Below are 114,676 nucleotides of genomic sequence, written 5' to 3'. Positions count from 1 at the left end.
GTGGCCCTGCCGTATCCCATCCTGGCGCCGATCTTTGTCAGCGGTCCGGTGGACAGCTTCACCCATTTCGCCGGACTGGCCCCTGCGCTGCTGATGGGGCTCGCGCTCGCAGTCAATCCAGCCGGCATTCTGGTGGGGAGCCTGTTCGTCGGACCGATGTCTGACCGCTACGGGCGACGTCGGGTGCTCAGCATCACCCTGACCGCCACGCTCATCAGCTACGGCCTCAGCGCTCTCGCGCTGGCGGAACGCAACTACCCGCTGTTCGTGCTCTCGCGATTCGTCACCGGCCTGACCGAGGGCAATGTGGCGGTGGTGCGGGCGCTGCTGGCCGACTGGCATCCGCAACTGGACCGCACCCGCAGCTTCGCCTGGCTCAATGCCAGCTTGTACATCGGCTGGCTGGTGGGCCCGCTGCTGGGAGGACTGACGCTGCCGCTGGGCGAGTCGGTGCCGTTCATCGTGTCGGCCGGCATTCTGATACCTTGCCTCGTGCTGCTGCTGACGGGTCTGCCCGACGACCGCCCGCAGCGAGCTGCCGCCACCGCCGATCGCCTGCCGATGCTGGCCGCCATGCGGCAGCAGCAGTCGCTGGGATTGTTGTCAGACCCGGTACTGCGTCACCTTGCGGCCTTGCAGATGGCGTACACCTTGGGTGTGAATGCGCTGTACGAATTCGCGCCTTTGTGGATGGTGCAGCAGGCGGGACTGGACAGTCGCGGCATTGCGCTGGTGACGGCCATCCAGTGCGCGGCGATGACGGCGGCCAGCATGCTTGCGGCGCGCATCGGCTCCGGGCCGACGCCGCTGCGACGCGCCGCACGATTTGCGGTGGTGGCGGCCGTCGGACTGCTGGCGCTGAGTCTCGCACCGTCATGGATGGGTCTGGCCATCATCCCGCTGCTGGGGGTGCCGCTGTCGTTCTACAACGCGCTGATGCCCGCATGGATGTCCGAACGCTTTGCCTCGTATGGGCAGGGCCGCGTGATGGGGCTGCTGACGACGGTGTTCTGTTTGTCCAACACGATCATTGCGCTGATCGGCGGCGGACTGGGCATGTGGTCGGCGCGCTGGATCATGCTGCTGGGCGGATGCACCTGCCTGGGGGCGGCGATCGGGTTCATTCGATTCGCCCGTGTGCATTCCACGCCGCCCCCGAGCCACCATGGTCACTGACGCTCCCACCACCAATGATGACCGCCTGCTCTTCGAGTTGAAGAGCCGCGGTCCACAGGCGGCTGCCACACTGGCAGCCGCGCTGGCCATCACGCCGATGGGGGCGCACAAACTGCTGGCGAGATTGGAGGGCATGGGCCTCGTCACCACGCGGGAGGACACGCGGGAAGCCGGCGAGACCGCACGCGTGGGGCGACCGCGCAAGCTCTGGGCACTCACCGGCGCTGGCCACGCGCGCTTTCCGGACCGGCATGCCGACCTCACGCTGCAGCTGATCCAGAATGCCCGTCAGCTCTTTGGTGATGCGGGCCTGGACCAGCTGATCACCGCGCGCGAGCAGGACAGCGAGCGCCGGTACGCCGCGGCGCTCTCGCGGGCGCAAAGCCTGGCAGAGCGGGTGAGGGAACTGGCGCGACTCCGATCGGAAGAAGGCTACATGGCCCGCGCCGAACGGTCGGGCCGCGACTGGCTGCTGGTGGAGGATCATTGCCCCATCTGCGCAGCCGCGACGAGCTGTCAGGGCTTTTGCCGAGCGGAACTGGCGGTGTTCCGGCGCAGCCTCGGCCCGGGCGTGACGGTGGAGCGATCCGAGCATCTGCTGGCCGGCGCGCGGCGATGTGTCTATCGCATCGCGGCGGCCAAGGAGGCCGCGCGTGAGGAAACCGTGCCAGCTTCATCGACGACGCAAAAAGACGACCATCGCTGATGGCCATCCCGACGCGGCCGGGCCGCCGCCGCGGGGCCGGCCCGTGCAAGCATCCATGTCAGGACACGATGTACGCCGCCGCTCCCGTGGCCAGCAGGCGTCCCTCCGCATCCGTGAAGGCCATCCGGATGTTGGCCACCCGGCTTCCCAGCCGCAGGATTTCCGCTTCCGCGCGGAACAGCTCTCCGATGGCTGGCCGCAAATAGTCCACCCGCAAATCGATCGTGCCCAGCTTGCCGAAGCGCTCCAGACGCTTGTCGGGCGCTTCGTCCCGATGCCGCGCACAAATGGCGGCCATCGCGGCCAGCCCGCCCAGGGCATCCAGCGTGGCGCTGATGACGCCGCCATGCATGCGCTGATGCGCATAGTGGCCGATCAGCTCGGGCCGCATCCGCAAGTGGGCGTGGGCGGTGGCCTCGGTCAACGCGTCGACTTGCAGGCCAAGCACCTGATTGAAGGTGATGAACTGCTCGAAGATCTCACACAGTTTGTGCGTGAATTCCGGTTCAAAGGGACTGATGACTTCGCTCATGCAGGTCACGATACCGCAGGGGCGGGGCGCCTCGATCGAGGGAAGCCCTGAGCCGGTGACGCCTGCGTGACACCGGGGTGTCCCGCAGCGTTGGCCGCCACGACACGGCACAATGCCGCTCATGAATGCGCCGTCTCCTGCTGCTGTTGAACCCCGGTCAGAAGGCTTCGACCGGGTGCGTGCCGCCCTGCGCGGTCTGCACCATGCCCACGAGCCGCTCTGGCTGACCACCTCCGCGCGGAGCGCCCAGGAAGCTGCGGACGCGCTTGGTGTGTCCCTGGGCCAGATCGCCAAGAGCGTGGTGTTCCGTTCCAAGGCGGATGACTCGGCCGTGCTGGTCATCGCCGCGGGCGACCGCCGCGTGGATGAACGCAAACTCCAGGTGCACACCGGCCCGCTCGGTCGCGCCGATGCCGACTTTGTGAAGTCCCGTACCGGCTTCTCCATCGGTGGCGTGTCACCGCTGGGCTTCGCACCCGCCGACGGTGGCGCAGGTCCGCGCCTTTTCATCGACGACAGCCTGTTCCGCTTCGACCTCATCTGGGCTGCGGCCGGTCACCCCAATGGGGTGTTCCAGATGACGCCGCAGCAACTCGTGACCCTGACCGGCGCGCCGGTGATCGAGGTGATGCAGTCATGAGCATCGCGCCTGTGGACATCCCCCGCACGCCGGAGGGACGGGTCGCCTCGCCCTGCATCAACATCTGCCGCATGCATGAGGCCACCGGGCTGTGCGAGGGCTGCGCCCGCACGATCACCGAAATCGCCGGCTGGAGCCAGGCGGCCGATACCGAACGCATCCGCATCCTGACGCTGCTGCCGGAGCGCCGGACACTGCTTCAATCGCATGGAGTGCTGCCGTGACCTCGATCGACTTTTATTTTGACCCGATCTCCCCCTATGCGGCGCTGGCCTTCGAACGGCTGCCGCAGGTGCTGGTTGGGCGAAGCGTGGCGGTGCGCCATGTGCCGGTGTTTCTCGGGGGGCTGCTGAAGGCGCATGACAACAAGGGCCCGGCGGAGATCCTGCACAAGCGCGACTGGGTCTACCGGCAGGCGCTCTGGCTGGGCCATCACCTGAACATCCCGCTGACGGTGCCCAAGACGCATCCTTTCAATCCCTTGCCGCTGCTGCGACTCCTGTGGGCGTCCGCCGAGCCGGGGCAGACGCCGTCCCGCTACGCGGTGGAGACGGTGTTCCGCCATGTCTGGCAGGGCGGAGCGGAAGCCACCGACCCGGCCCGCCTGACGTCATTGACGCAAGCCTTGGCGCCATCGCAGGACCCGGCCGGTGAAGCGGTCAAGACAGCGCTGCGCGACGCCACCGATGCGGCCGTGGCGCGCGGTGTGTTCGGGGTGCCCACCTTCGGGGTGGGGGACCGCCTCTTCTGGGGCCTGGACAGCCTCGACATGCTGCTCGCTTGCCTGGATGGCGAGCCCTGGTTCCAAGGGCCGGACTGGGCCGACGCAGCGCAGGTGCGCTCCGGCCTGCAGCGCTGACAAGCCCAGGCTAGGACATACCCTCTGCTGCACTGCACAGGGCCGTCATATTCCGCATGAAGAAATGAGGGCTCAGGGTTGGCCCCGGTTTTGTCAGCCAGCGGAAAGCATCGCGTCAGACAGAGGTCAGAGGGGCGCCTGATAGTTGCTTCCCAAGAACTCCGGTCGGAGATTCTTGGTGACAACGAGGAGACAACCCCATGGCAACTGCAAGTGCAGTCAGCACCAGCGCGCCGATGACCGCGGAGGAGAAGAAAGTCATCTTCGCCTCGTCGCTGGGCACGGTATTCGAGTGGTACGACTTCTATCTCTACGGATCCCTGGCCGCCATCATCGGCAAGCAGTTCTTCACGGGGCTGGACCCCACGGCGCAGTTCATTGCGTCGCTGATGGCCTTTGCCGCCGGTTTCATCGTGCGTCCTTTCGGCGCGCTGGTGTTCGGCCGGCTCGGCGACATGATCGGCCGCAAGTACACCTTCCTGGTGACGATCCTGATCATGGGCCTGTCCACCTTCATCGTGGGCGTGCTGCCGACCTATGACACCATCGGCCCGGCCGCTGCGGTCATCCTGGTCGGCCTGCGCCTGCTGCAAGGCCTGGCACTGGGCGGCGAATACGGCGGTGCAGCCACCTATGTGGCGGAACATGCGCCGCACGGCAAGCGCGGGGCGTACACCTCCTGGATTCAGACCACGGCCACGCTGGGTCTGTTCCTGTCGCTGATCGTCATTCTGTCCACCCGCACGATCCTGGGCGAGGCGACGTTTGCCGCCTGGGGCTGGCGCGTGCCGTTCGTTGTGTCCATCCTGCTGCTGGGCATCAGCGTCTGGATCCGCCTGTCGATGAATGAATCGCCGGCCTTCCAGAAGATGAAGTCCGAGGGCAAGACGTCCAAGGCGCCGCTGTCCGAATCCTTCGGTCAGTGGAAGAACCTGAAGATCGTCCTGCTGGCCCTGTTCGGTCTGGTGGCCGGTCAGGGCGTGGTCTGGTACACGGGTCAGTTCTACGCGCTGTTCTTCATGACCAGCGTGCTGAAGGTGGATGCCGCGTCGGCCAACATCATGGTGGCGGTGGCGCTGCTGATCGGGACGCCCTTCTTCGTCATCTTCGGCACCCTGTCGGACAAGATCGGTCGCAAGCCCATCATCATGGCGGGCCTGCTGCTGGCCATCCTGACCTACTTCCCGCTGTTCAAGGCGCTGACCCACGCGGCCAACCCGGATCTGGCCCGTGCTCAGGCGACGGCTCAGATCACGCTGAGCACCGACCTGAACCAGTGCTCCTTCCAGGGCAGCCCGGTGGCGCGTGACGTGGACTTCACCACGCCCTGCGACATCGCCAAGCGTGCGCTGGCCCAGGCCGCGGCCAACTATGAGACCGTGTCCGGCGCGGCTGGTGCGGGTCAGGTGAAGGTGGGGGACCGCGTCATCGACGTGCCGACCGCCACGCTGACCGCGGGCGGCCACAAGTTCGACGAGGACAGCGCCAAGAAGATTGCCGCGTTCAAGAAGGACCTGGGCGATGCGATGAAGGCGGCGGGCTACCCGACCAAGGCCGACCCGGCCAAGGTCAACACCGCGCTGACGGTGGCCATCCTGACGCTGCTGGTGCTGTATGTGACGATGGTCTACGGACCGATCGCCGCGATGCTGGTGGAACTGTTCCCCACGCGCATCCGCTACACCTCGATGAGCCTGCCGTATCACATCGGCAATGGCTGGTTCGGTGGCCTGCTGCCGTCGATCAGCTTCGCGATGGTGGCGCAGAACGGCAACATCTATCACGGCCTCTGGTATCCGATCGGCATCGCCGCCGTCACCTTGGTGATCGGCCTGCTGTTTGTCCGTGAGACCAAGGACGTGGACATCTACGCCCGCGACTGAACGCACACCGTTCTTCGCTGATCGACACAACGGCCCTTCGGGGCCGTTTTTTTTGGAGTCGCCTTCAGTTCCGGATGGTTTTCAATCCGCGGCGGGGCCAGTGCCTGGCCGCAGCCCCTCAGCCTCGTGTCAGCCAAGCCCCCAAGAATGCACCCACACCCTCTATCCCCTTTAGGAGACTCAGACCCATGTGGAAACTCGTCCTTGGCTTCATCGTCTTTGCCGCTCTGGCCCTGTTCGTGTTGATGCGCAGTGGCGGCAACATCGACATGACGGGGGAGAAGCATGACGTCACCGGCGGCCATGCAGACAGTGCCGCCAGCGCCGCACCCTTGAGCACCTCCGCGTCCGAAGCCGCCACCGCCGCCATGAATGCGGCGTCAGCTGCGCTGCCGGCATCCTCGGGCGCCTCGCAATAAGCGCCGGCCTCCGGTTCACCAACAAAAATGGGGCCTCTGGCCCCATTGCGTCATTCATCCCCCTGCGCCCGCAGCGGCGCCTGCACCGGCAGCCGGATCATCATCCGCGTACCTTCCCCCGGCGTGCTCACCACCTCAATCTGCCCGCCCAGCACATTCGTCACGATGTTGTGCACGATGTGCATCCCCAGCCCCGATCCGCCCTTGCCCAGCTTCGTCGTGAAGAACGGGTCGAAGATCCGCCGCACCACCGAGGCATCCATGCCCCGTCCGTCGTCCTCCACCCGCAGCTCGACCTCCCGGTCATCGATCCGGCTGCATCGCACCAGGACCACCCCATGGTCCCGCCCCTCAAAGGCATGCACCAGCGTGTTCATCAGCAGGTTCGTCAGCACCTGTCCCAATGCGCCTGGGAAGCTGCTCATCTGCAACGCCGGCGCCAGCTCCGTTCTGATCCGGTAGGGGGTGTGCTTGAAGCTCGGCTCCACCATCACCAGCACGTCTTCCACCACCTGACCCAGTTCAAACTCCCGTCGCGTGTCGCTGGTCTGGTCAATCGCCACCTGTTTGAAGTCCCGCACCAGGTCCGCCGCCTTCTGCACATTGCGATGCAGGATGTCCTGACCCCGTCGTGTGTCCTTCACCAGCTCTTCCAGCTGGCTGCGCCGCATCGGTGTGTTGTCGGTCAACATCCGGTCCAGTTTGTGCCACCGGTCCTCCAGCGCAGACACCACCGTCAGCGCATTGCCCAGCGGCGTGTTCAGCTCATGCGCCACGCCCGCCACCAGCCGCCCCAGCGAGGCCAGCTTCTCCGACTCCACCAGCTCCCGCTGCGCCGTCTTCAGATTGGCCAGTGCCTGGGTCACCTCCGCGTTGGCTTCGGTCAGCTCATAGGTGCGCTGCGCCACCTGCTCCTCCAGCGTCGAGGCGTGTCCGCGCAGATCGTCGAAGGCCTTCAACAGCGCCAGGCGCATCCGCTCCATCGCCTTGCCCACCCGGGCGATCTCATCCTCGCCGCCCAGCTCCAGCGGCTTGTCCAGCTGCCCGGCCGCCAGCTCATCCGCCGCCTGGGACAACCGGGCCATCGGATGCAGCACCCGCCGCTGCAGCACCAGGGAAATGAGCGCCAAAGACAAGGTCAGCGTCAGCAGACTGCGCCACAGCATGTTCCACAGCTCCAGCCGCTTGCGGGCCAATAGCGGCTCGGCGCTCATCACCACCGTCAGCTTGGCGATCTCGCGACCGTCGCGCAGCACCGGTCGGGTCTCGCTGAGCGTCAGGTGCTGGTCCCCAGCTGCGCGGTGGAATTCGACAAAGGCCTGCTGCGCTGCAGTCTCGGTGACAGACACCGACACAAATCGCGGGTCATCGACCTGGGCCTTCACCATCGGCTCGGCCAGATCGGGCGACACCTGCCAGATCGGCTCCGCCAGCGAGAGCGCCAGCACCTCCGTCGCCCGGCTGAGGTCCCGGCGAAGGTCCTCCATCACCGTCTGTCGGCTGAGTTGCTGTTCATACAAAAGGACGGCCCCGGTGGGCAGCAGCAGCCCAACCAGCAGGGCCAGCATCACGGCATTGCGCAGCGAGCTTCGGAGCAGGGTCACGACAACCATCCTTCGCAGGAGGGGGGACACGCCCCATTATGACGAGGCACGGGCCGGGGGCTCATGCGGCGAAACGCGGATCCCAGGACAGCGCCGCGCGCCTGAGCGGTACTGAGCCGGTCTGGCGATGATCGACCCTTGTCACCCATCATCATGAGGTCCGTTCGCAGCGTCCACACCTGTGTTCGTCACCACTGTGGAGAATTCACGCGGCATGGGACAAGGCAGGGGACACCCCCCGGCCGGTGTTCGCGACCGACCGGCCTGCACGACCTGCGCCCAGATGCATCGCCATGGCCGCGCAATTTTTTTCCGGCTCATTGATACTGACACGGACATTTCCCTGCAAGGAGAACAAGATGGATCTGGGACTGACGGGCCGCTGGGCCCTGGTGTGTGCGGCGTCGAAGGGCCTGGGGGCCGGCTGCGCCCAGGCGCTGGTGGCCGAAGGCGTGAATGTGGTGATCACCGCGCGTGGCGAAGAGGCTCTGCAGGCGCAGGCGACCCGACTGCGCGGGATCAATCCGAAGGTGCAGGTGGTGGCCGTCGTGGGGGACATCACCACGGAAGTCGGTCGTGCCAGCGCGCTGCAGGCCTGCCCGCAGGTGGACATCCTGGTCAACAACGCCGGAGGACCGCCGCCGGGAGATTTCCGGCAGTGGGGCCGCGAGCAATGGCTCTCGGCGCTGGAGGCCAACATGCTGACGCCCATCGAGCTGATCAAGGCGACGGTCGACGGCATGGCCGACCGCGGCTTCGGCCGCATCGTCAACATCACTTCCGGTGCGGTGAAGGCACCGATCGATGTGCTGGGCCTGTCCAACGGCGCGCGCAGCGGGCTGACCGGATTTGTGGCGGGCCTGGCGCGGCAGCCGCAGCTGGCCAGCCGCAATGTGACGATCAACAACCTGCTGCCCGGTGCCTTCGACACCGAACGTCTGCAGAAGACCCTCGCCGCCGGCGCAGAGAAGTCCGGCCGTCCGCTGGCGCAGGTCCGCGACCAGCGCGCCGCCGGCATCCCGGCCCGACGCTTCGGCACCGCCGAGGAATTCGGCGCGCTCTGCGCCATGTTGTGCAGCGCGCACGCGGGATATCTGACCGGCCAGAACATCCTGCTGGATGGCGGCTCGTACCCCGGCACTTTCTGAGTTCCCTGCTGACTCCCTACCGAGTTCCGTTTGATTCCTGTTTGATTCCCGTTTGAGTTCTGACCCAAGAGGAGAGATTCATGAGCGAACGCGCAGTCCGTCTGACCCAGGCCGGTGGTCCCGATGTCATGCAGGTGCAGACGGTGGAGGTGGGCGACCCGGGGCCGGGGGAGATCCGCATCCGTCAGAAGGCGGCAGGACTGAACTTCATCGACATCTACCAGCGCAGCGGCGTCTACGACATTCCGATGCCCAGCGGCCTGGGGCTGGAAGGGGCGGGCGTGGTGGAAGCGGTGGGAGAGGGCGTGACCCATCTGCGGGTCGGGGACCGGGTGGCCTACGCCAGCCAGCCGATCGGTGCCTATGCGACGGCACGTGTGATGCCGGCGCGTTGTGTCGTGCGGCTGCCTGATGGGCTGAGCTTCGCTCAGGGCGCTGCGATGATGCTCAAGGGCCTGACGGTGCAGTACCTGCTGCGCAAGACCCTGCCGCCCGGCGGTCTGCAGGCGGGTGATGCGATCGTGTTCCATGCCGCCGCAGGGGGCGTCGGGCTGATCGCCTGCCAATGGGCCAAGGCACTCGGCCTGCGCCTGATCGCGACTGCGGGCAGTGATGCCAAGTGCGAACTGGCGTTGGCCCACGGTGCGGCCGTGGCCATCAACTACCAGCGCGAGAACTTCGCCGACCGGGTCAAGGAGATCACCGGCGGAGAGGGTGTCAAGGTCGTCTACGACTCGGTGGGGGCGAGCACCTTCGAAGGCTCACTCGCCTGCCTGCGTCCCTTCGGTCTGATGGTCAGCTTCGGCAACGCCTCGGGCAAGGTCCCTCCAGTGCCCATCACGGCGCTGGCGACCAAGGGGCTGTACCTGACCCGTCCGTCGATCTTCCACCACCTCAGCTCCCGCGAAGCCACCCAGGCGATGGCGGACGATCTGTTCCAGGTCGTCAGCAGCGGCCAGGTGAAGATCTCGGTGGAGCAGCGCTATGCGCTGGAGGATGTGCAGCGGGCGCATCGCGAGATGGAAAGCCGCAGCACCACGGGCGCCGGCGTCTTGATGCTGGACTGAACGGTGGCGGGCGATGCACTGATCCGCTGATCCGCTGATCCGCGAGGGGGCCACGGCGGCATCTCGCGATCAGACAAACCCCGGCGCCGTTTCACCATGCGGGTCTGGCCGCCGAGGCGGTCCCGGGCCCGCCTTGCCTCAGGCCGTGTGCTGGCGCCCGATCATCGGAGGCAGATCGTCAAAGTCCGCCGCCACCGTGTCCGCTGACAGCGGATCTTCCACTTCGGAGGGCGGTGTGCTGATCCGCGTGATACCTGCCGTGGACGGCAATTCATCCAATGCCGCCGGCACCGTGGGGGCCATGCCGTCGCTGTCGGCGTCATCCTCGGCGGCCTGCGCTTCCACCGGCACATCGACCGTCTCGGTGCGCAGCACCTGATCGAGCACGACGGGCTGCGCCAAGCGCAGCTCAAAGCTGAAGCAGGAGCCCGCACCGACGCGACTCTCCACCTTCACCTCGCCGCCCATCAGCTCCACCAGACGCTTGACGATGGTCAGGCCCAGCCCCGTGCCGCCGTAGCGCCGCGTGATGCTGCCGTCGGCCTGGGTGAACGGGCTGAAGATCTGCGCGATCTGCTCGGGCGTCATGCCGATGCCGGTGTCATGCACCGCGATGCGCAGGCGCAGCGGGCCGCCCACATTCTCTTCGGCCGCATCGGCGCGGCTGATCTCCACCCGCACTTCCCCCTTCTCGGTGAACTTCAGGGCATTGCCCACCAGGTTCACCAGGATCTGCCGCAGGCGAAGCGCATCGCCGAGCAGATGCTGCGGCACGCCCGGCTGGATGCGGGCATGCAGCTGCAGGCCCTTTTCATGCGCCTGCAGCAGCAGCGGATGCAGCGCCTCGCGCAGGCAGTCGTGCAGGCTGAAGGGGGCCTGGTCGATGATCACCCGGCCGGCTTCGATCTTGGCGATGTCCAGCAGGTCGTTGATGATGACCATCAGCCCCTTGGCCGAGCTGTGGGCCAGCTCGATGAACTTGCGCTGGCGCTCATTGAGCTCCGTCTGCAGCACCAGCTCGGTCAGGCCGAGCACGCCGTTCATCGGCGTGCGGATTTCATGGCTCATGTTGGCCAGGAAGGAACTCTTGGCCTGACTGGCCGCTTCCGCCGCTTCACGCGCTGCTTCGAGCTGGGCCTGGGTGGCCTTGAAGTCACCGATGTCGCGCGCATTGAGCTGCAGCACGACTTCACCGCTGACGGGGTCCCGCATCGGGCGCGCGTCCACGGCATGCCAGCGACGGCCATTGGCGGTGTGAAGCTCCAGCTCGGCGCCGAAGGTCTGCCCGCCGCGCACCTGCACCAGGATCCGTTTGGCCAGGTCGGCGTCCGGGAACATCGCGCTGAAGTCGGTCGCGCCGATGGTCTTGCGCAGGCCGTTGAAACACATGGCCGCGGCCGGGTTGCGCATCAGCACGCTGCCATCGCGCAGCGAAAACACGGCGATCCGCACAGAGGTGTGCTGCAGCGCTTCCACACCACGCAGCAGGCTCTTGTCCACGCCGCTCACCAGCGAGTCGGCCGCAAACAGCATCACCTGCCGTTTGTCAGGTGTGCGGATGCCACGGGAGACCAGCATCACGGTGGTGGGCTGGCCTTTGGGGTAGAGGGTCCACTGCTCCCGCACCACCTTGTTCTGCGCATGGTCGGCCGCATTGACGGCCAGGCGCTGAACCACGGCCGCGCTGGTGTCGGTCAGGTCGCGGGAGAGAAATTCTTCGGCGCTGTCGGCGCGCCAGAATTGCAGGGCGGCGGCATTGGCCCAAAGGTTGCGTTGCCGTTCCTGGTCATAGACCCACATTGGCACATCGAGCCAGTCGTAGTGGGTCAGACAGGAGAAGTCGAGCATGGGAGCGGTGGGGTCGTAGCCGCGTGGTTACATTCGGTCGCAGGCATTGTCGCCGCCCCGGCCCACCTGTCCATCCTGCGTGATGCCTATTCCGTCACGGCGCCGCTTGCGCAGTGGATGAGTGTGGCAAACAACGCGACGAGCGTCACGATGCAGCCTGTCGCCGTCGCCTCTCCCACCGGCGGCCATCGCCCGGAAGCCCGTAGTAATCGCCCTTGTCGGGCTTTCGGGTCGCGTCTGGTATCGATATGACAGACGCGTTTTTAGCTTCTTTGTCAGTTCTGTTTCACACGCCGCAGCTCGTCCCACACCAGCAGCACGGCGCCGACGGTGATCGCGCTGTCGGCGACATTGAACGATGGGTAGTACCACTGATTCCAGTGGAACTGCAGGAAGTCCACCACGTACCCGTGCAGCAGCCGGTCCACGACGTTGCCCACCGCCCCGCCCAGGATCAGGCTCAAGGCCGTGGCGAAGAGGGTCTGGTGACCGTGCCGGCGCAGCAGCCAGACGATGAAGACGGTGGCGGCCACACCCAGGCCGACAAAGAACCAGCGCTGCCAGCCCGAGGCGCCCGCCAGGAAGCTGAAGGCCGCCCCCGTGTTGTGGGCCCGCACCAGGTTGAAGAAGCTGGTGACGTAACGGCTGTCCCCGTACTGGAAGGTGTTGAGGATCAGCACCTTGGTGAACTGGTCCGCGATGATGATCAGCAGGGCCAGGCCCAGCCATTGGATCAACCGGGCGGAGGAGGGGGCAGCAGACGAGGACTTGGCCATGGGGGCAGACAGCGGATCAAACCCGCAACTGTACCGCCAGCCCGGCATCCGCCAGCCGCTACAGTGCGACTGCCATGAGACTCCGCCTGAAAATCCTGTTGCTGGCCATCCTGCCGCTGGTGGCCTCGCTGCTGCTGATCGCGGTGGCGGTGCGCCAGCAGGAGCGGCAGCTCCTTGCGCAGGAGCATGCCGCGATGGAGCGCACCTACATGGACGCCCGTCGCGACGAACTGCGCCATTACGTCGAGCTGGCCGTCAGCACGCTGCAGCCGTTGTATGCCCATGCCGGCAGTCCCGATCAGGTGGACGCCGACAAACGCGAGGCCCTGCGCCTGCTTTCCGCCCTCGACTATGGCGAGGACGGCTACTTCTTCGTCTATGACCTGCAGGGCCACGTGCTGATGCACTCGCGCCAGCCGGAGCTGATCGGCCGCAATCTGTGGGAGCTGCGGGACCCACTGGGCCGGCCGACCATCCAGCAGCTGATCGGACAGGCCCGGGCAGGCGGGGGCTATGTGGAATACCTGTGGCGCAAGCCGTCCTCGCGCGACATGGCGCCCAAGCTGGGCTACGTGGTGGCGATGGACCGCTGGAACTGGATGGTGGGCACGGGGCTCTATCTGGACGGCATGCGGGCCACGCTGCGCCAGCTGGACAAGGAGGCGCAGGCCAACATTGCCCAGACGATGTGGTGGATCGCCGCCATCGCCGTCTTTGGTGTGGCGCTGATCAGCGCCAGCGCGCTGGCCCTGAACCTCAGCGAGCACCGGCTGGCGGAAGCCAAGCTGCGGGCGCTGGCGCATCAGGTGGTGCGCTCGCAGGAAGACGAGCGGGCCCACCTGTCCCGGGAGCTGCATGACGGTGTGAGCCAGACGCTGGTCTCGACCAAGCTGCTGATCGAATCGGTGCAGCAAAGCGGCGACACGACGCTGCTGCCGCGCGCGCTCGAGCGGCTCAATCACAGCCTGGTGGAAGTGCGGCGGCTGTCGCATCACCTGCGGCCGGCGTTGCTGGACACACTGGGACTGGCCGCCGCCCTGGAGCATCTGGCCCGGGAGCTGGACGAAGCCGGCCCGCCGCAGGTGGACCTGCATGTGGTGGGGCCCGCGCGGGAGCTGCCGGAGCTGCTCAACACGGTGCTGTTCCGCGTGGCGCAGGAGGCACTGACCAACGTGGTCAAACATGCGTCTGCCCGCCGGGTGGAGATGACGCTGGACTTTGCCCCGGACGTCGAAGACCGGCCTGACCCCGGCGGTGTGCTGCTGCGCATCCAGGACGACGGCGCCGGATTCGACCCGGACGCAGCCGAGCGTGGCGATCCCGGCCAGGGCATCGGCCTGCGCAACATGCGGGAGCGGTTGGCGTCAGTGGGCGGCAGCCTGGAGCTTCAATCCAGCCCGGGCCACGGCACCCAGCTCGAAGCACTGGTGGGGTCAGCTGCGATCCGGCGTCTGCCGCGCGAGAATCCGGTTCCATGACTTCCCCGATCTCCGTTCCCGATCCGACGGCCGCCACCGGCCCGGTGCGCATCCTGCTGGTGGACGACCATCCGCTGGTGCGCGAAGGGGTGCGCTCGCGGCTGCAGGGCGAGGCACGGTATCTGGTGGTGGGGGAGGCCGGGTCGGCGGAGGAGGCCATGGTGATGCTGGTCTCCACCCAGCCGCAGGTGGTCCTGCTCGATGTGGGCCTGCGCGGCCAGAGCGGCATCCAGCTGGCGCAGACGATGCTCGAGCGGCGGGACGACCTGCGGGTGCTGATGTACAGCATGTACGACAACCCCGAATATGTGCAGCGGGCGCTGCAGGCCGGCGCGCGCGGGTATGTGCTGAAGGACGCGCCGGCGGGGGAGATCGTCGCGGCCATTGATGCGGTGGCTGCCGGCGGCACCTTCCTGAGCCCGGGTGTGTCCCGCCGGATGTTTCGCAACCAGCAGCCCAGGCCGCTGCTGTCCCCGCGCGAGAGCGAGATCCTCACCGCGCTGGGCCGTGGCGAATCCAGCAAGCAGATCGCCAAGGCCCTGGACCTGTCAGTGCGCACGGTGGAGACCCATCGCCAGAACATCAAGCGCAAGCTGGAGCTGGACGGGCAGGCGGATCTGATCCGCTATGCCGTTGAGCATGCGCGCGGGCTGCACCGCGACGACTGACCCCGACCGGATCGGCCCCCACGCATCTTCCCCCGGACGACTCGGGCCGACCGACTCACATTGAGTGGCCCGGGTTATTCCCTACGTGGTCCTACGTCGTTCCACTAGTCCAACAGACGGATGTTCCAAACCGGTCAGGCACCGAAACTGCCCGCCTGACATACAGCGTGCGCGCCGGTCCGGCCGCACCCAATAAGGAGACATCATGTCCAACTGGAGTCGCCACCTCGCCTGGGCGGGCGTGGCTGTTCTCGGGGCGGTGGCATTGGCCACCGTGGCGCTGGCGCGCGGCGAAGCCGTCAGTGCCCTCTGGGTCGTTGTGGCCGCCTTGTGCGTCTACCTCATCGGCTACCGCTACTACAGCCTGTTCCTGGCGACGAAGGTGATGGGCCTGGACCCCAACCGCCAGACCCCGGCCTGGAAATACAACGATGGCCTGGACTATGTGCCGACCCATCGTTACGTGCTGTACGGCCACCACTTCGCCGCCATCGCTGGCGCGGGTCCGCTGGTCGGTCCGGTGCTGGCCGCGCAGATGGGCTATTTGCCGGGGCTGCTGTGGATCCTGGCCGGCGTGATCTTCGCCGGTGCGGTGCAGGACTTCATCGTGCTGTTCATCTCCACCCGTCGCGACGGCCGCTCGCTGGGCGACCTGGTGAAGCAGGAGATGGGCACGGTGCCCGGCGTGATTGCACTGTTCGGCGCCTTCATGATCATGATCATCATCCTGGCGGTGCTGGCCTTGATCGTGGTGAAGGCCCTGGCCGATTCGCCCTGGGGCACCTTCACCGTGGCAGCAACGATTCCGGTGGCGCTGTTCATGGGCGTCTACCTGCGCTACATCCGCCCCGGCCGCATCGGGGAGGTCTCCATCATCGGCTTCGTGCTGCTGATGCTGGCCATCATGGGCGGCCAGTGGGTGCATGAGAGCCCCACCTGGGCACCGCTGTTCACCTACGACGGCAAGGCCCTGACCTGGATGCTGATCGGCTACGGCTTCGTGGCGGCCTCCATTCCGGTGTGGCTGCTGCTGGCCCCGCGTGACTACCTCTCCACCTTCCTGAAGATCGGCACGATCATCGCGCTGGCCATCGGCATCGTGGTTGTGGCGCCGCCGCTGCAGATGCCGGCGTTCACCAAGTTTGCGGCCGGCAATGGCCCGGTGTGGGCGGGCAATCTGTTCCCCTTCCTCTTCATCACCATCGCCTGCGGCGCGGTGTCCGGCTTCCATGCGCTGATCTCCTCGGGCACCACGCCCAAGATGCTGGACAACGAGGTCAACGCCCGCTTCATCGGTTACGGCGGCATGCTGGCCGAGTCGTTCGTGGCGGTCATGGCGCTGGTGGCGGCGTCCTGCATCGAGCCCGGCGTGTATTTCGCGATGAACAGCCCGGCAGCCCTGGTGGGCAAGACCCCGGATGCAGTGGCGGCGACGCTCTCCACCTGGGGCTTCGTGATCACGCCCGAGATGCTGGTGCAGACCGCCAAGGACGTGGGTGAGAACACCATTCTGGCCCGCGCCGGTGGCGCCCCGACCCTGGCTGTCGGCATGGCCCACATCCTGCATCAGGTGGTGGGCGGCAAGGCGATGATGGCCTTCTGGTATCACTTCGCCATCCTGTTCGAGGCGCTCTTCATCCTGACTGCCGTGGACGCCGGCACGCGTGCGGGCCGCTTCATGCTGCAGGACCTGCTGGGCACCTTTGTGCCGGCCCTCAAGCGCACCGACTCGCTGCCGGCCAACCTGATCGCCACCGGCCTGTGCGTGGCGGCCTGGGGCTACTTCCTCTATCAGGGGGTGGTGGACCCGCTGGGCGGCATTAACACGCTGTGGCCGCTGTTTGGCATTGCCAACCAGATGCTGGCGGCGGTGGCGCTGCTGCTGGGTACGGTGGTGCTCTACAAGATGAAGAAGGACCGTTACGCGTGGACGACGATCCTGCCGGCGGGCTGGCTGCTGATCTGCACGATGACGGCGGGCTGGCTGAAGATCTTCAGTGACGATCCGAAGGTCGGCTTCCTGGCCCATGCGCAGAAGTATGCGGACTCCCTGGCTGCGGGTCAGGTGCTGGCACCGGCCAAGAGCCTGGAGGCGATGGAGCGGGTGATCTTCAATGACCGGCTGGATGCCGCCCTGTGCGCCGTGTTCATGTTCGTGGTGGTCAGCGTGCTGGTCTACAGCGTGAAGGCCATCTTCAAGGCACGCGCCGAGCGTCGGCCGACGGTGCAGGAAACGCCGTTCGAGCCGCTGCCCGCGGGCGCCACGGCCACCGGCCACGCCTGATCATGCTTCGTCAGGCCGCTGCTCAATGGTTGCAAGCCGGGCGCTACATGGCGCGCGGTGTGCACCAGCAGATGGTGGGGGCCGACTACGGCGCCTACCTCGCGCACATGGCGCGCACCCATCCGGATCAGGCGCCCCTGAACTACGAGGAGTTCTTCCGACAGCGGCAGGAGGCGCGATTCAACAGCGGCACCGGGCGTTGCTGCTGACGTGACAACGGCGGGGTCTCCCCGCCGTTTTTATTGGAGACTTCTGACCGGTCTTTGACCGTCAAAGATCCTTGTCTCGCAATTCGGGAAAAGGCCCGAGGCTGCCGGTCACCGCCGCAAGCTCGGCAGGGGCTGGCGCAGCATTCCAGGGCGGTGCACTTTCCATGCGGAGCCTGTTGAAAACGATCTTCCCGGAGGGTCTCGAGGGAGCCGCTTCGCGCGCCTTGCGTATCTGCTTGAGCAGTGCCTCAATCGGTGTCTTGAACCTCAGCATGCTGATGCTTCCTTCATTTGCGTTTTTGCAAGCAGTGTCTGGACCGAAACGGTCTTGTCACTTGAGAGATCGAAGGTCATGAACCATCCGTCCCCCGCGAGACGCCAGAACAAGGCGCCGTCCGGCTTCGCAAGTACGTCGCGCACAGTGTAGCAACGGGTGAGGTCGGCAGGGTGGTGCGGGAATTGGTGAATGATGTCCAAGGTCTCGGCCAGAAGGGGCATGTTGAAACCGTAGGCCGGCCAAGCAGCGTAGCCCTTCCATCGTTCAGTGCCGTTCCAGTTCGGCCAGTTCCTCCCTCCCGCAGCGAGCAGCCTCAATTCTTGAACCCCGAGAGCGGCCCCTGCGCGGGCCATCCGGATCAGCATGCGACCCGCCGCGCCCGCCGGCATGGCTTCACTCAGCAGGATGTCCTTGAGATATAGACCGGCCGCGCCCTGGTGATCGCAGTACAAGCCGACGACATTGCTTCCATGAGGGACGAGGCAGGGCCCCCTGACGAAGAAGTAAAGGCCAGGCGGTGGCTGGTCAGTGCCCGTGTGATGTCGAGCCCAATCCGCAGCACCGCGATATTCGAGCGTCACAGTCGAACCGGACGGAGCACCGGAGAGCAGCTTGATCTGCTCGTCGTCCAGAGCAACGCCGAGAATGCTCTCTACGTCCACCCCCTGCCGATCCACCAGGATGGTGGTGCTGTTGAACCAGCGGTGCTCAAGACGGGAAGGTTGCCAAAGACGAGTGTCTTTGAACCCTGGTACGTGGGTTGCGCGGCTTCGCAGCGCCAGACGGTAGCCGACGCAGCCCGCAAGCGCCCCGACGGCCATGCACACTGTCAACGTCAGAATCCAAGTAATTGTTGTCAGTAGATCCAAGCTGCGCTCCTGAGTCTCCATCGGCTGTCACGGCCGGCACAGGCGTCAGTACATGCTTGGCACCATCAGGGGTACGGGTTCGACGACGATCTGCAGCTGCAAATCGAAGAATTGATCTTGTGCAAAGCCTGGATCGATCTCCCTCGAAAGGGCGCTTGATGCCACGCCGGGACGCGGTCTCACTCGCCGCGCTACGCGCGGCGCCCGAGATGTTGGAAACTGAAGTCTGCCCAGGCGCCACAGAGGGGCTCCTTCGCCTCCTGTTGACGTTCAACGGACTTCATTGCCATGCCTCAGTTCGCCGCCAACATCTCCTGGCTGTATCCCGATCTGCCGTTCCTGGATCGCATCGCCGCTGCCGCGCGGGATGGCTTCACGGCGGTCGAATGCACGTTCCCCTATGACCGGCCCCTGCGGGTGCTGCAGGACCGTCTCAATGAGGCCCTGATGCATCTGGTGCTTATGAACGCCCCCTCCGGCGACTGGGCCGCCGGCGAACGCGGCCTGGCCTCACTGCCGGAGCGCGAGGCGGACTTCCGCCTTTCCATACAGCTGGGCGCTGACTGGGCCCAGGCGCTGGCATGCCCGCGTCTGCACATCCTCGCCGGCTGCCCCGCGCCCGGTGCCCACCTGGCCACCGCCTGGGCCGTCTACGAAGAACGCCTGCGCTGGGCCCTGGAGGCCACGCAGGGCAGCGGTCTGACGCTGATGATCGAGCCCATCAATGCGCACGACATGCCCGGCTACCTGCTGACCGAACAGGCGCAGGCGCATGCAGTGGCAGCCCGCATCGGCTCGCCGCGCCTGAAGGTGCAGATGGACCTCTACCACTGCCAGCGCACCGAAGGCGACGTGCTGGCACAGATCCGGCACTGGCTGCCCACCGGTCAGGTGGGGCACTTCCAGATCGCCGGCGTCCCGAGCCGTTGCGAACCCGATCAGGGCGAGCTGCCCGCCGCCGCAGCCTTGGCGTTGATCGATGAACTCAGTGCCGACACCGGCTGGTCCGGCTGGGTCGGCTGTGAATACCGGCCCAGCCGGGACGCTGCTGCCGGTGGCACGTCTGCTGGGCTCGACTGGCTGCGGCCCTGGAGGCCGGAAGCAACAATGAACGCGCCATGAAAAAAGGGGCGTGCCCGGCACGCCCCTTTCACGTCGACTCAATCGGCCTCAGGCCACCCGACGCGTCTCCCCGTCACCATACAGGTTGCTCTCGCAACGCCCGCACAGCGTCGGATGCGCCGGGTTCACGCCCACATCCGCCCGGTAATGCCAGCAGCGCTCGCACTTCTGGTGGGTGGAAGGCGTCACCGTAACCGTCAGCGCCTCCGCCGGCACGACCGACGCCGCCGAGGTGATCAGCACGAACTTCAGATCGTCGCCCAGGCTCTGCAGCAGGGCCAGATCGTCAGGATTCGCACCCAGCGTCACTTCAGCCTGCAGCGAAGCGCCGATGGCGCCAGTGCTGCGCACGTCTTCGATGGCCTTGTTCACCGCATCCCGGATCTCATGGATGCGGTTCCACTTGGCGATCAGCTCGGTGGCCGGTGCGTCAAAGCGCCAGAAGGTTTCGGTGAAGAGGGTGTCGCCCGGCTGCTTGCCGGCAAACACCTTCCACGCCTCCTCCGCCGTGAAGCTGAGGAAGGGCGCCATCCAGCGAAGCATCGCATTCGTGATGTGCCACAGCGCGGTCTGCGCCGAGCGGCGCGCCAGGCTTCCCGGTGCGGTGGTGTAGAGGCGGTCCTTCAGCACGTCCAGATAGAACGCGCCCAGGTCTTCCGAGCAATACACCTGCAGCTTGGCCACCACCGGATGGAACTCGTAGCGCTGGTAGTGGGCCAGCAGGTCCTCCTGGAACTGCGCTGCCCGGGCCAGCGCGTACCGGTCGGCTTCCAGCAACTGGTCCAGCGGCACCGCATCGCGGCCAGCGTCGAAGTCCGACACGTTGGCCAGCAGGAAACGCAGCGTGTTGCGGATGCGGCGATAGCCGTCCACCACCCGGTCCAGAATCTTCTTGTCGCCGGCGATGTCCCCCGAATAATCGGAAGCCGCCACCCACAGACGGATGATCTCGGCGCCCAGCTGCTTGCTGGTCTCCTGCGGATCCACGCCATTGCCCAGCGACTTGCTCATCTTGCGACCCTTGCTGTCCACGGTGAAGCCGTGGGTCAGCAGGCCCTTGTAGGGCGCGCGGTCGTTCAGGGCGCAGCTGATCAGCAGCGACGAATGGAACCAGCCCCGATGCTGGTCATGGCCTTCCAGGTACAGGTCGGCTTCCGGACCGGTCTCATGCGCTGCACCGGCATGGCTGCCCTTGAGCACATGCTGGAAGGTGGAGCCGGAGTCGAACCACACGTCGAGGATGTCCTGCCCCTTGGAGTAGACCTCGGCTTCGGCACCCAGCCATTCAGCCGGATCCAGCTTCGACCAGGCCTCGATGCCGCCCGCTTCCACCAGCTGCGCGGCACGTTCGATGAACTCCAGCGTCTTCGGATGCGGCTGGCCGCTGTCCTTGTGCAGGAAGATCGGCAGCGGCACGCCCCAGCTGCGCTGACGCGAGATGCACCAGTCGGGCCGGCCGGCGATCATGTCGTGCAGGCGGGCGCGACCGTTTTCCGGATAGAAGCTGGTCACGTCGATCGCATCCAGCGCCAGTTGACGCAGCGTCTTGGGCGCCTTATCGACCGTGAACACGCCTTCGCCTTCATCCATGCGCACGAACCACTGGGCGGCCGCGCGGTAGATCACCGGCGACTTGTGGCGCCAGCAGTGCGGATAGCTGTGGGTGATCTTGCTGTGGGCCATCAGACGGCCGGCGTTCTGCAGCGCTTCGGCAATGACCGGATTGGCCTTCCAGATGTGCTGGCCCCCAAACAGCGGCAGCTCGGCTTCATAGACGCCGTTGCCCTGCACCGGATTCAGGATGTCCTTGAACGCCATGCCGTGGGCGATGCAGGAATTGAAGTCGTCCACCCCGTAGGCCGGCGCAGAGTGCACCACGCCGGTACCGTCGTCGGCGGTGGCGTAGTCGGCCAGATAGACCGGGCTTTCGCGGTCGAAGCCGGGATGCACATGGGACAGCGGATGCTTGAACTTCAGCATCTCCAGCGAACGGCCCGGGGTCACGGCCACCACCTGGCCCTCCATGCCCCAGCGTGCCAGGCACTTCTCGACCAGCGCTTCGGCCACCACAAAGTAACCCCGCTCGGTATTCACCAACGCGTAGGGCAGGTCAGGGTTGAGGTTCAACGCCTGGTTGGCCGGGATGGTCCAGGGGGTCGTCGTCCAGATGACGGTGAAGGCGTCCTTGTCCAGCGACGGCAGGCCGAAGGCGGCGGCCAGCTTCAGCGGCTCGGCGCTGAGGAAGGCCACATCCACGGCCGGCGACTGCTTGTCGGCATATTCGATCTCGAACTCGGCCAGCGACGAGCCGCAGTCAAAGCACCAGTACACCGGCTTCAGGCCGCGATAGACAAAACCGCGCTCGAACAGCCGCTTGAGCACGCGGATCTCGCCGGCTTCGTTCTTGAAATCCATCGTGCGGTAGGGATGGTCCCAGTCGCCCAGCACGCCCAGGCGCTTGAAGTCCACCCGCTGCTGGTCGATCTGCTCGGCGGCATAGGCGCGGCTCTTGGCCTGCACCTCGTCGCGCGGCAGGCCGCGGCCGTAGGTCTTCTCGATCTGGTTCTCGATCGGCAGGCCGTGGCAGTCCCAGCCGGGGATGTAGGCCGCGTCGAAGCCTTCCAGCTGACGCGCCTTGACGATCATGTCCTTCAGGATCTTGTTGACCGCATGACCCATGTGGATCTGGCCGTTGGCATACGGCGGGCCGTCATGCAAAACGAACTTGGGCTTGCCGCAGCGGGCGTCGCGCAGCTTCTTGTAGATGCCCTGGTCTTCCCATTCCTTCACCCAGCCCGGCTCACGCTTGGGCAGGTCCCCGCGCATGGGGAAGGTCGTGTCCGGCAGGTTCAGCGTGGCCCGATAGTCGGTGGGTGCAGCGGTGGGAGCGGCAGTCGGGGCAGCGGTGGAACCGTTGGAGGAGGCGTCGGCGGCGTCGGTCATAGAGGTGCGTGGCAATCAGGAGCGGCGCCCACGGGCGCCGGGAAGCGGGGAAGCGCGTCCGAGGGGCGGTCGGCGCGCGAGCAGGGGAGGAAGCCAGGGTCCGCGCGGTGCCGGGGGCACGGCGGACGCGGGCGATTCAAATTCGGTCGCGCGTGGTCTGGCGCCGCACCGCTGCATGGGTGCTGGCCTGATGGGCAAAGTACGCACGTGCCTGACGGACGTCCTCCCAGATCGCGGCGGTGAGGGCGTCCAGCCCGTCAAAACGGGCTTCGTCACGCAGTTTGTGCAGCAGTTCCACGCGGACGAGTTTACCGTAGGCCTCGGTCGGTCCCAGTCGGGCCGCCAGATCGGCCGGCCAGTCCAGCGCATGGACCTCCAGCAGCACCCGTCCGGCATCTTCCACCGTGGGGCGCACGCCCAGCGACGCCACGCCGTCCAGCGGTGCGTCGTCGGGGGCGGTCAGCCCGTGCACCCGCACTGCAAAGATGCCGTGTGCGGCCGGCTTGTCATGGCCAAAGCGCAGGTTCAGCGTCCGGAACCCGTCCTGGGCACCGGGCCGGGATTCGGCCAGCTGCCGGCCCAGCTTCTGCCCGTGGATGACGTGGCCGGAGATGGAATACGGCCGCCCCAGCAGGCGGGCGGCGCCTTCCAGGTCCCCCTGCTGCAGCGACTCGCGCACGGCCGAGCTGGACACCCGAAGTCCGTGCACCTCGTAGCTCATCATGCGGGCGACATCAAAGCCCAGGCGCTGGCCGGCGGCATCCAGCGTGGCGTAGTCGCCCTGGCGCTTGGCGCCGAAGCGGAAGTCGTCTCCCACCAGCACGTAGCGCGCGCCCAGACCGTTCACCAGCACCTGCTGGATGAACGCCTGGGCCGGCAGCCCGGCCAACGATTCGTCAAAGCGCAGCACCACCACCTGGTCCACGCCGCAGCGTTCCAGCTCCGAGAGTTTGTCGCGCAGCGTCGCAATCCGGGCCGGCGCCAGTTCGGGCCGGCCCATCTTGTGGGCGAAGAAGTCGCGCGGATGCGGCTCGAAGGTCAGCACGCAGGTGGGCAGACCGCGGTGACGGGCTTCCGATTGCAGCAGCGCCAGCATGGCCTGATGGCCGCGATGGACGCCGTCGAAGTTGCCGATGGTCAGGGCGCACTGTGGCGCGATGCCCGGATGATGAAAGCCGCGAAACACCTGCATGGGGCGTCATTATCTGCTGGCGGCGGGGCCCGCGCCGCCGCAGGGGCAAGACGGGGTCAGGAGGCGGCCGCAGCCGGCGCGTGGCTGGGCAGATGCCGCTCCACCAGGGACAGCAGGTCCACCATCTCGAAGGGCTTGAGCAGGAAGTCGTCCATGCCGGCGCGGGTGCAACGGTCCCGGTCGTCGTTGATGGCACTGGCGGTCAGCGCGACCACCGGCGTGCGCGGCAGGCGGCGCCGGGCCTCTTCCTCCCGCCAGGTGCGCGTGGCGAGGAAGCCGTCCATCTCCGGCATCTGGCAGTCCATGAGCACCAGATCAAAGCGCTGGCCGCGCAACTGGTCGAGCGCCTGGCGGCCGTCTTCGGCCGTGGTCACTTCCAGGCCGCATTGCTGCAGCATGGTGGAGGCGACCAGCAGGTTGACCATGCTGTCGTCCACCAGCAGCACCCGGCCGGCCAGTTGCGGCAGCGGCGCGGGCGCAGGCAGGCGACGCGCCGGCGCGGGCTCCGCGACCGTGTCGGCCGTGTCGGCGACCGACGGCTGCAGCGGCAGGCTGAATTCGAAGACCGAGCCTGCGCCCGGGGTCGAGGCACATCGCAGGTCACCGCCCATGGCCCGGGCCAGCTCGCGGGCGATGGTCAGCCCCAGTCCGGTCCCGTCGTGCCGACGCACCTTGCGAGCCACCACCTGCTCGAACGGTGCAAAGATGCGCTCGAGCTGGTCGGCGGCAATGCCTTCGCCGGTATCGCGCACCGCGCACCGCAGCAGCGTGCCGGCGCGCATGTCCAGCACGGTGGACACCTCCACGCTCACACCGCCCTGGTCGGTGAACTTGATGGCATTGCCCACCAGGTTGTGCAGGATCTGCTGGATGCGGGAGGCATCGCCCATCAGCCGCGGGGGCAGGCTGTCGCTCACCTGCCAGTCAAAGCGAAGGCCCTTGGCGCGAGCGGTCTCGCCCAGCAGCCGGCAGACATCCCCGACCACTTCGCGCATGTCTACCGGATGGGCGTCCACCACCAGCTTGCCGGATTCGATGCGGGCCAGGTCCAGGATGTCGTTGACCAGGCTCAGCAGATGGCGGCCCGAGCGGCGCACGATGTCCACCTGCTGACGCTGCTGGTCGGACAGGTCCCCGGTCTCCAGCAGCTGCGCCATGCCCAGGATGCCGTTGAGCGGCGTGCGGATCTCGTGGCTCATCATCGCCACGAAGCGGCTCTTGCTGCTGCTGGTCTCTTCCGCCGCATGCAGCGCCAGCTGGCTCTGCTCGGCCAGATGGGCCTGCTCGAAGCGCAGCCGCAGCAGCTCCAGCGTGCGGGCTTCCACGCGGCGCGATTCCAGCGTCATCAGCAGCCAGAAGGTCACCAGGGCACCGGCGCTGAGCCAGCCCACCGTGCCGCCCTGCAGCACCAGCCGCACGATCAGCGGCGCCAGCACCAGCGATGAAAACAGCGCCTGCGCCCGTGTCCACGAACTCAGCGTGACCTGGGTGAAGGCGGCCAGGCCCACCAGGATGGTCATGACGGCGCCGTCGATCTCCGGCAGGTTGGGGGTGGCGAACAGGGCGCCCACCATGCCCCAGGCCAGGCCGTCCAGCAGCAGCGCGGACAGATACCGGCGTTCCCAGCGCGGCAACTCCAGCAGCCGTACGGGCCCCTTCAAGTAACGACGCGCTTCCAGCCCCCGCCAGGCCGAAATCGCCCAGCGTGCGCTGAGCCAGCACAGCAGTTCGGCCGCATCCAGATGGCGCCACAGCAGCACCACCGGCAGGATGCTGAACAACGCCCCGACCGCCGCCGGCAGCCGCACCAGGGACTGCAGCGCGGACAAACGCTCCGCCCGGACCTCCAGGGCCACTGGCGTGTCGCCGTCCATCGGCCCTGCAACGTTCACGGGGGCTCCCAATCTTTTGTGGCGCAGGTTCTACCGAACTCCGATGGGGGCGGCAGTTGGGAACTTCCCTCGACCTGTCGATAGAGCGCACCGAATGCTGCTGCTTGTGCGATTGCCGCTCGTTTTCCACCGAAGTCGGGGGATGAGGAGGGCGCCTGGCAGTTCCCTGAAGCCTGCGGCACCCGCCGTGAGGCAGCGGGGGCGCAGCGGCGGAGCAGCGGTGGGGGGAGCGGTGGGCGAGCGGTGCGCCATCAGCGCGCGAGTGGCTCCGGGGTCGGTGATGCGAGCCGAGCTGTCGATTGCATCAAGTTTCCATCGACAGCCCCGTCGGGTTTGCAACTGAACACCCGTCCGTCCCGACTGAGCTTTCACCTCCCACCGTTGCCCCCGTGCGGTGTCGATGTCATCAACCAGGAGATCCTCATGGGACTGCTCAATCTCATTCTTTCGAGCCCACCCCGCGACGTGAACACGGTCACGCCGGCTCCGTCACAGCCCGAGGCTGCGGCCAACGCTCGCCTGCCGTCGGACACCCCCACGGGGGACCGGCATGCCTGGCAGCGCCAGCTGGACAATGCCCGGACCCTGTTGCGTGAACGGGTCGATCTCGAGCAGGGGCTGCCGGGGCGCGGCGTCGAAAAGCAGATCAGGCGGGGGCCGGCGCTGCCGGTCCAGCCGGACACCTTGCTGGAGCGTGCGCACGTCTCCGATGCCAAAACCCTGACCGAGCGGCTCCATGCCAACCGTCTTCCCAGTGGTGCTGTCGTCATGGCCACGCCGACGCAAGCGCAGCGCAAGCTGTGGCAGCAGAGCGCCCTGGAACACCGGGTGACGCATGTGGTCTGCGTGGGCACGGACCTGGAACAGACGACGATGGACCTCATGGCCCACGAGCCCGCGGTGAGGGCGCAGACGCTGCCAGGGGAGTTGCCCCAGGTGCTGTCACGTTACTGGCGCGTCTCTGCCAGGCCCGGCATGGCGATTCCGCCGGCCGTGCTGCGTGAAACCTTCGAAAGGCTGTCGGCCGCGCCGCCGGCCCCGGGCTGCCTGGTGGCCTTCCAGTCGCCGCACGGGGATGACCGGTCCGCCGTCTTTGGTGCAGGCTGGAAGGTCTTCAAGGATCTGCGGGCGCGGCAACAGGCTGATCTGCCGGTGGACGAGGACACCGTTCTCGATGTGGTGCAGGACGCAGTGATGCAGATCCACATGAACCGCAGCACGCAGGTGCTGCGGCAGCCCGAGCATCTGGCGAGCCTGCTGTCCATGGGCATGCAGCTGTGTGGATTGCCGAAGGCTCGTGCGGTGCGATTCGTTGATCGGCCGACGGTGGAGACCCTGGCGGCCCACAGCAAGGACACGCCGCCCGACGGCCCGGCGCTGAAAGAGGCGCGCAATCGGGCCGCCGCGCGCGCCCTCTGCAGCGGCATCCTGGAGATGAAGGAAGCGACCGACCGGCCGTATGCGCCGCTCAAGGGCAGCACCGCCAGGACGCGCCGCATCCACCCGGACGCCATGCTCGCGCCGGACACGCGCCTGAAGTCCTTGCCGGGCGCCCGCCTGCTGGGTGCCTGGGCAGCGCCCCGCACCCTGGTGCTGGAACGCCCGGGACCCGACAAGGCCCTGGCCTGGGCGACGGCCTGCCTGACCCACAACATTTCCGCCGTGGTGGACCTGAGCTGCCGCTCCGAGCAGAGCGAGCCGGATGCCATGGCGGATGGCCGCCAGGCGCTGGGCAGCGGCACCCACGTCCACTTCGAATGGGGCCGTACCGGACAGATCGAGCTGGACCACGTGCTGGCCGGTGCGAAGGCGACCGGGATGCAGATCTCCGCCACGATCGACGGCCAGCCGGTGACCCGCGATGTGAGCATCGACCCGCCCTACATGGACGAGAAACACCGCATTCCCACCGAGCGTTCGCTGGAGCGTCTGCAGATACCGCTGCTGCCGGGCAAGACCGTGCCGCCCAAAGATCTGCTGGAGATGGCCAAGCTGATGGAGAACTATCGGGCCGATGGTCCGGGTCATGCCATCGCGGTGCAATGCCCGAAGGGCGACGTGCGCGCCGCCGTGGTGGCCGCGGCGGACCAGCTGTATGGCCGCTTCCAGGAAAAGCGGCTGAACGCCGACAACCTGGACGAATCGATCAAGGACATCTGGACCCGTCTGTGTCTGGACTACAGCATCGATCTGGCGCATGAGCCGGACCAGCTGGCCAGCCTGATGGCCATGGGCGAGCTGCTGCTGGCCACCGGCAAGCACACACAGCGATGGCAGTGATGCATGGCCGCGGCGTCTGATGCCGCGGCGTTTGTCACGCCGTTCGCCGCGCACCTTCCGCGGCGATCCTGATTTCAACTTCTGGAGCGTCTCATGGGGCTGATCAGCCGTCTTTTTTCCAGGCATTCGTACGACCTGACGGCGTCAGCGTCGAGCCGTCCGTCGTTCTTCAAATCTTCGAAACCGCGCGAACTCGCGCTGCCACAGCGGGCCACCACCGCCGATGCCCATGCCTGGCAGGGCCAGATGGCCCATGCCCGGATGCTGGTGGGGGAGATCAACGACCTGCCAGAAATCCGGCACGCGCTGGACACGCAGAAGCGGCTGTCTCATGGCTCGTCGCTGCCGCTGCAGCCGGGCACGCTGCTGTCACCGGCGAGCAGCGCGGCCAAGCCCCGGGGTGAGCGCCTGAATGGCAACTGTCTGCCCAGCGGGGCGGTGGCGATGGCCACGCCGACCTTGTCCCAGCGCCGGCTGTGGCAGGACAGCGCCGACACGCACGACATCACCCATGTGGTGCGCCTGGGCACCCCCAAGGAAACCCAGCGTCTGCATCTGGACACCGGCGGATCGTCGCTGCCGCTGTTGAAGAGCACGCACGGCACGCTGCAGCCGTTGTCCCGCCATTGGGATGTGGAGATCGAGCCGGACACTGCCATTGCGCCAAGTGTGCTGCGCGAGACCTTTGACCGGATGTCGGCGCATCCGCTGGCTTCGGGCCGCCGCGTGGCTTTCCAGTCCCCGGGCGGGGACAACCGCTCAGCGGTCTTTGCCGCCGGCTGGCAGATCTATCGCGAGCTGACGGCGCAGCGCCAGGCGAATCGGGTGCTCAGCGAGCAGGACGTGATGGACATCGTGCACGATGCCGTGATGGAAACCCGCCTGCATCGCAGCACCCGGCTGCTGGATCAGCCGGAGCATCTGGCCTCGCTGCTGGCGATGGCCCAGCAGATGCGCACCAGCGCTACCGGCGCGCCCATGCCGTTCCGGGCCGTGCGCCAGGGGCCGGGATCGAACGCCTCGTCGCACGACGCGATGGCGCGTTCGCTCTGCCAGCAGATCCGCCAGCGACCGACGGTTGCCAGCGCGGCCTATTCCCCGCTGAAGGGAAGCAACGAGGCGTCGCTGCACGTCCGTCCGGAACGCATGCTGACTGCCGATCCGCGCTTGACGGCGATGCCGGGGGCGCGGCTGGCCGGCGCCTGGGTGGCGCCAAGGACGCTGGTGGTGGATCAGCCCGGCCAGGAGAAGTCTCTGGCCTGGGCCGTTGCCTGCCTCAGCCACAACATCGGTAGCGTCGTGGACCTGACCCCGTGGGAAGAACGGACCTTGCGACCGGCCATGCGCCCCGGCATCCGCCAGTTGGGCGATGGCACCGAAGCCACCTTCACCATGACGCAGGAACGCCCACTGTCGCTGGATGACCGCATTCCCGGCGCCACCGTCATGGGCCTGGCGGTCGCGGCGCAGATCGAAGGTCAACCGGTGACTCGCGATGTCAGCCAGGATCCGCCATCCCGCCACGACGCGCACCGGCGCTCGGTGATCCGGCCGCTGGAGTGGATCCAGGTGCCTTTGAAGCGCGGTGAACCGGTGCCGCCGAAGGTGCTCGTCGAGATTGCCCGTCTGATGCATCGGCACCGCACCCACGCGCCGGCCGATGTGGTGGCGGTGCAGAGCCCGGGCGGCGATGCACGGGCCGTGGTGGTGGCGGTGGCCGATCAGCTCTACAGCCGCTTCCAACAAGGCCGTCTCACCGTGGCGAACCGGACCCAGGTGGTGCGCGGCCTCTGGACCCGCGTCTGCACGGACTACAGCAGGGATCTCGCCAAGGAGCCGCAACAGCTCGCCAGCCTGCTGGCGATGGCGGATCTGCTGCTTACGGCTGGTCCGCAGCCGCAGCGCTGACGTCAGCGGCGGTCATCGCCCGCTGACGGCCGGCCTCATCCAGCCAGCACCAGCCGCCGCTGGGCAGGTCCGCCGGCAGGGTCAGCTGGCCGATGGCACGGCGGTGCAGTGCCAGCACCCGGTTGCCCACGGCGGCCACCATGCGCTTGGCCTGGTGATAGCGCCCTTCGGTCAGCGTCAGCTCCAGACGGCCGTCCGGCAGCCGGCGGGCGAGTGCAGCCTGGACCGGCTCCTCGGCCAGGCGCGGGTCGCGTTCTTCGAGCAGCACACCGGCCATCAGCCGCTGCAACTGCTCGTCATCCACCGGCGCCTTGCAGGTGGCTTCGTACACCTTGGGCACGTGGTACTTGGGGCTGGTGAGCTTGTGCTGCAGCGGGCCGTCGTCGGTCAGCAGCAGCAGGCCGGTGGTGTCTTCATCCAGGCGGCCGACCGGTTGCAGGTCGCGCTCACGGAACTGCGGCGGCAGCAGGCTCAGCACGCTGGGATGGTGGGTCGGCTTGCGGGAGCATTCGTAGCCAGCCGGCTTGTAGAGCAGGATCAGGGCCTTCTCGTGATACGGCCAGACCTTGCCTTCGACCTCGTAGGTCAGACCCTCAGTGAGGAAGGCTTCATCCGGATCCTCAATGACACGGCCTTCCACCGACACCAGTCCATGGCGGATCAGGGCGGCGCAATGACGGCGGGTACCAAAGCCCTGGGTGAACAGGATCTGGTCGATGGCAACGGGACGCGGGGCACGGGAAGACGCTTTCATGGGTGTGATTGTCGCTGGTCCGGGGCGGGAAGCCGGCGAGGGCCCGACGCTCGGGCAGGGGCTCGGGCTGCGGCTCAGGCTGCGCTCAGGCTGCGGCTCAGGCAGGTGCTCGGGCCGGCTGATCGAAGGCTGCCGGCACTTCGGCCAGCGACCGCGCCGACCGGATGGCATCCACGACCGCCCGGGCCACGACCTCCGCCGCCACCGCACCGAGCAGGGCCATGTCGCCGTCCTGGCCGGCTGCGCCCGTGGCCACCGCAAAAATCACATCCCCATCCATGACGGTGTGCACCGGCTGGATGCTGCGTGCAAAACCATCGTGCGCGATCTGCGCCAGCTTACTGGCCTGGGCCTTGGTGAGCCGCGCATCCGTGGCAATGACACCGAGCGTGGTGGCGGACCCGGCCAGTCCACCGCCGAGCGGCTCTCCGTCCAACAGGGCCTGGACGCTGGAGCGGGGCCGTCCATCCGGGCCCCGGCTGCCCGCGATGACCTCACCGCTGCGCGGGTCCACGACATCGCCGACGGCATTCACCGCCACCATCGCGGCCAGCGTCACACCGCCGATGCGCAGGGACGCCATGCCCAGACCGCCCTTCATTGAACGCGACACGCCGAGCAGCTTGCCCACAGTCGCGCCGGTGCCGGCGCCCACGTTGCCGCGGGCCTGCTGGTCGTTCGTGGCGGCGTCGCAGGCGGCTTGTCCCGCCGCTGCATTGGGCGCGGTGTCGGCTCCATGCAGCCACAGATCAAACAGTACCGCCGCCGGAACGATCGGCACCCGCGCCCGCCCGACCTGGAAGCCATGTCCACGCTCGGCCAGCCAGCGCATCACGCCGTCCGCGGCGGACAAGCCGAAGGCGCTGCCGCCGCTGAGCACGAGGCCGTGAATGCGGGGGACGGTGTTTTCCGGGCGCAGCAGGTCGGTCTCGCGCGTGCCCGGCGCTGCACCGCGCACATCCACGCCGGCCACCGCGCCCTGTTCACACAGGATGACGGTGCAGCCGGTCGGTGCTTGCGGATGCTGCCAGTGGCCGACCTTCAGGCCGGCGACGTCGCACAGGCTGCCAGAGGGGGCGGCAGGGGCGGCACGGGCGGCGCCAGGTGAACCGGCCGGGGCGGTTGGAGAGAAGGCAGCGGAGGCTGCGGGCGGGGCGGAGGCCATGGCCACTCCAGAACGAAAGCGTCGGAGTGGCGAGTGTAGACAGCTGCGCGGTCCGGTCGCCCTGCCCGTGGCTGCGATGCGGGCGACCGGTGCGACCGCAGCGTCAGGCGAACACGCCTGCGGTGTCCGTCATGCGGCGGCTCACTTCACCCAGGTGATGCATCGTGTCCCCGTACTGCATCTCCATCACCGTCAGCCGCTTGAAGTAGTGGCTGCCGACATATTCGTCGGTCACGCCGATGCCGCCATGCAACTGGGTGCACTGCTGCCCGACAAACCGCATGGACTGTCCGAGCTGCACCTTGGCCTGGGACAGCGCGCGGCGGCGTGCATCGGCCGGCTCATTCAGCTTCAGGGTGGCGAAGTAGCTCATCGACCGCGCCAGCTCCAGCTGCATCTTCACATCGGCGATGCGGTGGCGCAGCGCTTGGAAGCTGGCGATGGCGACGCCAAACTGCTTGCGGGTGTTCATGTACTCCACCGTCAGCGCCACATACCGGTCCATCACGCCGACTGCTTCGGCGGCCTGCGCGGCAATGGCGATGTCCACCGCCTGCTCCAGCACCGCCAGACCGTGGGCGGCGGGCACCAGCAGCGTGGCGGGGGTGGCCGCGAGATGCAGTTCCGCGGCAGCGGAGCCGTCATGCAGGCGGTAGTCGCGCAGGGTCACGCCGGCGGCGTCCCGGGTCACCAGATACAGCGCGATGCCGCCGTCCGCCTGCGCCGGCACGATGAACGCATCGGCATTCGAGCCGGCACTCACCACGCTCTTGTGACCGGTCAGACGGTGGTCGCTGCTCGCCTGGGTCTGGCAGACATCCAGCCGATAACGTGCAGCGCGCTCCTGATGCGCCAGCACCAGCAGCGCTTCCCCGGCTGCAATGCGGGGCAGCCATTCGGCCTGCACCTCGCCGGCGGCATGGGCCAGCACCGCCGGGGCCACCAGGGCCGCCTGGGCGTAGGGCTCCAGCACCAGGCCGCGGCCCAGTTCTTCCATCACCACCATGGCGTCCACCGGACCGAAGCCCAGGCCGCCGTGGACCTCCGGCACCGCCAGGGCGGTCAGCCCCAGGCCCACCAGACCGTCCCAGGCGGCCTTGGAGAAGCCGCCGGCCTTGAGAATCGCCCGGCGCTGGTCGTCGCCATAGTCCTTCTCCACAAAGCGGCGCACCGCATCCCGCAGCGATTCCTGATCTTCGGTGAAGTCAAAATCCATGAACTGTCTCCTTGCGGCGATGAACGCGCTCAGCCCAGCACGGTCTGCGCCACGATGTTGCGCTGGACTTCGTTGGAGCCGCCGTAGATGGTCGTCTTGCGATAGTTGAAGTAGTGGCTCGCCAGCGGTGCGCAATGGGCGGCGCCGACGTAGTCGCCCTGCCAGCCGGCCTCCATCGCTTCCTGGATGAAGGGGGTGGCGAAAGGCCCGGCGGCCAGCATCATCAGCTCGGTGTAGCGCTGCTGCATCTCGCTGCCGCGGATCTTCAGGAGGCCGGCCACATCGAGTGACTGCTTGCCGCTGCTCTCCGCCGACAGCACACGCAGCACCATCATTTCCAGCGCCACCACATCCACTTCCAGCAGGGCGATCTGGTCTCGGAAGCGGGCGTCGTCATAGACGCCTTCGGCCTTGGCAATGCGCTTGAGCCGCTCCAGTTCCCGCTTGGCGCGGTTCACATCGGCGATGTTGGTGCGCTCATGGGCGAGCAGGTATTTGGCGTAGGTCCAGCCCTTGTTCTCCTCGCCGACCAGGTTCTCGACGGGCACCTCGACGTTGTCGAAGAACACCTCGTTCACCTCGTGTTCGCCGTCCAGCATGATGATCGGCCGAACCGTCACGCCGGGCGACTTCATGTCGATCAGCAGGAAGGAAATGCCGGCCTGCGGCTTGACGGTGGGATCGGTGCGCACGAGGCAGAAGATCCAGTCGCCGTACTGGCCGAGCGTGGTCCACGTCTTCTGGCCATTGACCACATAAACGTTGCCCCGGCGCTCGGCGCGGGTCTTGACCGAGGCCAGGTCGGAACCGGCGCCCGGCTCGCTGTAGCCCTGGCTCCACCACACGTCGCCACTCATGATGCCGGGCAGGTGCCGCTCCTGCTGCTCCCGCGAACCAAAGGCCATGATGACCGGCGCCACCATCACCGGGCCGAAGGGCACCACCCGCGGGGCACCGGCCAGGGCGCATTCTTCTTCGAAGAGATGACGCTGCACGGCGTTCCAGCCGGGGCCGCCGAACTGCTTGGGCCAGGCCCAGCCGTGCCAGCCCTGGCGGCCCAGGATGCGGGCCCAGCGCTGCATGTCGTCCTTGGTGAGGCGCAGCGCGTTGTGCACCTTGTGGCTGATGTCCTTGGGCAGGTGGTCCGCCACCCAGTGACGGATCTCGGCGCGGAAGGCCTGTTCTTCCGGTGTGAACTGCAGGTCCATGGCTTGTCTCCTCTGAACTGCCGCAGTTTTTAGCACGAGCGTTCGTTTTCCCCCTGTCTCAAGGGGGACAAAGGGGATGGGGGCGGAGGGGCGGAGCGGGGACTGTGGAACGCGCCCGGCGCCGTCACAATGCAGGCAGAGCTTTGGAGACTCCCATGACGCTGCCTCAGTCCCTCGCCGCCGGAGACCGCCCGGACGCCGCTGCCCGCGCCGTACTCGCCATTCACGGCGGCGCCGGCACCTTGCGCCGCTCGGCAATGTCGCCGGAGGCCGAAGCGCGTTATCGCGAAGCGCTTCGGGTGATTCTGGAAGACGGCTCACGCCGGCTGGAGGCCGGGGAGAACGCGCTGGACGTGGTGGTCGAAGCGGTGCGCCAGTTGGAGGAGTGTGAGTTGTTCAACGCGGGCAAGGGCGCGGTGTACACCGCGGATGAGCGGCATGAACTGGACGCCAGTGTCATGGACGGACGTGATCGCCGTGCTGGTGCGGTCGCGGGTGTCACGCGCCTGCGCAATCCGGTGCTGGCGGCGCGGGAGGTGATGGCCCATAGCGGCCATGTGCTGATGATCGGCCGCGCGGCGGAGCACTTTGCGATCGGGCAGGGGGTGGAAATGGTGGCGCCGGAGTGGTTCGGCACGCCGCAGCGCCTGACGCAGCTGCGCCATGCTCAGGCGACGGCGTCCGGCCAGGTGCTCGACCACGACGGGCAGACGGCGGCCGCCACGGTCTCGGCCGCCGATTCGGGCACCAGTGCCGACGCAGGTGCTGGTGCTGGTGCCGATGCAAGTGCGGGTGCGGATGCGGATGCGGGTGCGGGTGCGGGTGCGGGTGCGGGTGCGGGTGGCCCGCTGGACGAGAAGACCAAGTTTGGCACCGTGGGCGCCGTGGCGCTGGATCTGCACGGCCACCTTGCAGCCGCCACCTCCACGGGCGGCATGACCAACAAGCGGCCCGGCCGCGTGGGGGATTCGCCCATCCCCGGCGCTGGCTGTTATGCAGACGACCGCTGCGTCGCGGTGTCCTGCACCGGAACAGGCGAGGCGTTCATCCGCGCGGTGGCAGCGCATGAAGTGGCTGCGCTGATGCGCATCGGCGGGCTGTCGCTGGACGAAGCCTGCCAGCGCGTCCTGTTCGAAGAACTGCCGCAGGTGGGCGGCGACGGCGGCCTGATTGCGGTGGACCGGCTGGGGGGCGTGCACCTCGGCTTCAACACCGAGGGCATGTACCGCGGATCGGTCCGGCCGGGACAGGCGCCGTTTGTTGGCATCTATGCAGGGGAAGACGACGTAGAAGCGGGCAGTCGAGGGGTTTGAAGCCCGGCCCGGCTGCGCCTCCCACGGGGCGAACAGCGCTCGTCGCGTCGGATCCCGCTCAATGCGGTTGACGCGCCCGACCGGGCGCCCACGCGCAGGGGCGCCCAAGCCGGGGGGACGCGGTCAGTCGTCCAGCAGCGACGCGTCGCGCACGGCGCCCTTGTCCGCCGACATCACGAACTTGGCGTAGGCCTTCAGCGCCGTCGACACCTTGCGAGGACGCGGCAGCACCGGCTTCCAGCCCTTGGCGTCCTGCTCCGCGCGGCGGCGGGCCAGCTCCTCATCGGAGACCAGCACGTTGATCGTCCGGTTCGGAATGTCGATGCGGATGCGGTCGCCGTTGCGCACCAGACCGATCGCGCCGCCTGCGGCCGCTTCCGGCGAGCAGTGCCCGATCGACAGGCCCGAGGTGCCGCCCGAGAAGCGACCGTCGGTCAACAGCGCGCAGGCCTTGCCCAGGCCTTTGGACTTGATATAGCTCGTGGGGTAGAGCATCTCCTGCATGCCCGGGCCGCCTTTGGGGCCCTCATACCGCACCACCACCACATCCCCAGCCTTGACCTTGTCCGCCAGGATGTTCTCCACCGCTTCGTCCTGCGATTCGGTCACATGGGCGGTGCCTTCGAACACGAGGATGCTGTCGTCCACCCCGGCGGTCTTGACTACGCAGCCGTCCAGCGCGATGTTGCCGGTCAGCACGGCCAGGCCGCCTTCCTGCGAGAACGCATGGTCGTTGGAGCGGATGCAGCCTTCGGCGCGGTCCAGGTCGAGGCTGGGCCAGCGTTCGCTCTGGCTGAAGGCCACCTGGGTGGGAATGCCGGCAGGGCCGGCGCGATAGAAGGTGCGCACGGCTTCGTCTTCGGTACGCACGATGTCCCAGGCGTCCAGCGCATGCTTGAGCGACGGCGCATGCACCGTCGGCACATCGGTGTGCAGCTTGCCGGCGCGGTCCAGCTCGCCCAGGATGGCCATGATGCCGCCGGCGCGGTGCACATCTTCGATGTGGTACTTGTTGGTGTTGGGTGCCACCTTGCACAGCTGCGGCACGATGCGGGAGAGCCGGTCGATGTCGGCCATGGTGAAGTCGATCTCGGCTTCACGGGCGATGGCCAGCAGGTGCAGGATGGTGTTGGTGGAGCCGCCCATGGCGATGTCCAGCGTCATCGCGTTCTCGAATGCCTTGAAGCCGACGGAGCGCGGCAGCACCCGCTCGTCATTGCCTTCGTAGTACTCGCGGGTCAGCGAGACGATGCGGCGGCCGGCGCGCCTGAACAGCTGTTCCCGGTCCGCATGGGTGGCCACCACGGTGCCGTTGCCAGGCAGGGACAAGCCCAGCGCCTCGGTCAGGCAGTTCATTGAATTGGCGGTGAACATGCCGGAGCACGAGCCGCAGGTCGGGCATGCGGAGCGTTCGACTTCGGCCACTTCGGCATCGCTGACCTTGCTGTCAGCGGCCATCACCATGGCGTCGATCAGGTCGAGCTTTTTGATCTGCACGGTGGCGGTGCCGGGCACGGCCAGCCGCACCTTGCCGGCTTCCATCGGGCCGCCGGAGACGAAGATGACGGGGATGTTGAGCCGCATGGCGGCCATCAGCATGCCCGGGGTGATCTTGTCGCAATTGGAGATGCAGACCATGGCGTCGGCGCAGTGCGCATTGACCATGTACTCCACCGAGTCCGCGATGATCTCGCGGCTGGGCAGGGAATAGAGCATGCCGTCGTGGCCCATGGCGATGCCGTCGTCCACCGCGATGGTGTTGAATTCCTTGGCGACGCCGCCAGCGGCTTCGATTTCACGGGCGACCAGCTGGCCGAGGTCCTTCAGATGGACGTGACCGGGCACGAACTGGGTGAAGGAATTCACCACGGCGATGATCGGCTTGGAGAAGTCTTCGTCCTTCATGCCGGTGGCGCGCCACAGGGAGCGGGCACCTGCCATGTTGCGGCCGGCGGTGGAGGTTTTGGAGCGGTATGCGGGCATGGGGTCGCTGAAATAAATATCGTCTGAAGAACCGTTGCACGGCGGGTTCACGGAACCCGTGGCCGAGCCGCCTGCATGACCGCCAGGGTAGGGCGGCTGCGGGGCCGGGCCGGCGGACGGCACCATCACGTATAGAAATCAGGGACGCAGGAGTGGGCGCCTCGTTTCCAACCGGCGCCCGGGGCGGGCCTTGTGGGCACGCGAGGGGGCGCATGCCGGCGATTATCTACCGGGACCCGGCGCGGGCCTTTGTCCCTGTGGCGGCTGCGGGTGATGGGCGCCCGCGCTGGCGACGGGCCGATGGCAGCCGATTCGTCCGCCGCCGACCCGCGCTGCGGACGGACAGGCGTGAAAAAGGCGCCTGATGAGGCGCCTGGTGTTCGGTGTCGGTCGTGCAGGGCGGGCCTTCGTTTGGCGGCAAGGTCTCCTTGCGCATCCAGCCCGCCCGCAGCCTCACCCGGCGGGTCAGTCCTGCGCGCGCTCGCCTTGCCGCTGACGGCGCTGACGACGCACCCCGGCCACGCCCAGCAGGGCCATGGCGGAGAGGGCGAGGGTGGCCGGTTCCGGCACGTTTTGGCGGGTGGTGGTGGCGGTGCCGCTGACCGAATACAGCTTCACGAAGTCATACCCCGCGTAGCTGGTGCCCAGGCCGCGGGTCAGGCCCGAGGTGGTGCCGTCCGCGCCCGTCGGCGCGCCCCCCAGCTGCGAGTTGTAGGCGGTGATGATCCACCAGCTGGAGCTCACGCCCTGGGAATTCACCGCCTTGTTGGTGCCTGTCACCAGGTCGGCATAGCTGCCCACCAGGGACCAGCCGCTGCCGGTCAGCGTGCTGGCCGTCTTGCCGGTGATGGTGCTGGCCACATTCACGCCGGAGGTATTGCCGGTGTAGGCCAGCACGGAGATGTCGCTGTCGTACTGGCTCCAGCCGATCTTCACCTGGGTCAGCTTCACCAGATCGTCGAACTTGAGCAGGATCAGATCCTGGTAGCCGTAGTTGTCCAGCGCATGGTTGGGGGACTGGGCGTCGCCCGACGGTGCGGTCACGCCGAAGCCGCCGCCGCTGTAGAACGCCAGCGTGCTCGCGGCGAAGGTACCGGTGCTCACATAGGCGCCATTCGTCGTGTTGATCGCCGCGGAATAGGCGCTGTAGCTGACGTTGGGCGCCGGGTCGCCGGACTCGGCGCAATTGCTGATGCAGGCGCTGGCCGTCCAGGTGGCGTCCGCCTGCGCCGCCATGGGCAGGGCCGTGGCCAGGGCGAACGCCGCGCACAGCATCAGTCGTTGAGTGGCAAACCGCATAAGAGTCCCCCGAAGGTCAGTCCGGCCTCTGGGCCGTTGGCGTTGAATGCCGTCTTCTATGCAAGCCCCGGGCCAGAAGGTCCGAAGCTCATGTGTGACAAGCACTTGGCGCCGTTTTTTTGTGCGGGTCAGGCCCGATGGGAGCGGAATGTAAATTTTCCTGACACTGTACGCAGCCCCTCACCTGAGGGTCTGGGAGAGCGCCTGCGCCTCCTTCACGCTGGTGAAGGACGGGCTCTTCAATGCCGCTGCCAGCTCCTCCCGGGCTTCCGACGTGCGGCCCGCCTTGGCCAGCGCCGCGGCCAGGTGGTAGCGGATGTCCGGATTGGCCGGATCGCGCAGCCGCGCGTCCCGCAGCAGTTGCAGGGCGCGGTCGGCCCGCCCGGCCAGATGATGGGCCCAGCCCGCGGTGTCGATGACCGACGCGTTGCGGGGGGCCAGGCTCACCGCCTGATCGGCCAGCGGGACCGCGGCGGCCACTTCGCCCAGGCGGATCAAGACATTGGCCTGGTTGTTCAGCGTCTCCACATCCGTCGGCCGCAACTTCAGCGCGCTGTCGTAGCTTTTGCGTGCCGCCGCAAAGTTGCCCGTCCGCGCCTGACTGTCCCCCAGCGCCTTCCACGCTGCCAGATCCGCCGGCCGGCTGCGGAGCCAGCGCTCGGCCAGCTCACCCGCCGCCTTGTTGCCCCCCTCCTGGCGGGACAGCGCCTGCATCAGTGCCAGCAAGGTGCCGCTGCTCGGTTGCACCTCATGCGCCTTGCGCAACGACTCCAGCGCCTGCGCCACTTGCTGCCGGGCCTGGAAGACGTCGGCCAGCAGCAGATGCCCAGTGGCCTGAGCCGGCTGCAGCGCGATGATCTGACGCGCCTGCTTCTCCGCCTGCGGCAGCTGTCCCTGAGCCAGCGCGACGGTGGCGGACAGCGCCAGCGCCGGGACATGCTGCGGCGCGGCGCCGAGCGCCTTGTCCAGCGTGTAGGCGGCGCCGGCCGGGTCCTTCGCGGCGAGCTGCAGCGCAGCAATGTCCACCAGCGGCTGCGGCTCGAAGCCGGCGCGCCGTGCGGCTGCACCCAGCGTGGCCTTGGCGCCGTTGACATCCCGGTTCGCCAGTTGCGCGCGGGCGTAGGTGATGTTGGCCTGGGTGTCTTCGGGCGCCTTGCCCAGCAGACGCTTGGCGGCCTCCAGCGCGGGCCCGGCCTGGTCCTGCTTCAGCAGCCAGGTCACCAGTGCCTGGTCGGCACGGGTCTGCCGAGGGCCACTGGCATCAGCGGCCTTGGCCAGCCAGCGCTCCACCTCGCCGGTCTGGCCACGCGCTTCGCTCAGCAGGGCGCGTTCAAACAGCGCGTCGGCATTGCGCTCGTCCGTGCGCAGCAGTCCGTCCAGGCGGGCCTGGGCCGCGTCGAAGTTGCGGCTGGTGGTGTCCAGCCGGGCCAGGGCCAGTTGCGGCTCCACCAGCGCCGCGTCGATCTGCAGCGCCTGCTGATAGGACGTGCGCGCGCCGGCCACGTCCCGGGCGGCCTGCCGCGCAGCGCCCTGCATCATCCAGACGCCCGGATTGCGCGGCTGCTGCTGCACCAGCCGGTCCGCCACTGCGAGCGCCTTCGCGGTCTGGCCGCTGCGCACATAGAGCGTCGCCAGCGAGAGGCCGGCATAGGTCTGGGTCGGATCCTTCCCGAAGGCCTTTTCCAGCTCCTGCGCGGCGCCGCCGAGCTGACCGCCGCGGATCAGCGACAAGCCCAGCGCCGTGCGAAATTCCGGCGCATCGCGGCCGCGCAGCGCTTCCTGCATCAGCGCGGTGGCACGGGCATGGCGGCCCTGCGCCATCTGCAGCGAAGCCATCATCACCAGCGCCTGGCTGTCACCGGGGAAAGCCTTGAGGTAGCCCTCCAGCACCTCCGAGGCGCGTTCGGGATTGGGTTCCGCGGCATAGACCTGAGCCAGCAGCTTGGACAGCGGACTGGCCGGTTGCTGACGCAGGGCGGATTCGAGATAGGGCTTGGCCTTCTGCAGCTCCCCCAGGCCGTAGTGCGCCAGGCCATTGAGCATCAGCGCCTGCGGCCGGTAGCGGATGTAGTCCATCGGCACCGGATCGAGCTGCGTGGTCACCGCCCGCAGGGCCTGGGACGCAGCAGCGCTGTCGCCCCGTCGCTCCGCCAGCACCGCATTCAGGTAGAGCGCACGCGGTTCATTCGGCGCCTGCTTCAGCAGCGCCTGCAGGGCGGCGGTGGCCGCGTCCTGCCGTCCCAGATCCACGAGGATGCCGGCCCGCGCCAACTGGGCTTCGAGGTGTCGCGCATCGACGGCCAACACCTGCTCATAACCGCGCAGCGCGTCGTCCAGCCGGCTTTGCACATGGGCGATGGTGGCCTTCTGGTAGAGCGCCTCGGGATCGCGCGGCGCCAGTTGCAAGGCGCGGTCTGCCGCGGCATCGGCCTTGTCGAACTGGCGGGCACGCACCCGCAGCGGCACTTCGGCGATCCAGGAGGCCGGCTGCTGGGGCGCCAGGGCCCGTGCTTCTTCCACCAGGGTCTGCGCCCGGGCGGCATCCCCCAGGTCGGAGGAGGCGCCGGCGCGCACCAGCAGCAGGGCCTGGCGGGTGGCATCCGGCAGCCCTTCCGGACTGAGCACCGCACGTTTGAAGACTTCCGCCTGCTTGCCCTGGGCCACCAGCGCCTGGGCCAGCGGCACCACGACCTCTGCCCGGCTGATGCCCAGCTGAAGGGCCTCGTTGAATTCCACTTCGGCGGCGGCCGCCTCGCTGCGCGACAGCAGTGCCTTGCCCAGCAGCACGTGCACCGACAGCAGCCGTGCATCCTGCTGCAAGGCGTTCTTGAGCTGCAGGATGGCGCCATCCACATCCTGGCGCTCGAAGCGCTTGAGCGCGTCCTCGTAGAACTGCGAGGCCTTGACGCTGTCGGCCCGGGCGGGGGCGGGCAGCGTGCCCAGTCCGGCCAGTGCCACTGCGATTGCGCCGGCGGCCAGCCGGAGCCCCGGCCGTGTGGGTGCTGCACTCATCCCGTCTCCTCCGCGGTGGCGCACCCGGTGGAGCCACCGGGGCCGCAGCGCCGCTTGATGCTGGACGCCGTCACCGCCGCCGGAGCGGCAGCGGCGCGGGTCTTATTTGCGGTAGTTGTCGAAGGTCAGCGGCAGGTCGGCCAGGTCCTTGCGCAGCACCGTCTGGGCGGCCTGCAGATCGTCCAGGCTCTTGCCGGTGATGCGCACCATGTCGCCCTCGATGGCCGCCTGCACCTTCAACTTGCTGTTCTTGATGGCGGCGACCACTTTCTTGGCCTCGGCGGACTCCAGGCCCGACTTGATCTTGTAGACCTGCTTCACCCGGTCGCCCCCGAGCTTCTCGATCTTGTCCTGCTTGTCGACGAAGCCCAGCACCACGCCCTGCTTGGCGAGCTTGCCGTAGAGCACTGCTTCGATCTGCTCCAGCTGGAACTCGGCGTCGCCGGTGGTGTGGATTTCCTTTTCCTTGTCCTTGAATTCGATGGAGGCGCTGGTGCCCTTGAAATCGAACCGGGTGGTGATTTCCTTGGCACTGGCGTCCACGCTGTTGCGGACCTTGACCATGTCGGGTTCGAGAACGGTGTCGAAGCTGGGCATAGGGATGTACTGCGAATGAGGTCTGTGAAGGATCGGCGAGAATTCTGCCATGCAGTCCGCCCCCACCACCCCCCCGACCGAGCGCCGAGAAGGCCTGCTCGTCGAGACCGACGTCAACCTGAAGCCCTACAACACGTTCGGTCTGCCCGCTGTGGCACGCCGTCTGGTGCGCATCCGCGAGGAGCTTGATGTCCGCCGGGTGGTGGACCATCCGGAACTGGGCCGCGCCAGCAAGTTCGTGCTGGGCGGCGGCTCGAACCTGGTGCTGACGCGGGATGTCGAGGCCGTGGTGCTGAAGATGGAGATTCAGGGCCTGAGCGTCGAGGAGCGGGAGGACGCCTGGATCATCGAGGCCGGGGCTGGTGTGTCCTGGCATGAGGCGGTGGCCTATTCGCTGGACCAGGGCGTGCCCGGTCTCGAGAATCTGGCGCTGATCCCCGGCACGGTCGGGGCCGCACCGGTGCAGAACATCGGCGCCTACGGCATCGAGGTGAAGGACCGCCTGGAGAACGTCGACGTGGTGGACCTGACCACCGGCCGCCGGGTGACCCTGCCAGCCTCGGTCTGCAACTTCGGCTACCGGGACAGCGTCTTCAAGCAGACCGGCTTTGGCGGTCTGGCCGGCAAGAGTGTCATCACCAAGGTGCGGCTGCGCTGCCCCAAGCCCTGGCAGCCCCAGCTCGGCTATCTCGACCTGGAGCGCAAGATGGCTGAGACCGGCATCGCCGCGCCCAGCGCCCGGCAGATCTTCGACTGGGTCTGCGAGATCCGCCGGGCCAAGCTGCCGGATCCAGCGCGCATCGGCAATGCCGGCAGCTTCTTCAAGAACCCGGTGGTCAGCGCCGAACAGTGCCGGGACATCATCGCGCGCGATCCGCACATCGTTCACTATCCGATGCCGGATGGCAGCTTCAAGCTGGCGGCGGGATGGCTGATCGACGCTTGCGGCTGGAAGGGCAAGAGCGTCGGTGGTGCCGCGGTCTATGACAGGCAGGCGCTGGTGCTCGTCAATCGCGGCGAGGCCCGCGGCGCGGAAGTGGTCACGCTGGCGCGGGCGATCCAGGAAAGCGTCTACGGACGATTCGGCATCCGCCTGGAGCCGGAACCGGTCGTCATCTGAGACCAACCGCAGGGCGCCGGTCGCGCCGGTCGTGCCGGTCGCGTTTGTCGGGGCTCACGCGGCTTCCGGCCGCGCCGGTCGCGCCGCCACCCGCTGCAGGCACGCATCCAGCGCGTCCAGCTCCACCGGCTTGGCGAGGAACAGGCTCACTCCGGCCTGTTCCGCCCGCTGGCGCGATTCCTCGAAGGCATCCGCGGAGAAGGCAATGATCGGCAGCTGGCCGCGTGGCGGTGGCAGTTCGCGAATGGCCCGGGTGGCTTCGAAGCCGTCCATCTGCGGCGTGTGCAAATCCATCAGCACCAGGTCAAATCGCTGTTGGCGCACCAGCTGCAGTGCCTGCAAGCCGTTCTCGCACATCGTGGGGTGGTGGCCCAGCTTCATCAGCATCGCTTCCACCACCAGACGGTTGGTCGGATGGTCTTCCGACACCAGCACCTGCAGACCGGTCACCGGAGCCTCCCGCCCGCTGAAGGTCTCCCGCGCCCCCGGGGCGTCCATCCGGTCGTGCAATTCGTGGGCACCGTTCAGCCCTTGGGACCCGCGCAGCCCGTGCGGTCCATGCAAGCCATGCAAGACGGCCGAGCCGACGTCCGGACGGTCCGGCGCTGCCGGGGGTGCCAGCCGCAAGGGCAGCGACAGGCTGAAATGACTGCCCTGGCCCGGCGCCGTCTGCACATGGATGTCGCCGCCCATCGCACGCGCCAGCCGCCGGGAAATCTCCAGCCCCAATCCCGCGCCGCCATGCCGCCGGGAGGTGCTGGCATCGCCCTGGCTGAAGCGCTGGAACAGCCGCGCGACGGTGGCCGCATCCATGCCGGGGCCGGTGTCGCTGACATCGAAGATCAGCAGGTCTTCGCCCAGCGGCCCCACGCCGCATCGCAGGCCGCAGGCCACCTGGCCACGGTCGCAAAACTTCAGTGCATTGCTCAGCAGGTTCAGCAGGATCTGCCGCAGCCGTGTCGGGTCGGCTTCCACCCAGCCGGGCACGTCGTCGGCGATGGTCATGTGCAGGGCCAGGCCCTTGGCGCCGGCCTGCGGACGGCTCAGCGCTTCCAGCTCCCGCATCAGCGCCACCAGCTGCAGCGGCTCGGGCGACAGCGCCAGCCCGCCGGCTTCCATCCGGGTCACGTCCAGGATGTCGGCCAGCACCGCCAGCAGGTGACGGGCGCAGTCATTGGCCGCCTGGAGGTGCTCCTGCTGCTGCGACGTCAGCGGCGCATCCTTCATCAGGCCCAGCATGCCGAGCAGTCCCTGCAGCGGCGTGCGCAGCTCATGGCTCATGTTGGCCAGGAACACCGTCTTGGCCCGGTTGGCCGCTTCGGCTTCACGCTGCGCCTCATGCAGCCGATCCGCCAGGTTGTGCTGCTTCACGCCATAGCGTTCCAGCCGGCGGAACTGCCGCACCGCCACCCAGGCGAAACATAGCGTCAGGGCGGTCAGCAGGGCGGTGAGTGCCAGACCGACCCGGCTCTGGCTGCGCACCACGGCGTCGCGCTCGGTGACGTCTTCGGCCACATGGTGGGTGGAGGTCAGCGACAACTCGCGGATCGCGTCAGCCAGCGGGTCCATCCGCTCAATGACGTCGCTCAATCGCCCGGGATGTTCCCGGATCAGCGCAGCATTCAGCGGCAGGGCATCGGCCCAGCGCACGAACTCCTGCGTGCGCGCCACCGTGCGCTGGTAGTCCGGATGGTGGGACAGCACCTGCGCCGCATGTTCGCTCTCCACCAGGCTGAGCCGGCTGACGAAGATCTCGTAGCGCTGGGCCACCTGGTCGGGGTCCACCGCCAGGCTGGGGCCGGCCGCCTGTTCCAGCGCCAGCCGCAGCTTCAGATATTCCGTCTCGAACTGGAACAGGCTCCAGACCAGGTAATCGTCCTGATAACGGCGGGTGCCGTTCAGCAGCTGGTATTGGCGCGCCTGAAGCCAGGCAGCGGACGCCAGGGCCATGACCAGTACGAGGCCGATGCCCGCCATGACGAGCCGCCAGCGGCGGCGCGCCGCCAGATGCTTGGGGCTGAGCGTCATCGCAGATCCAGACGCCGCAGTTGCCAGGCCGAGCGGCCGTAGTAGAGGCTGCTGCGCAGTTCGGAGTGGCGGTCGAAGGGATAGACGATGAACAGCGGACCCTTGTCCCGCAGCGGCATGGGCTTGTCGTCAATCAGGCGGGCGATGATGACGTCATACCGCTGGGTGTCCGCCACCGGGATCGTCACCCGGTAGTCGTTGAGCGCGCGCGCCTCGAGGGTCTGCCCATTGGCGCCGACCGCCGCCAGCACGTCGCGCAGCAACGGGCCGGTGAATTTGCGGGGCTGGCCGTACCAGGGGGTCTGGGTCTGGAAGCTGGTCTGCGGCAGGCGTTCCAGCATCGCCATGTCGAAGTGGGCCTGGCCGTCCTTGTTGGTCAGCCGCAGCGCGCCGCCAATGCTGAGGACCACCGGTCCGGTCGGCTCGGGGAGCAGGGCCTGGGCCGCCGTGTCCGCCGGCACGGCCAGCACGGTGGCGGGCGTGACCAGCGGGGCCAGCGCCAATGGCAGGAAAGCCCATGCCACGGCCCATGTCGGGCTTCCCCGACCTCTCCACATCCAGAGCGCTGAACGGCGCAACACACGCATGACCAGGCAGGCGGGACCACCGCCGTCGATGAAAGTGCGCATGCTAAACAACTGACCGGCCAAGGCCAGGGACGGGACCACCCGTTTGCAGGTCCAGTAGGATTTACGCCACAGTGCGGGGCAGCGCGGCACGTTTGAAGCGCGCGTCAAACGTATTCGGGCGCGCCGATCACGGCCCGAAAGGTGAACGGGCCGGGACGCCGTTGTCGCTGTCGGGACAAACATCCGGCGCCGCTGGCGGGAAGATGGCCCGAAGACAAAAAGGAGACAAGCACGATGACGCGTCTGGTCACCCCTCGTCCGGCGCAGGCCCAGGTGCAGTACAGCCACTGGCCGCGCCGTCTGCCGCGTGAGCTGGCGGTTCCGCGGACCTCGCTCTGGTTCAACCTGGCCGTGTCCGCGGCGCGTTATCCGGACAAGCCGGCCACCGTGTTCCTCGGTGCGACCCTCAGCTTCGACACCCTGCGCGCCCAGGCCGAGGCGCTGGCCGGCTGGCTGCAGGCGCAGGGCGTGGGCAAGGGGGACCGGGTGGTGCTGTTCATGCAGAACTGCCCGCAATACCTGGTGAGCTTTTATGCCGTCAACCGGGCGGATGCGGTGGTGGTGCCGGTCAACCCGATGAACCGGGAAGACGAATTCGGCCATTACCTCACCGACCCCCAGACCAAGGTGGTGATCTGCAGCGGCGAGCTGGCCGGCGTGGTGGCGGCCGCCTCGGCGCGGCTGGCACCGGCGCAGCGCCCGGCCGCGGTGCTGGTGACGCAATACTGGCAGACCCTGCCGCCGGACGGTCCGGCGGCCGACTGCCAGGTGCCCGAGCCGATGCGGGCCTGGCTGATGGCCCGGCACGAACTGCCGCCCGGCGCGACCGACTGGGCCGACGCGCTGGGGCAGGGCCTGGTGCCTGGCCCCCACACCGCCGGCCCGGACGATCTGGCGATGCTGCCCTACACCTCCGGCACGACCGGCCTGCCCAAGGGCTGCGTGCACACCCATGCCACGCTGATGTCCAACAGCTGCGGCGGCTGTCTGTGGGGCCATGCGAGCGCGGAATCGGTAGGGCTGGCGGTGGTGCCGATGTTCCACATCACCGGCACGCTCTACGGCGTGCTGGGGCCGGTGTTTGCGGGCATGACCCTGGTGATCATGCCGCGCTGGGATCGCGAGCTGTGTGGCAGCCTGATCTCCCGCTACCGGGTGACGCACTGGACCTGCATCCCCACGATGATCATCGACCTCTTCGCGAGCCCCAACTACCGCAGCTTCAACCTGACCAGCCTGCGCTACCTCAGCGGCGGCGGCGCGGCGATGCCCAAGGCGGTGGCCGAGCGGCTGCTGGAAGAGTTCGGTCTGACCTTCGCCGAAGGTTACGGCCTGACCGAGACCGCAGCCCCCACCCACGGCAATCCGCCGGAGCGGGCCAAGCTCCAATGCCTGGGCATTCCAATTTTCGGGGTCGATTCCCGGGTGATCGATCCGACCACGCTGGAAGAGCTGCCGGTGGGGGAGGTCGGAGAGATCATCAGCCATGGCCCGATGGTGTTCAAAGGCTACTGGCAGCAGCCGGAGGCGACGGACGCGGCCTTCGTGGAACTGGACGGCAAACGCTTCTTCCGCACCGGCGACCTGGGCCGCATGGATGAAGAAGGCTACTTCTTCATCACTGACCGTCTCAAGCGGATGATCAATGCCAGCGGCTACAAGGTCTGGCCGTCCGAAGTGGAGATGCTGCTGTACCGCCACCCCGCGGTGCAGGAAGCCTGCGTGATCTCCTCCAGGGACGCCTACCGCGGCGAGACGGTCAAGGCGGTGGTGGTGCTGCGGGCCGAGGCCAAGGGCAAGACCACCGAGCAGGACATCATCAGCTGGGCCCATGAGCACATGGCGCCCTACAAGGCGCCGCGGCTGGTCAGTTTTGTGGACGCGTTGCCGAAGTCAGGCTCCGGCAAGGTGATGTGGCGGACGCTGCAGGAGCAGGAGCAGCAGATTCAACAGCCGCAGGCGCGGTAGCCGCGGGATGGAACATCGGCACCGGCAGCGGTCCTCACCGCCGTTCCGGTGCCCCTGGCGCTCAGAACCTCGAGCCGGGCTGCTGGAGAAAGGCTTCTTCCTCCGGCGTGCTGACCCGGCCCAGCACCGCATTGCGATGCGGGAAACGCCCGAAGCGCTGGATCACATCCCGGTGCTTGCGCGCGTAGTCCAGCGCGGACACCAGCCGTTCGTCTTCCGCCGCCAGCGCCTCGAAGGCGGCGACGCAGCGCTCCTGCATCTCCAGCGATTCGGCATGCTCCAGCGGCATGAGGGCGAACCAGCGCTCCAGGGGGCTCATCACCGGCAGTTGCGGCAGCAGGGCCAGGGCCGCCTGCAAGGCGAGGTCGTCGCCGGCAAAGGACTGGGGCGTCTCCCGGTAGATGTTGCGGGTGAACTGATCCAGCAACAGGATGCGCGCCAGCGCGCCCCACGGGTTGCGGTCCCAGGCCTGATGCTCGCCCGCCAGGGCGGCGTCCACCATGGAGCCGAAGCGCTCGCGCAGGGCCGCATCAAAGGCCGGATCCTTCTTGAACCACTTCGTCTGCACCTGCCCGTCCTCGGCGCCACCGGGCAGTCCGAACCATTCGTTGAGCACCCGCTGCGCCGCCGCGGGTGCGGTCAGGCGCTGCCAGCGCGGCTGATGCGCCAGCCAGTGGCGGACATAGGTGCAGCCGGGCACCAGCTGCAGCGTCTGCGAGGCGAGCCAGCGGGCGGCCGTCTCCACCAGTTGCGCGGCCACGCCCTGGCCGCGCAACTGCGCCGGGACGCCGGTATGGGTGATGATCAGCTGCTCGCCGTGGCGCTCATAGTCCAGGCGGCATTGGACGCCGGGTTGGGGATGCGCCAGAAAGCATCGATGGTCCGGATGGTGCTGGATGACGACGTTCACAGGGTCTCTCCACGCCAGGGTTCACGCGCCCCCGAGCTGCTGCCACAGATAGGCAAACTCGAGGGCCTGCAGCTGCGCCCGCTGCTGGTTGTCCGCAGCGCCGCCGTGCCCGCCTTCGATGTTTTCGTAGTAGTAGCACGCCTGGCCCAGGGACAGCAGGCGAGCCGCCATTTTCCTCGCATGGCCGGGATGGACACGGTCATCACGCGTGGAGGTGGCGAAAAGCGCCCGCGGATAGCTCACCCCCGGCCGCAGGTTCTGGTAGGGGCTGTAGGCACTGAGGGCGGCCCAGTCCTGGGCGTCGTCCGGGTCGCCGTATTCCGCCATCCACGAGGCGCCTGCCAGCAGCAGGTGATAGCGGCGCATGTCCAGCAGCGGCACCTGGCACACCACGGCGCCGAAGAGTTCCGGCCGCTGCACCATGCAGGCGCCCACCAGCAGGCCGCCGTTGCTGCCGCCCATGATGCCCAGCCGTTCCGGCCGGGTCAGTCCGCGGCGGATCAGGTCTTCGGCGACGGCGATGAAGTCGTCGAAGCTGCGCTGTTTGTGCGCACCCGTTGCGGCCTGGTGCCACTGCGGTCCGTATTCACCCCCGCCGCGGATGTTGGCCACCACCAGGCGACCGCCACGGGTGAGCCAGGCGCGGCCGTTGGTGCCGGAATACCAGGGCTGCAGCGAAACCTCAAAACCGCCGTAGCCGTAGAGCAGGGTCGGTGTGTCCGCGCCCTGGCCCGGCCCGCCGATGACGAAGTAGGGCACGTTCTCCCCATCCGCGCTGCGGGCGAAGAACTGCTGCACCGTCATGCCCTGCGCATCGAACTGCGCGCCGCGCTGCTTGAGCGGTGTGCGGGCGTCGGACCCTGCGCGGGCGAGACTCACCGTGTCGGGGGTGAGGAAGTCGCAGTAGTGCAGCAGGTAGTCATCGCCGAAGCGGTCCTGTGGCAGTTCCGGGTCATGCAGCGTCTGCACGCTGAGGGTGCCAGGGAAGGGGGCCTGGACGGTGCGCAGCGCCGGCGGGCGGCTCGACAGGTCCCATTCCTCCAGCCGGCTGGCCACATGCTCGCTGATGGTCAGCAGCACATGGTGGTGGGTGAGGGAGTAGTCGTCCAGCGAGCGGCCCGGTGTGGGCGTGAACAGGATGCGCGGCTGGCGCTCGCCGCGCCAGAAGGCCTCGTCCTCCAGCAGCAGCAGCGAGCCGGCGGGATGGGTGTGGCCCGCCACTGTCCAATCGCTGCGCGGGCGCAGCAGCCACCACGGGCCGTGCGCATGCACGCTCATGTCGCTGGGCAGGTCGATCGGCAGCATCTGGCCGTCGCGCCACAGGAAGCGGGCTTCGTTGTAGAAATCCAGGGAGCGGCTGAAGAACACCCGCTCATAGCCGGGCGTGCGATCCACGCTGGCGCCGACCGACACGTCAGACGCCTCGCCTTCGAAGAGCACGGGGGCCTGGTCCAGCGGCGTGCCACGCGCCCAGCGGCGCACCTGGCGCGGATAGCCGGAGTCGGTGAGGGAGCCGGGGCCGAAGTCGCTGCCGACCAGCAGCGTGTCGGCGTCCAGCCATTCGACGTCGCTCTTGGCCTCGGGCACGAAGAAGCCGCCGTCCTCCGCCGGAATGAAGCGCAGCGTCTCCAGGTCGAATTCACGCATCTCGGCCGCGTCGGCGCCGCCGTCGGAGAGGGAGACCAGGCAGCGACGGTAGTCCGGCGTCAGCGCATTCGCGCCGTGGAAGACCCAGCTGCGCTGCTCGGCCTGGCCGAGGGCGTCCAGGTCGAGCACCGTCGTCCAGGGCGGATCGGGCTGCGCGTACTCTTCGATGCGGCAACGGCGCCACAGGCCGCGGGGATGGGCCTCGTCCTGCCAGAGGTTGTAGAACCAGTCGCCGCGGCGGGCGACGTGCGGAATGCGGTCCTGCGCATTGAGCAGTTGCAGCAATTCCTGACGGATCGGCTCGAAATCCGGACGGGCCTGCAGCACCGCCTGGGACTCGGCATTGCGCGCCTTCACCCAGTCCAGCGCGCGTTCGCCTTCTTCGCCTTCCAGCGCTTCCAGCCACAGGAATTCATCGGTCGTCGCACTTCGGGGATCGGTCACGGGAGTCTCCGTCAATGAATGGGGGGGAAGAATGCGGGAGGGCGCCGGCGGGAAGGATGCCGGCTGGGATGCAAGCTGCGCTCCCGGCGACCGGACACGCGATGTCCCCGGTTTAGTGCTCGCGATCCTTCAACAGTTGCGGCGTGATTTCCACGGCGCCCTTGTCGGTGGTGACGTAAGCGGTGCCGTCCTGGATGCTCACCTGCCACTGCATGCTGCGCTCGGCCAGCGCCGCCAGCGCCTGCGACTGGTCTGCCGGAATCTGCCAGACGACCAGCTTGGGCGCCCGCTGCAGCTTGTTCTGAATGCCGGCCCACCAGACGGGGGTACTGGAAGCGTAGCTGATCACCGTCACCAGCTCCGAGCGGCCCTGGATCTGCCGCAGCCGGCGCTCATCGGGCTGGCCGAGTTCCACCCAGTGCACCACCTCGCCGGTCAGGTCGATCTGCCACAGGTCGGCATCGTCCGCCTCGGACAGGCCCTTGGTGAATTCGAGCTTGCCGCGCAGGTCGTTCTCCGGCTGGTACAGCGCGTAGGCGAGGATGCGCAGCATCATCCGCTCGTCTGTCTCCGACGGGTGGCGGGCGACGGTCAGGTTGTGGTCGCCGTAGACATGGCGGTCCATGTCCGAGATCTGAAGCTGGGCTTTGTGGATGGTGGCCTTGAGCGCCATGGGGGGCCTTGAAACAGGGAAACTGAAGCGGCGCATTATCATTCCTGCCTCACCGACGAGACATCCCGGACCGGGACCGAAAGAAATCTTCATGAAGCACACCCTGCGTACAACCGCTGCCGTGGCCACTCTCCTGGCTTGCGGCCTGGCTTTCGCCCAGACCACGACGCCCGCACCGAAGGCGGATGCCAAGAACGCCAAGACGGCCAAGGTCACCAACCCGGTGGTTGAGAAGCCGAAGCAAAAGCTGATGACACGCGACGAGCTGCGCAGCTGCATGGTCGAGGACAAGGCGCTGATCGACGAGAACACCGGCCTCAAGAACCGCGAAAAGGAAGTTCTGGCCCAGCGTGACGAGCTCAAGGCCCAGAAGGCCGAGCAGGACAAGGGCGAGCAGGAAATGCAGGCCCGCAGCAAGGACCTGAAGACCGAAATCGAGTCCCTGAACGCCTTTGCCGCCGACATCCAGGCCAACGCCTCGAAGATGGAGAAGGACCAGCTCAAGGCCAAGCAGGAGGAATACCAGAACCGCGCCAACGCCCTGCAGCCGAAGATCGACGCCTTCAACAAGGAGCGCAACGAGCGGGTGGAGAAGTACAAGGGCTTCAACGACCGCGTGGATGCCCACACCAAGTCCCAGGACGACTTCAACGAAGCCGTGGAAAACCTGCAGGACAAGCGTGACGCCTGGAAGAAGCGCTGCGCCAACCGTCCTTACGATGAAGCCGACGAACTGGCCATCAAGAAGGAACTCGGCCTGAAGAAGTAAGCGGCAGCGCGGGAAGGATCCGTCCCTCCCGTCCGCCCGCCGCTGGCGATCAAGTCGCTGGCGGTCATGAATGCCCCGCAATCGCGCCGGTTTGGCGCGGTTGCCCCCGGCCTGATCCAGCGCCCGCTGGAGCCCCCCCGCTGAGCGCCGCGTCCCGGCTGCTCAGCGCGCCGTGAGTCCTGACGTGTCCTCTTCCCCCAGCCCGTCCAGTTCCCCCCGCCCGTCCAGCCCGGCCGCCACCACGCCGCCGGCGAGTGCCCAGGACGCCCCCGGCGGCGGCAATCAGCTGCTGTGGGGGCTGGCCGTCGCCGCGATCGGCTTTGCCCTGTGGCGGCCGGTATCACCCCGCGAGTGGCTGGGCATGGTCGACTGGCAGACCATGGGCGCACTGACCGGGCTACTCATCATCACGCAGGGCGTGGAGCGCAGCGGCGTGCTGCAGGGGACTGCCCGTGCGCTGCTGGCCCGCACCGGTACGGCGCGCCAGCTGGCCCTGGTGCTCTGCGCGGTGGCCGCGGTGCTGGCCGCGCTTGTCACCAACGATGTGAGCCTGTTCCTGCTGGTGCCGCTGACGCGGGAACTCGCCGCCCAGGCGCGACTGCCGCTGGCACGGCTGGTGGCGCTGGAAGCGCTCGCGGTGAACGCCGGTTCCTCCCTCACGCCGATTGGCAATCCGCAGAACCTGTATCTCTGGCACAAAACCGGTGCCTCGTTTGGTGGCTTCATGGGCATGATGGCGCCCGCGGTCGGCGTGATGCTGCTGCTGCTGTTCGTCACCATCCTGATCACCATGCCGGCCTCCCGCATCCAGGTGAGCCCGCCTACGGCGCAGGCGCCCACCCAGCCGCGGCTGCTGCTGCTCTCCGCCGTGTTGTTTGTCGGTTTTGTCGCTTCGCTGGAGCTGAAGGTGTGGGTGCCGGCGCTGGCCGTTGTGGTGGTCGCCTTTGCACTGTTCCAGCGACAGGTCCTGATGAAACTGGACTGGGCCCTGCTCGCCACCTTCGTGCTGATGTTCGTGGTGGTGCATCAACTGGTGGCCTTGCCCTGGATGGCCCACTGGATGGCGCAACTGCCCAAGGACGTGGCCTGGCCCACTTATGTCGTGGCGATCCTGACCTCGCAGGTCATCAGCAATGTGCCCGCCACGCTGCTGCTGGCCGATGGCACACGACAACTGTCTGCGCTGGCAGTGGGCGTGAATGTGGGCGGCTATGGATTCGTGCTGGGATCGATGGCCAACCTGATCGCCCTGCGGCTGGCCCGCGAACCGCACGGACTGCGGGAATTCCATCGCATCAGCCTGCCTTTCCTGGTGGTATGCGCGGTGCTGGTGGCGCTGCTGGTCGTTTGACGCAGCGGAGCGGTTGCCGCTCCCAGACCCTTCTCCTCGCACAACTTCCTCTTTGGCGAGTGGCAAGCCGGACGGCCGTTCCTACAATGGTCCGCAGCCGGGCTGTGCGCGATCCGCTCGCCCACGCCTTCTTGATTGAGGAATGCCAATGACCGCTCCCCGCGCTTCGTCGCCGTCCGCCCTGTCCACAGACAGCAACCCGCTGCTGAACGCCTGGGCCGGTCCTTACGGTCTCCCGCCGTTTGCCGACATCCGGGTGGAGCACTTCGAACCGGCGTTTGATCAGGCTCTGGCGGAACACCGCGCCGAACTGGCGCTGATGGCGTCCCAGAATGAAGCGCCGAGCTTTGACAACACCGTGGCGGCGTTTGACCGCAGCGGGCGTCGCCTGGTGGCCCTGGAGCATCTGTTCTCCACATTGAGCGCCTCCGCCACCTCGCCCGAACTGCAGGCGGCGCAGCGTCGACTCGCCGCACCGCTGGCGGCGCACAGCAATGCGGTGTACATGAATGCGGCGCTGTTTGCCCGCATGGAAGTGCTCTTCGAACAGCGCGACACCCTGGGCCTGGATCCGCAGCAGCGCCGACTGCTGGAGCGCATCCATCTGGACTTTGTCCGCGCCGGTGCACGGATGCAGGGCGAAGCCCGCCGCCGGTATGCCAGCCTCATGGAACGGCTGGCTGAGCTGCACACCCGTTTCGCGCAGAACGTGTTGGCGGATGAAGGCGGCTATCAGCTCGTGCTGCGCACCGACGACGAACTGGCCGGCCTGCCGGACTTCGTCCGCGCTGCGGCACGGCAGGCGGCACTGGACCGTGCAGTGAGCGATCCGCAGGCACATGTGATCACGCTGTCCCGCTCGCTGATCGTGCCCTTCCTGACCTTCAGCGAACGCCGCGACCTGCGCGAGCAGGCCTGGCGCGCCTGGGTCAGTCGGGGCGAGCATTCGGGCGACAGCGACAACCGCGAAATCATCCGCGAGATCCTTCGGCTGCGTCAGGACCAGGCCCGGTTGCACGGCTACGCGACCTATGCCGATTACGCGCTGGCCGACACCATGGCCGGCAGGCCGTCGGCGGTGCAGGGGCTGCTCGACCAGGTGTGGGAACCCGCCAAGGCCGCCGTGGAGCGCGAGCGCGCGATGCTGGACGCCGAGCGCCGGCGTCTGGGGCATGCGGAGACGATCGAGGACTGGGATTGGCGTTATTACGCCGAGAAGGTGCGTCAGCAGCGCTACCAGCTCGATGAGTCCGAGGTGAAGCCCTACTTCCCGCTGGAGGCGATGGTGCAGGCGATGTTCGACTGCGCGCAGCGTCTTTACGGTCTGCACTTTGTGCCGCAGCCACACGTGGCGGGCTATCACCCCGATGTGAAGGTGTACGAAGTCCGTCAGGCCGATGGTCATCTGCGCGGCCTGTTCGTGCAGGACAACTTCGCCCGCCCGACCAAACGCAGCGGCGCGTGGATGAACGCCCTGCGCTGGCAGGCCCGCAACGGCATCGAAGCGCTGCCCATCATCCTGAACAACAACAACTTCGCCAAGGGCGCGCCGGGTGAGCCCACGCTGCTGTCGTTCGACGATACCCGCACGCTGTTCCATGAATTCGGCCATGGGCTGCACGGTCTGCTCTCGCAGGTGGAATTCGAGCGCCTGTCCGGCACCCAGGTGCTGCGGGACTTTGTTGAGCTGCCCTCGCAACTGATGGAGCACTGGATGGCCGAGCCGGCGGTGCTCAAGCGCCATGCGCGCCATTACCGCACCGGCGAACCCATCCCCGATGCGCTGCTGGACAAGATCAAGGCCGCCGCCACCTTCAATCAAGGTTATGAGACCGTGCGCTACTGTGCCTCGGCCCTGGTCGACCAGGCAGTGCATGCCTTGCCCGCCGGGGAGGTGCCGGACCTTGTGGCCTTCGAGCGCGACACGCTGCAGCGCCTCGGCGCCCCCGCCGCAGTGGGCATGAACCACCGGTTGACCCACTTCCAGCATCTGTTCTCGGGCAGCTTTTATGCGGCGCAGTACTACGTCTACCTGTGGGCGGAAGTGCTGGACTGTGATGCCTACGAGGCGTTCGTCGAAGCGGGCGATCCGTTCGACGCGGCCACGGCCAAGTCCCTGCTGGACAACGTCCTGGCGGTGGGCAACAGCCGCGAGCCCGGTGCGACCTACCGCGCCTTCCGCGGCCGTGATGCCGAGGTGGGGCCGATGCTCAAAGGCCGCGGCCTGCTGCCGGCCTGAGAAAACCCCGCGCCGGGACGGTCGGGCGAGCGGGCCTATCATCGGTTCATGACCGATCCTGATCGTCCGATTTCAAAACGTGCGCCGTTGGGCGCCGAGACGCCCGGCGAAGGGCCGCGTGATGCGGCCAGCGCGGCATCGCGCTCCCGTGTCGCCGTGGTGACCGGCGCCGGATCCGGCATTGGCCGCGCCGCTGCGGTGAAGCTGATGCATGCAGGCTGGCAGGTGGCCTTGCTGGGCCGTCGTGAGGACGCGCTGGCCGAGACCGCCGCTGCGGCCCCCGCGCAGGCCCTGGTGCTGCCCACCGATGTCAGCGATGAACATCAGGTGGCCGCCGCCTTCCGCGCGGTGAAGGAGCGGTATGGCCGGCTCGATCTGCTGTTCAACAATGCCGGCATGAGCGCGCGCGGCATGGAGATCGACCAGCTCAGCGTGGCCCAGTGGCGCCAGGTGGTCGATGTGAACCTGACCGGTAGCTTCCTCTGCGCCCGCGAGGCCTTCGCCATGATGAAGGCGCAGTCGCCGCAGGGCGGGCGCATCATCAACAACGGCTCGATCTCCGCGCATGCGCCGCGGCCGGGCTCGGTCGCCTACACCAGCACCAAGCATGCGATCACCGGACTGACGAAGACGCTGGCGCTCGATGGCCGTCCCTACGACATCGCCGCCGGCCAGCTCGACATCGGCAATGCCCAGACGGACCTCACCGCCAGTTTCTCGCAGGGGCTGAAGCAGGCCCATGGGGCCGTGGTGCCCGAGCCGGTGATGGATGTGGACCATGCAGCGAGCGCGCTGCTGTACATGGCGGAATTACCGCTGTCGGCCAACGTGCCTTTCCTGACGGTCATGGCCACCAAGATGCCCTATATTGGACGCGGTTGACCCTCTGAACTGATGAACACGATCTCTGAATTGCTGACGCTGGTGGCCCGCATCCTGCGAGGCGCCCTGTTCCTGGTGCTGTTCCTCGCCTTGCTGATGGTGGGACTGTGCGTGTTTGGCGTGCTGCTGGTGTGGAGCCTCATCCGCGGTCGGCGCCTGCAGCGGCCCACCGTGGGGGTGTTCCGCACGGCGCAGGATTTCCGCGCGCAGGCCTTCCGGCGCTCGGCGGGATCCATGGGCGGGATGCCTGGCAGCGCGAGGGGCTTCGGCGCCCCTGAGGGCGATGTGGTGGACGTGGAAGTCCGCGAGGTGGTCCGAGACGGGGGCCGCAAAGACGTCCACGAAGACATCCGTGAACGGTCGCATCCCCAGCCGCGGCTGGAGCGTTGAAGGCTCAATAGCGCGGCGGGCTGCTCAGCTCCTGCCAGAGCTCGTCGTAGATGCGATAACGCGACGGGCTGATCTTGCCCGCTTCCACCGCCACCAGCACCGCGCAGCCGGGCTCATGCCGGTGGCTGCAGTTGTGGAAGCGGCAGTCGCCCAGATACGGCTTGAAGTCCGCCATGTGGCTGGCCAGCTCCGGCGCCGGAATCTGGCGCAGACCAAATTCCTGAAAGCCCGGGGAATCCAGCAGCGCCGTCTCCCGGCGATCATCCAGCCAGTACCACTGCGTCGTGGTGGTGGTGTGTCGGCCGGAATTAAGCGCTTGTGAAATCTCACCCACCTGCGCGCCAGCATTGGGCACCAGCAGATTGATCAGCGTGCTCTTGCCGGTGCCACTAGGCCCCAGCACCAGCGTGGCCTGGTTCTCCAGCAGCGGCATCAGGGTGTCCCGCGCTTCGTCCGGCCGGCCCTTGAGGCTCAGCTCCAGCACCCGCTGACCCATCGCCTTGTACGGCGCCAGTCGCTGACGGGCTGCTTCGGCCTGCGGCAGGTCGGTCTTGTTGAGCAGGATGTCGGTGGTGATGCCGGCGGTGTCCGCCGCGATCAGCGCACGGGTGAGCTGCGACTCGGAAAACTGCGGCTCCGCAGCGACCAGCACCAGCAGCCGGTCCAGGTTGGCGGCAAAGCTCTTGGTCTTCCACTCGTCCTGGCGGAACAGCAGGTTGCGGCGCGGCTCGAGCTTGTCGATGACGCCTTCATGGTCGCTGGTGCGCTGCCAGCGCACACGGTCGCCCACCACGCAGTCGCTCTTCTTGCCGCGGGTCAGGCAGTGCACCCGCTCGCCGTTGTCGTCTTCCACCACATAGTGCCGGCCGTGACCGCGCACCACCAGACCGATCTGACCCGGCTTCATGCGGCACCGCCGTCGAGACGGCCCACGGCCGCGGCGGTGGGCAGACCACTGAGCATTGCAATCGCGGCCAGGCGTTCGCTGGCGGGGGGGTGGGAATAGTAGAAGCGGGCAAAGAACGGGTCAGGCGTCAGCGTGCCGGCGTTGTCCTCATGGAGCTTCAGCAGCGCCGCACTGAGGTCGCGGCCACTGGACTGCTCGCAGGCATAGGCGTCCGCTTCGAACTCATGCTTGCGGGACCAGAACGCCATCAGCGGCGTCAGGAAGAAGGTGAAGGGCGGCAGCACCAGCATGAACAGCAGCAGCGCCAGGGCATCGTTGGGCACCGTCATGCTGGGGCGCACGCCGAGGCCCAGGAAGAACTGGGGCAGGGTGCTCAAAAAACCCAGCAGTGCGAAACCGGCCAGGCTCAGTGCGAACATCATGACCATCCGCTTGAGCACATGGCGGCGCTTGAAATGCCCCAGCTCATGCGCCAGCACCGCTTCCACCTCGGGCGGATTCAGGCGAGAGAGCAGGGTGTCAAAAAACACCACCCGCTTGGAGGCGCCCAGGCCGGTGAAGTAGGCATTGCCGTGGGCGGAGCGGCGGCTGCCGTCCATCACGAACAGGCCTTTGGCCGCAAAGCCGCAGCGGGCCATCAGGCCTTCCACCCGCTCGCGCAGCGTGGCGTCGGCCAGCGGCTCGAACTTGTTGAACAGCGGGGCGATCAGCGTCGGGTAGAGCACCAGCATCAGCAGGTTGAAGCCCATCCAGACGGCCCAGGCCCACAGCCACCAGGTCTGGCCGGCAGCGCCCATCAGCCAGAGGATCAGCGCCGCGATCGGCAGACCGACGATGGCGCCCACCAGCAGGCCCTTGAGGCCGTCCAGCACAAAGAGCTTGAGGGTGGTGCGGTTGAAGCCGAAGCGCTGCTCCAGCCGGAAGGTGTTGTACAGCTCCCAGGGCAGATCCAGCAGGCCGGAGAGCAGGGCGAAGCCGACAAACAGGCCCAACTGATATCCCATCGGGCCGATCACCGGGTCCCAGGACAGCATCCACTGGTTCAGCAGGTCGATGCCGCCCAGCAGCGTCCAGCCGACCAGCAGGGCGGTGTCCCAGGCCAGGTGCAGGGTACCCACGCGGCTGCGGGCCATGGTGTAGTCCGCCGCCTTCTGGTGGGCGGGCAGCGGCACGGTTGCGGCGAAGGCGGGCGGGACGGCGTCCCGGTGGCGGGCCACATGGCGCACCTGACGGGCGGACAGCCAGAGCTTGGCCAGGAAGGACAGGACCATGGCCGCCACGAAGGCCAGGCTCACAGTCAACGGGGACACGGCAGGCACCGCACCGAAATCGGAACTAAGCATGTCCCGGAGTGTAGGGGGTGGGGGTGGGGCCTGCAGGCATGGGGAACCTCCCGGACGTGAGGACTTCGTTCCCAAGGCCCTGCGGGGCTGCGACAATCGCCGCCGACTGCACCGAATGGCCGCGCCGGCCGGTGCCCCACAAGGATTCACATGAGCATCGACGCCACCGCAGCACCCACCCTGACCCCGAGCGACCAGAACCTGATCTGGATCGACCTGGAAATGACCGGTCTCTTCCCGAACACCGACCGCATCATCGAGATCGCGGTGGTGGTGACCGATCCGTCGCTGGCGATTCGCGTGGAAGGTCCGGTCTTCGCCATCCATCAGAGCGATGAAACGCTGGACAAGATGGACGCCTGGAACAAGGGCACCCACGGCAAGAGCGGCCTGATCGACCGGGTCAAGGCGTCGACGGTGAGCGAAGAAGAAGCGCAAACGCGGGTCATCGAGTTCCTGAAGGCCTATGTGCCGGCGAACAAGTCGCCGATGTGCGGCAACTCCATCTGCCAGGACCGCCGCTTCCTGGCCAACTACATGCCCCAGCTGGAAGACTTCTTCCACTACCGCAATCTGGACGTCTCCACGCTGAAGGAACTGGCCCGCCGCTGGAAGCCGGCCGCGCTGGAAGGCTTCAAGAAGGCCCAGAAGCACACCGCGCTGGCGGACATCCATGAATCCATCGACGAACTGATCCACTATCGCGAACAGTTCCTCAAGCTCGACTGAGTCCGGCCACCATGGACGACCCGCGCCGCCCGGCAGTGCTGTGGGCGGCTTTTGACTTTCCGCGCCATCCGCTGGCGCGCGAGGACGGCGAACGGGTGCGGGGCTGCTTTGTGCAGCCACCGGCCCGTCGCCTGATCGCGCGCGACCCGGTGTCGCTGCGGACAGTGCTGCGCGAGGCCCATGCGGCCTCGCGGGCCGGGTCGTGGGTGCTGGGTGGCGTGCGATATGAAGCGGCAGGGGCGCTGGATGAAGCGCTCGGGCCGGGGGGCTCTGGTGCCATCGGCGACCTGGCCGAATTCGCGATCTGGGACGAAGCACCACAGCCCTGGCCGGACGTGACCGAGCTCTCTGCGCACGACCTGTCACCGTTTGCGGACGTGCAGACAGACGCGGCTGAAGCCGACCAGATTGAGCGGGTGCGGGAATACATCCGGGCCGGCGACTGTTATCAGGTCAACCTCTGCACCCGTGTGCAGGCGCAGCCCGGACCGGGCTTCGATCCCTCCGCCTACTTCTTCTCCCTGCTGGCCGCCCAGCCAGGCGGCTTTGCGCTGCTGCTGCGTCTGGAGAACGGCGACACCGTCGCAAGCGTCTCGCCGGAGCTCTTCTTCGACTGGCGGCCGCTGCCCGAGACGCCGTCAGCGACGCATACGTGGCTGGTCTCCACCCAGCCGATGAAGGGCACGGCTCCGCGGGGACGCGATCGTGCCGCCGACGAAGCGGCCCAGGCCTACCTGCGCACCAGCGACAAGGAACGCGCCGAGAATCTGATGATCGTGGACCTGCTGCGCAACGATCTGTCGCGCGTGGCCGTGACCGGGTCGGTGCGCGTGCCCCGGCTGTTCGAGTTGCATGCGCTGCCGACGGTCTGGCAGATGACGTCCACCGTGAGCGCCGTCAGCCGTGCGGGCCTGGAGCTGGATGACCTGTTCACCGCGCTATTCCCCTGCGGCTCGGTGACGGGCGCACCCAAACGCCGGGCGATGCAGATCATCCGCGAGCTCGAACCCGGCCCCCGCGGCTGGTACACCGGCGCGCTGGGATTGCTGCAGCCGGGCGGCGTGACCACCTTCAACGTGCCCATCCGGACGGTGACCCTGCCTGCGCAGGGGACGGCTGAATGTGGCGTCGGCAGTGCCATCACGCTGGATTCATCGGCCGCGGCCGAGATCGACGAATGGCGCGCCAAGCTACGCTTCCTGTCGCGGGCCCAGGCGCCGATCGAGGCTCTGGAAACGCTGCGCCTGGAGAACGGCGTGTTCGTGAGGGAAGCGCGGCATCTGCAGCGGCTGCATCGCACGTTGCGGCATTTCAATCTGCAGGCGTCGCTGGACCCGGTGCGAGAGCGGCTGGCGGCCATCGCGGCGTTGCATCCCACGGGCCTGTGGCGGGTGCGGATCACCGTCGGCCGGCAGGGCGAATGGACCCAGCAGATCCAGCCGCTGATGGAGGAGGCCTCCCCGGTGAGGGTGGCCCTGGCGCGCACGCCGGTGGACACTCGCGGGCCGGAAGCGGAATTCCTGCAACACAAGACCACGCGCCGGGCGATCTACCAGGCGCATCTGCAGCACAAACCGGCCGAGTGCTTCGATGTGCTGCTGTTCAACCGTGACGGCGAGCTCACCGAGGGCTGCCTGACCAATCTGGCGGTGCAGCTGGAGGGCCCGAACGGCCCCTGGCTCACCCCGCCGCTGGACGCCGGCCTGCTGCCGGGCGTCCTGCGGGAAGAACTGCTGGAGCAGGGCCGCATCCGCGAAGCCCGGCTCCGGCTCCATGACTTGCGGCAAGCCCATGCGCTGGCCGTCTTCAACAGTGTGCGCGGCTGGCGGAACGCCCAGCTCGCGCCTCAGGATCTTTCATGACCACCACTCCTCCCAAGCGCCGGGCTCCGGCGCGCAAACCGCGCACGGCGATGGCCCCGGCGGAAGCCATTGCCGACATCGTGGGCGATGTCTCGCTGGACCTGTTCCCGATTGCGCCTGCGGCGTCACCGGACCTGTCGGCTGCTGAGCCTGTGGCGGTGGCCGCCACGGAAGCGGCCGCCAAGGCGCCTGCCGCTGCGCGGGCCACGGCGCCTGCGAAGCGGCGGACGAAGGCTTCGGTTGCTGCTGCTGAGCGTGCTGGTGATGCGGATGCCGATACCGCTTCTGCCAATGAAGCATCCGCTGCGTCCGCTGCTTCCGCTGTTGCCGCCGCCGAGGCCATGCCGAACGCAGGGGTGACCGGCTCAACGACGAAGGGAACAACGACGGTCGCCGAAGCGGTTGAGACCAAGCGTTCCACTGCCGCGAGGCCGGCAAAGGTTGCTGCGTCGTCACCGAAGCGCTCCACCAAGCGATCCACAAAGCCACAGGTGGTTGAGCTTGACGCCTCCATCGACGCGGCCGTTGACGCTGACATCGACGTTGGCGCAGCTGCAGCCGCTGATCCTGCTGCCGACGCTCACGCCAACGTTCATCGCAACGATGACGCCCACGCTCACGCCGGCGCTCATCTGCCAGTCTCCCTGATGCCTGCCTCCATTGACGATGCGGTGGAAGACATCTTCCAGGCGCTGATGTCGGATGAGGACGACCAAGGCGTGGCGGATGCGGCGCTCAACGTGGCCGTCGAGGCGCCCAAGCCGGCGCGCAAGCGCGGCAAGGATGCAGGCGCCCGGACGAAGGACGTCCCCGCCAGTGATGCTGAAGTCGCTTCGGACACGGAAGGCACGGCCGGGAAGTCGACGCGCCGCCGCGGCGCCAGGCCACCCGTCGGGGTCGATCGGGCATCGGACGATGGTGCCGCTTCCGCCGGCATCATCGACGATGACGCCGCGCGGCGCCCGGACACCCTGGCGCCAGGCGACGGCGACCGGGGCAGCGCCGGCGATGGCGCCGGCGACGGCGATCGCGCAGCCAGCCGCCGACGTCCGCCCGCTCGCAAGCGAGGCAGCGCGGCTCAGGACCTGTTTGATGCGCAGGGCCCGAGCGCCGACATCGAAACCGCTCGGGCGTCATACGGTTCGGAGGGCTCCCCGTACGCTGCGGATCTGGACGATGCCGATGCGGCGAGTGCCGATGGGTCCGATGACGGCTTCGAAAGCGACCGTGCCACTCCGTTCGACGAATCCTCGGCACCCGAGGAGATCGAGGACACCCGTCCGTCCCGCCATCGCCGCAAGCCCTATCGCGCACCGGACGAATCGACCAGCGCGGATGGCGGCGAGCCTCAGCAGCCGCCGCGTTTCACCCTCGGCTCGCGCGAAGATGAAGCCGTCTTCGGCGACTACGAGCTGCGCGACGCCGACACCGCGGGCACCTTCCGCCTGCGCCTGCTGGGCCGCGGCCTGTGGCGCTGCGACTGCGCGGGCTATCTGGCCCAGGGCGACTGCGACCACGGCGAGCACCTGATGGACCTGCTCACCGACGATCAATACGACGCCGTGTACGCCGGCTGGTCCGCGCGTGAAGCCGAAGTCTGGCTGGTGCCGGGCGCCGAACGTCGCCTGCAGTGGATTGCCGGCCGCGACGTGCCCGCTGCGTTGCGCGATCAGCCCGGTCTGGACGAGCGCCAGCGCCGCGACGCCGAGCTGTCGCAGGCGTGGCTGCAATCGGTCGTCGCTCAGGCCCGCGCGGCGGGGGTGCCGCTGCGCGTCGATGCGCCGGTGTGGCCGCAACTCGCCTGGGGCCGCGATGCGCAGGCCCGGGTCGACCGCCTGGAGAAGGTGCTTGCCGATGGCGCCGCCATGGAGGCCCTGCTGTCCGACACCCTCGCCCCGCATCAATGGGAAGCCGCCCTCTTTGCCGTCTGCGCCGGTCGCGCGCTGGTGGCTGACGATCTGGGCCTGGGGCAACGCGGCGCTGCCATCGCCGCGATCCGTCTGTGGGAGCACCTGTTCGGTGCCACGCCGGCGCTCGTGATCGCGCCCGTCGCGGTGCATGCCGCCTGGCAACGGGACCTGTCCCGCTGGCTGGGGCAGGGCGCCTCGTCGGTGACCGTGGCGGAATCGCCCACCGCGAGGCAGGCACCGGCCTTCCTGATCGTCGATGGCATCGAGACGCTGGACGAGGCCGCGCTGGACGCCCTGCGCGCGCTGGACACCCGTTGCGGCGCCCACCTGCTGCTGATTGCGCATCAGGAGCCGCTGGCCCAGCCCGCGCTGGCCCGTTGGGTGGACTGGCTGGATAGCGCCCGCCGCGGCCCCTACGCCCGCCTGACGACCCTGCCACCGGATGCTGGCAAGAAAGCGATCCGGGAGGCGCTGGAGTCGGTGGTGCTGTCCCGCCGCAAACGGGAACTGATCGAGCGTCTGCCGGCCTGCCTGCAGACGCCAATGTGGCTGGAAGCGGCCGGCAGCAGCCTGCCGCAGGGCCCGCTCAAGCAACTGCGCCAGTCGGTGGAGCGCTGGACGGCGCGTCCGTTCCTCAGCAGCGCCGAGCAGCAGCAGTTGATGGAAGCCCTGGCCTTGTTGCCGCCGTCGTCCCGTCAGGCGCTGGCGGCCAAGGCCGAAGCGGTGCTGGCGGTGCGACGCGACTGGGTGGAGTCGCCGACCCCGGCGGCCAGCCGCCTGCTGGTCTGCAGCCGTTCCGAGACGCTGCTGGACAGCCTGGCCCAATCGCCACAGCTGCGCCGTCTGCCGCCGCATCGCCTGCGGGCCGGCGACAGCGCGGAGGTGAGAGCGGCCACGCTGCAAGCGTGGCGCGAGGCGCCGGCCGGTGTGCTGCTGGCCAGCGATGATGCGCTGGCCGCTGTCCCGCACGGGCTGCTGGCGCAGGATCGTGTCGCGGTCATCCACGCCGACCTGCCCTGGCAGGCCAGCACCCTGGAGGACCGGGTGATGCAGGCCTGCGGCGACGACTGCTGCGGCATTCCCGCCGCGCTGCTGCTGATCAGTGGCTCGCTGGATGCCGGCCTGCGGCAGGCGCATGCCAAGGGCCTGAGCTTCCCGCACTGGCTGGACGCGCCGCCGGCCTGGCTGGAGGCGTCGGACATCGAAGCGCTGATGGCCGTTCTGCCCACATTGCTCGAAGGCATTTGAGGCGCATGCCGGGCGCACGAGAGGCGCCAGACCGTGCAGAAAGCCACTGTCCAAGCCCCGATCCCCGCACACGGGGGAGGGGCTAGGGGAAACCCCGAAATGTGGTTATACTCATGGTCTTCGTCGGCCGGGCTGCGCCTTGTGATGGCAGCCGCCCGATGAATCGTTCGTCTCCTCTGACCACTTTGCAGTCCGCATCGAGTCGGCAGCGTCGAAGCCTTTAACAGGCCCTCACGCTCCCGCGCGCACTACAAGCCCTCGGGTTCGGTCGGCGGCGATGCCGTCGCTATGACTGTTCCCCGGCGCCTCACCGGCTCCTTGCGCATTTCCATGCCAAGCCCAGGTGATCGACGCGAGCTTTCTCCCAGCGACATTACCCTCCGCCGCGGCCACTGAGTTCCGCGGGCGGACAGCGACCGGGCCATCCGTGGGCATTGCTTTGCCGCACCGACAGCCGGGCGCTCCTTTGGACTTGAGATGACTGTGAATCACGAACTGAACGCCCAACACAACGCCGACCTGGCCGACAACCAGATCGATGCCGACATCGCCACGCTGGACAGCGAGGACGACGTCGAGACCGTTGAGGCGTCTGTCGCCGCCACCCCCTCGGGCGTGGCCTTCGCCACCCTGGGTCTGCACGAAGCGCTGCAACGCGCCGTGAAGGACTCCGGCTATGAAAACGCCACCGATGTGCAGGCGCAAGCCATCCCGCCGGCGCTCAACGGCGCCGACCTGATGGTGTCCTCGCGCACCGGCTCCGGCAAGACCGCTTCGTTCATCCTGCCCGCGCTGCAGCAGGTGCTGGAAGCCCGCGCTGCCCGTGCTTCGGGCCCCAAGGTGAAGGTGCAGGGCCCGCGCGTGCTGGTGCTGGCACCCACCCGTGAACTGGCCATGCAGGTCTCCAAGTCGGCCATGACCTATGGCCGTCACATCCAGGGCCTGCGTGTGGCCACGGTGCTGGGCGGCATGCCCTACGCCCTGCAGCTGCGCATGCTGAGCGGCCCGCTGGACATCCTGATCGCCACCCCCGGCCGTCTGCTCGACCACATCAACAGCGGTCGCTGCAAGCTGGACAACGTCACCATGTTCGTCCTGGACGAAGCCGACCGCATGCTGGACATGGGCTTCATCGAAGACATCGAATTCGTGGCGCAGCAACTGCCGAAGGAACGTCAGACCCTGATGTATTCGGCCACCTTCGCCGGCCACACCGGCCGCCTGGCCGAGGCCCTGATGAAGGACCCGCAACGTATCGACGTCAGCGGCCATACCGATACCCACGAGAACATCGAGCAGCGTCTGCATTGGGCCGACAACGGCCAGCACAAGCGCAAGCTGCTGGAGCACATCCTGGCTGAGCGCAATGTCGACCAGGCCGTGGTGTTCACCAGCACCCAGCAGGACACCGAATGGCTGGCGGAACAGCTGGCCGAGATCGGTCACCGCGTCGCCGCCCTGCACGGTGGCATGCCGCAAGGCAAGCGCAACCGCACGCTGATGATGCTGCGCCGTCGTGACCTGCGCGTGCTGGTCGCCACCGACGTGGCCGCCCGTGGCATCGATGTGCCCACCATCTCCCACGTGATCAACTTCGGTCTGCCGATGAAGGCCGAGGACTACGTGCACCGTATCGGCCGTACCGGCCGCGCCGGTCGCTCGGGCATCGCCGTGACGCTGGCCGAGCGCCAGGACGTGTCGATGATCAAGCGCATCCAGCAGTTCACCACCCAGCAGATCCCGGTCTCCCGCATTGAAGGCCTGGAGCCGCGCAACGAAGAGCCGCGCATCTTCGCTTCCCGTGGCGGTGATTTCCGCGGTGGCAACCGTGGCGGCAACCGTGGCGGCTTTGGCGGCCAGGGTCGTGGTTTCGGCCATGGCGGCGGCGCGCGTTTTGACAACCGCGGTGAAGGCCGTCCGGAAGGCCGCGGCGGTGACCCGCGCTTCGACAACCGCGGCCCGCGTGTCGAGCCGCGCGGTGGCGACACGGGTGCCCGTTTCGAGAACCGTCCCCCGCGTTTCGAAGGTCGTCCGGACGCCCGTCCGGAAGGCCGTTTCGAGCCGCGTGGCGACCGTCGTCCGGACGCACCCCGTTTTGGTGACCAGCGTCCTCCGTTCCAGCGTGACGGCCAGGGCCCGGCCCGTGGCGGTGATCGCCGTGATGGCGCCGGCTTCCAGGGCCGTCCCGCCCGCGGTGGCGAATCGCGTGGTTTCGAGCCGCGTGGTGACCGTCAGGAGCGTCCGGCCTTCCGTGGCGGCGACAACCGCTTCGACGACCGCGCCCGCTTTGAAGGTCGTCCGGAAGGCCGTCCCGAAGGCGCACCGCGTTTCGGCGCCAAGCCGGGCGCCCCGCGCGGCCGTGCCGGTGACGACCGTCAGGACCGCGGTGGCTTCCAGGGCCGTCGCACCGGTCCGCGCAAGGGCTTCTGATCCTTCGCTGAAGGACTGAAGGAGACGGACGGCGCGGAGCGGACGCATGCGGGTGGAAGGCAAGGTCATCCAGTGGGATGACGCCAAGGGCTACGGCTTCATTGCGCCTTCGGCCGGTGGGTCGAAGATCTTTGTCCATGCCCGCGCGTTTGGTCTGCGCCCCCGTCGCCCCTTTGTAGGGGAACGGGTCAGCTATGAAGTCGGGCTGGACGGGCAAGGGAAATCGCGCGCCATCGAGGTGCGCAGTCTCGAGCCCCGACCCGCGCCCGCCGGACCTGCGCCTGCGACTGCAGGTCGGCGCCCCGCGGGCGGTTCTGCCGGACGCCCGACAGCTGCACGAACAGCTGCACAGGCCGGCTCCCGTGGGGGTGCTGGCACCGGCCGCGCTTCAGGGACGTCCTCGGCGTCCCGGGCGGGTGCTGGGACGGGCACGGCCAGCAATGCCGAGCTCTGGCTCATTCCTCTCTTTGCCAGTCTGGTGCTGCTGACGCACCTGGCCTGGCCACTGCCCCATGCCCTGTGGGGCGGCTACATGGCCATGAGTCTGGCCACCTTCATCGTGTATGCCCTGGACAAGCGAGCCGCCCGGCTCGGTCAATGGCGGGTGAAGGAGAGCACTTTGCACGGATTGGCCGTGCTGTGCGGTTGGCCCGGCGCCCTGTTGGCGCAACACTTGCTCAGACACAAAAGCGCCAAGCCCAGCTTCCGGCGCCTCTTCTGGTTGAGCACTGCGCTCAACATCCTTTTGTTCGTTCTTGTTTTTACGCCGCTGCTGACGTCCTTGCTGAAGTCGTCCGGAGTGGCCGTTGTCTGAGCCATGTTGCAGTTGAAAGTGATCGATACGGCGGATGTGCCGGCCGTGCTGGCCTTGCAGGCCCAGTGCTATGCGCCGCAGTTCCATGAAAGTGCCGATGCCTTCGAGGCCAAGCTGCGCGCAACGCGCGGCCTGCACTGCTCGTTCCTGGCCATGATGGGCGAACAGCCGGTCGGCTACATCGTCAGCCTGCCAGTGGATGACGACCAACTGCCCACCCTCGATGCACCGGAATGGACCCCGGCCCGTGCACCGCGCACCTTGTACCTGCATGATCTGGCGGTGTCGCCGCTAGGCCGTGAGCAGCGGCTGGGGCACAAGCTGGTGGAGCAGGTGCTGCGCCGCGCCCGAGACATGGGCCTGCAGGCGGTGGCCCTGGTGGCAGTGCAGGAGTCCGGCGCCTACTGGGAGCGTCTGGGCTTCACCGAGGCGGCTGCGCCGCTGGCGGAAGGGCTGTGCGAGAAGCTGAAGAGTTTCGGCCCGGACGCGCGCCTGATGCGCCGCCCGTTGGTGGCCGCCTGAATCCGGGTTCACCCCCATCGGGTTGGTCCAGGCAGGCCACCGAGGCTGGGATAATCACCGGATGACTGCGATCCCGGGAAGCGTGGCGGACGATCCGCTGCGCGACGATTTCCCCGAACCTTCCTTCGAAGACTATTTCCGCGAGGGGCAACTGCCGCAGGAATCCCTCCTGTGGTGGCAGCTGGAGCGAAACGAGGCCTTGCTGGCGGCGCACCGCGCGCTGTTCCACGGCCCGTCCACGCTGGTGCGCCTGCGGGTGTGGGTGTTCATCGAGCTGATGACCCTGCCGCATTCGCGCCTGACCCGCGACGACCTCAACCGGCATTTCCACGTCCTGCGCGACGAGGCGCTGGACCTCGTCCTCAAACGCCTGCGTGACGCGCACCTGCTGGCCTGGGACGGCTCCAACCAGCAATACGGCGTGACGCCACTGGCCCAGCAGCTGATGGCGCTGGTGTCCCCGCTGACGCAGGCGCAGAACGCTGACGGCGACCTCGTCGGCTTGCTGGCCAATGTGGCCGGTGCGCAGCAACTGGGCACGCTGGAGCCGGCGCAGCTGCAGCATCTGCTGGCGCAGCTCTCGCGGCTGTACAACGAGTTTGCCGACGCCATCGCCTCTGGCTCCGAATTCCACCTGCGCCGTGCGCGGATGCGCTTCGAGCGGGCGCTGACGCTGGTGGAGAAGGCCAGCGAGGCGCTGTCCGCCATCATTTCGCAGGCACAGACCGAAGGCAATGCCCGGCTGGAACGGCTCGCGCGGGAACTGGGTCTGGCCCAGGCGCGCCTGCTGGCGATGGCCAGCCAGTTCAATCGCGCCCTGCAGCAGGCCGACCGTCAGCGGGTGACGCTGGGGTCGACCGGCATCACCACGACCGATGTGCGTCGCTGGCTGCAGGACGTGCCGTTCCTGGAAAACCTCGCACTGGGCGCTTTGTCGCGGCCGGTGCATCCGGTCTTTGTGGCCCAGCACGAATTGCTGGACACCTGCGAAGCGGAATTCGAGCGTGACCGTCCCAAACCACCGGCGGCGGAGCCGCTGCCGGATGTGATGCAGGCGCCGGAAGGCAAGCTGGCCGTGATGAGCCTGCCACCTGACATGGGCGAGTTGCAAACGCTGCTGGGCACCTGGCAACAGGCCGGCGTCGAGATGAACGACCTGCGGCCGGCCATCCTCGGCGGCAGTTACGCCCGTGCGGCCTATCGCGCGCAGTTGCTGCCGCTGCTGGGCGACCCGCAGGCGCAGCATCTGGCCGGCGCGACCGGTGACATGGCTCGCCAGCCGTGGCGCGTGCGCTGGTCGGCCCAGCAGGGACCGGTCGAAGACGAATTCGTCCGCTGGATGAGCGAAGGCGTGCTGCATGGCGCAGAGGTCGAACCGCCGCGGGAGCCTGAGGGCTCGCCCTTGGCACCGCCGCCTGCCCCCGCGGAGCCGGTGAAGCGAGGTCGTCGCAAGAAGGCGGCTGAGCCAGCGGCCAATGCAACTGCCGTCGATGCAACGCCGTCGGTGGACGCCGCCCCCGACCTCCCTGTGGACGTCCCCACCGGCACCCCGCCATTGCCGTCCGAGGCTGACACACGCGAAGTCGTCAGCGCCACAGGCCCCGCCGACCGCCCCGATTCCGCGGTCCCTGAACCTTCTTCTCCGCCTTCCCGGTCCTCCCAGCCATGAGCTCATCCCTCGACGACGCCGCCCAACTGGCGGCCCAACTGCTGGCCCGACGCTGGCTGCCCCGCAATCAGCCTCTGGTGCGCCGGGCGCTGATTGACCAGGAACTCTGGCGTGCCGTCAATGAGCGTCTGGCTGCAGTTGGCATGCGCATCGTAGACAACGTCTACGCGGACCACATCAGCGTCGCCATGCTGCGTCCCGCCGAAGTGGCGGTGTTCGGCGAAACCGGCCTGGCCTCCAACAACAACCTCGACCTGCCGCGGGACGGCGTGGCCTTGCTGGTGGTGCTGTGGGCGCTGATCGTGCTGCCCAAGCGCCAGCGCCAGCTGGCGCGTGCCGAAGAGGCCGCTGAAGGGCAGGGCGAGATGTTCGCCACGGACAAGCCGGTGCCCAGCGCCGCCAGCAGCGCACCGACCCTGTCCTACCGCAGCCTGTTGGCCGACTTCGGCAACCAGCTCGGCAAGAAGATGCGGCTGGACGCCAACCTCAAGCTGCTGGAGCGGCAGGGCTTCATCACCCGCAAGTCGGAAGACATCGCGGAAGGCCCGCTGCTGGATCTGCTGCTGGACTACGACACCCTCGCGCCCCGCATCCTCGACGGCGCGCTGGCCGATGTCCTGGCCCGCTCCACCGACGGCGATGCCGGCCCGATGCTCAATGCCATCCTGGCCGCCCGCCACAACGAAGAATCTGACCTGAGCGATTCCTGATGTTTCATCTCCAATCCCTGGAACTGCTGCACTGGGACTACTGCCGCCGCGTCTCGATGCCGCTGGACGGCAACATCATCACCATTGCCGGACCGAACGGCTCGGGCAAGACCACCCTGCTGGATGCGATGCGCACCCTGCTGGGCCTGGAATGCTCCGGCGGCCGCACTTACAAGACCTATGCGCGCCATGCCAATGCGGAAACCGCCTGGTTGCGCGCGCTGGTGGACAACCGCCCGCGCGGGCGCCAGAACAGCAGCCGGCCCTTCGCCAGCTCGCTGCTGTATGCCGACCAGGTGACGCTGGCCTGCCGCATCTCCCGCCAGGGCGGCGACTGGGTGCGGCGCTACATCGTCGCCGATGGCGTCAATGAAATCGAGGCCCTGGACCAGAAGCCGGACAAGGACTGGCTGGGCATCGAAGCCTGGAAAAAGCGCCTGGAGGCGGCCGGCCTGACGCGGGCCATCGGCCGTGTGCTGGCGCTGGAGCAGGGCCAGACCGACCGTCTGTGCGAGCTGTCTCCGAAGGAGCTGCTGCGTCTGGTGTTTGAAGTGTTTGGCGACCAGGAAGTGCTGGACCGGTATGAGCTGGCGCGCAATCACCAGCAGCAGCTGCTCAAGGAAGTGGAGCAGGCCGCGCATGAACTCTCGCATGCGCAGGCGCAGCTCTCGGACCTGTCCAACCGCGTCAACAGCTATCAGCAGTACCAGCTGCGGCTGAAGGAGCGGGAGCGTCTGGCCACCGAGGTGGTGCCGGTGCTGCAATGGAGCGAACAGCGCCAGCGCACCGCGCAGCAGCTGCGCGAACTGCATCGCCAGCGTCTCTTCGCCCGGTCCGACGCCCGCGGCATGAGTGAAAAACGCGCCCATCTGATGTCGCTGTTCCAGGCGCAGGAGGCTGCACGGAACCGACTGAGCGAGCTGGAAACGCAGCGCAAGGAAGCCCGCCAGGCCTTCGAAGCGGCGCGGGACGGCGAGCGGCCGATGGAGCAACTCGTCAAGCGCGAGGAAGACCTGAAGGCGCTGGCGGCGGTCGAAACCGACGGCGCCGCGCTGACCACCCGTCTGGAGGAACTGGGCACCCGCCAGCATCAGCTGCGCGAGAGCTTCACCCGTCACAACGACCAGCTGCGCAAGGCGCAGGCGGCGATGGACGAACTCACCGGCCAGCGCCTGCCGCCGCCACCGCAGGAAGTCACGCGCTTTCGCAAGGCGCTGGACGAGGCCGGCATTGCCCACCATGTGCTGGCCGATTGCATCGACATCTCGGACGATCAGTGGCGCGCCGCTGCCGAAGGTTTCCTGCGGCCGTCGCGCTGGGTGGTGGTGCTGGCCCACAGCAGCGATGAATCCCAGGCCTACCGCCTCGCCTCGCGTGAGCGCTACCGGCACTATGTGGTGGCCGATGGTGAACAGGCGCCGGCCATCAGTCCGAAGGACAGCCTGCTGTCGGTGCTGAAGTTCAATGCCAAGGCGCCGGGCTGGCTGCTGCGTCAATTGGCCTCCATCCGCTGCGTGGCGGACACCGACCAGGGCGCGCGCGCTGGCGGCGAATGGATCACGCCCGATGCCTACTATCGCGACGGCCGAGGTGGCCGCAGCCTGTGGGTGGAGCCGCGCGAATTTCAGTTTGGCGTCTCCGCCCTCGATGCCCGCCGCGCTTCGCTAGAAAAGGAACTGGCCCGCTACGACCTGGAGCTGTCGCGCATCGCCAAGGAGCAGGTCGACATCGAACGCCAGCTCAAGGACGCGCAACGCGCGGCGCAGGGCCACAAGGCCGCGCTGGAGCTGGTGGAGCGGTCGGAGGAGTTTGCCCAGGCGCGGGCCCGTCTGCCGGGCCTGCGACAGTCGCGCATCGAGGCCTCGACCCGCATGGCGTCGCTGGACCAGGAGCATGACCGCGTGGTTGCCCAGGGCACCCGCAGCGAGCGGGACTACGAAGCGGCCCAGGCCTCGTTGAAGGCCAGCGAGGACAACGTCTCTCGCGCGGAACGCGACTGGGGTTCCCGCCGCGACGACCTGATGGCGCAAGCCCGTTTGTCCCGAGAAGCCCGGGCCCGTTTCCCCTCCGGCTGGACCCATCCGGCCCGTCTGGCGGCGCTGCGCGATGAATTCGAGAATGCCAAGCAGGCCGAAATCGCGGCCCGTCACGTGCAGCAGGAACTGGACACCGGTGTGTGGGAAACCGACCCGCAGGTGCAGGACCGTCATGCCCGCATGCATGTGGCGGTGCTGGAGCAGACCACGCAGCTGGATGACAGGCGCGCCAGCAACGAAATGGCGCGCATTGCCGCCTTCAACGCCCGCGAGCGCTACATCGACGTGCTGCGCGCCACGGTGCGCCGCTACAAGAAGAATGTGCAGGAGTTGGGCGAGCTCGCCGGGGTGCATGCCCAGGCGGAACTGCCGCATCTGGACAACGACGACACGGTGCTCGCCCAGGCCGGCCTGCATGTGAAGTTCAACTTCGACGGCAAGGGCGAAGTGGGGCTGAACGACGGCGAAGCGTCGGGCGGCCAGCAGGTGCTCAAGAGCCTGATCCTGCTGGTGGGGCTGATGAAGGATGACGACTCGCCGGGCGGCTTCGTGTTCATCGACGAGCCATTCGCCCACCTGGACGTGCGCAACATCCAGCTGGTCGGCCACTTCCTGAAGAGCACCCGGGCGCAGTACCTGCTGACGACGCCGATCACCCACAACGTGGAAGTGTTCGAGCCGTCCGAAATCACGCTGGTGACCAGCAAGAAGCCACGCGGCGAGCGCTGGGCGCCGCCGATTGCGGTGCTGGCGCGGCGACCGGAAGTCTCGGTCTACGGTTGATGCAACAAGGGCGCCTCATCGGCGCCCTTTTTTCATTCGTGGCCGCAGGCAAGACGGCTTTCAGGGCCGGGGCGGCGTCCGCGGGGGAATCCAGAGGCCCAGCAGCAGCGCGGCGAGCAGCGCCAGCAGGCCGGTGACCGCAATGCCGCCGGAGAGCGAGACGGTGGCGATCAGGGCCGAGAGCAGCGCCGGACCGCTGGTGCCCCCCACGTCCGACAGGAACCGCCACACTCCCAGGAAATAGGCGCGGCCGAAACGCGGAGCATGGTCCGCCCCCAGCGTCATGATCAGGCCGGATCCGATGCCATTGCCGATGCCCACCGCCATCGCGGCGATCAGCAGCGAGGTCATCCCGGTGGTCAAGGGCATCAGCAGCATCGCCACGCCGATGGTGACCATCGACGGCACGGCGACCCAGCGGCGGCCCTTCAGGTCCATCACCCGGCCCGCGGGATAGAACAGCAGCATCTCCACGCCGCCGGACAGCCCGTAAATGAGCGAGGCGGCGGCCGGTGCCAGCGCCAGATGATCGGCCCACAGCGGAATCACCGCCTGACGGGACGAGCGCACCGCGCTGACCAGCAGGATGCCCAGCCCGAGGGTGAGGAACACGACGCGATGATCACGCAGGATGCTGCCGAAGCTGACCGGTCCTGGCGCGGTCTGGCCTGGGGGCAGGGTGGGCGTTGCCAGGTCCGGCAGCCGCGCGCCGATGGCCGCTGCGCCCAGCACACCCGCAATGCCCACGGCAAACGCGGCGGACACGCCAAACAGATGGATCGCCCCCGCTGCCAGGAAGGGGCCAATGAACATGCCGATGCGCATCACGCCGCCGAGCGTCGACAGCGCGCGCGCCCGGTAGAGCGGCGGCACCGCCTCGGTGAGGTAGCTCTGCCGTGCGAGGTTGTAGACCGCCTGTGACATGCCCACCATGAAGCAGCCGGCCGCAAAGAACACCAGTTGGTGGGTGAAGACCGACAGGCACATGCCCAGCGCACTCCACAGGCCGGCTGCAATGATGGCGCCGCGCTCGCCCCACCGCATGGTGATGAGGGAGGCCGGCACGTTGTTGAGCAGCGAGCCCAGGCTGATGAGTGTCACGATGAACGCAGCCATCGACACCGACGCCCCCAGGTCGCGCGCCATCAGCGGCACGATCGGCAGGATGGCGCCTTCGCCCAGGCCAAACAGCAACGAGGGACCGAAGGCCGGGATCGCGATCTTGCGGAGCGAGAACTCGGGTTCCACCGCAGTGGGCGGGGCGTCCGTCGGCGCGGTTGGTGGGGACGAGGGCAGGGAAGACATCAGTGGGTCACCTGGAGCAGTGGCGAGCGGGCCACTGGGAAATTCTGCGTCGGCTGCATTGCTGAACGTGTGCGCGGGGTATCGCCAGTGCGATGTGCGGGCTTGGGTCCCCGATGAGCCCCAATGAGCCCTCGATGGGCCTGGTGGTCCCGCCGTGAACCCCGAATATGGCCGTGTCCCCGAAATCATGCGGCGGTAACAGCGTACGACCGGAGCAAGGGGGCTGAGCATTCATGAATGGATTATGCGCAGCGGCATTCCATGGCACTGCCTGCCAATGGACAACCCTGACTTCACCGAATGCTTCATTGCGGGAAGTTGCGAACTGTTGCGGGTTTATCGACCCCCATTAACAGTGCTCGATGGAACACTGGTCCGGCGTTGCGAAGCCCTGGGAGGGGCCATCGTCCGCTTCCAACCCTCTGGTCAAGAAAGGCCTCTCATGAAGCTGAAGTCTCTTTGCACGGCGCGTCATGCGCTGCTGGCCGCATTGCTGATCGGCCATTCCGCGGTCGCACTGGCCGACGTGGCGCCGCTGTCCGTCAGCGGCAACAGGATTCTGGCGGGCGGTCAGCCGGCCAGTTTTGCCGGCAACAGCCTGTTCTGGAGCAACACCGGCTGGGGTGGCGAGAAGTACTACAACGGCAATGTGGTGAGCTGGCTGAAGAATGACTGGAAGTCGCGCGTCATTCGAGTGGCCATGGGCGTGGATGAAGGCGGCGGTTATCTGCAGGATCCTGCGGGCAACAAGGCGCGCGTCAAGGCGGTGGTCGATGCGGCGATTGCCAACGACATGTACGTCATCATCGACTGGCACAGCCATCATGCCGAGGACTATCGCTCGCAGGCCGTGGCCTTTTTTGAAGAGATGGCCCGCACCTACGGCAAGAACAATCACGTCATCTATGAGGTCTACAACGAGCCCCTGAACATCTCCTGGAGCGGCACCATCAAGCCGTATGCCCAGGCCGTGATCGGCGCCATCCGCGCCATTGATCCGGACAACCTGATCATTGTGGGCACGCCCAATTGGTCGCAGGATGTGGATGCCGCCTCGCGTGACCCGATCAGCGGCGCCAACATCGCCTACACGCTGCACTTCTATGCGGGCAGTCACGGCCAGTGGCTGCGTGACAAGGCGCAGACCGCGCTGAACAATGGCATTGCACTGTTCGTGACCGAATGGGGCTCAGTCGGCGCCAGTGGCGACGGCGGTGTGGCCACCAGCGAAACCTGGGCCTGGGTGGACTTCATGAAGGCCAAGGGCATCAGCAATGCCAACTGGGCGCTGAATGACAAGTCCGAAGGGGCGTCGGCGCTCGTGCCGGGCGCCAGCAGCCAGGGTGGCTGGTCTGCCGGGCAATTGACCGCATCGGGCGCGCTGACCAAGCAGATCATCGGTGGCTGGCCGGGTGGCCCGGCTCCGACGCCCGGTTGCACCCGCGTGTCCCTTCCGGCGCAGATCCAGGCAGAGGCGTTCTGCCAGATGTCCGGCGTGCAGGTGGAAGCCACGTCGGATGCCAACGGCGGCAGCAATGTTGGCTACATCGACAGCGGCGACTGGATGACCTATGACGTCAATGTGCCGGCCGCTGGCAATTACGTGGTCAAGTACCGGGTGGCCAGCGCATCCGGAGGGGGTGTGATCCAGATGGAGAAGGGCGGCGGCGGCGCGGTGTATGGCACCGTCAATGTGCCGTCCACCGGTGGCTGGCAGAGCTGGACGACGGTCTCGCAGACGGTGTCGCTGCCGGCTGGGCAGCAGATGCTGGGGCTGGTGGCCAAGAGCGGTGGTTTCAACCTGAACTGGGTGGACATCAGCCGTGTGGGTGATCCGGTGGACAGCGGCATCACCATTCAGGCGGAGAACTTCGACGCGATGAACGGCGTGCAGACGGAGGCGACCACCGATTCTGGCGGCGGGCTGAATGTCGGCTATCTGGATGCGGGCGACTGGCTGTCGTACCCCACGGTCAACATTGCCTCGGCGGGCACCTACACGATTGAATATCGCGTGGCCAGCCTGAATGGCGGTGGCAATCTGCAATTGGAGGAAGCCGGTGGCAGCGTGGTGTATGGCTCGGTCAACATTCCCGCCACTGGTGGCTGGCAGAACTGGGTGACGGTGAAGCACACGGTGCAGTTGCCGGCGGGTCAGCGCAAGTTTGGCATTGCAGTGCGCAATGGCGGGTACAACTTGAATTGGTTCCGAATCACGAAGTCCTGATGCCTCCGCAATGAGGCCCACCGGGCGGTCGGCTGTGATCCTTCACGGTCGTCCGCCCGGTTGTCGTCGACGGACTGATTACTTGTCCGTCTTCAGGATGGTGCCCACGCTCAGCGTCTTCACGTGGTACTTGCCCGGCAGCTCGTCGATCCGTGCAATGCTGTTGCGCGCCATGATCACGCCCATGGCAGGTTCCTGCTGGATGAAAACGATGTCGCCAGCCTTGACGGAGATCTGCGCTTCCGCCCAGTTTTCGGCTTTGGAGTAGATCTTGTGGTCGCCCGGGGCGACGTGGAAGTACACGTACTGGCTGCCGCGGGTGTAGCCCATTTCGGAGGGGGCTTCCTGGTCGTCCACAAAGACGTTGAAGCGGATCAGTGCGCCCATGCTCGAGGGACGCACCACATACACCAGCGCCTTGCCGTCATCGGGCTTCTTCGGCAGTTGGAAAGTGGCCGTTTCTTCCTTCATCTTTTCAGGTGAGGGCAGGGATGCGCAACCGGTCAAAGCGACCACGGCCGCACAGGCCAACAGGCTAAGGATCTTCTTGATTTGCATGACACGCCTCCCGCGTGGTGGGTTGAAAAAGCGGGGCGGAGCATATATGAAGTTTTGTTTCCGTTCGGTGAGCGGAAGGGGAAAAGCGACGTATTGAGGTGATGCCTCTAGCGGATCGGGTGACCAAGCTGTAGACCGCTGGCTCTGCCGAGTGGGGGCGTCAGTTCGTCCGTCTGCAGCAGGCGATCGTGTCGCTAGCGGGGGAGATGATCCTGGTGTGGCACGAACGCAGCCATGGCCATGTAGCGCAGCGGCGGCTGCGGGAGGAGGTTCTGGCGGTGGTGGGGTGAAGGCGCTCCCCCAAGCCCTCCACCTCACGTCGTTTCGTTGTAGGCCTTCGCCATGGCTTCAGCGTATTCCGCGGAGCTGCTGAACTTCGCCAGCCCGCACAGTGCCCTGACATAACCCACCTGCCACTGGGAGTAGCCCCGTTGGCGCCGCACAGCACCGTCGGAGGTATTCAAATGTTGGGCTTTCTTCGCATCGGTGTCGTGAGCCTTCAGCCTTCCATGGGCCTCAAGGGCTGTGAGTGGAGGGTCGGTGCCCAACGCAACTTCCCCTGCCTCGTATCCTTCCATCATGATCTTCGCGCTGCTTTGCCCCTTTTTGGCGACCGGATCGTCCTCCACGGGGTCGTGCTTCAATTCGGCGTCGAATGCCGCCCAGTACTTCGAATAGGTGGCGCCAAGGTCTTGGAAGTCCTTGAGGCTTTGGATCGGCTGAGGCGCCACCACCGCCGAGCCGTAACCACCGCCCGGGTGATGCTCGATGGCGACCACCCATTCGGGACGCAGACGCTCCAGAAACAGCTCGCGATTCTTGGTGACACTGGCGCCGTATGGATAGGCCCTGTTTTTGGCTTTCGCACCTGTGCTATTGCTGGTCCCGGCGCGGCGCGTCGTGGTGTTCTTGATCTTGCGACGATCGATGCCGACGGCGTCCAGGTTGACGCCCAGCATGCCTTCATTGCTGTAGTGATTGATCAACAGAATCTCGGGAGGCACCAATGCAAGATCCACTTTCAGCCGGAATCCGTCACCCTCTCGAAAGTTCTTGCCCTCATTGCCGACGGTCGCACCCGGTTTTGCGGTGGACGTGAGACTGACGCCTCGTTGCTCTGAACTGCTCCCCATGTATTGGTGCGCCACTGCAATCTGATATCGACTGAGTGTGGCTGGCTTCACTTTAGGAAGAATTTTGTCGGCCTTCGGTGAGCGCGTGGACGCCTCGGGCTTTCCTCCGCCAGCCGCCAATGCCTGCTGGAACCTGCCGGTCATCAGCTCGGTCTTGAAGAAATCCATCATCTGGAAGAAGTTCTTTTCGACGTAGGCATACCGCCGCGTGTAGGCGCCCAACTGGTCCTTGATGTATTCCTTGGCTTCATTCTCGGACCTCTGATCCTCGCGGCCCACTTTCTTGTGGATCTCTCTCAGCGGCTTCCGAACGGGAGGTTCCGCATCGGCTTCAGCTTCATCTTCGACCTTCGACTCGGCTTCCGACTCTTTGTCCTCGACCGCATCGGCTTGATCCGCCTCGTCCACCTTCGAAAATGCTTCCGCTCCGACCAGCAGGGTGGCGATCCAGAGCGGCTCCTCGGGCGGCTCACGCTTGTAACTGATCTTTTTTGAATCCTTGTCGTAGATCAGCGGCGCTTGAAGGTTTTTCTCGAACAGCTCCGCCTCCTCTTCCATCTGTTCCAGGTGTTCGGCGTAGTCCGGGACCTTCTGAGAGTCCATGCCCGATAGGGACGTCATGTTTTTGGACAACCAGTCGGTCTTGCGCGTGTGGCGGTCGTTGCGGGCTGCCGCCCAGCATTTCAGGATCAACGCCTTGCCTTCCTCAAACAGTTCATCGTCGCCTGTTTCGAACTGAAAGCCGATCTTCACACCCCCCGCTCCCCGCGCCTGCACGACGCCAAAGGCAGCCTGGATGGCCCGTCGCTGGCTCAGCATGCGGGGCGATTGGTCGATGGCCCATTGCAGGCCCGCGACGTGCAATTGGGAGACCGGTGGCGCCGACGTGACGCCACCAGTGGTGGACGACTCGGCGGAGGGTCGTCCCTGCAAGGGTGTCGATGGGAACGCGAGGGGCTTGGAACGCAGCATCATGTGCAGGCCCGTGACGGCCGCGAAGCGGTATGAGCCCACACGATAAAAACGCTCTGGCGGCCATGCCATCCGCTGAACGCTGAGATTGCAGCTCCAAAACGCTGAGCTCGGCTGGTGAACGTTGGCGAACAGCGGCCCGCATGGCGTCATTGGCCGATATCGCCCGCTTCATGGGATGGAGGCGCTCGGTGGCGTGGTTGGCAAGGCGATTCCCACGCAGCGTTCCCGGCCTGCACTTTGCGTCCGCGACCTGAGAACGGGGAGCTCACGATTTCACCCTCCCCGGCGTATCGGCCCCTCCCAACGCGCTAGCATCCCCCCAACAGCAGGTTTCCCTGAGGGATCGATGAAACGACAGTTCGGACTCACCATGGTGTCGGTGGCGCTGCTGAGCGCCTGTGCCAGCACCGGCCCCGGCGGCCCCAAAGGCGCCGGCAGCCCCTCGGCCGCAGCGTCGGCCGCCAGCGCGGCCTCGGCCGCTTCAGCCCCCCGCGGCGTGGTCCCGCTGTCCCGGGTGCCGCTGGTCACCACGCCAGGTGCGCCCGGTGCCGCCGCCAGCGGCCCCACCATGCCGGACCCGTCCGAACCCAAGCCCTATGACAAGGTCATCACCGGCGACGCCAAGACGCAGGAGGGCCTGTTCAAGGTCCACAGCGTCAAGACCCGGCTGTATTTCGAGATCCCCAAGGCGCTGCTCGACCAGCCGCTCCTGATGGTCGCCAATGCCACCCAGGTGCCCGCCGGCGTGGAACACGTCGGCCGCGCCCTGAACGAGGATGTGATCCGCTTCGTCCTGAAGAACAACCGCATCTACCTGCAGCAGATCTCCCAGGCCTACATCACCGACCCCTCCAAGCCCAATGCCGACGCGGTGCAGCGCTCCCAGCGCGATCCCATCCTCGCCAGCTTCCCGGTGGAAGCGCTCGGCAAGGACGGCGCCCCGGTCATCGAGGTCAGCCGCCTGTTCCTGAGCGAGGTCGGCGACTTCAGCGCCCGCACCATGCTGCGCGGCAGCGGCCCCGACCCCAGCCGCAGCTACATCGATCAGACCAAGGCCTTCCCGGGCAGCGTGCGCGTCGATGCAGTGCAGACCTATCAGATCGGCGCCATGCCGGTCATCATTCCCGGCATGCCGGTGATGCCGCCCGCTTCGCCCTCGCGCGCGGGCAGCGTGAACATCGCCTACAACATCGTGAAGTTGCCGGAAAAGCCGATGCAACCGCGCTTCATGGATGACCGGGTGGGCTTCTTCAGCGTCTCCCGCGTCGACTTCGGCGCCAGTGGCCAGGACCTCAAGCGGGACCGCATGATCACCCGTTGGCGCCTGGAAAAGAAGGACCCCGACGCACCTCTGAGCGAGCCGGTCAAGCCCATCGTCTGGTACATCGACAGCGCCACGCCGGAAGCGCTGGTGCCCTATGTGAAGAAGGGCGTGGAAGCCTGGAACAAGGCGTTTGAAGCCGCCGGATTCAAGAATGCCGTCCAGGCGCGCAGCTTCCCCACCAAGGAAGAAGATCCGGAGTTCGACGCCGAAGACGTGCGCTACAGCATCATCCGCTGGGTGCCGTCCCCCGTGCCGAACGCCTACGGCCCGCATCTGAGCGACCCGCGCAGTGGTGAGATCCTCAATGCCAATGTCGTGATGTTCCACAACATCCTGCAACTGCAGCGGGACTGGTACGTCACCCAGGCCGGCGCTGCCGACCCGCGCGCCCGTCAGCTGCCGCTGCCCGACGACCTGATGGGCGAGCTGGTGACCTTTGTCGTGAGCCACGAGGTGGGCCATGCATTGGGCTTCCCGCACAACATGAAGTCGAGCTCCCTCTACGCGGTGGAAAAGCTGCGGGATCCGCAGTGGCTGCGCACCATGGGCCATGTGCCCTCGCTGATGGACTATGCGCGCTTCAACTACCTGGTGCAGCCGGAGGACAAGGTCGATCCCGCGCTGCTGATCCCGGGTATCGGCCCCTATGACGTCTTCGCCACCCGCTGGGGCTACACGCCGATTCCTTCGGCCAAGACGCCGGACGAGGAAGTCCCGACGCTGAACGCCTGGGCGCGTGAGCAGGACAGCAAACCCTGGCTGCGCTTCTCGGCGCCCAAGGCCGACGGCGGTGATGCGGGCGAGAACGTCGAAGCCATCGGGGATGCGGACCCGATCACCGCCACCACCTGGGGCATCCAGAACCTCAAGCGCATCGTGCGTCAGCTGCCGGCGATGACTGGCCGCGACGGCCAGGAAGACCGCACGCTGGAGCAGCTCTACCGGACGCTCGCCGGCCAGTGGGGCCGCGAGATCAGCCATGTGATCGGCCTGGTGGGCGGCTACCGCTTGCAGAACAAGCACAACGACCAGCCGGGCGCAGTGGCGGAAGCCGTGCCGCGCGCGCAGCAGTCCCGGGCGGTGAAGCTGCTCAACGAGCAATTGCTGGCGACCCCGCAATGGTTGCTCGAGCCGACGGTGACCGAGCGTCTGCGCACCTGGGAGCCCAACATGATGCTGCAGGTCTACCAGCGCTCGCTGCTGCGCTACCTGCTCGATCCGAGCCGCACGCGCCGGATGCAGGATCAGACGGCCCTGCTGGGCGACAAGGCCTACGGCGTAGACACGATGCTGCACGACCTGCGGCAGGGCATCTTCACCGAGCTGGCCAGCAACGCCCGGGTGACACCCATCCGCCGCAATCTGCAACGCGGTTACCTGGAACTGTTGGCGGAGCGGGTCAATGCGCCGGGCGCGGCCGTGGACGACAGCAAGCTGTTGATGCGGGACGAGATGAAGGTGCTGCGCCAGCAGATGCAGGCCGCAGCCGCCAAGGCGCCGGATGCGGTGCAGCGCGCCCACTGGGCCGGTCTGGCCGATTACGCCGTCCGGGTGCTGGATCCGCGCACGGCGGGTGGCGGCATGATGCTCTTCGGCGGGTTCTCATGGAACGGCGCGCAAGGGCAGGATCTGTGCTGGGGCGATGAACACTCGATGTTCGATCAGCTCGTGGCGCAGGAGTTCGATCGCGCGCAGGCGCAGGGCGACCGAGCCCAGGGGCTGGGGGACCCCGCGCGGATACCCGGGCTGAAGAGCGAGGCCACCAGCGGCGTGCGCCCGTGACCGGATGCCGATGATTGGGGGCTTTGACACGGAGCACCCGTGATCGAGCCTCCAGGGTCGAACATCTGTCCTGATGCTTCGGTGGTGCGGCCCAGGCTCAACCCAGCGTGCCCACCACCGCAATCTCTTTCTGGTCCGGCACCTCGTTGTAGGAGAGCACGGCCAGCCCCGGCGCAAACAGCCGCGCATACCGCGCCAGCAGCGGCCGCACCTGCGGCATTACCAGCAGCGCGGGCGCATTGCCCTGGGCCTTCATCTGGTCGCGTGCGCCCGGCATGTGCTGCTGCAACTGCGACAGCAACTGCGGATCCACCGGGAAGCTGTCCAGCTGCACCTTCGCGCCACCGGCCCGCGCCTGGTTGAGCGCATTCAGCAGATGGTTCTCCAGTTCGCTGCCCAGGTTGAACACCTTCAGCGCAGACAACGCCTGCTGTGGCCCCTGCAACTGCGACACGATCTGCCGCTTGAGGGCACAGCGCACCTCGGCCGCCAGCAGGATCGGATCCTTGGTCGCCTCGGCGTTCTCCACCAGCGTGGACGCAATCGTCTGGATGTCCTTCACGGACACGCCTTCGGTCAGCAGCAGCCGCATCACCTTCAGCAGCTGCGCGTGGGTGTAGGCCTTGTCCAGCGCCGCACCGAGCTTGGGCGCAATGGCATTGAGCCGTTCCATCAGCGCCGCCATGTCGTCAAAGCGAAGCAGCTCGGGCAGCTGCTCGCGAATCACCTTCGAGACGTGGGTGGCCACCACGCTGGGCACATCCACCACCTGATAGCCCAGGCCCAGCGCATGGGCCTTGTCGTCCGGCGTGATCCAGGTGACCGGCATGCCATAGGCCGGATCGAAGCCGGGGATGCCGTCCACATCGCCGTAGATCTGGCCGGAGGCAATCGCCATCAACCGGTCCGCATACAGCTCCGCCTGCGCCACCACGGCGCCGCTGAGCGAGATGGCATATTGGCTCGGTTTGAGGGAAAGGTCGTCGCGCACCTGCAGCGTCGGCAGCAACACGCCGAGCGTCTCGCTCAGCGACTGGCGCATGCCGCGCACCCGGGTCTGCAGCGGGGCGCCCTGCGCCGGATCGATCAGACCCACCAGCTTGTAGCCCAGGCTCACCGACACGGCTTCCACCACCGGCAGCGCCTGCCAGTCGATCTCCGGCGGCGCCCCCGCGACCAGCGAGGCGGCCACCGGCGTCGGGGGCTGCACCTTCTCCCGCGGCGCGCGGGACATTCGCCAGGCGGCATAGCCCAGCGCCACTGCGAAGGCGCTGAAGGCCATCCAGGGCATGCCCGGGATCAGCGCCAGCACCATCATCACGCCGGCGGCGCTGTAGAGCACCTGCGGCGAGGCCAGCATCTGTTCGCTGACCTGCGTCTCCAACTGGCCCGAATCGCTGACCCGGGTGACGATGATGGCCGCTGCCGCCGACAGCAGCAGCGCCGGGATCTGCGCCACCAGACCGTCGCCGATGGTCAGGAGGCCGTACTGGCGAACGGCTTCGCTCAGGCTCAGGCCATGCATGAAGGCGCCGATGGCCACCCCGCCCACCATGTTGATCAGCAGGATGAGGATGGAGGCAATCGCATCGCCCCGCACGAACTTGCTGGCGCCGTCCATGGCGCCGTAGAAGTCCGCTTCGGTGCCCACCTCCTTGCGCCGCTTCTGCGCCTGCTCCTGGTTGATCAGACCGGCATTCAGGTCCGCGTCGATCGCCATCTGCTTGCCGGGCAGGGCGTCCAGGGTGAAGCGGGCGGAGACCTCGGAGATGCGCTCTGCCCCCTTGGTCACCACGATGAAGTTCACCACCATCAGGATGACGAACACCACCAGACCGACAATGAAGTTCCCGCCGATCACCACATTGCCGAAGGACTCGATCACCTTGCCGGCGGCGTGGGTGCCTTCATGGCCGTGCAGCAGCACCACCCGGGTGGACGCCACGTTCAGCGACAGCCGCATCAGCGTGGTGGCCAGGATCACGCTGGGGAAGATGGAGAAGTCCAGCGGCCGCTTGCTGTTGACGCTGACCAGGATCACCACCAGCGCCAGCACGATGTTGAAGGTGAACAGGACGTCCAGCAGCACCGGCGGCAGCGGCAGCATGACCATCGCCAGGATGGCCAGCAGGAACAGCGGCGCGGCGACCCGGAGGTCGCGCAGGCGTTGGCTGAAGGTGGGGGAGGGGGTCATCGGCGGTCCTCGTATGGGCGCGGATCAGGATCGGTGTGCGGCGCCGAGGCGGGCGCCGGCTCTGGCGGGTCGGACAGGTGGGTGGGCACCGGCAGGTCGGGGGCCAGCCGGGGTTCGGTCTTGCGCTGGCCAGCGCGAAAAGCCTTGAGCTGCATCACATAGCTCAGCACCTGGGCCACGGCCTGGTAAAGCGCTGCCGGAATCTGCTGCTGCACCTGCGAGGTGTTGTAGAGCGCCCGGGCCAGCGGCGGCAGCTCCAGCTGCTGCACCTGGAAGTCCCGCGCGAGCTGACGGATGTAGAGCGCCATCTCGTCCACGCCCTTGGCCACCACATAGGGCGCTTCGGCCCGGCTGCTGTCGTAGCGCAGGGCCACGGCATAGTGCTGCGGGTTGATGATCACCACATCCGCCTCCGGCACGGCCTTGCGGATGCTGCGCCGGGCCAGTTGCTGCTGCAGCTGCCGGATGCGTTGGCGCACCTCGGGCCGGCCTTCGTTCTGCTTGTATTCGTCCTTCACTTCCTGCTTGGTCATGCGCTGCCCGCGCAGGAAGAAGAAGCGCTGCAAGGGCACATCCACCAGCGCGTACAAACCCAGCACCACCGCCAGCGTGAGCAGCGCGTCCATGGTGAGGTTCGCGGCTTGCAGCAGCGCCTGTGGGAGGGGCAGGGCCTGCAGGCGCACATAGTCCGGGGCCATGCGGGTGACCATCCAGATCAGCACACCCAGCACCCCCGCCGTCTTCAGCAGGGTGGCGCCCAGGTCGCTGTAGTGCTTGGTGCTGAACAGCCGGCCGATGTTGGACATCGGATTCATCCGTGACCACTGCGGCGCCCACAGCTGCGTCGCGAACGAAAGCCCCCCGCCGAGCTGCGTCGCGACGATGATGGCGACGGGCAGCGCCAGCAGGGGCAGCACCATCGAGCCCATCAGCCAGAGCGCTTCATGGGCGGTGTCGCCCCAGCGGGTGTCCAGCGCAGCCAGACCCGATTCGCTGTCCAGCGGGGCCAGCGTCAGCCGGAACAGCCGGCCGAAGTTCTCCAGATAGGTCGGTGCCAGCCACACCAGCAGCTTGAGCCCCAGGAGCAGGCCGACTGCCGCGCCCAGGTCCTTGCTGCGGGCCACCTGGCCCTGCTCACGCGCCTTGCGGAGCTTCTGCTCCGAAGGCTTTTCGGTCTTGTCACCGCTGCCGTGGTCAGCCATGGGCGACTCCGGGCGCGCGCATGCCCTGCTCGATCAATTGCAGCAGGTGCTGCGTCATGCGCAGATAGTGGGCCGGTACCGAGGCCAGCATCTGGGTCAGCATGAACAGTCCGAACAGCGTGACCAGCGAATAGCCCAGCGAGAAGAGGTTGAGCGCCGGGGCCACCCGGTTGAGGAAACCCATGCCAATCTGCACCACCAGCGTCGCCGCCACCACCGGCAGCGCCAGCAGCAGCGCGGCGGAAAACACCCAGGCCAGGTTGTAGACGAGGTTCTGCAGCGTCAGCATCGACAGCCCCGCGCCCACCGGCCAGGCGCTGAAGCTGGCGCCCAGTACGCCTGTGAACAGCAGATGGCCGTCCATGGCGAAGAAGGCCAGCACGCACAGCACGTTGAGCAGGGCGCCCACCACGTCCGACGAGCTGCCGTTGATCGGGTCATTCAGCACCGCCATCGCCAGGCCGAGCTGCGACGACAGCAAAAAGCCCAGCACCCCGATGACCGCCATGGCCAGATGGAAGGTGAACCCTAGCGCCAGGCCGAGCAGGGCCTGTTCGGCCGCCACCACGATGCCCTGCAGCGAAAAGGCCGACACCGCCACGGCCGTGGCTTGGGAGACCGGCAGCAGCACGACCGCCAGCACCAGCGACAGCAGCGCCCGCACCGACACCGGAATGCCCGCATCCCCGAGCGTGGGCACGGCGCTCAGCAGCGCCATCGTGCGGCAGAACGGCCACCACACGGCAGAAAGCCAGGCGATGAGGTGTCCGAAGTCGATCTCCACGGCGATGTGCTCCGGCAGGCGTCAGGCCACCCACTGGGCGGCCCGCTCGAACACCGACACGCAGAAGTCCATCAGCAGGCCCACCATCCAGCGGCCGGTCACGCCCACCACCAGCAGCGTCACCAGCAGGCGCGGGAGGAAGGCCAGGGTCTGTTCGTTGATCTGGGTGGCCGCCTGGAACAGCGCCACCACCAGGCCCGTCAGCAGGCCCGGCACGATGAGCACCAGCGTCAGCACCAGCGTGAGGTTGAGGCTTTCACCGATCAGGTCGATGGCCATGTCAGGCGTCATCATCCACTCCTTGGGGCCTCAGCCGCCCACGCCCCGCACGCTGGTCACCAGCGTGTTGACCGTCAGGGTCCAGCCATCCACCAGCACGAACAGCAGCAGCTTCAGCGGCAGCGAAATCACCAGCGGCGACAGCATCATCATGCCCATCGCCATCAACACCGACGAGACCACGAGGTCGATGACCAGGAAGGGAATGAACAGCATGCAGCCGATCTGGAACGCGGTCTTCAGCTCGGAGAGGGTGAAGGCAGCGAGCTTGACCGGAAAGCTGTGGTCTTCCGGGCGGGTCACGGCGCTTTCGCCGGAGAGCTGCGCAATCTGCGCCAGCGCGCTCTTGCTGGTCTGGGCCAGCATGAAGCGGGAGATCGGCGCCTCGGCCACCCGCAGGGCCTGACTCAGGGTGATCTTTTCGTCGTCGTAGGGCTTGAGGGCCTCGTCGTAGACCTGCACGCCAATCGGCCGCATCACCAGGATGGTGAGGATCAGCGCCACGCCGGTCACCAGCCGGTTGGGAAGGCCCTGCTGCAGACCCAGCGCCTGACGCAGCAGCGACAACACGATGACGAAGCGGGTGAAGCAGGTCATCATCAGCACCAGCACGGGCAGCAGCCCGAGCAGGGTCATGATGACCAGGACCTGCGTCTTCAGCGTGAATTCACCGCCACCTCCCGCAGCGTTGCCGCCGGCGATCTTGATCGTGGCGGCGCTGGCGGGATGGCAGGCGAGCCAGAGCACGAGGCTCAGCCCCGCACCGGCGACGGCCCGGACCTGACGGGCGGCGGCTGCGCGCATGTCAGCCCAGCGAGGACAGGTCCAGCCCGTCGATGTCCAGCACCCGCAGCGCATGGCTGTCGCCACTCACCACGACTTCAGCATGGCCAATGGCCGTCCCGTTGACCTTGATGATCAGCGGGGCGCCGGCCAGGGTGTCCAGCTCCACCACGCTGTCGCTGCGCAGTTGGGCCAGGTCATGCAGCGACAGGCGCGCCTCGCCGACTTCCAGCGTCAGCGTGACGGGGATCTTGCGCATCAGGGCCGGCAGATCCCGCGAGGGCGCACGCGCCTCCAGCACGGGGGCGTCTTCCACGGGCGGCTCATTCAGCAGACCGGCGATCAGGTCGGTATCACTCATCATCAATCACTCCAGGTCTTCAAAAGAGGTCAGGCACAACTTGCCGTGGTGCTCGGCAACGGCGGCACGCATCAGCGGCGAGCCTTCCACCAGCACGGTGGCATCTGCCAGATGGATGGGGATCAGCGCGCCCGGTGTCAGGTCCAGCAGGGCGCCCAGGGCCATCTCCTGCTCCAGCAGACGGGCCTGCAGCTTGAGCGTGAGGCGCCGGGACAGCGGCTGAACGGCCACTGCGGAGCGGGCGGGGCCCCGGTGCTGGGCCGCCAGGCGGCGCAGCAGCGGTGTGAGATAGGCGCCGTCCAGCACGACGCGCAGGGACATGTCCCGCTCCGGACGGGCATCGGCATCGCGCAGCAGCAGGGTGACTTCCCACGCATCGGTGCTGTTGGTGGGCAAGCCGCCGATCTGCAGCGGTGGCAGTTCAGCGGCAGGAGCCTCGTCGAGGTCCGCGCCACTGGATGCCGCGCTGGCCAGTTCCTGCAGCGTCAGCTGGCAGCCCTGACGGGCCAGGGCCTGCAGCAGACGCTCCTCGGTGGCCGTCATCGGCAAGGTGCTCAACTCTGCAGACGGCTGCTCCGGCTGGCCGCCGGCCAAGCCCAGCCGACGGGCCATCAATCCGTTGACCAGGGCCCGGTCGATGCGGCAGGCCACCAAGCCGCTCGGGCCCATGGCGTGCAGCCAGCGGCCGGCGTCCGGATCCATCAGCGCCTCGGCTTCGCGAGCGGCGCGGTCCAGCGGTTGCAGGCTGACTTCACGCAGGTCGTAATGGGCGTGATAGCGCCGGTTCCAGGGGAGGCACAGCTGACGGTGCAGCGTTTCGCGGAGGCGGACGGCCACGCGCGGCAGCAGATGCACCGGACGGCCAAGGCTGCGCGTATCAAGCGCGGCTGGCCGGGGAGAAAGGGCAGGGCTGGTCATGGGCGATCCGAGGTGAATCAATAAAGGCTTGAAGCCATAACCTCTTCATTCTAGGAATCGAGGTCGGGTTTTGCAGGCGCCAAGGATATTCGCAAATCCAGGGGCCGTTAAAAATTCATCATCCTTCTGCAAACACCTGATGTTCTTCCGCCTGATGGGAGGTATTCCAAATTTAAGTCAGCCTATTCCACGGTCGCCTACCCACGGCAACGGCAGGGTGTTAGCGTTTTCATATTTATCAATCCCGCCGCCGATTTGGGCGATTCGACTGAATATCGTGTCGCTGCGTGGTTGCCACATGTGAACTTCTTCACGTTCGCAAATACTGCTTTGCGGCGCCGCACAAGAAGTCCTTGTTGCGTACGGATGCAGCCACTACAGTCCGTCACATCAGGGCACACCCGAGCGAAAGCCGGGGTCGCAAAGCCTCCGGTCTACCGCCGGTCATCCCAGCAGGGGTGGCAGGTCACGATAGCGGGGTTGCCAGACCTGAGTCTGCGAGGCACGTGACGCGTGCTTCCAAGGCACATGCCTGCCAGGCCTCCACCCGAGGCCTGTTGTGACCTGCTTTTGGCGTTCGCCACGGTGAGCCCGTCTTGACACTTGATGTGACACAGGATGGTCAAGCCATGCAGCAGACAAGTACTTCCCTGTCTTTTTCAACGTCTCCCCCGACGAGGCGGATGCACATGCGTGCCGCTCGGCGCCATGCGCCGACCGCAAGCGTTCGCCGCGGTGAGGGGTGGTTGATGGTTCGAGTGCCGGCGTCCGGCCTCGGCTGCCGCATGGCCAGACCGCTGAGAATCATCGGCGCCACATTCTTCGACAGCTCTGTTTCAAATATGTCCAGAGTCATTGAATAGACATATTTGATCCCTGCGGGCCGGGTGAGGCGGCCTGCATCCAGACGATATCCCCTTCAGTTCGAAAATCATCCGGATATTCCGGAGGGTCGAACTCAGCCAAAAATCTGCGGTTCCTTGAATATGGAAACTGCCTGCATACATCCGGGAGCTTGATATGTCCGTGTCGGCGATTCAGTCATCTCTGGCCCAGACGGCCATGGATTCATTATTGAACCAGGACGCCGTACGCCTCCAAAATGATGCGCAGGCGCTCCTTGGTGGTGCGTCCCATAACCAAAACGGGATGGGCTTTGAGCAGTTGCTCCGCCGGGTGGACGACAAGGACCAGGCCGCCAGCGAGCGGATGGAAGCCGTCGAGCGCGGGGAGAGTGACGACCTGGTCGGCGCCATGCTGGCCAGCCAGGAGGCGAGCCTGTCCTTCTCGATGCTCATGCAGGTGCGCAACAAGGTGGTGGGCGCCGTGGACGAGCTGATCAAGCTGCAGCTCTGAACGCAGGACCGCCGCCATGAACGAACTGCAAACCGTGCCCTCCACCGCCGCGCCAGGCTGGCGCCAGCGGTTGGACGGCCTGATGAGTGGCCTGGGCAAGGCCGCTCCTGCCGCCGCCGCGGGGGCTGGTGCCGGCCTGCGTGGCGCGCTGCCGCTGCTGGCCCTGGCCGCCGTCGTCACCGCTCTGGTGCTGATGCTGCTGTGGCGTGACCAGGCCGGCTACAAGCCCGTCTTCGGTCATCAGGAGCGGGTACCGACCGCCGACGTGCTGGCGGTGCTGGATGCCGAGCACATTCCATATCGCCTGCATCCCGAGAGCGGGCAGGTGCTGGTGGCCGATTCGCAGCTCGGCAAGGCTCGCATGCTGCTGGCCGCCAAAGGGGTGGTCGCCAAGCTGCCGGCCGGTCTGGAACTGATGGACCGCAATGATCCGCTGGGCGTGAGCCAGTTCGTGCAGGACATCCGTTTCCGCCGCGGGCTCGAAGGCGAGCTGGCGCAAAGCATGATGGCGCTGGATGCGGTCGAAAGCGCCCGCGTGCACCTCTCCATCGCCCGCAGCAGTTCCTTCGTTCTCAACGACGGCCAGAAGAGTTCCGCCTCGGTGGTGGTGACCCTCAAGCCGGGCCGCACCCTCAGCCATGAGCAGATCGCCGCGGCCATCAACCTGGTGGCGGGCTCGGTGGCCAACCTCGAACCGTCGCGCGTCAGCCTGGTCGACCAGCAAGGCAGCCTGCTGTCGTCGCGGGTGGATCTGAGCGAAGGCTTTGACGGCACCGCGCAGGGCAATGAAGCGCAGAAGCGGGTGCAGGACGAGGTCCGCCGCAATGTGCATGAACTGCTGGCGCCGGTGCTGGGCGAGCAGAACTATCGGCTGAGCGTCACGGCCGAGGTCAACAACGACCGTGTCCAGGAAACGCGCGAGCAGTACGGGGACGCCCCAAAGGTGACCAACGAGGCCACCCGCGAAGAGCAGGACCGTGAGCGCATCGCCCTGGGCATCCCCGGCTCGCTGAGCAATCGTCCCGCTGCCGCGCTGGCCGCTGCCGCCGCATCGGCTTCGCAGGTCGGCCCGGACGACACCGCCGGCAATGGCAACAGCAACGTCGCCCGCAAGAACGCATCCACCCGCCAGTTCGCCTACGACCGCAGCATCACCCAGGTGCGAAAGAGCCGGGGGCGTCTGGAACGGCTGAGCGTGGCGGTGCTGCTCAACACGGCGGCGGCGCCGGGCGGTGCCAAGACCTGGTCGGCGGAAGACGTGGCCAAGGTCGAGCGTCTGCTGAACGACGGCCTGGGCATGGACAAGACCCGTGGCGACAAGCTGACCGTCTCGTCGCTCGCCTTCCCCGGCGCGCCGGTGGTGGAACCCTGGTACCAGCAGCGCGACACGCTGGTGGATGTCGGCGGCTGGGCGGCCTATGCGGTGGCCGCACTGCTGGGCTACCTGCTGATCGCCCGCCCGCTGCTGCGCATGGGCCAGCATGCGCTGGGCATGAGCCCGGCCAAGGCCCGCGCCGACCGCCGCAAGGCCGGCGCCGACGATCGCCGTGCCGAGCCCGGCCAGGGCCCGGACATCACGCCGCTGGAGCCGCTGGGCAGCAGCGCGCCCACGGCCGTGGCCGGTCTTGCTGGCGCTGCCGGCACCGACGCCCCGGCGCTGGGCCATACGCCGACCGCAGGCCGCAGCTCGCCGGTGATGCCGCTGCTGGAGAACTTTGAATTGCCGCCGCCGGGCTCTCCGGTGGATGTGCTGGTGGACCACCTGAAGGTGCTCTCGGCCAAGGAGCCGGAGCGGGTGGCGGAAGTCGTCAAGCAATGGGTGCAGAAGAAAAATGGCCGAAGCGAGTGATTTCATTCCGCCGGGCAGCGCTGCGTCGCTGAGCCCCGTCGAACGCGCCGCCATCGTGCTGCTGAGCATGGGCGAAGAGCCGGCGGCGGCCGTGCTGCGCTGCCTGTCGCGCGAGGAGCTGCTGGACGTGACCCAGGTCATGTCGCGCCTCTCCGGCATCAAGGTCGACTGGGTGAAGACCTCCTTGCAGGAGTTCTTCGACGACTACCGTGAGCAAAGCGGCGTGCATGGCGCCTCGCGCAGCTACCTCAAGCGCTCGCTGGACCTGGCGCTGGGCCAGCAGATTGCTTCCAGCGTGCTCAACAGCATCTACGGTGACGCCATCCGTCCCAAGATGCAGCGCCTGCAATGGGCCTCGCCGAAATGGCTGGCCGAGCAGATCAGCCAGGAGCATCAGCGCATGCAGGCGGTGTTCCTCGCCTTCCTGCCCAGCAGCCTGGCCAGTGAAGTCGTCGCGGCCCTGCCGGAGGGCACCAGCGCCAGCCGCGACCGGGTGCTGCTGCAGATGGCCCGCCTGTCGGAAGTGGATGCCGACCTGCTGGCCGAACTGGAAGAGCTGGTGGAGCGTTGCCTCGCCGGCCTGGGCCAGCAGGGCGCCACCGTCGAAGGCGTGAAGCAGGTCGCCGAAATCCTGAACCGCATGCCCGAGCAGCGCCAGCAGATGGTCGAGCTGCTGCGGGCGCATGACCCGGTCGTGGTCAGCGAAATCGAGACCAGCATGTACGAATTCTTCATGCTGTCCCGCCAGAGCGAGGCCACGCTCACCCGCCTCATCGAGGAAGTGCCGCTGGAGCTGTGGGCCGTGGCCCTCAAGGGCGCCGAGCCGGCGGTGCGCGATGCCATCCTGGCCGCCATGCCGCGCCGTCAGGCCCAGAGTTTCGAGGACCTGATGCGCCGCGGCGGCCCGATGCCGATGAGCCGTGTCGAGCAGGCCCGCAACGAGATCATGGCGCAGGTCAAGGCGCTGGTGGATGCCGGCGAGATCCAGGTGCAGCTGTTCGCGGAGGCGGTCGTCGAATGAAGACGCTGCGCCCGCACCGCTTTCCGCCGCTGGCCCAGATCGGCTCGCGGGGCTCGGACGCGCAGTCCGGCCTCAGCGGTGCCGAACTGCAGGCCAGCTTGGCCCAGGGCTTCCAGGAAGGACTGGCCCGCGGCTATGAAGAAGGGTATGCCAGCGGGTTGCAGAGCGGGCAGGAGCAGGCACGGTCCAGCGCCGAGATGGCGGGTCATGCCAAGGGACTGGCCGACGGCCGTGAAGATGCCAAGGCGCTGCTGGCCAGCCCCTTGGCAGCGGTCGACACGCTGCTGACGCATCTGTGCCAGCTGCAGAAGGACTATCAATCGGCGGTGCGCCGGGAGGTCGTCGAACTGGTGGAGCGCGTGTCTCGGCAGGTGATCCGCGCCGAGCTGACGCTGCGCCCGGCCCAGTTGCTGGCTTTGGTGGATGAGACCCTCTCGGCCATGTCGCCCACCCGTGAAGGTGTGGTGGTGTTCCTCAATCCGGAAGACCGCGATCGCTTGCTGGAGCTGGCACCGGAGCGTCTGCAGGGATGGACCCTGCATGCCGACGTCGCGCTGGAACCGGGCGAGTGCCGGGTGGTGGCCGGGGGCCGTGAAGCCGATGCCGGTTGCCGCCAGCGGCTTACCGCCGTGATGACGCAGGTGCGCGGCCAGTTGATGCCTGAAGGGGTGGAGGCGGGCGACGACGCTTCCGACACGCTGGACGCTGGCGACGCCGATCGGTCCTCGCTGCCGCTGGGGGACCGGTCATGATCAGCCATGCCCTGCGCCGCGTCGAACTCGGGGATGTGCCGGTGGCCACGCCGACCGGGCGCCTGATCGGCGCGTCCGGCCTGCTGCTGGAAGCCACGGGCTGCACCCTTCGCACCGGCCAGCGCTGCCTGATCGAGACCGCAGGCGATGCCCGCGCCGATGGCGCCGAGACGCCGCTGCGCGACTGGCTGGCCGCCCAGGTGGTTGGCTTCCGCGACCAGACTGCGTATCTCATGCCGTTCAAGAAGCCGGACGGCCTGGCCGCCGGCGCCCGTGTGCTGCCGGTGACCGAGCGCACGAATCTGATGATCGGCCCGCAGTGGCTGGGGCGCATCGTCAATGGGCTGGGCGAGCCAATCGATGGCCTGGGCCGTCTGGGAGGCGATCTGCCGCTCAACACCACACCGCCCAAGGTCAACCCGCTGCGCAAGCGCCCGGTGGACGAGCCGCTGGACGTGGGCGTGCGCGCCATCAACGGTCTGCTCACCTTGGGCCGGGGCCAACGGGTGGGGCTGATGGCCGGCTCCGGCGTCGGCAAGAGCGTCCTGCTGGGCCTGATCACCCGCAACACCGTCGCCGATGTGGTGGTGGTGGGGCTGATCGGTGAACGTGGGCGGGAAGTGCGCGAATTCATCGAGCTGTCGCTGGGCGAGGCTGGCCTGGCCCGTGCGGTGGTCGTTGTGGCGCCCGCGGATGAATCTCCGCTGATGCGCCTGCGGGCCACCGAGCTGTGCCACAGCATCGCCGCCCACTATCGCGATCAGGGCCAGCATGTGCTGCTGCTGATCGACTCGCTGACCCGCTATGCCATGGCCCGCCGGGAAGTGGCGCTGGCGCTGGGCGAGCCGCCGGCCACACGCGGCTATCCGCCATCCGTCTTCAGCCTGCTGCCGGAACTGGTGGAGAGTGCTGGCAATGGCGAAGGCAGCGGCAGCATGAGCGCCATCTACACCGTCCTCGCCGAAGGCGATGACCAGCAGGATCCGGTGGTGGACACCGCCCGCGCCATTCTGGACGGGCACATCGTGCTGTCCCGCGCACTGGCCGAGCGCGGCCATTACCCCGCCATCGATGTGGCGCAGTCGATCAGCCGCTGCATGTCGCTGGTGGCGGGCCGTCCGCAGCAGGAAGCCGCCCGACTCGTCAAGCAGCTGATGGCGCGTTTTGAGCAGGTGCGCGAGCTGATGCCGTTGGGCGCTTATGTGCCAGGCGCCGACCCCGGCACCGACCGGGCGGTCACCCTGTGGCCGCGCATTGAAGCCTTCCTGCACCAAGGCACGCATGAAGGCGCGCCGCTGGAGCAGACCGTCGCCCGTCTTCAGGAGTTGCTGGCATGAGCGGCACGCCCACCACCACCCAGCGCCAGTTGGGCCGACTGCTGGAGCTGCAGCAGCTTCAGCTGGACCGCCAGCAGGCGCAGCTCGTAGCGCAGCAGCAGCTGTGCCAGCGGGTGCAGGGCACCGTCCAGCGGCTCGAATCGCTCGGGGCCCATGCCAGTCTGGCGGGCAGCCAGTTGCCAGGGCTCGCCCAGAACAGCGCCGTCTACAAGCAGGCGATGCTGGCCTGGGCGGATCAGCAGCGCCAGGAACTGGTGCGCCGGCAGGCCGAGCTGGCCCAGGCCCAGGCGCAGGCGATGGAATCGGCCCGCCGTCAGGCTTCCCTGAAGCAGTTGCTGAGTCTGGCGGACGCCCGTGCGCAGGTGGATGCCCAGCGCCGGGAGCAGAAACGCGACGACGAGGTGGCCAGCCAGGCCGCTCAGGCCGGCGCCAGCACCAGCTTCGGCGGCCTCAGCGCGTTCGGTCCCACCGGCTTCGGCCCCACCCCCTGGGGGTCGAATGTTTAAGAGTTTGCCCCCGCCGGTCGCCTTGCACCAGGGAAGTCCCATCGACCCCCTTGGAGGTGCCTGACATGACGACCAGCTTCGACCCCACCACCATGGCCACCAACCTGGCCACCGCTTACACCCAGTCGGCCCAGAGCCTGATCACCGCGCAGTCCAAGGCGGCGCAGGCGACGACTACCGGCCTGACCAAACTGCAGAGCGCGCTGACGGCGTTCAACACGGCGCTGTCCGGCCTGTCGTCCAGCACCGGCAAGACGCTGACGCAATACAGCGCCACTGCGAGTGACGCCTCGGTGCTCAGCGCCACCGCCACCGGCAAGGCGCAGGCGACCAGCACGCCGCTGTTCGTCGAGCAGCTGGCCACCACCCATCAGGTCGCCTTCCAGGACCTGCCGGCCGTGCCTGCCGGACCGGGCAGCATGTCGGTGCAACTGGCCAATGGCAGCGGCTTCAATGTGGATCTGGCCAGCGCCGATTCCGATGGGGACGGCACGCTGTCGCAATCCGAGATCGCCCGCGCCATCAACACCGCCGCCAACGGCCAGGCCACCGCGATGGTGGTGACCGTCGGCGGCGCGACGCAGTTGCTGCTGACCTCCGGCGTCAGCGGTGCCGGCGGCAAGATCACGCTGGACACGACCGGCCTGAGCGGTCCGCTCAAGACCGCCCTGGACGACACCACCAAGCGGAAGGATCTGGTCGGCGCTCAGGATGCGGTGGTCTGGCTGGGGGCGCAGGGCAGTGGCGTGCGGCTGCAGCAGTCCACCAACACGCTGACCGCGATCGAAGGTGTCACCGTGACGCTCAAGAAGGCGCAGGCCAGCGGCGATGCGCCGACCACGCTCACCGTGTCGCGCGATGACAGCGCCACCGCGGGCAAGCTGCAGACGTTTGTCGATGCGTACAACACCCTGACCAAAACCCTGGGTGACCTGACCGCGGTGGGCAGCGGCACCACCACCACCGGGGCGTTCGCTTCCGACGCCGGTGTGCGCGCCCTGCGGGATCGCCTCTCCGGGCTGCTGCGCGCCGATTACGGCGGCTCCAACCTGCGCACCCTCGGCGTCAACATCGACCGTTACGGCCAGCTGAGCCTGGACAGCGCCAAGCTGACCAAGGCCCTGAGCGCCAAACCCACCGCCCTGGACGACGTGCTGGGCTCGGCGGCGCTCTCTGCGCCTTCCGGCCTGCTCGGTGCCTTCGACAAGGCGGTGGATGTGTGGACCGACAGCGGCACCGGCCAGATCAAGTCCCGCCAGGCCACCGTCACCGCCCAGCAAAAGAGCCTGACCGACCGCCAGACGCGGCTCGACAGCCAATACACCCAGGCCTACAACCGGTACCTCCAGCAGTTCACGGCATTGCAGAACCTGCAGTCGCAACTCTCGGGCACCGGCAGCCTGTTCGATTCCATCAGCGCTTCCGCCTCATGAGCTACGACGCCTACCAAAGCTATCAGGCTGTTCACCTGCATGCTCAAACTGCCCAAGCCTCCCCGCTCCAGCTGGTGCTGGTGCTGATGGACGGCCTGCTGGATGAACTCGCCCGCGCCCGCGCCCACATCGAAGCCCGGCGCTTTGAGCTGAAGGCCGCCAGCCTGGACAAGTGCGTCAGCATCATCAACGGCCTGTCCAGTGCGCTGGACCTGGAAGCCGGTGGTGAGGTGGTGCACAACCTGGCGCGCCTCTACGACTACTGCGCCGACCGCCTCTACCGGGCGGGCGTGGAGATGAATCCGGCGGTAGTGGATGAAGTCCAGCGGCTGCTGGGCCAGATCCGTGGCGGGTGGCAGGGCGTGATGGCCCGCCACGCATGAGGACACCGGCGATGCCCATCCCCATTCCCGTCCCCACCACACAGGCCGTGCCGGTGACCGGCCGCCTGGTGTCCCTGGCCGAACGCCTGCGGGAAGCCGCGGCTGCTGGCCACTGGGCGGCATTGGCCAGCATCGATGCGGAGCTGGCGCAGTTCCTGGGACGGCTGGACGGGCAGCGGCTGGACCTGACCGAGCGTCGGGCCCTGAAGCACCTGCAGGCGGTGCACCAGCAAGTGCGCAGCGACTGCGCCCATGAACTTGAGCATGTGCGCCAGACGCTGGCGCAGATGCAGCAACAGCGGGGCGGCTGGTCCGCCTATGCGGAAAGCCAGGACTGGGGCATGGAGACCAAGGCATGAGCACGATGACCCCTTTCATCAGCGCTGATCTGGCGCGCGGCACGTCGGCCCGCGACGGCCGTGTGGCCCGCGCCGCGCAGGCCAGCGACCGGGATCAGGCGTCCGATGCGACGAAGCCCGCGGACCGGACCGCCGACCCACGCCGCGGTTTCTCGGATGCGATGGCCGCCCAGCGCCGATCATCAACGAACGAGCGTGACAGCCAGGCGGTGAAGTCAGCCGATCACCTGCGGGACAGTCCGGCGAGCGAGCACGATGCGGACGCGGGCAACACCGAGCAGGCCGCTTCGGCTGGCACTGGGTTCGCGCGCGGGCAGGCTTCCAAAGCCGCCGCCGTCGCTGCCCCCCGCCCATCGCAAGGCGCGATGAATTCGGAGATGAGCGCGGGCGTCCATGCACAGATGGCGGCGCTGGCGGATCTCGCCGAGCTGGCTGCTCAGGCAGGCCTCGCCTCGCAAGACCCGGCGTCCGCCGCCTTGATGGCAGACAGCGCGCCGCTGACCCACGCTGATCAGCAGGGTGACGCTGCGGACGGCGCGTCGGACGGTGGCCTCGTCGCCCCCTGGCTGCTGCCGACCGTGCTGCCCACGGTCATGCCGCCCGTTCCCGCGCTGATGGCCGCCACGGCGCAGCTGCCGGGCGGCGACGTATCGGCGCCCGGAGCCGATGCCAATGCGACGCCTGCTGCCCAGGCCTCCATGGCCCCGGCGCTATCCGGCGCCGTGGCGGCCGATGCCGCGCAACTGATGAGCCTCAAGGCGCAATCCGCCAAGGACCTCAGCGCCGATGCCGCGCCTTCGGCGAGCGTTACTGCGACGGCCGATGCCTCGGCCTGGGCCGGCCTGCAACGCTGGACCGCCGCGCTGATCGACGCCTCCGGCACCGCGCTGTCCCCCGCCACGGCAAGGCCGGTCACCGACCACCTGCTGGCGATGCCCGATCAGCGCCAGGACTGGCCAAACAGCCTGATGCAGGCGCTGGGCGACCGGCTGCAGCTGCAGGCGGTGCAACGCAGCGAGCAGGCACGCCTGCACCTGATGCCGCCGCAACTCGGCCGCATCGAGATCGACATTCGCCAGCAGGGCGGTGCCCTGCAGGTGCAACTGAGCGCCACCCATGACGAGGTGCGTCAGCAGCTGCGCCAGATGGCCGAGCCGCTGCGCCACGACCTGGTGCAGCGCCACACCGGCGACGTCTCGGTGCAGGTGACCAGCGGCGCCCAGGCGTCGGCCGACGGCCGCGGCCGTGACGGCGCCGCCGGTGGTCAGGCCCAGGGGCAGGGCGGCCAGGCCGGACAGCGCGATGCGCAGCGTCAGCCCGGTCGCGCCCTGACCGAAGACGCACTCGCCCCTGGCGGGACGTTCGCCAGCTTGGCAGGCTTGGGTGAAGCGATGGGGAGCACCACGGAATGAAGACTAAAGCCAAGCTCATTGCGGTGATCGCTGGCGTGGCCCTGCTGGCCGCGAGCGGTGCCGGCGCGGCTGTGTGGTGGATGCAATCGCATCGCGCCGCTCCCGCTGGCGACGCCAAGGCCGAAGCGCCCAAGGAAGAGGTCAAGCCCGCGCCGGACTACAAGTACGTGACGCTGGACAAGGTGCTGGTGATGCTGCGCGGGCCCAACGGCTCGGCGGTGTCGCACTACATGGCGGTGGACATCGTCTTCAAGACGCTGCCCGAGCACGAGAAGCGCACCAAGGAACACCTGCCGCTGCTGCGCACCGTGACGGTGAAAGCCCTGTCGGTGCACACGGTGGAAAGCGCCACCGCGATGAGCGTCGAGGACTTCGCGCTGCTCCTGAACAAGGCCTACCAGGCCAACTACGCTGCCGAGCATCGCGAACCGCCGTTCGCGGAAGCGCTGATCGGCAAGCTGATCATCGAATAAGGCGGCACCCCCCATGCAACACGCCTACGCCGAATGGGGAGCCGTCGCTCACGCGGGCCTCAGCGCCGACCTCGAGCAGCGCGCGCTGCGCGAGTATGCGCCGCTGGTCAAGCGCGTGGTGCGGCAGCTCTCGGCGCAGGCCAGCGCGGTGATGGACCGCGAGGACATGGAGCAGATCGGCCTGATGGGCCTGCTGGAGGCGCTGCGCCGCTATGGCACGCCCGATGCAGGCTTTGGCAGCTTTGCGGCGCTGCGGGTGCGCGGCGCCATCCTGGATGAGCTGCGCCGTCAGGACTGGCGTCCCCGCACCGTCCGGCAGGACAGCCACAAACAGCGCGATGCGCTGCGGGCGCTCACCCGGGCGCTGGGCCGTGAGCCGACCGAGGCGGAGATCCTGCAGCACCTCAAGCTCAGCCCGCAGGCCTACCAGGACTTCCTGCAGGCGGAGGTGGCCGAAGAACTCGCCAGCTTCGACGAGCTGGTGGAAGACCTGGCTCAGCTGCCCAGCGAGCAGCGCAGCCCCGAGGCGCAGCTGATGGTGACGCGCTCCATCGCCCAGGCGCTGTCCGCGCTGAATGAGCGGGAGCAGAAGGTCATCCAGCTCTATTACGAATTCGATGCCAGTCTCAAGGAGATCGCCGCCGTGCTGGATCTCACCGAGGCCCGTGTGTCCCAGATCAACAAGGGTGCGCTCGCCAAGATGCGCGCCCATCTCCAGCGAGGCTGATCGTGCAACCCTTTGTCGGAATCCTCATTGTTCTGGGCTGCGTCTTCGGCGGCTTCATGCTGCATGGCGGCAGCTTCAGGGTCATCTGGCAGCCGGTGGAGCTGCTGATCATCGTGGGCGCCGCCGTCGGCGCCATCGTGCTGGGCAATCCGCGCCATGTGCTGTCGGAGATGCTGTTGCAGCTCAAGAAGCTGGTCAAGCGCGACCACCATGGCCAGGAGTTCCAGCGCCAGTTGCTGCTGCTGATGTATGAGCTGCTGCAGGCGGCGTCTGGCGGCCTCAAGGCGCTGGATGCCCATGTGGAAGCCCCGCATGAAAGCGCGCTGTTCCAGCGCTACCCGCTGATCCTGAATGAGCCCAAGCTGCTGCACTTCATCGTGGACAATTTCCGCCTGATGGCGATGGGCAAGATCAGCGCCCATGAGCTGGAAGGCGTGCTGGAGCAGGAACTGGATGCCATCCAGGAAGAGCTGACCCAGCCGTCGCGCTCGCTGCACAAGATCGCGGAGGCCATGCCGGGCTTCGGCATCCTGGCCGCCGTGCTGGGCATCGTGATGGCGATGAACAACGTGGCCGAGGGCGCCAGCACCGGCGAGATCGCGGTGATGGTGGCGGCGGCGATGGTCGGCACCTTCATCGGCATCTTCTTCTGCTATGGGGTGCTGGATCCGATCTCCAACATGATGAAGCAGCTGGTGCATGAAGAGCTGGCTTCGCTGGAATCGGTCAAGGTGGTGCTGGTCACCCATGTGGCAGGCAAGCCGCCGCTGCTGGCGATCGATGCGGGCCGCCGTCTGGTGCAGCTCAACATCAAGCCGACCTTTGCGCAACTGGAAGGCTGGATCGACGCGCTGAGCGGCAAGGCGGAAGACGGCGCACCGCGCCGCCGCGCCAGCGACCGTGCGGAAGGGGAGCGCCGTGCAGCCTGAAGTCGTCAGCCTCAAGCCCGGCCGGGGCGACCATCAGACGGTCGTCAAGCGGGTCTCGCGCAAGCACGAGGACGAAGGTCACGGTGGCGCCTGGAAGGTCGCTTTTGCCGACTTCTGCCTGGCCCTGCTGTGCCTGTTCCTGGTGCTGTGGCTGCTGGCTTCGCGCAATTCGGAGCGGATGCAGGTGGTGCTGCAGAACGCCGGCGCCAACCTGATCGAAGACGGACAGGGGCTGACCAATTCCCTGGCCGCGGGTTCGCGCGGCAGCATGATCGAACGCAATCCGGTGCCGTCGCGCAGCGAAGACCCCAACCCGGGCGATCCGACCCGCGGGCCGGCCGATCCGCGCGCGGGCAAACCCAGCCTGGAATCGCCGGAGCAACTGCAGGCGCTGGCGCGGCGCATTGCCGGTCTGGCGGCGGAAGAAGGGCTGGAAGGCCATCTGCGCACCGCCGTGACGGCGCAGGGGCTGCGTCTGCAATTGCATGACACCGAATCAAGCGGCATGTTCGAACGCGGCAGTGCGCTGCCGGCGCAACCCTTGCGAGCGCTGCTGCGCAAGCTGGGCCCACTGCTGGCGGAAGTGCGCAACCAGGTGCTGATCGTCGGGCATACCGACGCGACGGCCTATCAGGACAAGGCCCCCGGCGCCTTCACCAACTGGGCGCTATCCAGCCACCGCGCCATGGCGGCCCGTCATGAGCTGCTGGTGGGCGGCATGCCCGAGACCTCGGTGCTGCAGGTCAGCGGCATGGCCGATGCGGCGCCGCTGGACCCGGCCCAACCGAAGGCGGCGGTGAACCGCCGCATCGAACTGATGCTGCTGACCAGCGCCCAGTCGCGTGCCATCGCCGGCATGTACGGCCCGGCGGATTGGGGCCGCACGGCTGCCGATCCGTCCGAACAGGTGCGCGGTTTCTCTCACCCCCCCGGGGTGCGGTGAGGCGCAGCCATGAAAACCAAATCCAAAGGTGATCGCATGAGAGTCACAAGCAATGGCCCCTTGAATCCGGTGACTGGCGCCGGCGGCGTGGCGGCGGAGACGCCCGTGCCGGCCGCATCGGCCTCGAGCCCGGCCTTGCAGGCCGCAGCGCTGGAATCCGACGCACTCAAGCCCGCTCAGGCGGACCTGGCCGCCATGCCGGACGTGGACGAGGTCAAGGTGGCGGCGCTGCGCAATGCCCTGGCCAATGGCGAGATCAAGTTCGACGCCAACCGTCTGGCCCAGTTGATCCAGCGATTCCATGGAGGCCGGGCATGAGCGCGGTGATGGCCTCGCCGGTGCGCCCCGGCCCCGACAGCCCGGCCGCCACGATGCTGCGCCAGCTGACCGATGGGCTGCGCCTGGATCTGGCCGCCTATGACGGCCTGCGCGGCCTGCTCGACCAGCAGTTCAATGCCGCACTCAAGCATGACGCGGACCGCATGAGCGAGCTCTCGGCGCAGATCCTGGCCCAGGTGGCGGCGCTGGATGTGCAGCGCGCCCGTCGTCGTGAGCTGCTGGTGGCCCTGCTCGGCAGTGCAGTGGAGCCTTCGGTGCGACATCTGCTGCAGCGCCTGCCTGCCAGCACCGCCCAGCCGATCGCCGTGCAATGGCGCGCGCTGGAGCAGGCCTTGACCACCTGCAAGACGCTGAACCTGCGCAATTGCCAGTTGATCAGCGAACAGCAGGCCCTGATGCAGCAGCTGATGGGGCGCGAGGAGCATGTCTATGCGCAGCGCTGACCGGTCGTTCGGTGAATTCCCGTCGCTGCCGACGTCCTCGGCGCAGGTCTCCGCACACGGGGGCATCGCGTCCGCTGGAGCGGTGGGCCTTGCCGGCGGTATCCGATCCGCCGCGGGCGTGGGTGCCGACACGCCGAAGTTCGGCGCGCTCTATCAGCAGCTTCAGCGCGAAGTGACCCGCTACATCGAGCAGGGCAGTGACAGCCAAGGCAGCCTGTCGCCGGAAGGCGCCTGGCGTCGTCAGCAGATGGCGGCCGACCTGCCTGCAGGGACCGCCTCAGCCTGGGGCGCCGGCTCCGCGCTGCTGGAAGACACGGTGGCGTCCTCAGCCCTGCGCGCCACCCATGCCGGCGCGGTGCCCGCCGCCAGCGCGGCGCAGCAGCAGGCGTTTGTCGATGACGTGCTGCCACTGGCCCGTCAGGCCGCCAGCCGCCTGGGCGTCGCCCCGGAAGTGCTGACGGCCCAGGCCGCGCTGGAAACCGGCTGGGGCCGCGCGCCGATCCGCCGCGCCGACGGCAGCAGCAGCCACAACTTCTTCGGTATCAAGGCCGGTGGCGCCTGGTCCGGCGAGGTGACCGTGGCGGCCACCACCGAGGTCGAAAACGGTCAGGCGGTCGCCCGTGACGCCAGCTTCCGGGCTTACGCCTCGCCGGCCCAGTCGTTTGAGGATCTGGCCAGCCTGCTGCAGGGCAGCACGCGGTATCAGGCGGCCCTGGGGACCGGCGCGGATGCGCGCGCCTATGGGCAGGCCCTGCAACGCGGCGGCTACGCCACCGATCCGGCCTATGCGGACAAGCTGGCGCGCGTGGCCGCTCGCATCCAGGGGAGCACGCCATGAGCGTCCACGCTGCAGCCTCAGCGCAGTTCGGCGGGCTCGACCAGTCCAGCCTCCAGCACCCGTGCCTGGATGATGCGACCGCTGTTGAGATTGCGCACCCGGATCACGCCTTGACGGGCGCCGCTGTCCAGCGCTTCGCCCTGGGCTTCCACCCGCACGCCATCCCGGTTGGCGAGGATGCGGACTGCATCGCCCCGTCGCACCAGCACGGCCGCGACCAGCAGGCGCTTTTGCAGCACCTGGCCGGGACGCAGGCTGGTGCGGGCCGCCAGGCCCGTGTCCAGCGTCGAGATTGCATCCAGCGTCTGGCTGATGTCCCGGCGCTGCAACTGCACCGCGTCCTCACTCACGGCCTGGCCAGCGCTCACCGCCTGGACCACCACGAGGACCTCGGCGCTGAGGGTGGCGCGCAGCAGGAAGTCCTGCGGCGGCACGCGGGCGCTGTCATCCACGCAGCGGGCCACCAGGCGGATGCGGCTGAGGCTGCGGCTGTCCTGCACCGCGATGTCCCAGCCCGCCGGGCAGGCCGGACGGGCGCGCGGCGAGGGCTGGGTCAGCTGCACGTCCGCCGCCAGCAGGCCGGCCTGATCGGCCTGGTCCAGCAAGGCGCGGCGGGCGGTCTCCATCACCTGGGTGTCCAGGTCGGCGGTTGCCGCCGGCAGGGCCGCCAGGGCGGTGGTCATTGAGGCCAGCAGGCCAACGAAAAGAAGGGGAACTCGCATGAGCATCGATTTCAGCAAGGCGGCCGGTGTGCACGACGACGCACTGCGCCTGCGCGCGGAGCGGACCAAGGTGCTGGCCTCCAATATCGCCAACGTCAGCACGCCAGGGTATCAGGCGCGGGACATGGATTTTGCCGCGTCGCTGACCTCCGCCCTGGGCGCCGGTGACGGATTCGCCCAGGAACTGCCGCTGGACACCAGCGGGCAGGACCTGCTGTACCGCGTCCCCTACCACCCCTCGCAGGACGGCAACACCGTCGAGCTCGGTGTGGAGCAGGCGTCTTTCGCGCAGAACGCCCTGGATTTCCAGACCAGCCTGACCTTCGTGAACATGAAGCTCAAGGGTCTGGCCAAGGCCATTGACGGTCAATAAGGGAGCCCGCCATGTCATTCAAGCAGATCAGCCAGATCGCCGGGTCGGCAATGTCCGCCCAGACGGTGCGGCTCAACACCATTGCCAGCAACCTGGCCAATGCCCAGTCCGCCGCCGGCAGCGAGACCAGCACCTATCACGCCCGCAAGCCGGTGTTTGCGGCGCTCGCCGCCCGCGAGGGCCTGGGTGAGCAGCAACTGGCCGGCGCACGGGTGCAGGTGCTGGATGTGGTGGAAAGCCAGGAGCCGCTGCGCAAGGCCTATGAACCGGAGAACCCGCTGGCCAATGAAAACGGCGAGGTCTTCTATCCGAATGTGAATCCGGTGGCGGAGATGACCGACATGTTGTCCGCCTCCCGCGCCTTCGAGACCAATGTCGAAGTGCTGTCCCGGGTGAAGTCCATGCAGCAGTCCCTGCTGCGCCTGGGCGAAAGCTGAAATCCCTCTTTGTCACGGAGCCCCCCATGAGCACCGCCGTCACCAACACCTCTTCCAGCAGCAACACCGCCAGCGGCGCCAGCATCGCCGGCAATGGCGAGCTGAGCACGCTGTTCACCACGCTGCTGGTGGCCCAGATCAAGAACCAGGACCCGCTGGCCCCGCAGGATCCGTCGCAGTTCGTCAGCCAGTTGACGCAGTTGAGCCAGGTCGAGTCGATGCAGCAACTGACCTCGCAAGGCCAGACCAACACCAGCATGCTGGCCAGCCTGCAGCTGATGACGCTCGGCGCGCAGGTCGGCTCGACGCTGCAGGCGGCGGTGTCGTCGGTGTCGCTGTCGGGCCAGCCGGTGGACTTGCGCTTCACCCTCGATTCGTCCAGTCCCGCCAACACGCTGGTGATCACCGGCAGCGACGGCCGGGCGCAGCGGGTGGAGCTGGGGTCGATGAGCCGTGGTGAGCAGGCCTACACCCTGGATCCCGCCAAGCTCGGCCTGGGCAACGGCACCTACACCGTCAGCGTGGAAACCCAGAACAGGCAGAGCGTGACGATGGAGACGCTGGCCCGCCTGGACGGCGTGCGGCTGTCCGCCGACGGCAACGTCATGCTGCAACTGGCCGGGGTGGGAGAAGTCACCAGCCAGGCCATCACCCAGTTCAAGGGCCGCTCGGGCAACTGAGCCGGGTCCGGCCGTTTCCCCTCCCAGCAGTCCGCTGAATCGTCCGTCCAAACGTCCACTCAAACGTCCACTCAAACGTCCACCCAATCGTCCGCTCAACCGTCCCACGGAGGCCCTCATGAGTTTCGAAATCGCACGCTCCGGCATCAACGCCGTCAACGCCAGCCTGGAGACCATCAGCAACAACATCGCCAACTCCGGCACCTACGGCTTCAAGTCGAGCCGCACCAACTTCTCGGCGATGTATGCCGACAGCCATGCCAACGGCGTGGAAGCCAGCTCGCAGTCGCAGAGCATCGACATCGGCGGCGGCCTGTTCAACACCGGTCGTGGCATGGACGCCATGATCCAGGGCCGCGGCTTCTTCCCGGTGAAGGACGATGCCGGCCAGACGGTGTTCACCCGCGTGGGCATCTTCAGTGTGGACAAGAACGGCTTCGTCATCGACAGCATGGGCCGCAAGGCGCAGGGCTACGCCGCGGTGCTGGACGCCAATGGCAAGCCGGTGGAGGGCGCTGGCCTCGGCGCCTTTGGGGATTTGAAGGTGGCCACCGGCCAGATCCCCGCGCAGGCCAGCCAGAAGCTCAACTTCAACGGCAACCTGAGCGCCGACTGGACGGTGCCCACCGCCGCGCCTTTCAACAAGGATGATCCGCTCACCTACAACAGCTCGGTGACCTCGGTGGTGTATGACTCGCTGGGCACCAAGCACAGCGTGACGCAGTACTTTGTGAAGACCGGCACCGGCACGGCGGATGCCTACTTCAGCTTCGACGGCGCCGCCCCGGCGGGCGTCGGCGCCACCCTCAGCTTCAATGCGCAAGGTCAGCTGACGGCTGTGCCGGCCGTGACGCTCAATGCCACGCCCACCAACGGTGCCGCCGCGATGGCCCTGGCCATCGACTACACCGGCACCACGCAATTCGCTGGCGACACCACGACGCTGACCAACGCCACCGACGGCTACGCCGCCGGCACGCTCACCGGCACCAGCATCAGCGAAGACGGCTCGCTGGTGGCCACCTACAGCAATGGCGAGAAGCAGACGGTGGGCACGTTGGCGGTGGCGACCTTCGCCAACGAAAGCGGCCTCACGCCGCTGAGCGAGACCAGCTGGTCGTCCAGTCAGGCCAGCGGTGTGGCGCTGTATTCGCGTCCGGGCGCAGGCACGGCCGGCAAGCTGGCCGCCGGTTCGCTGGAGCAGTCGAATGTGGACATCACCGGGGAACTGGTCAACCTGATGAGCGCGCAGCGCAACTATCAGGCCAACACCAAGGTGATCTCCACCGAGAACGATGTGATGCAGGCCCTGATGCAGGCCGTCTAAGGACCCGCCATGGACGCCCTGATCTACACGGTGATGAGCGGCGCGGAGCGCATCCAGCGCGCGCAGTCGGTGCATGCCAACAATCTGGCCAACCTGGAGACGGCCGGCTTCCGGGCCAACCTGGAACAGGCCAGCGCGGCGCAGGTGAAAGGCTACGGCTACGACGCCCGCCATCTGGCCCAGGAGCGCTCGGACGTGATCAGCGCCCGGGCCGGCAGCCAGCGGGAAACCGGCCGCGAGCTGGATCTGGCGCTGCAGGGCGACGGTCTGTTTGCAGTGGCGCAGGACGGGCCGGACGGCCGCGAGGCCTACACCCGCGCCGGCACCTTCACGCTGGATGCCGAGGGCCGGCTGATGCTGGGCCGGCATGCGGTGTTGGGGGAGGGCGGCCCGATCGTGCTGCCGCCCCATGACCGGCTGGAAGTGTTGGCGGACGGCACGATCTCCATCCTGAGCGGCGGTGCGACCGAGATGCAGCCGGTGGACAAGCTCAAGCTGGTCAAGCCGGACTTTGCAACGCTGACCAAGAACGAGGCCGGTCTGCTGGTGACACGCAATGGCGAGACGCCGGACAGCGACCCGTCGGTCCAGGTAGCCGCGGGCAAGGTCGAATCCAGCAATGTGTCCGCGGTGGAAGAGATGGTGGCCACGATGAATCTCGCGCGGGATTTCGAGCTGCAGATGCGGCTCTACAAAGCGACCGACGGAATGGCCGATGCCGGCGACCGTCTGATGCGCGAATGACGACCCAGATCAAGCAAAGGAGTGCTTCATGAACCCAGCCATGTGGATCAGCAAGACCGGCGTGCAGGCCCAGGATGCCAAGCTGCAGGCCATTGCCAACAACCTCGCGAACGTGAACACGGTGGGCTTCAAGCGCGACCGGGTGATGTTTGAAGACCTGTTCTATCAGGTGGAACGGCAGCCGGGCGCGCAGGCTTCAGACGGCACCGCCGCGCCGACCGGCGTGCAGCTGGGCAATGGCACTCGGCTGGTGGGCACGCAGAAGGTGTTCACCAATGGCAGCCTGCAGTCCACCGGGCAGAGCCTGGATGTGGCGATCGTCGGCAATGGTTTCCTGCAGGTGGAAGGGCCGGATGGCCGCGCGGCCTACACCCGGGCCGGCCAGCTGCAGATCAATGCCGATGGACGACTGGTGAATGCACATGGGCTGCGAATTCAGCCGGAGATCACGGTGCCGGCGAATGCAACGGCCGTCACCATTGGCGAGAACGGCGTGGTGACGGCGCGGGTGGCGGGCAGTGCGACGCCGACGGAACTGGGCCAGTTGCGGTTGACGAATTTCCTGAATCCGGCCGGGCTGATGGCGCTGGGCGACAACCTGTTCCAGGAGTCGGTGGCCAGTGGGACGCCGACCGAAGGAGTGCCAGGGGAAAACGGTCTGGGCACGCTGAAGCAGGGGGCGCTGGAAGGCTCGAATGTGCAGGTGGTGGAAGAGATGGTGGACATGATCGCCGCTCAGCGCACCTATGAGATGAACACGAAGGTGCTGTCCGCTGCGGACAACATGCTTCAGGTGCTGGCGCAGGCGGCGCGCTGATCATGGCAGCCGCTCGCACACTGCTGATGGGGGCCGCTGGCGCGGTGCTGGTGCTGTTGTCGGCCTGTAGCGCGATCGAGCCGCCGCAGTGGCCCAGCAATGATCCCGGGTCAGTGCCGTTGCCGATTGCCGCGACGCCCCGGCCTGCCGGGGGCGGGGTGTTCGTGGCCGGGCGAAGCGCCAGTCTGATTGCGGATACGCGGGCGTTTCGCTCGGGGGATGTGTTGACGGTGGTGCTGGAAGAAGCCACCCAGGCGTCGAAGAAGGCCGATACCCAAATGGGCAAGGACAGCAGCGCCGGCTTCAACCTCGATCTGAATGGAAAAACCCGGGCGTATGGATTGGGCGCCGAGCGGGGCTTCAATGGCAGCGCGGCCAGCTCGCAGCACAACACGCTGCAAGGGGCCATTACGGTGGTCGTGCAGGAAGTGATGGGGAACGGGTTGCTGCGGGTGGCGGGGGAAAAGAGCCTCACGTTGAATCAAGGCGAAGAGCTGGTGCGGGTCGCGGGATACGTGAGGCCCGCCGATGTGGACAGCGAGAACCGGGTGTCCTCGCAGCGGGTGGCTAATGCCCGAATCCTTTACAGCGGAAGAGGGGCGCTGGCGGATGCGAATACGCCGGGGTGGTTGTCGAGGTGGTTTGTGTCGCCTTGGGCACCGATTTGATTTGGGGGGCGCTTCGTAGGTGTTTTTTGGGGGGTGTTGGGGTGGAGCGCTGAGGGAGGGGATTGGGGCCCTGTTTCCTCCATGTCCCTTCTGCCCGGCTCCGCCGGTCATTCATTCCTAATACTTACGGAAACAGGGCCCCAATCCCCTCCCTCCCACCACCACCGAGCTTGTTGGTGGGAGGGGAGAAATACTTCTTTGACGTGGTGACTGGGGGAGTCCTCGAGATGCCGCTTCCTCTGTGTGCGGGGCGAGCCCTCGGGATGCCGCTTCCTCTGTGCGCGCGGCGATCCCTGTCCCGCATCAAGACCTGGGCAGTCGTGGCAGATGCACGGGCGTCGAGGTGTCGTGCGGACTAAGGTTTGGCTGGGTGAGCGCTGCATACGGTGAGTTGTCGGGATTGCGACCGCCTGCGACGGGCTGAGTCATGAGAGTGCTGTCGTTTTTGGAGACAGGGATGAAACGAATTCTGTTGTGCATGGTGCTGCTGGCCTGCAATTTGAGCGCGCAGGCCGCGCAATCCATTCGCCAACTGGTGAATGTGGAAGGCGTGCGCGAGAACCAGTTGCTCGGCTATGGGCTGGTGGTCGGCCTGAATGGCAGCGGCGACAGCACCCAGGTGAAGTTCGCCGGGCAGTCGGTGGGCAATCTGCTGAAGCAATTCGGTGTGAAGCTGCCGGAACGGACTGAGGCCAAGTCGCGCAATGTGGCCGCGGTCATGGTCAGTGCAGCGTTTCCCAGTGGCTATCGGCGCGGGCAGACCATCGATGTGACGGTGTCGTCATTGGGCGACGCCAAAAGCCTGCGTGGCGGTACGCTGCTGCTGACCGAGCTGCATGCTGCGGACGGCGAGGTGTATGCGCTGGCTCAAGGCAATCTGGTGGTGACTGGCCTGAATGCGCAGGGGCAGAGCGGATCGAGCGTCACCGTCAACACGCCCACGGCGGGTCGGGTGCCCAATGGCGCCAGCATCGAGCGGGAAATCGAGTCGGACTTCAGTACGCGGCCCGAAGTGGTGCTGAACCTGAAGCGCCCGAGCTTTGAGACCGCCACCAAGATCGTCAATGCTGTGAATGAACGCTTCGGCGCTGAAACGGCCGCCACCCGCGATGGCACCAGCGTCACGGTGCGCGCACCCGCATCGGCAACGGAACGGGTCGCCTTCGTGGCCCGGCTGGAAGGCATGAGCGTGGACGCCGCCGCACCCCTGCCGCGCGTGATCTTCAATTCGCGCACCGGCACCGTGGTCATCGCCGATGGTGTGAAAGTGCGGGCCGCGGCGGTGTCGCATGGGTCGCTCAAGGTGGTGATCAGTGAAACGCCGCAAGTGAGTCAGCCCAATCCGCTCAGCCAGGGGAAGACGCAGGTCGTGCCGCAGTCCCAGGTGCGGGTGGATCAGGGCGACGGTCGTATGTTCCGGTGGCCCGCGGGAACCTCCCTGCAGTCGATCGTGGATATGGTCAACAGCATCGGTGCCAATCCGGACGATCTGATGGCCATCCTCCAGGCCCTCGATCAGGCCGGTGCCATCGAAGGCGAGCTTCAGGTCATTTGAGGACGGACACCGCCATGATCGATCTGCCGCAAAGCACGCCGTTGCCGCTCGACGCTGCGCCTGATCCCGAAGCCCGGGTCAAGGCCCAGGCCACCGACGCCGCCGTGAAGTTCGAGGCCTTTTTCATCAAGCAGATGATCAGCCAGATGCGCTCCGGCGCCCGGGCCCTGGCCGACGAAGACAGCGCCGAGAGCCAGCGGGTCAACCAGGACATGCTGGACCTGGCCGACGGACTGGTCGCCGATGCCCTAGCCCAGCAACGCGCCTTCGGCATCGCCGACCTGATGCTCAAACAGGTGTTGCCGCATTTAAGTGAAGGCACTGCCCGGTCGCCTTCTCCGAAGGAGCAGTGACCGTCCGCAATCCCCTTGCCGGGATATGCGGTGATGCCGTCACCTTTTCCACCCAACTGCCTTCATCCCAGCCATGAGCATCATCCTGAATGGCCTGACCGGTGCCCTGGCCGCCCAGGCAGCCCTGAACGCCACCAGCCAGAACGTCGCCAATGCGATGACGCCAGGCTATACCCGCCAGGGCGTGCTGCTGGGGTCTCTGGAGACCCCCCGCGGCGGCGCCGGCGTGCAGGTGTCGGCCCTGTTGCGCTTCTCGGATGGCTACAAGAATCTGCAGCTCTGGCAGGCGACCAGCAACCTCGGGCAGTACAAGGCCGGCCAGGCTTATCTGACTCAGCTGGAACAGGTGATGTCGGACGACACCGCCAATATCAATGAGGGCATTGACCAGTTCTTCGCCGCACTGAACGCCGCCAGCGTGCAGCCCGAATCCGGCCCGCTGCGCGAAGCGGTGATCACCGCCGCCGATGGTCTGGTCAAGCGTTTTGACAGCCTGCAGCAACTGTTCGCCAATCAGCAGACCGCCATCGCCTCCCAGCGGGACGGGGTGGTGAGCCAAGTCAATACGCTGACCGCAGACATCGCGCTGCTGAACAAGCAGATCTCCGCCGGCCGCAGCGCCGGCGTCAATGACGCTGGCCTGCAGGACGCTCGCGACGAAAAGATCAAGGCGCTGTCCGAGCTGGTGAGCCTGCAGGTGGTGGAGACGCCGGATGGCGCCAAGAGCATTTCACTCAAGGGCGGCCAGCCGCTGGTGGTCGGGGCGGACGCAGCCACCGTGACGACCGACGGCCCCGACCAGCTCAAGATCCGCTTTGCCAGTACCCAGTTCACCTTTTCCGACGTGGGCCTGGGGGGGCAACTCGGCGGTTTGGCCGACCTGCAGAAACAGGTGTTGACGCCGATGGCGACCACCGTCTCCGAACTGGCGCTGGGCCTGGGCAATGCCTTCAATACGCAGCTGGCTGCCGGCTTTGCGCCCCCCGCGGCCACGCCCGGGCAGCCGCTGTTCGACACCACGTCCGGCCGGCTCAAGCTGACGGGGCTGTCCGCCGCGAATCTGGCCTTTTCCAGCAGCGCCACCGTCAGCGGCGACAGCGGCAACCTGACAGCCCTGGTCGGCCTGAAAAACAAGACGCTGACCATGACCACCTTCGACACCCAGGGCGCCGCCACCGGCACGAGCAATGTGGTGCTCGGCGACGTGTTCACCCAGTTGGTGGGCAAGCTCGGTGTGGCCAGCAGCCTGAACCAGGCCTCCCAAACCACCGCCACCACGGTGCGGGACCAGGCAGAAGAAAACTGGAAGTCCAGCAGCGGTGTCAATACCGACGAAGAAGCCATCAGCCTGATGCAATACCAGCAGATGTATCAGGCCAACATGAAGGTGGTGGCCGTGGCCAATCAGTTGTTCGACAGCACCCTGGCCATGCTGGGTTGATTCGGGAGACTCTCATGCGTATCGCCAGCAATCAGTACCACACCACGATGAACAGCGCGCTGCAGGCCGCCAATGAAGGCCTGACGCATGTGATGCAGCAGATGGCGTCCGGCAAGCGGGTGCTCAAGCCGTCCGACGACAGCATCGCCACGCTGCGCCTGGCCCGCCTCTCGCGGGAGGAGGCCTCGCTGACGCAGTATCGCGACAACATCGGTGCCCTGCAGAGCCGGCTCAAGACCAGCGAAGTGACACTCGACAGCATCAAGGACGATCTGCAGGCCACCCGCGATCTGC

The 114,676-nt window shown here is 67.3% G+C and carries 98 protein-coding genes and 1 riboswitch (2 of these 99 cut by a window edge); of the genes, 63 read left to right on the top strand and 35 right to left on the bottom strand.

The genetic code is table 11. The features are described 5' to 3' along the window. Both FHS28_RS07900 and FHS28_RS07895 read left to right on the top strand, forming a co-directional pair. On the top strand, positions 1-1,176 hold the 3' portion of the coding sequence (locus tag FHS28_RS07900; RefSeq protein ID WP_221193815.1) for an MFS transporter. 117 nt of this gene lie to the left of the window's left edge; only the last 1,176 of its 1,293 coding nucleotides appear in the window; its start codon lies off the left edge, out of view; the stop codon is at positions 1,174-1,176. Next, complete coding sequence (locus FHS28_RS07895; RefSeq protein ID WP_184294375.1) at positions 1,166-1,882, top strand: helix-turn-helix transcriptional regulator; 717 nt, start codon at positions 1,166-1,168, stop codon at positions 1,880-1,882. The genes FHS28_RS07900 and FHS28_RS07895 overlap by 11 nt, the downstream gene beginning before the upstream one ends. A gap of 58 nt (positions 1,883-1,940) precedes the next feature. Here FHS28_RS07895 and FHS28_RS07890 read toward each other — a convergent pair whose 3' ends face one another. After that, the gene (locus tag FHS28_RS07890; protein ID WP_088450112.1) at positions 1,941-2,414 is read right to left on the bottom strand and encodes a thioesterase family protein; all 474 of its coding nucleotides are present in this window, start codon (positions 2,412-2,414) and stop codon (positions 1,941-1,943) included. Between the two features lie 121 nt (positions 2,415-2,535). Here FHS28_RS07890 and FHS28_RS07885 point away from each other — a divergent pair, with 121 nt between their 5' ends. From FHS28_RS07885 to FHS28_RS07865, 5 genes are all read left to right on the top strand, one after another. After that, positions 2,536-3,054, top strand: a complete 519-nt coding sequence (locus FHS28_RS07885) for a YbaK/EbsC family protein (RefSeq protein ID WP_088450659.1) — start codon at positions 2,536-2,538, stop codon at positions 3,052-3,054. Next, positions 3,051-3,278, top strand: coding sequence for a DUF1289 domain-containing protein (locus FHS28_RS07880; RefSeq protein WP_088450110.1), 228 nt, complete (start codon positions 3,051-3,053; stop codon positions 3,276-3,278). Before FHS28_RS07885 ends, FHS28_RS07880 begins: the two co-directional genes overlap by 4 nt. Then, positions 3,275-3,913 carry a 2-hydroxychromene-2-carboxylate isomerase gene (locus tag FHS28_RS07875; RefSeq protein WP_088450108.1) on the top strand — a complete coding sequence of 213 codons (639 nt, stop codon included), beginning with the start codon at positions 3,275-3,277 and terminating at the stop codon, positions 3,911-3,913. Before FHS28_RS07880 ends, FHS28_RS07875 begins: the two co-directional genes overlap by 4 nt. A gap of 200 nt (positions 3,914-4,113) precedes the next feature. Continuing rightward, the gene (locus tag FHS28_RS07870) at positions 4,114-5,796 is read left to right on the top strand and encodes an MFS transporter (protein ID WP_221193813.1); all 1,683 of its coding nucleotides are present in this window, start codon (positions 4,114-4,116) and stop codon (positions 5,794-5,796) included. 188 nt (positions 5,797-5,984) lie between these two features. Further along, on the top strand, positions 5,985-6,215 hold the full coding sequence (locus FHS28_RS07865; RefSeq protein WP_088450104.1) for a hypothetical protein: 231 nt from the start codon (positions 5,985-5,987) through the stop codon (positions 6,213-6,215). Positions 6,216-6,265: 50 nt separating this feature from the next. Here the strand turns inward: FHS28_RS07865 and FHS28_RS07860 are convergent, their stop codons facing one another. After that, positions 6,266-7,819 (bottom strand): sensor histidine kinase, encoded by a 1,554-nt coding sequence (locus FHS28_RS07860; protein ID WP_184294373.1) that lies wholly within the window; start codon positions 7,817-7,819, stop codon positions 6,266-6,268. A gap of 359 nt (positions 7,820-8,178) precedes the next feature. Here FHS28_RS07860 and FHS28_RS07855 point away from each other — a divergent pair, with 359 nt between their 5' ends. Next, a complete protein-coding gene (locus FHS28_RS07855) occupies positions 8,179-8,967 on the top strand; it encodes an SDR family oxidoreductase (RefSeq protein WP_088450100.1) in 789 nt (262 codons plus the stop codon). An 80-nt stretch (positions 8,968-9,047) separates the two neighbouring features. After that, the gene (locus FHS28_RS07850) at positions 9,048-10,034 is read left to right on the top strand and encodes a quinone oxidoreductase family protein (RefSeq protein WP_088450098.1); all 987 of its coding nucleotides are present in this window, start codon (positions 9,048-9,050) and stop codon (positions 10,032-10,034) included. Positions 10,035-10,172: 138 nt separating this feature from the next. Here FHS28_RS07850 and FHS28_RS07845 read toward each other — a convergent pair whose 3' ends face one another. Both FHS28_RS07845 and lspA read right to left on the bottom strand, forming a co-directional pair. Then, entirely contained in the window at positions 10,173-11,882 is a 1,710-nt protein-coding gene (locus FHS28_RS07845) for a hybrid sensor histidine kinase/response regulator (protein WP_088450096.1), read from the bottom strand. A 275-nt stretch (positions 11,883-12,157) separates the two neighbouring features. Continuing rightward, the gene (gene lspA / locus FHS28_RS07840) at positions 12,158-12,658 is read right to left on the bottom strand and encodes a signal peptidase II (RefSeq protein ID WP_088450094.1); all 501 of its coding nucleotides are present in this window, start codon (positions 12,656-12,658) and stop codon (positions 12,158-12,160) included. Positions 12,659-12,732: 74 nt separating this feature from the next. Here lspA and FHS28_RS07835 point away from each other — a divergent pair, with 74 nt between their 5' ends. The 4 genes from FHS28_RS07835 (at position 12,733) to FHS28_RS07820 (ending at position 17,297) form a co-directional block, all read left to right on the top strand. Next, positions 12,733-14,136: a cache domain-containing protein gene (locus FHS28_RS07835; protein ID WP_088450092.1), complete on the top strand. Its 1,404-nt coding sequence runs from the start codon at positions 12,733-12,735 to the stop codon at positions 14,134-14,136. Then, on the top strand, positions 14,133-14,804 hold the full coding sequence (locus FHS28_RS07830; protein ID WP_088450090.1) for a response regulator transcription factor: 672 nt from the start codon (positions 14,133-14,135) through the stop codon (positions 14,802-14,804). The genes FHS28_RS07835 and FHS28_RS07830 overlap by 4 nt, the downstream gene beginning before the upstream one ends. 205 nt (positions 14,805-15,009) lie before the next feature. Continuing rightward, a complete protein-coding gene (locus FHS28_RS07825) occupies positions 15,010-17,088 on the top strand; it encodes a carbon starvation CstA family protein (RefSeq protein ID WP_088450088.1) in 2,079 nt (692 codons plus the stop codon). A 2-nt stretch (positions 17,089-17,090) separates the two neighbouring features. Continuing rightward, positions 17,091-17,297, top strand: a complete 207-nt coding sequence (locus FHS28_RS07820; RefSeq protein ID WP_088450086.1) for a YbdD/YjiX family protein — start codon at positions 17,091-17,093, stop codon at positions 17,295-17,297. Between the two features lie 61 nt (positions 17,298-17,358). On the opposite strand, the gene FHS28_RS07815 is transcribed toward FHS28_RS07820, so the two are convergent. Next, a complete protein-coding gene (locus FHS28_RS07815; RefSeq protein ID WP_088450084.1) occupies positions 17,359-17,571 on the bottom strand; it encodes a hypothetical protein in 213 nt (70 codons plus the stop codon). Next, a complete protein-coding gene (locus FHS28_RS07810; RefSeq protein WP_184294371.1) occupies positions 17,565-18,443 on the bottom strand; it encodes a hypothetical protein in 879 nt (292 codons plus the stop codon). The genes FHS28_RS07815 and FHS28_RS07810 overlap by 7 nt, the downstream gene beginning before the upstream one ends. Before the next feature lie 288 nt (positions 18,444-18,731). On the opposite strand from FHS28_RS07810, the gene FHS28_RS07805 reads away from it, so the two are divergent. After that, entirely contained in the window at positions 18,732-19,565 is an 834-nt protein-coding gene (locus FHS28_RS07805) for a hydroxypyruvate isomerase family protein (RefSeq protein WP_088450080.1), read from the top strand. A 48-nt stretch (positions 19,566-19,613) separates the two neighbouring features. Here the strand turns inward: FHS28_RS07805 and ileS are convergent, their stop codons facing one another. The 3 genes from ileS to FHS28_RS24105 all read right to left on the bottom strand — a co-directional run bounded on the left by ileS (position 19,614) and on the right by FHS28_RS24105 (position 25,592). Further along, positions 19,614-22,391 (bottom strand): isoleucine--tRNA ligase, encoded by a 2,778-nt coding sequence (gene ileS / locus FHS28_RS07800; RefSeq protein ID WP_246409814.1) that lies wholly within the window; start codon positions 22,389-22,391, stop codon positions 19,614-19,616. Between the two features lie 253 nt (positions 22,392-22,644). Then, entirely contained in the window at positions 22,645-23,700 is a 1,056-nt protein-coding gene (locus FHS28_RS07795; protein ID WP_088450076.1) for a bifunctional riboflavin kinase/FAD synthetase, read from the bottom strand. Positions 23,701-23,756: 56 nt separating this feature from the next. Continuing rightward, entirely contained in the window at positions 23,757-25,592 is a 1,836-nt protein-coding gene (locus FHS28_RS24105; RefSeq protein WP_184294369.1) for an ATP-binding protein, read from the bottom strand. A 423-nt stretch (positions 25,593-26,015) separates the two neighbouring features. Here FHS28_RS24105 and FHS28_RS07785 point away from each other — a divergent pair, with 423 nt between their 5' ends. Together FHS28_RS07785 and FHS28_RS07780 are read left to right on the top strand one after the other, a co-directional pair. Further along, on the top strand, positions 26,016-27,872 hold the full coding sequence (locus FHS28_RS07785) for a hypothetical protein (protein ID WP_184294367.1): 1,857 nt from the start codon (positions 26,016-26,018) through the stop codon (positions 27,870-27,872). A 93-nt stretch (positions 27,873-27,965) separates the two neighbouring features. Then, entirely contained in the window at positions 27,966-29,780 is a 1,815-nt protein-coding gene (locus tag FHS28_RS07780; protein ID WP_088450070.1) for a hypothetical protein, read from the top strand. On the opposite strand, the gene FHS28_RS07775 is transcribed toward FHS28_RS07780, so the two are convergent. The 4 genes from FHS28_RS07775 to FHS28_RS07760 all read right to left on the bottom strand — a co-directional run bounded on the left by FHS28_RS07775 (position 29,752) and on the right by FHS28_RS07760 (position 34,123). Beyond that, positions 29,752-30,534: a pseudouridine synthase gene (locus FHS28_RS07775; protein WP_088450068.1), complete on the bottom strand. Its 783-nt coding sequence runs from the start codon at positions 30,532-30,534 to the stop codon at positions 29,752-29,754. The two genes, FHS28_RS07780 and FHS28_RS07775, sit on opposite strands and share 29 nt — an antisense overlap. 97 nt (positions 30,535-30,631) lie before the next feature. Further along, a complete protein-coding gene (locus FHS28_RS07770) occupies positions 30,632-31,699 on the bottom strand; it encodes a P1 family peptidase (RefSeq protein ID WP_088450066.1) in 1,068 nt (355 codons plus the stop codon). Between the two features lie 103 nt (positions 31,700-31,802). Next, positions 31,803-32,915 (bottom strand): acyl-CoA dehydrogenase family protein, encoded by a 1,113-nt coding sequence (locus FHS28_RS07765; protein ID WP_088450064.1) that lies wholly within the window; start codon positions 32,913-32,915, stop codon positions 31,803-31,805. A 29-nt stretch (positions 32,916-32,944) separates the two neighbouring features. Continuing rightward, on the bottom strand, positions 32,945-34,123 hold the full coding sequence (locus tag FHS28_RS07760) for an acyl-CoA dehydrogenase family protein (protein WP_088450062.1): 1,179 nt from the start codon (positions 34,121-34,123) through the stop codon (positions 32,945-32,947). A gap of 155 nt (positions 34,124-34,278) precedes the next feature. On the opposite strand from FHS28_RS07760, the gene FHS28_RS07755 reads away from it, so the two are divergent. Next, positions 34,279-35,436 carry an isoaspartyl peptidase/L-asparaginase family protein gene (locus tag FHS28_RS07755; RefSeq protein WP_088450060.1) on the top strand — a complete coding sequence of 386 codons (1,158 nt, stop codon included), beginning with the start codon at positions 34,279-34,281 and terminating at the stop codon, positions 35,434-35,436. 123 nt (positions 35,437-35,559) lie between these two features. On the opposite strand, the gene ilvD is transcribed toward FHS28_RS07755, so the two are convergent. From ilvD to FHS28_RS07735, 4 genes are all read right to left on the bottom strand, one after another. After that, positions 35,560-37,419 (bottom strand): dihydroxy-acid dehydratase, encoded by a 1,860-nt coding sequence (gene ilvD, locus FHS28_RS07750; protein WP_088450657.1) that lies wholly within the window; start codon positions 37,417-37,419, stop codon positions 35,560-35,562. Between the two features lie 465 nt (positions 37,420-37,884). Further along, the gene (gene xdp1, locus FHS28_RS07745) at positions 37,885-38,718 is read right to left on the bottom strand and encodes an exosortase-dependent surface protein XDP1 (RefSeq protein ID WP_088450058.1); all 834 of its coding nucleotides are present in this window, start codon (positions 38,716-38,718) and stop codon (positions 37,885-37,887) included. Between the two features lie 180 nt (positions 38,719-38,898). Further along, positions 38,899-41,730, bottom strand: coding sequence for an XrtA/PEP-CTERM system TPR-repeat protein PrsT (gene prsT, locus FHS28_RS07740; protein WP_088450056.1), 2,832 nt, complete (start codon positions 41,728-41,730; stop codon positions 38,899-38,901). Positions 41,731-41,832: 102 nt separating this feature from the next. Then, positions 41,833-42,327, bottom strand: a complete 495-nt coding sequence (locus FHS28_RS07735) for a YajQ family cyclic di-GMP-binding protein (protein ID WP_088450053.1) — start codon at positions 42,325-42,327, stop codon at positions 41,833-41,835. A 94-nt stretch (positions 42,328-42,421) separates the two neighbouring features. Between FHS28_RS07735 and murB the strand changes: the two genes are divergently transcribed. Further along, the gene (gene murB / locus FHS28_RS07730; RefSeq protein WP_088450655.1) at positions 42,422-43,447 is read left to right on the top strand and encodes a UDP-N-acetylmuramate dehydrogenase; all 1,026 of its coding nucleotides are present in this window, start codon (positions 42,422-42,424) and stop codon (positions 43,445-43,447) included. Positions 43,448-43,501: 54 nt separating this feature from the next. Here the strand turns inward: murB and FHS28_RS07725 are convergent, their stop codons facing one another. Together FHS28_RS07725 and FHS28_RS07720 are read right to left on the bottom strand one after the other, a co-directional pair. After that, a complete protein-coding gene (locus FHS28_RS07725; protein WP_088450051.1) occupies positions 43,502-45,475 on the bottom strand; it encodes an ATP-binding protein in 1,974 nt (657 codons plus the stop codon). Next, positions 45,472-45,999 (bottom strand): putative pterin-binding protein, encoded by a 528-nt coding sequence (locus tag FHS28_RS07720; protein WP_310736758.1) that lies wholly within the window; start codon positions 45,997-45,999, stop codon positions 45,472-45,474. The genes FHS28_RS07725 and FHS28_RS07720 overlap by 4 nt, the downstream gene beginning before the upstream one ends. Positions 46,000-46,338: 339 nt before the next feature. Between FHS28_RS07720 and FHS28_RS07715 the strand changes: the two genes are divergently transcribed. Beyond that, positions 46,339-48,072, top strand: a complete 1,734-nt coding sequence (locus FHS28_RS07715) for a long-chain fatty acid--CoA ligase (RefSeq protein ID WP_088450049.1) — start codon at positions 46,339-46,341, stop codon at positions 48,070-48,072. A 61-nt stretch (positions 48,073-48,133) separates the two neighbouring features. Here FHS28_RS07715 and FHS28_RS07710 read toward each other — a convergent pair whose 3' ends face one another. The 3 genes from FHS28_RS07710 to FHS28_RS07700 form a co-directional block, all read right to left on the bottom strand. Next, a complete protein-coding gene (locus tag FHS28_RS07710; protein ID WP_088450047.1) occupies positions 48,134-48,982 on the bottom strand; it encodes a DUF924 family protein in 849 nt (282 codons plus the stop codon). Positions 48,983-49,003: 21 nt separating this feature from the next. Further along, entirely contained in the window at positions 49,004-51,073 is a 2,070-nt protein-coding gene (locus tag FHS28_RS07705) for a prolyl oligopeptidase family serine peptidase (RefSeq protein WP_088450045.1), read from the bottom strand. A 112-nt stretch (positions 51,074-51,185) separates the two neighbouring features. Further along, positions 51,186-51,746 (bottom strand): YaeQ family protein, encoded by a 561-nt coding sequence (locus FHS28_RS07700; protein ID WP_088450043.1) that lies wholly within the window; start codon positions 51,744-51,746, stop codon positions 51,186-51,188. A gap of 91 nt (positions 51,747-51,837) precedes the next feature. Here FHS28_RS07700 and FHS28_RS07695 point away from each other — a divergent pair, with 91 nt between their 5' ends. The 5 genes from FHS28_RS07695 to FHS28_RS07675 all read left to right on the top strand — a co-directional run bounded on the left by FHS28_RS07695 (position 51,838) and on the right by FHS28_RS07675 (position 57,377). Continuing rightward, complete coding sequence (locus FHS28_RS07695; RefSeq protein ID WP_184294365.1) at positions 51,838-52,515, top strand: coiled-coil domain-containing protein; 678 nt, start codon at positions 51,838-51,840, stop codon at positions 52,513-52,515. A 184-nt stretch (positions 52,516-52,699) separates the two neighbouring features. Then, the gene (locus FHS28_RS07690; RefSeq protein WP_088450651.1) at positions 52,700-53,866 is read left to right on the top strand and encodes an SLC13 family permease; all 1,167 of its coding nucleotides are present in this window, start codon (positions 52,700-52,702) and stop codon (positions 53,864-53,866) included. A gap of 148 nt (positions 53,867-54,014) precedes the next feature. After that, positions 54,015-56,105, top strand: a complete 2,091-nt coding sequence (locus FHS28_RS07685; protein ID WP_088450039.1) for a M3 family metallopeptidase — start codon at positions 54,015-54,017, stop codon at positions 56,103-56,105. 48 nt (positions 56,106-56,153) lie between these two features. Continuing rightward, positions 56,154-56,987, top strand: a complete 834-nt coding sequence (locus tag FHS28_RS07680) for an SDR family oxidoreductase (RefSeq protein WP_088450037.1) — start codon at positions 56,154-56,156, stop codon at positions 56,985-56,987. A 12-nt stretch (positions 56,988-56,999) separates the two neighbouring features. Then, a complete protein-coding gene (locus FHS28_RS07675; protein WP_088450035.1) occupies positions 57,000-57,377 on the top strand; it encodes a hypothetical protein in 378 nt (125 codons plus the stop codon). A 4-nt stretch (positions 57,378-57,381) separates the two neighbouring features. On the opposite strand, the gene rsgA is transcribed toward FHS28_RS07675, so the two are convergent. Both rsgA and FHS28_RS07665 read right to left on the bottom strand, forming a co-directional pair. Beyond that, positions 57,382-58,284 (bottom strand): ribosome small subunit-dependent GTPase A, encoded by a 903-nt coding sequence (gene rsgA / locus FHS28_RS07670; RefSeq protein ID WP_088450032.1) that lies wholly within the window; start codon positions 58,282-58,284, stop codon positions 57,382-57,384. Next, complete coding sequence (locus tag FHS28_RS07665) at positions 58,281-59,627, bottom strand: M48 family metallopeptidase (protein WP_088450030.1); 1,347 nt, start codon at positions 59,625-59,627, stop codon at positions 58,281-58,283. Before FHS28_RS07665 ends, rsgA begins: the two co-directional genes overlap by 4 nt. A gap of 150 nt (positions 59,628-59,777) precedes the next feature. On the opposite strand from FHS28_RS07665, the gene orn reads away from it, so the two are divergent. From orn to FHS28_RS07620, 9 genes are all read left to right on the top strand, one after another. Beyond that, complete coding sequence (orn, locus tag FHS28_RS07660) at positions 59,778-60,356, top strand: oligoribonuclease (RefSeq protein ID WP_088450028.1); 579 nt, start codon at positions 59,778-59,780, stop codon at positions 60,354-60,356. Positions 60,357-60,367: 11 nt separating this feature from the next. Then, positions 60,368-62,218, top strand: coding sequence for a chorismate-binding protein (locus FHS28_RS07655; protein WP_088450026.1), 1,851 nt, complete (start codon positions 60,368-60,370; stop codon positions 62,216-62,218). After that, entirely contained in the window at positions 62,215-65,376 is a 3,162-nt protein-coding gene (locus tag FHS28_RS07650) for a DEAD/DEAH box helicase (protein WP_088450024.1), read from the top strand. Before FHS28_RS07655 ends, FHS28_RS07650 begins: the two co-directional genes overlap by 4 nt. A gap of 477 nt (positions 65,377-65,853) precedes the next feature. Next, a complete protein-coding gene (locus FHS28_RS07645) occupies positions 65,854-67,806 on the top strand; it encodes a DEAD/DEAH box helicase (RefSeq protein WP_221193809.1) in 1,953 nt (650 codons plus the stop codon). A gap of 46 nt (positions 67,807-67,852) precedes the next feature. Then, entirely contained in the window at positions 67,853-68,620 is a 768-nt protein-coding gene (locus FHS28_RS07640) for a DUF1294 domain-containing protein (protein ID WP_088450023.1), read from the top strand. 3 nt (positions 68,621-68,623) lie between these two features. After that, on the top strand, positions 68,624-69,142 hold the full coding sequence (locus FHS28_RS07635; protein ID WP_088450022.1) for a GNAT family N-acetyltransferase: 519 nt from the start codon (positions 68,624-68,626) through the stop codon (positions 69,140-69,142). A gap of 61 nt (positions 69,143-69,203) precedes the next feature. Next, positions 69,204-70,811, top strand: coding sequence for a hypothetical protein (locus FHS28_RS07630; RefSeq protein ID WP_184294363.1), 1,608 nt, complete (start codon positions 69,204-69,206; stop codon positions 70,809-70,811). Further along, entirely contained in the window at positions 70,808-71,521 is a 714-nt protein-coding gene (locus tag FHS28_RS07625) for a DUF4194 domain-containing protein (protein WP_246409729.1), read from the top strand. The genes FHS28_RS07630 and FHS28_RS07625 overlap by 4 nt, the downstream gene beginning before the upstream one ends. After that, entirely contained in the window at positions 71,521-74,340 is a 2,820-nt protein-coding gene (locus tag FHS28_RS07620) for an ATP-binding protein (protein ID WP_088450020.1), read from the top strand. The genes FHS28_RS07625 and FHS28_RS07620 overlap by 1 nt, the downstream gene beginning before the upstream one ends. Before the next feature lie 60 nt (positions 74,341-74,400). On the opposite strand, the gene FHS28_RS07615 is transcribed toward FHS28_RS07620, so the two are convergent. Next, a complete protein-coding gene (locus FHS28_RS07615; protein ID WP_088450019.1) occupies positions 74,401-75,645 on the bottom strand; it encodes an MFS transporter in 1,245 nt (414 codons plus the stop codon). 442 nt (positions 75,646-76,087) lie between these two features. Here FHS28_RS07615 and FHS28_RS07610 point away from each other — a divergent pair, with 442 nt between their 5' ends. Then, positions 76,088-77,872: a carbohydrate-binding protein gene (locus FHS28_RS07610; protein WP_088450018.1), complete on the top strand. Its 1,785-nt coding sequence runs from the start codon at positions 76,088-76,090 to the stop codon at positions 77,870-77,872. Positions 77,873-77,950: 78 nt separating this feature from the next. On the opposite strand, the gene FHS28_RS07605 is transcribed toward FHS28_RS07610, so the two are convergent. Together FHS28_RS07605 and FHS28_RS07600 are read right to left on the bottom strand one after the other, a co-directional pair. Continuing rightward, on the bottom strand, positions 77,951-78,430 hold the full coding sequence (locus FHS28_RS07605) for a DUF2846 domain-containing protein (RefSeq protein WP_088450017.1): 480 nt from the start codon (positions 78,428-78,430) through the stop codon (positions 77,951-77,953). A 314-nt stretch (positions 78,431-78,744) separates the two neighbouring features. Beyond that, positions 78,745-80,538: a hypothetical protein gene (locus FHS28_RS07600; RefSeq protein ID WP_184294360.1), complete on the bottom strand. Its 1,794-nt coding sequence runs from the start codon at positions 80,536-80,538 to the stop codon at positions 78,745-78,747. Positions 80,539-80,884: 346 nt separating this feature from the next. Here FHS28_RS07600 and FHS28_RS07595 point away from each other — a divergent pair, with 346 nt between their 5' ends. Beyond that, entirely contained in the window at positions 80,885-83,644 is a 2,760-nt protein-coding gene (locus FHS28_RS07595; protein WP_184294358.1) for a zinc-dependent metalloprotease, read from the top strand. Positions 83,645-83,741: 97 nt separating this feature from the next. Here the strand turns inward: FHS28_RS07595 and FHS28_RS07590 are convergent, their stop codons facing one another. The 7 genes from FHS28_RS07590 to FHS28_RS07560 are packed head-to-tail and all read right to left on the bottom strand — an operon-like array spanning position 83,742 to position 90,165. Further along, complete coding sequence (locus FHS28_RS07590; protein ID WP_088450014.1) at positions 83,742-85,838, bottom strand: flagellar biosynthesis protein FlhA; 2,097 nt, start codon at positions 85,836-85,838, stop codon at positions 83,742-83,744. Next, the gene (locus FHS28_RS07585; RefSeq protein ID WP_088450013.1) at positions 85,835-87,040 is read right to left on the bottom strand and encodes an EscU/YscU/HrcU family type III secretion system export apparatus switch protein; all 1,206 of its coding nucleotides are present in this window, start codon (positions 87,038-87,040) and stop codon (positions 85,835-85,837) included. The genes FHS28_RS07590 and FHS28_RS07585 overlap by 4 nt, the downstream gene beginning before the upstream one ends. Next, the gene (locus FHS28_RS07580; RefSeq protein ID WP_310736757.1) at positions 87,033-87,824 is read right to left on the bottom strand and encodes a flagellar biosynthetic protein FliR; all 792 of its coding nucleotides are present in this window, start codon (positions 87,822-87,824) and stop codon (positions 87,033-87,035) included. Before FHS28_RS07580 ends, FHS28_RS07585 begins: the two co-directional genes overlap by 8 nt. A 21-nt stretch (positions 87,825-87,845) precedes the next feature. Beyond that, positions 87,846-88,118 (bottom strand): flagellar biosynthesis protein FliQ, encoded by a 273-nt coding sequence (gene fliQ, locus FHS28_RS07575; RefSeq protein WP_088450012.1) that lies wholly within the window; start codon positions 88,116-88,118, stop codon positions 87,846-87,848. Positions 88,119-88,133: 15 nt separating this feature from the next. Continuing rightward, positions 88,134-88,907, bottom strand: a complete 774-nt coding sequence (gene fliP, locus FHS28_RS07570; protein WP_088450011.1) for a flagellar type III secretion system pore protein FliP — start codon at positions 88,905-88,907, stop codon at positions 88,134-88,136. 1 nt (position 88,908) lies between these two features. Further along, positions 88,909-89,250 (bottom strand): FliM/FliN family flagellar motor switch protein, encoded by a 342-nt coding sequence (locus FHS28_RS07565; RefSeq protein ID WP_221193807.1) that lies wholly within the window; start codon positions 89,248-89,250, stop codon positions 88,909-88,911. 3 nt (positions 89,251-89,253) lie between these two features. Continuing rightward, positions 89,254-90,165 (bottom strand): FliM/FliN family flagellar motor switch protein, encoded by a 912-nt coding sequence (locus tag FHS28_RS07560; RefSeq protein ID WP_184294356.1) that lies wholly within the window; start codon positions 90,163-90,165, stop codon positions 89,254-89,256. 384 nt (positions 90,166-90,549) lie between these two features. Then, a riboswitch (cyclic di-GMP riboswitch) is annotated at positions 90,550-90,653 on the top strand. A 574-nt stretch (positions 90,654-91,227) separates the two neighbouring features. Between FHS28_RS07560 and fliE the strand changes: the two genes are divergently transcribed. From fliE to FHS28_RS07475, 17 genes are all read left to right on the top strand, one after another. Then, positions 91,228-91,521 carry a flagellar hook-basal body complex protein FliE gene (gene fliE / locus FHS28_RS07555; RefSeq protein ID WP_088450642.1) on the top strand — a complete coding sequence of 98 codons (294 nt, stop codon included), beginning with the start codon at positions 91,228-91,230 and terminating at the stop codon, positions 91,519-91,521. A gap of 82 nt (positions 91,522-91,603) precedes the next feature. Further along, positions 91,604-93,370 (top strand): flagellar basal-body MS-ring/collar protein FliF, encoded by a 1,767-nt coding sequence (gene fliF, locus FHS28_RS07550; protein WP_088450640.1) that lies wholly within the window; start codon positions 91,604-91,606, stop codon positions 93,368-93,370. Next, entirely contained in the window at positions 93,354-94,391 is a 1,038-nt protein-coding gene (locus FHS28_RS07545; protein ID WP_088450009.1) for a FliG C-terminal domain-containing protein, read from the top strand. Before fliF ends, FHS28_RS07545 begins: the two co-directional genes overlap by 17 nt. Further along, positions 94,388-95,143 carry a flagellar assembly protein FliH gene (fliH, locus tag FHS28_RS07540; RefSeq protein ID WP_088450008.1) on the top strand — a complete coding sequence of 252 codons (756 nt, stop codon included), beginning with the start codon at positions 94,388-94,390 and terminating at the stop codon, positions 95,141-95,143. The genes FHS28_RS07545 and fliH overlap by 4 nt, the downstream gene beginning before the upstream one ends. Continuing rightward, positions 95,140-96,480, top strand: a complete 1,341-nt coding sequence (gene fliI, locus FHS28_RS07535) for a flagellar protein export ATPase FliI (RefSeq protein WP_088450007.1) — start codon at positions 95,140-95,142, stop codon at positions 96,478-96,480. Before fliH ends, fliI begins: the two co-directional genes overlap by 4 nt. After that, a complete protein-coding gene (locus FHS28_RS07530) occupies positions 96,477-96,986 on the top strand; it encodes a hypothetical protein (RefSeq protein WP_088450006.1) in 510 nt (169 codons plus the stop codon). The genes fliI and FHS28_RS07530 overlap by 4 nt, the downstream gene beginning before the upstream one ends. 65 nt (positions 96,987-97,051) lie before the next feature. Next, positions 97,052-98,419 (top strand): flagellar filament capping protein FliD, encoded by a 1,368-nt coding sequence (gene fliD / locus FHS28_RS07525; protein ID WP_088450005.1) that lies wholly within the window; start codon positions 97,052-97,054, stop codon positions 98,417-98,419. Beyond that, positions 98,416-98,802: a flagellar export chaperone FliS gene (gene fliS, locus FHS28_RS07520; RefSeq protein ID WP_058936018.1), complete on the top strand. Its 387-nt coding sequence runs from the start codon at positions 98,416-98,418 to the stop codon at positions 98,800-98,802. Before fliD ends, fliS begins: the two co-directional genes overlap by 4 nt. 11 nt (positions 98,803-98,813) lie before the next feature. Next, positions 98,814-99,161 (top strand): flagellar protein FliT, encoded by a 348-nt coding sequence (gene fliT, locus FHS28_RS07515; RefSeq protein ID WP_088450004.1) that lies wholly within the window; start codon positions 98,814-98,816, stop codon positions 99,159-99,161. Next, positions 99,158-100,573: a flagellar hook-length control protein FliK gene (locus tag FHS28_RS07510; RefSeq protein ID WP_088450003.1), complete on the top strand. Its 1,416-nt coding sequence runs from the start codon at positions 99,158-99,160 to the stop codon at positions 100,571-100,573. The genes fliT and FHS28_RS07510 overlap by 4 nt, the downstream gene beginning before the upstream one ends. After that, the gene (locus FHS28_RS07505; protein ID WP_088450002.1) at positions 100,570-101,046 is read left to right on the top strand and encodes a flagellar basal body protein; all 477 of its coding nucleotides are present in this window, start codon (positions 100,570-100,572) and stop codon (positions 101,044-101,046) included. The genes FHS28_RS07510 and FHS28_RS07505 overlap by 4 nt, the downstream gene beginning before the upstream one ends. Positions 101,047-101,059: 13 nt before the next feature. Further along, positions 101,060-101,773, top strand: a complete 714-nt coding sequence (locus FHS28_RS07500) for a FliA/WhiG family RNA polymerase sigma factor (RefSeq protein ID WP_088450001.1) — start codon at positions 101,060-101,062, stop codon at positions 101,771-101,773. Positions 101,774-101,775: 2 nt separating this feature from the next. Further along, positions 101,776-102,702 (top strand): flagellar motor stator protein MotA, encoded by a 927-nt coding sequence (motA, locus tag FHS28_RS07495; protein ID WP_088450000.1) that lies wholly within the window; start codon positions 101,776-101,778, stop codon positions 102,700-102,702. Then, entirely contained in the window at positions 102,692-103,645 is a 954-nt protein-coding gene (locus FHS28_RS24585) for a flagellar motor protein MotB (protein ID WP_184294354.1), read from the top strand. Before motA ends, FHS28_RS24585 begins: the two co-directional genes overlap by 11 nt. Before the next feature lie 36 nt (positions 103,646-103,681). Then, positions 103,682-103,963: a flagellar biosynthesis anti-sigma factor FlgM gene (flgM, locus tag FHS28_RS07485; RefSeq protein WP_088449998.1), complete on the top strand. Its 282-nt coding sequence runs from the start codon at positions 103,682-103,684 to the stop codon at positions 103,961-103,963. Continuing rightward, a complete protein-coding gene (locus FHS28_RS07480) occupies positions 103,960-104,427 on the top strand; it encodes a flagellar protein FlgN (protein WP_088449997.1) in 468 nt (155 codons plus the stop codon). Before flgM ends, FHS28_RS07480 begins: the two co-directional genes overlap by 4 nt. Then, positions 104,414-105,265 carry a glycoside hydrolase family 73 protein gene (locus FHS28_RS07475; RefSeq protein ID WP_088449996.1) on the top strand — a complete coding sequence of 284 codons (852 nt, stop codon included), beginning with the start codon at positions 104,414-104,416 and terminating at the stop codon, positions 105,263-105,265. Before FHS28_RS07480 ends, FHS28_RS07475 begins: the two co-directional genes overlap by 14 nt. A gap of 17 nt (positions 105,266-105,282) precedes the next feature. On the opposite strand, the gene flgA is transcribed toward FHS28_RS07475, so the two are convergent. Beyond that, on the bottom strand, positions 105,283-105,987 hold the full coding sequence (flgA, locus tag FHS28_RS07470; RefSeq protein ID WP_184294352.1) for a flagellar basal body P-ring formation chaperone FlgA: 705 nt from the start codon (positions 105,985-105,987) through the stop codon (positions 105,283-105,285). Between flgA and flgB the strand changes: the two genes are divergently transcribed. From flgB to flgL, 11 genes are all read left to right on the top strand, one after another. Further along, positions 105,986-106,360 (top strand): flagellar basal body rod protein FlgB, encoded by a 375-nt coding sequence (gene flgB / locus FHS28_RS07465; protein WP_088450638.1) that lies wholly within the window; start codon positions 105,986-105,988, stop codon positions 106,358-106,360. The genes flgA and flgB overlap by 2 nt on opposite strands. Positions 106,361-106,371: 11 nt before the next feature. Further along, entirely contained in the window at positions 106,372-106,797 is a 426-nt protein-coding gene (gene flgC / locus FHS28_RS07460; protein WP_088449994.1) for a flagellar basal body rod protein FlgC, read from the top strand. Positions 106,798-106,823: 26 nt separating this feature from the next. After that, complete coding sequence (locus FHS28_RS07455) at positions 106,824-107,477, top strand: flagellar hook capping FlgD N-terminal domain-containing protein (protein ID WP_088449993.1); 654 nt, start codon at positions 106,824-106,826, stop codon at positions 107,475-107,477. A gap of 118 nt (positions 107,478-107,595) precedes the next feature. Next, the gene (locus tag FHS28_RS07450) at positions 107,596-108,804 is read left to right on the top strand and encodes a flagellar hook protein FlgE (RefSeq protein WP_088449992.1); all 1,209 of its coding nucleotides are present in this window, start codon (positions 107,596-107,598) and stop codon (positions 108,802-108,804) included. Positions 108,805-108,813: 9 nt separating this feature from the next. After that, positions 108,814-109,548 (top strand): flagellar basal-body rod protein FlgF, encoded by a 735-nt coding sequence (locus FHS28_RS07445; RefSeq protein WP_088449991.1) that lies wholly within the window; start codon positions 108,814-108,816, stop codon positions 109,546-109,548. Positions 109,549-109,576: 28 nt separating this feature from the next. Continuing rightward, positions 109,577-110,365 carry a flagellar basal-body rod protein FlgG gene (gene flgG, locus FHS28_RS07440; RefSeq protein ID WP_184294349.1) on the top strand — a complete coding sequence of 263 codons (789 nt, stop codon included), beginning with the start codon at positions 109,577-109,579 and terminating at the stop codon, positions 110,363-110,365. Positions 110,366-110,367: 2 nt separating this feature from the next. Then, entirely contained in the window at positions 110,368-111,033 is a 666-nt protein-coding gene (flgH, locus tag FHS28_RS07435; RefSeq protein WP_088449989.1) for a flagellar basal body L-ring protein FlgH, read from the top strand. A 457-nt stretch (positions 111,034-111,490) separates the two neighbouring features. After that, positions 111,491-112,588, top strand: a complete 1,098-nt coding sequence (locus FHS28_RS07430) for a flagellar basal body P-ring protein FlgI (RefSeq protein WP_088449988.1) — start codon at positions 111,491-111,493, stop codon at positions 112,586-112,588. A gap of 14 nt (positions 112,589-112,602) precedes the next feature. Beyond that, the gene (locus FHS28_RS07425) at positions 112,603-112,941 is read left to right on the top strand and encodes a hypothetical protein (RefSeq protein WP_088449987.1); all 339 of its coding nucleotides are present in this window, start codon (positions 112,603-112,605) and stop codon (positions 112,939-112,941) included. Between the two features lie 73 nt (positions 112,942-113,014). Then, positions 113,015-114,382, top strand: coding sequence for a flagellar hook-associated protein FlgK (gene flgK, locus FHS28_RS07420; protein WP_088449986.1), 1,368 nt, complete (start codon positions 113,015-113,017; stop codon positions 114,380-114,382). Positions 114,383-114,396: 14 nt separating this feature from the next. Next, positions 114,397-114,676, top strand: partial view of a flagellar hook-associated protein FlgL gene (gene flgL / locus FHS28_RS07415; protein ID WP_088449985.1) — the beginning only. Its footprint extends 605 nt past the window's final position; only the first 280 of its 885 coding nucleotides appear in the window; the start codon lies at positions 114,397-114,399; its stop codon lies beyond the right edge, outside the window.

Source organism: Roseateles terrae, from assembly GCF_014192155.1.
Classification (GTDB): domain Bacteria; phylum Pseudomonadota; class Gammaproteobacteria; order Burkholderiales; family Burkholderiaceae_C; genus Roseateles; species Roseateles terrae.
This window is presented reverse-complemented; position numbering and strand designations above follow the sequence as displayed.

Bases quoted from the DNA above. Each gene is read 5' to 3' on its own strand.
- FHS28_RS07830 (WP_088450090.1), top strand. From the start codon at position 14,133: ATGACTTCCCCGATCTCCGTTCCCGATCCGACGGCCGCCACCGGCCCG.
- FHS28_RS07600 (WP_184294360.1), bottom strand. From the start codon at position 80,538: ATGATGCTGCGTTCCAAGCCCCTCGCGTTCCCATCGACACCCTTGCAG.
- FHS28_RS07815 (WP_088450084.1), bottom strand. From the start codon at position 17,571: ATGCTGAGGTTCAAGACACCGATTGAGGCACTGCTCAAGCAGATACGC.
- fliE (WP_088450642.1), top strand. From the start codon at position 91,228: ATGGATTCATTATTGAACCAGGACGCCGTACGCCTCCAAAATGATGCG.
- ileS (WP_246409814.1), bottom strand. From the start codon at position 22,391: ATGCGCGGGGACCTGCCCAAGCGTGAGCCGGGCTGGGTGAAGGAATGG.
- FHS28_RS07825 (WP_088450088.1), top strand. From the start codon at position 15,010: ATGTCCAACTGGAGTCGCCACCTCGCCTGGGCGGGCGTGGCTGTTCTC.
- FHS28_RS07635 (WP_088450022.1), top strand. From the start codon at position 68,624: ATGTTGCAGTTGAAAGTGATCGATACGGCGGATGTGCCGGCCGTGCTG.
- FHS28_RS07880 (WP_088450110.1), top strand. From the start codon at position 3,051: ATGAGCATCGCGCCTGTGGACATCCCCCGCACGCCGGAGGGACGGGTC.
- FHS28_RS07640 (WP_088450023.1), top strand. From the start codon at position 67,853: ATGCGGGTGGAAGGCAAGGTCATCCAGTGGGATGACGCCAAGGGCTAC.
- flgA (WP_184294352.1), bottom strand. From the start codon at position 105,987: ATGCGAGTTCCCCTTCTTTTCGTTGGCCTGCTGGCCTCAATGACCACC.
- fliQ (WP_088450012.1), bottom strand. From the start codon at position 88,118: ATGATGACGCCTGACATGGCCATCGACCTGATCGGTGAAAGCCTCAAC.
- FHS28_RS07805 (WP_088450080.1), top strand. From the start codon at position 18,732: ATGCCTCAGTTCGCCGCCAACATCTCCTGGCTGTATCCCGATCTGCCG.
- fliP (WP_088450011.1), bottom strand. From the start codon at position 88,907: ATGCGCGCAGCCGCCGCCCGTCAGGTCCGGGCCGTCGCCGGTGCGGGG.
- FHS28_RS07595 (WP_184294358.1), top strand. From the start codon at position 80,885: ATGAAACGACAGTTCGGACTCACCATGGTGTCGGTGGCGCTGCTGAGC.
- FHS28_RS07545 (WP_088450009.1), top strand. From the start codon at position 93,354: ATGGCCGAAGCGAGTGATTTCATTCCGCCGGGCAGCGCTGCGTCGCTG.
- FHS28_RS07610 (WP_088450018.1), top strand. From the start codon at position 76,088: ATGAAGCTGAAGTCTCTTTGCACGGCGCGTCATGCGCTGCTGGCCGCA.
- FHS28_RS07450 (WP_088449992.1), top strand. From the start codon at position 107,596: ATGAGTTTCGAAATCGCACGCTCCGGCATCAACGCCGTCAACGCCAGC.
- FHS28_RS07695 (WP_184294365.1), top strand. From the start codon at position 51,838: ATGAAGCACACCCTGCGTACAACCGCTGCCGTGGCCACTCTCCTGGCT.
- fliF (WP_088450640.1), top strand. From the start codon at position 91,604: ATGAGTGGCCTGGGCAAGGCCGCTCCTGCCGCCGCCGCGGGGGCTGGT.
- FHS28_RS07775 (WP_088450068.1), bottom strand. From the start codon at position 30,534: ATGAAAGCGTCTTCCCGTGCCCCGCGTCCCGTTGCCATCGACCAGATC.
- FHS28_RS07870 (WP_221193813.1), top strand. From the start codon at position 4,114: ATGGCAACTGCAAGTGCAGTCAGCACCAGCGCGCCGATGACCGCGGAG.
- FHS28_RS07785 (WP_184294367.1), top strand. From the start codon at position 26,016: ATGGGACTGCTCAATCTCATTCTTTCGAGCCCACCCCGCGACGTGAAC.
- FHS28_RS07590 (WP_088450014.1), bottom strand. From the start codon at position 85,838: ATGACCCCCTCCCCCACCTTCAGCCAACGCCTGCGCGACCTCCGGGTC.
- FHS28_RS07510 (WP_088450003.1), top strand. From the start codon at position 99,158: ATGAGCACGATGACCCCTTTCATCAGCGCTGATCTGGCGCGCGGCACG.
- xdp1 (WP_088450058.1), bottom strand. From the start codon at position 38,718: ATGCGGTTTGCCACTCAACGACTGATGCTGTGCGCGGCGTTCGCCCTG.
- FHS28_RS07585 (WP_088450013.1), bottom strand. From the start codon at position 87,040: ATGGCTGACCACGGCAGCGGTGACAAGACCGAAAAGCCTTCGGAGCAG.
- FHS28_RS07605 (WP_088450017.1), bottom strand. From the start codon at position 78,430: ATGCAAATCAAGAAGATCCTTAGCCTGTTGGCCTGTGCGGCCGTGGTC.
- fliS (WP_058936018.1), top strand. From the start codon at position 98,416: ATGAGCTACGACGCCTACCAAAGCTATCAGGCTGTTCACCTGCATGCT.
- FHS28_RS07755 (WP_088450060.1), top strand. From the start codon at position 34,279: ATGACGCTGCCTCAGTCCCTCGCCGCCGGAGACCGCCCGGACGCCGCT.
- FHS28_RS07425 (WP_088449987.1), top strand. From the start codon at position 112,603: ATGATCGATCTGCCGCAAAGCACGCCGTTGCCGCTCGACGCTGCGCCT.
- FHS28_RS07615 (WP_088450019.1), bottom strand. From the start codon at position 75,645: ATGTCTTCCCTGCCCTCGTCCCCACCAACCGCGCCGACGGACGCCCCG.
- FHS28_RS07735 (WP_088450053.1), bottom strand. From the start codon at position 42,327: ATGCCCAGCTTCGACACCGTTCTCGAACCCGACATGGTCAAGGTCCGC.
- fliD (WP_088450005.1), top strand. From the start codon at position 97,052: ATGACGACCAGCTTCGACCCCACCACCATGGCCACCAACCTGGCCACC.
- FHS28_RS07685 (WP_088450039.1), top strand. From the start codon at position 54,015: ATGACCGCTCCCCGCGCTTCGTCGCCGTCCGCCCTGTCCACAGACAGC.
- orn (WP_088450028.1), top strand. From the start codon at position 59,778: ATGAGCATCGACGCCACCGCAGCACCCACCCTGACCCCGAGCGACCAG.
- FHS28_RS07625 (WP_246409729.1), top strand. From the start codon at position 70,808: ATGAGCTCATCCCTCGACGACGCCGCCCAACTGGCGGCCCAACTGCTG.
- FHS28_RS07885 (WP_088450659.1), top strand. From the start codon at position 2,536: ATGAATGCGCCGTCTCCTGCTGCTGTTGAACCCCGGTCAGAAGGCTTC.
- FHS28_RS07865 (WP_088450104.1), top strand. From the start codon at position 5,985: ATGTGGAAACTCGTCCTTGGCTTCATCGTCTTTGCCGCTCTGGCCCTG.
- FHS28_RS07665 (WP_088450030.1), bottom strand. From the start codon at position 59,627: ATGCTTAGTTCCGATTTCGGTGCGGTGCCTGCCGTGTCCCCGTTGACT.
- FHS28_RS07780 (WP_088450070.1), top strand. From the start codon at position 27,966: ATGGGGCTGATCAGCCGTCTTTTTTCCAGGCATTCGTACGACCTGACG.
- FHS28_RS07770 (WP_088450066.1), bottom strand. From the start codon at position 31,699: ATGGCCTCCGCCCCGCCCGCAGCCTCCGCTGCCTTCTCTCCAACCGCC.
- FHS28_RS07890 (WP_088450112.1), bottom strand. From the start codon at position 2,414: ATGAGCGAAGTCATCAGTCCCTTTGAACCGGAATTCACGCACAAACTG.
- lspA (WP_088450094.1), bottom strand. From the start codon at position 12,658: ATGGCCAAGTCCTCGTCTGCTGCCCCCTCCTCCGCCCGGTTGATCCAA.
- ilvD (WP_088450657.1), bottom strand. From the start codon at position 37,419: ATGCCCGCATACCGCTCCAAAACCTCCACCGCCGGCCGCAACATGGCA.
- FHS28_RS07445 (WP_088449991.1), top strand. From the start codon at position 108,814: ATGGACGCCCTGATCTACACGGTGATGAGCGGCGCGGAGCGCATCCAG.
- flgB (WP_088450638.1), top strand. From the start codon at position 105,986: ATGAGCATCGATTTCAGCAAGGCGGCCGGTGTGCACGACGACGCACTG.
- FHS28_RS07795 (WP_088450076.1), bottom strand. From the start codon at position 23,700: ATGCAGGTGTTTCGCGGCTTTCATCATCCGGGCATCGCGCCACAGTGC.
- FHS28_RS07500 (WP_088450001.1), top strand. From the start codon at position 101,060: ATGCAACACGCCTACGCCGAATGGGGAGCCGTCGCTCACGCGGGCCTC.
- FHS28_RS07680 (WP_088450037.1), top strand. From the start codon at position 56,154: ATGACCGATCCTGATCGTCCGATTTCAAAACGTGCGCCGTTGGGCGCC.
- FHS28_RS07565 (WP_221193807.1), bottom strand. From the start codon at position 89,250: ATGATGAGTGATACCGACCTGATCGCCGGTCTGCTGAATGAGCCGCCC.
- FHS28_RS07430 (WP_088449988.1), top strand. From the start codon at position 111,491: ATGAAACGAATTCTGTTGTGCATGGTGCTGCTGGCCTGCAATTTGAGC.
- FHS28_RS07760 (WP_088450062.1), bottom strand. From the start codon at position 34,123: ATGGACCTGCAGTTCACACCGGAAGAACAGGCCTTCCGCGCCGAGATC.
- flgH (WP_088449989.1), top strand. From the start codon at position 110,368: ATGGCAGCCGCTCGCACACTGCTGATGGGGGCCGCTGGCGCGGTGCTG.
- flgG (WP_184294349.1), top strand. From the start codon at position 109,577: ATGAACCCAGCCATGTGGATCAGCAAGACCGGCGTGCAGGCCCAGGAT.
- fliH (WP_088450008.1), top strand. From the start codon at position 94,388: ATGAAGACGCTGCGCCCGCACCGCTTTCCGCCGCTGGCCCAGATCGGC.
- FHS28_RS07715 (WP_088450049.1), top strand. From the start codon at position 46,339: ATGACGCGTCTGGTCACCCCTCGTCCGGCGCAGGCCCAGGTGCAGTAC.
- flgM (WP_088449998.1), top strand. From the start codon at position 103,682: ATGAGAGTCACAAGCAATGGCCCCTTGAATCCGGTGACTGGCGCCGGC.
- FHS28_RS07725 (WP_088450051.1), bottom strand. From the start codon at position 45,475: ATGACGCTCAGCCCCAAGCATCTGGCGGCGCGCCGCCGCTGGCGGCTC.
- FHS28_RS07455 (WP_088449993.1), top strand. From the start codon at position 106,824: ATGAGCACCGCCGTCACCAACACCTCTTCCAGCAGCAACACCGCCAGC.
- prsT (WP_088450056.1), bottom strand. From the start codon at position 41,730: ATGAGTGCAGCACCCACACGGCCGGGGCTCCGGCTGGCCGCCGGCGCA.
- FHS28_RS07480 (WP_088449997.1), top strand. From the start codon at position 103,960: ATGAGCGCGGTGATGGCCTCGCCGGTGCGCCCCGGCCCCGACAGCCCG.
- FHS28_RS07620 (WP_088450020.1), top strand. From the start codon at position 71,521: ATGTTTCATCTCCAATCCCTGGAACTGCTGCACTGGGACTACTGCCGC.
- FHS28_RS07700 (WP_088450043.1), bottom strand. From the start codon at position 51,746: ATGGCGCTCAAGGCCACCATCCACAAAGCCCAGCTTCAGATCTCGGAC.
- FHS28_RS07765 (WP_088450064.1), bottom strand. From the start codon at position 32,915: ATGGATTTTGACTTCACCGAAGATCAGGAATCGCTGCGGGATGCGGTG.
- FHS28_RS07505 (WP_088450002.1), top strand. From the start codon at position 100,570: ATGAAGACTAAAGCCAAGCTCATTGCGGTGATCGCTGGCGTGGCCCTG.
- FHS28_RS07850 (WP_088450098.1), top strand. From the start codon at position 9,048: ATGAGCGAACGCGCAGTCCGTCTGACCCAGGCCGGTGGTCCCGATGTC.
- FHS28_RS07650 (WP_088450024.1), top strand. From the start codon at position 62,215: ATGACCACCACTCCTCCCAAGCGCCGGGCTCCGGCGCGCAAACCGCGC.
- FHS28_RS07655 (WP_088450026.1), top strand. From the start codon at position 60,368: ATGGACGACCCGCGCCGCCCGGCAGTGCTGTGGGCGGCTTTTGACTTT.
- FHS28_RS07835 (WP_088450092.1), top strand. From the start codon at position 12,733: ATGAGACTCCGCCTGAAAATCCTGTTGCTGGCCATCCTGCCGCTGGTG.
- FHS28_RS07820 (WP_088450086.1), top strand. From the start codon at position 17,091: ATGCTTCGTCAGGCCGCTGCTCAATGGTTGCAAGCCGGGCGCTACATG.
- FHS28_RS07675 (WP_088450035.1), top strand. From the start codon at position 57,000: ATGAACACGATCTCTGAATTGCTGACGCTGGTGGCCCGCATCCTGCGA.
- FHS28_RS07645 (WP_221193809.1), top strand. From the start codon at position 65,854: ATGACTGTGAATCACGAACTGAACGCCCAACACAACGCCGACCTGGCC.
- FHS28_RS07560 (WP_184294356.1), bottom strand. From the start codon at position 90,165: ATGACCAGCCCTGCCCTTTCTCCCCGGCCAGCCGCGCTTGATACGCGC.
- flgK (WP_088449986.1), top strand. From the start codon at position 113,015: ATGAGCATCATCCTGAATGGCCTGACCGGTGCCCTGGCCGCCCAGGCA.
- FHS28_RS07855 (WP_088450100.1), top strand. From the start codon at position 8,179: ATGGATCTGGGACTGACGGGCCGCTGGGCCCTGGTGTGTGCGGCGTCG.
- FHS28_RS07895 (WP_184294375.1), top strand. From the start codon at position 1,166: ATGGTCACTGACGCTCCCACCACCAATGATGACCGCCTGCTCTTCGAG.
- fliI (WP_088450007.1), top strand. From the start codon at position 95,140: ATGATCAGCCATGCCCTGCGCCGCGTCGAACTCGGGGATGTGCCGGTG.
- FHS28_RS07530 (WP_088450006.1), top strand. From the start codon at position 96,477: ATGAGCGGCACGCCCACCACCACCCAGCGCCAGTTGGGCCGACTGCTG.
- rsgA (WP_088450032.1), bottom strand. From the start codon at position 58,284: ATGAAGCCGGGTCAGATCGGTCTGGTGGTGCGCGGTCACGGCCGGCAC.
- fliT (WP_088450004.1), top strand. From the start codon at position 98,814: ATGCCCATCCCCATTCCCGTCCCCACCACACAGGCCGTGCCGGTGACC.
- FHS28_RS07845 (WP_088450096.1), bottom strand. From the start codon at position 11,882: ATGCTCGACTTCTCCTGTCTGACCCACTACGACTGGCTCGATGTGCCA.
- FHS28_RS07475 (WP_088449996.1), top strand. From the start codon at position 104,414: ATGCGCAGCGCTGACCGGTCGTTCGGTGAATTCCCGTCGCTGCCGACG.
- FHS28_RS07630 (WP_184294363.1), top strand. From the start codon at position 69,204: ATGACTGCGATCCCGGGAAGCGTGGCGGACGATCCGCTGCGCGACGAT.
- flgC (WP_088449994.1), top strand. From the start codon at position 106,372: ATGTCATTCAAGCAGATCAGCCAGATCGCCGGGTCGGCAATGTCCGCC.